We start from the raw sequence: 103,772 nt of genomic DNA, 5'->3' as shown, positions 1-103,772 counted from the left end.
ACCCCGTGTCCCCCCGCGCCCGGGCGGGGCGGCGGGGGTGCGCCCGGCGCGTCCGAGCCGGTCCCCGCGGTGTGCGATCCGGCAGGGCCGGACCGCGAACGCCACGGCCGGCGGGAGCCGGCAGCGCAGTACCCCGTTCGGAGCCGCCCCAGGGGTGTCGGCGGTTCGCCCGCCCGTGGGACCCCCGGCGGGCGAGGCCCCGCACATCAAGAGGTCCGTGGATCGAGCGGCCCGATCGAGCGGCCCAGGAGAACGGAAGGACGGAACGGATGGGAAGCCGGCCCGACCGCACCCCGGAGGGGACGGCGCCCGTCGCGGCGAGTCAGCCGCTGACGTTGGCCGCCATGCTCTTCGCCGTCTCGATGACCTTCATCGACCAGACGATCGTCTCGATCGCCGCACCCGACATCATTCGCGAGCTGGGCCTGTCGGCGGTCGGCATGCAGTGGGTGGTCAACGCCTACCTGCTGTCACTCGCCGCGTTCTTCGCCCTCGGCGGCCGGCTGGCCGACGTCCTCGGCCACAAGCGGATGATGCTGATCGGGACGCTCACCTTCGTGATCGCCTCCGCGCTGTGCGGCGCGGTGCCGTCCGGCGGCGCCGCCGAGGCCTGGCTGATCTGCTTCCGGGCGGTCCAGGGCCTCGGTGCCGCGCTGATGTTCCCGGCGGCGCTCGCGGTGGTGGTGGAGGTCTTCCCGGTGGAGCGGCGCGGCCGGGCGCTGGCGCTGTTCTTCGGAGTGGCGGGCGGTCTGACGGCGATCGGCCCGATCCTCGGCGGCTGGCTGACCAGCTGGACCTGGCGGGCGATCTTCTGGGTCAACGTCCCGGTGGCGGTCGTCGCGGTGGTGCTGACCGTGCTGGCCGGGATCCGCAACAGCCCCCGCCGCGAGCCGGTCGACTGGACGGGCGCCGTCCTGGTGGCCGTCGGGATGGGGCTGAGCGTGCTCGGCCTCCAGCAGGCGGCGGCCTGGGGCTGGGGCAGCTGGGCGACCTGGCTGTGCATCCTCAGCGGGCTGGTCGTCCTGGTGGTGTTCGGCGCGGTGGAGCTGCGCACCGAGCACCCGCTGATCAAGCTGCGGGTCTTCGCCGACCGGGCCTTCGCGGCGGACAACGCCGTGCTGTTCTTCGCGATGATCGCCTTCGTCCCGGTGTTCTTCTTCGCCTCCGTCTACGCCCAGGTGGCGCTGGACCAGTCACCGAACGAGGCGGGCCTGTACCTGCTGGTCTTCTTCGCCGGCTTCGCCCCCGGCTCGCAGATCGGCGGGCGGATGCTGGACCGGCGCGGCGCCCGCCCGCCGATGCTGCTGGGCACGGCCGTGTCCGCGGTCGGCTTCGCGCTCTGGGCGTCGAAGATCACCGACCTGTCGCTCGGCGCGCAGTGGCCGTACATCGTGCTGGCGGGTGCGGGCATCGGGCTGCTGCTGACGCCCGCCTCGACGGACGCCGTCAACCGCTCGATCGACGCCTCCTACGGCGAGGTCACCGGCATCACCCAGACGGTGCGCAACTACTCCGCGAGCCTGGGCCTGGCGGTGCTGGGCACCGTCCTGCTCCACAGCACCGCCAGGAACGTGCAGAGCACCCTGGAAGCCAACGGCGTCCCGGTGGACGCCGCGCACGGCGTCGCCGACACCGTCACCCAGGGCATCACCGGGCACGGCGCCGGCGGCCAGGCCCCCGGGGGCGTCGGGCCCGCGCTGCTGGACGCGATCCGGGAGGACTTCGCGGAGGCGAACGGGCCCGTGCTGTACGGCATGGCGGCCGCCCTCGCGGTCGCGTTCGGGTGCGCGCTGTTGCACCCCGGCACCCGGGTCACCGCCGACGCCGCTCCGGCCGTGGACGTCGCCGTCACCCGCGAGGGCGGCGGCCCCGCCTGAGCTCGCCGTCGCCGCTCGCCGTCGCCGCCCGCACGGCGAGCGGCTACGCGGCGAGCGGCTGCGCGTCGAACGGTTACGCGTTGAGCGGCGACCAGAGCCAGGCGCCGTTCACCCGGACGTACAGCCGCTTCGACGCGGTGTCCACGGCGAGCGTCCCGTCGGCCGGCGGCCGGGTGAAGGACGCGTCGCCGACCGGGCCCGCGACCAGGCGCAGCGGCGCGTTCGGCGCGTGCTTGGTCGGGAGCGTGCCGCCGGCCTGGCTGACGGTGGCGCCGGCCTGGGTGGTGTTCCCGTACGTGTTCTCGATCCGGAAGTCGCCCGAGCTGGAGCTCTCGTAGTACACGTGGTGGCCGGTCGGCCTGTATCCGTAGAGGCCGACCACGTCGCGCAGGACGGCGACCGTACCGGGGCCGGAGTAGAGGTCGACGCCGGAATTGACGGTCTCGACCGACCCGTTGGCGATCAGCACGTTCTCCAGGGCGCTGGCGATGCCGGCCCAGGCGATGATGTTCTGCGGGGTGGAGTAGCCGGGGGCGAAGTTGCCGGCGTAGGCGTAGATGTCACGGGCGTAGACGTGCTTGCAGGAGGCGTCGATCCGCAGGTGCGGTCCGCCCTGCATCTGGGAGGTCTCGAACTTGCAGTCCGTCAGGTAGATCCCGTTCGGGTTGTTGTGCGCGTACGGGCCCTGGGTGACCCACAGACCGCCGGTGCCGAACGCCTCGAACCGGCAGCCGGTGAAGTGGATCTGGTTGACGTTGTCCTCGCTGAAGCCCCAGCCCTGGACGGCGGAGCTGTTGCGCAGCCAGACGTTGGGCTGGGTGGTGCTGCCCGCCGGCCCGGTGCTCGACTCGACGACGAGGTTGTAGAAGCGGGAGTCCCAGCACTCCACGGCGTCGATGCAGAGGTCGTTGTTGGTGGTGATGTAGACGTCGCGGACGTAGGTGTTGTCGTTGTAGTACAGCTCCAGGACCAGGCCGGTCCGGTGGTTGCCGTTGAACCCCAGGTCCTCGATCGCGCAGTACCGCCGGTGGGTGGCCCCGCTCGCGTCGGCGCCGCCGCCGGACATCCGCAGCAGGATGCCGTCCGCGCCCTTGACCAGCATGGACGCCTTGCTGCCGGCGCCGACCAGGCGGATCCCGTTGCCGCCGACGGTCAGTGCCGGCGCCCCCGCCGCCGGGACGACCCGGTACTTCCCGATCGGGAAGTAGACCGTCCCGCCGCCGGCCGCGGCCGCCGCGTTGATCGCGGCCTGCACGGCGGCGGTGTCGTCGGCCGCGCCGTCGCCGACGGCGCCGTGACTCCGCACGTCGAACCAGTCCGGTGCGGTGTTCCCCGTGGTCGCCGCGCCGGCCGGGGTGGCGGTCGCCACCGCCGCCACACCCGTCAGCCCCGCGACGGCCCCGGCGAGCAGCGCCCGCCGCCGGGTCGTCGTCTCCGTCGAAGCCCCCGTGGCCCCCGTCGTGTTCACTCTGTTTCCCCCTGGCACCTCTGTCGATGGCGGCCTCCTGGGCCGACCCGGTCGCCCGCCAAGATCGCAGTGCGGGTGACGGCCGGTCAAGTCCTCCCGTGCGGAGCCGTGCGAGCCGGGGTGCCGACGGCGGTGGACCGACGGTGGCCCGGGCGGGGCGGCGCCGTCAGCGGTCGCCGCGGTGCCGGGGTGGCCGGCCTCGGCCACCCCGGACGAACGGTCAGCCGTCGCCACTGCCCGCCCGGCCGCGCTCGCGCAGCGAGATGCGGTTGCCGTCCGGGTCCACCGCCTCGATGCGGATGCCGAAGCCGTAGTCCTCCGGTTCCGGCTCGTCGAAGGTGACACCGCGCTCGCGGAACACCTTGAAGTCCGCCCGCAGGTCGTCCGATTCGAGGATGACCGGGCCGGGATTGCCGGCCGGCTCGACCGGCTGTCCGGCGGCCGCGGCGTGGGCCCACAGAATGATCTCCACCGGGCTGCCGGGGACGCCCACCGTGAGGAAGCGTCCACCGGGGTTCGGGAAGTCGATGCGCTTCTCCAGGCCGAGCTGCTCCGTGTAGAACCTCAACGCGCGGTCCTGATCGGTGACGTAGAGCGTGGTGTACATGATGTTCGTCAGCATCGTGTGGTCCTTCCATCGGTCGGGCTGTCCTGCTGCACTGACGGATGCCGACGGGAGAATGTGACGGACGGACGGTGGAACTTCTTCCGACGGACGGATTCGAGGGCTGTCGGGCCCCACCCACGGGCCGGCACCGGTGACGCCATCCAGCGGGCCGGACCGGCGCCCGCCCGGGTCGGGGCCGGGCCACCGCGACCGGCCTCAGGGGCGGGCGGCGGAGAGGACGGCCTCGGCGACGGAGGTGCGGGCGTAGAGCACCGAGCGGCCGGCCCGGTGGGCGCTGACCAGACCCGCGTCGCGCAGCGCGGTGAGGTACTGCGACACCCCGGCCGTGGACAGCCCGGTGCGGCGGGCGAGTTCGGTGGTGGAGGCCGGCGAGTCCAGCTCGGTCAGCAGCCTGGTCCGGGATCGGCCGAGGACGGCGGCGATGGCGTCCGTCCTCGGGGCCGGCCGGGACTCCCACAGCGCGCCGATCCCGCGTGCCGGGTAGGCGAGTTGCGGCGGTTCGGGTGGCGTCAGCCGGGTGAGCAGGTGCGGTCCGGTGAACGCCGAGGGGATCAGCAGCAGCCCGTCGCCGGCGCTCTGCCGGGACAGCGCCCGCCGCCGGGCGATCCGCAGCGCGTTGTCGTCCCAACTCGCCGAGGGGTGCAGTTCGTTGAGGAGGTGTCCGGTACCGTGCTCGGCGACCTGCCGGGCCCGGTGGAACACATCGGCGTCGAGCACGGCCCGGATCCGTGCCCAGTAGGGCGCGATCGCGAGCTCCCAGTACGCCTCGATCTCCTCCGTGACCCGGGCCAACCGGTCCCGAGGGGAGGCGTGCAGGGCCTGCAGTCGGGTGCCGAGCGGGCCCTGTTCGTCCGCCAGGCGTTCGAGGTCCTGGCGCACCCGGGAGGCGGGCGCGGCGCGGATCCCGGCCAGCTCCTGCGCCAGGGTGGGCGCCGGCCCGGCGGGTGCCGGATTGAGGAAGTCGGCGACGTAGCCCGAGCGCGGGACGAGCTCGGCGAGCCACCCCCGGTCGAGGCCGGCGGCGGCCACCCGCGGCCGTACCTGCTGGATCCACGGCTGGTGCACGGGGTGCGCGGCGCCGGAGGCGAGCAGCCGGTAGCTGGTGCCCACCTCCCACATCGGCGAGACGGCGAACCGCACCAGGGCCAGGTCGGTCGCCGAGAACGCCAGCTCTGCCGGCACACGGCCTCCTCAGGATTCGGACATCCCCTAATCATTGGCGGCCAGCATACGTCCCGGAGATCATCCGGGCATGACCTCAGAGACGACCGCCCCGGCCGCGGCGGGCAGTTGGAAGACCGGCGACCTGGAACTCACCCGGATCGGCTACGGCGCGATGCAGCTGGCGGGCCCGAAGGTCTGGGGGCCGCCCCGGGACCGGGAGGCCGCCCTCGCCGTCCTGCGCGCCGCCGTCGGGGCGGGCATCACGCACATCGACACCAGCGACTACTACGGCCCGCACGTGGTCAACGACCTGATCCGGGAGGCCCTGCACCCGTACCCCGACCACCTGTGCATCGCCACCAAGGTCGGCGCCCGCCGCACCCCCGACCGCGCCTGGCCCGCGGCGCTGTCGCGCGACGAGCTGGTCCGCGCCGTCCACGACAACCTCCGGCGGCTGGACGTGCCGGTGCTGGACCTGGTCAACCTGCGGATGACCGACACCCGGGCCGCCGCCGACCTCGTCGAGCCGTTCACCGTGCTCGCCGACCTGCGCGAGCAGGGCCTGATCCGGCACCTCGGGGTCAGCAACGTCAGCGCCGAGCAGGTGCGGGCCGCCCGGGAGATCGCCCCGGTGGTCTGCGTCCAGAACCACTACAACGTCGCCCTCCGCGAGGACGACGACCTCGTCGACCGGTGCGCCGAGCAGGGCATCGCCTACGTGCCGTACTACCCGCTGGGCGGCTTCCGCCCCCTGCAGCTCGACGCCCTGGACGACGTCGCCCGCGACCTGGGCGTCACCGCCCGACAGGTCGCGCTCGCCTGGCTGCTGCAGCGCTCCCCGAACATCCTGCTCATCCCCGGGACGTCCTCGGTCGCGCACCTGCGCGCGAACATCGCGGCGGCCGCCGTCGAGCTGCCCGCCCGGGCGCTGCGCACCCTCGACGCGGTCGCCACGCGCTGAGCCGCGGGCCGGGGCGGCCGATCGACCGCCCGGGGCGTCACCGGGCGGGCGCGACGTCCGCCAGGGCGGCGAGCAGGCGGGCGTGGACGGCGGCGGCGACCTCACGGGCGACCGGGTCCGGGTCGTCCAGCCGCTCGGCGATCAGCTCGGCGGCGGCCGCGACGACCGGCACCGGCAGCGAGGCCTCGCGCAGGTGCAGGAGCTGGGCGGCGGCCCGTTCGCTGGCGGTGGTGGCCCGGGACTGCGGGATCAGGGAGGTGAGGCCGCGGGGTTGCTGGTGTGCGCTGCTCATCCCGTCATTGTCCGGGTTCCGGCGCCGTCCCGACGCCACCCCGCCCGCCCGCCGGTGCACGCCTCCTGCCCGGCGGCCCGTGGGCGCGGCCGGTTCCACCATCTGGCCCCGTGGGCCCCGTACCGTTGCCCGTTTTCGGGGTCCGCGAGCCAGGATGGATGAATGGAGTGCTGGACGACCTAGGAGGCGGTATGAACGACCGACCCGATTCGATTCAGTGGCCCGGCGGGGTCACGCCGGATGCCCTGCTGCACACCGGCTCCGGCGGTGAGGTCACCGCCGAGGACCTGGTGCTGGCCTCCGGGCGGGACATCACCCCGGAGACCCTCGCGTGGGCGGAGCGCAAGCTGGCGGCGGAGGGCCCTGCCGCCCTCGAGAAGCTGCTTCCCTGAGCGTCCCGCTCCCGCGGACCGCTTCCGGGGCCGGTCGGATCGACGCCACCGCGGCGCCGGTCCGACCGGCCCCGTTCCCGCGCCGCCGACCCGCCCGGTCAGGGCGCCAGGGCCGCGGCGAGCAGGGGCGCGGTGGGGGAGTCGGCCGGGTGCTGGGTGAGCAGCAGCACCCCGGCCTCGGCCGCCGGCCGCAGCAGCGAGAACGTCAGCCGCAGCACGGCCTCCCCGCCCCGCGCGTCCACCACCTCGACCGTCGTCGGCCGGAAGTCCGCGACCGCGCGGCAGTGCCACCAGTGCGCGGCGTCCGGCCGCAGGGTGTGCAGCCGGCGCACGATCTCCGCGGACCTTGCGTCGTCGGGGACGTGGGCGGTGGCGGCGCGGAACTGCTCGTACAGGCCGCGCAGCAGCGCCTGGCCGCCCGGGCCGCTCCCGTCGGCGGGACCGGCCGTGATCCGGTGGTGTCCGGCCGCCCCGGCGGCCAGGTGCAGCAGCAGGTTGCGCTCCTCGGCCGGGGTGTCGTCCAGGGAGCCCCACAGGCTCCGGTGGGCCGCGTTGGCGGCGAGGACGTCGAAGCGCTCGTCCAGCACCAGTGCCGGGGTGCCGTGCCAGCTGTCGACGAGCGCCAGCGTGCCCGGGCCGGGTACGGCCGGTGCCCACTGCCCGGCGAGCGGGGGCGGTGGCAGGAACCCGGCCAGTGCCAGGGCGTGCCGGTGGGCGACGGGGTCCATCCGCAGCACCCGGCAGACGGCGTCGATGACCTGCCGCGAGGTGCTCACCCGGCCCTGCTCCAGCCAGGTGTACCAGGCGACGCTGACACCGGCCAGGGTGGCGACCTCCTCGCGGCGCAGCCCGGGGGAGCGGCGTCGGCCACCGGCGCCGAGGCCGACGTCCTGCGGGGCGATCAGCGCCCGCGCGGCGCGCAGATGGGCACCGAGCTCTCGGCGTAGCGACTCGTCCATGCGCTGATCCTATGAGTGCGACTCACCCCCATGAACGGTGGCCTGCCACCGCCCGCCGGGGCGCGCGAGGCTGACGGCATGACAGCAGAGCAGCAGGCGCCCCGGGTGTGGCGCCGGAACAACGACTCCTCCCACCTCGCCGAGCCCCGCGTCCTGATCCGGGTCTTCCTCGCACCGGACGGCCTGGACACCGCCGTCGCCTTCTACGAGCGCCTGCAGGCGGTGACGGCCGACGCCAGGTTCACCTTCGGCACCCTGCGGCTGGCGACCGTCGGCGCCTTCCTGCTCATCGCCGGCGGCGAGCAGGAGTTGGCGCCGTTCCGGTCCACCACCGGCACGCTGCTGGTGGACGACGTCCGCCCCTACTACGAGCGACTGCTCGCCGAGGGCGCGGAGATCGTCTTCCCGCTCCAGGAGGTGCCCACCGGTGCCGGTTTCAACGTCCGCCACCCCGACGGCACGGTGGTCGAGTACGTCCACCACCGCCCGACCGCGGCCGGTGACTGACCGGCCCCGCGCGGCGGGCCCGGGCCGGGTCCGCGACCCCGCCGGGCGACCGCCCCGAACGGGAGTTGCTATGCTCGGAAATGCCCTGTAATCGGCGCTTTGTTCTGTCCCGCCACCACCACGGGAGCAGGAATGACCGGCAGCCCCGAGCCCACCAGCCCCGAGCCCATCAGCCCCGAGGCCCGCCAGGCCCTCGAAGAAGAGCTCGCCCAGCTGCGCATCGAACGCGACGCGGTCACGGCGACCTTGAAAGGCACCGGTACCGATACCGCCGGCGACCTGGCCGACCAGGCCGACGAGCTGCAACGCGTCACCGAGGCCGCACGTCTGGAGGTCCGGATCGCCGCGGTCACCTCGCGACTGAGCGAAGCGGCCACCGCCACCGCCTCGCCCCCCGACGTCATCGGGGTGGGCAGCGACGTGACCCTGCGGTTCGCCGACGGTACCGAGGAGACGATCCAGATCGGCGAACTCGCCAACGAGTTGGAGCACACCCTGGCGACGTTCGACAGTCCGCTCGGCCATGCTCTGCTCGGTCATCGCACCGGTGATTCGGTCACCTACGACACACCGGCCGGCCCGACCACGGCGGTGGTCCTGGCCATCGGTGCACCGCCCGGTGGCGCCTGAGCGGGTCGGGCCGCGCCGCGTCCGAAGCCCCTGCGGGCCGCCGCCCGACCACGGCCCGTCGGTCGCCGACTCCCGCCGGCCGGGTCGGGGGTTCGCCGACCATGGGAGCGCGGACACCTGACGGAGGGCCACCACGCAATCGCGCTAGTGTGCGTGCGTGAGCCTTCATGTCGTTATGGGATTCGGGCCCGCCGGAGCGGCCACTGCCAGGCTGCTGGCCGGCCAGGGGCATTCGGTGCGGGTCGTCACCAGGTCGGGCCGGAGCCCGGAGCCGGGCATCGAGCACGTCGCGGCGGACGCGTCCGACAGCGGGCGGCTGATCGAGCTGTCGCAGGGTGCGGCCGCGATCCACAGCTGCGCCGCGCCGCCCTACCACCGCTGGGTGAGCGACTGGCCGCCGCTGGCCTCGTCGGCCTGCGCGGCGGCCGAGGCGAGCGGAGCCGTCCTGGTCATGCTCGGCAATCTCTACGGCTACGGCCCGGTGGAGGGCCCGATGACCGAGCAGCTGCCGCTCGCGGCCACCGGCCCCAAGGGCCGGGTGCGCGCCGCCCTGTGGGAGCAGGCGCGGCGACTGCACGAGCAGGGGCGCATCAAGGCGGTCGAGGTGCGCGCCTCGGACTTCTTCGGGCCCGGTGTGACCGCCGGCGGTCACCTGGCCGGGCGGGTCGTGCCGCGAGTGCTGCGCGGCAAGCCGGTCTCCACGCTGCGGGATCCCGACGTCCCGCACAGCTGGAGCTACCTCCCGGACGTGGCCAGGGCGCTGGTCGAGGTCGCGGGCGAGGAACGGGCCTGGGGCCGGGCCTGGCACGTACCGACGGCGCCCGCGCTGTCCAGCCGGGAGATGGTCGACCGCCTCGCCGCCCGGGCGGGAACGGGGCCGGTCGCGGTGCGCCCGCTCCCGCCGGCCGTGGTGGGGCTCGTGTCGCTCTTCTCCCCGCTGGTCCGCGAGCTGAAGGAGACCCGCTATCAGTTCGACCGTCCGTTCGTGATCGATTCGAGCGCCTACGAGGCCGAGTTCGCGGTACGGGCCACCCCCGTCGACGAGCAGATCGCGGCGACGGTGCGGTGGTGGCGCGAGCGGGGTGGCGCCACGGGCTGACGGCCGCCGCAGCACGGCGGGCGGAGCCCCGACGGCGGGTCGAACGCACCGTGACGGGGTGGGTCGCTCGGCAGGCGGCCAGGGGCCGGTGGACGTAGGTTTCGGGCATGACCAGTGACGAGACGACGATTCCGGCCGTGGGGGTCCGGGGGCTGGACGAGGTGTTCGAAGCGATCGAGGTGGCCAACCGGTCGCCGCAACCGTGGACCGGTTTCGAGCACGGCGTGCTCGGTGCCTACCGGTGGGCCGCCGGCGCCCAGCCCGGAGCCCCGGTGACCGCTGCCGCCCCGCTCGGGGCGGCCGGCGGACCGTGCCGCGCACAGCTTCTCGCCGAGTGCCAGGCGGCGGCCGTCCGGGTCAGCGCGGCGCTGCGGGACGATGCCGACGCCGCCTACGCCCTCGGCGCCTACCAGGCGCTCGCCTGGCTCTGCGGCCACGACGAGCACCGCCCCGGCCCTCGGCCGCAGTAGCCGCCCCGGGCCCTGAGGGCGGTGTCCTCGCCGGTCACCGCCGTCCGGAGGAGGGGCGCCCGCCCGTGTGACGGGCACCGCCGTTCCTCGGGACGGTTCAGTGCTTGAAGACGTCCTTGATCTTCTCTCCCGCCTGCTTGGCGTCGCCGCTCACCTGGTCGGCCTTGCCCTCGGCGGTCAGGCGCTCGTTGCCGACCGCCTTGCCGGCCGCCTCCTTGGCCTTCCCCTTCGCCTTCTCCGCGATGTTCTTGGCCTTGTCCTCGGCGCTCATGGTTGATCTCCTTCATGATCTTCAAAACCGTGACGTTCGAATTCATGACGTTCGAACCGTCCGCAGCCGTCCGGAGCGGACTTGTGTCGCGTCTGCCCCGATTCGGGGGCTTCATGCGGCGAGCGCGACCGTGGCCGTCCTGGGGAGGCCGGTCCCCGGGCGGCGGTCGGCCCCCGGCGCCGGGCGTCAGGGCCCCGGCTCCGGCGGCCGCGGGGCCTCGAAGCGGGCCAGGGCCTCCCGCGCCCGGCGCAGGACCGCCCCGGGGTCGGTGTTCGCGTCCACGGTCAGCCCGGGCTCGTCGGCCTGGAGCGGCTCCAGGGTGTCGTACTGCGACTGCAGGAGCCCGGGCGGCATGAAGTGCCCGGAGCGCCGGGCGATCCGGGCGTACGCGACCTCCTCGTCCAGGGCCAGGTACAGGAACCAGACGCCCGGCCCGGCGGCGCGCAGGACGTCGCGGTACTCCCGTTTGAGGGCCGAGCAGGACACGACGGCGCCCGCCCCGGTGCCGGCGGTGCGCCGGATCCAGCGGGCCAGGCTGCTCAGCCACGGCCCCCGCTCCTCGTCGGTCAGGGCGTGTCCGGCCGCCATCCTGGCGATGTTCGCCGCCGGGTGGAAGTCGTCCCCCTCCGCGAAGGGCACGTCGCGCTCCCGCGCGAGGAGCCGGCCCAGCGTGCTCTTGCCCGAGGCGGACACGCCCATGACCACGACGACGGTGGGTGCCGGTTCGGATCTCTCCACAGGGTCTCCCGGGTCACGCGGGTGCTGGACGGCCGTTCCAGGAGATCATGCGGGCGGCTTCCGGACCGCGCCGGGCGCCACCCGGCCGCGCGAGCCCCGCGGATTGCCGTCGCCGGTGATCGCTGTTGGGATCGCGGTATGAGCACCTCCAGCGCCGCGCCCGGCGGCCCCCGGGCCAGGATCCTGCTGCCCTACCCGCCCGAGCAGGTCGGCGGCCTGCCGCAGGCCGCCGTCACCGTGTGGGACGGGCGCTCCGCCGACCCGGCCCAGCGGGTGCTCGACGCGGTGGAGTTCTTCGTCGTCCCCTACGCCCGCACCTCGGCCGCCGTCCCGTTGTTGGCCCGGATGCCGAGGCTGCGCGTCGTGCAGAGCCTCTCGGCGGGCGTCGACGACCTGGTCCCCGCCGTGCCGCCCGGCGTGGTGCTGTGCAACGCGCGGGGCGTCCACGACGCGAGTACGGCCGAACTCGCCGTCACCCTGGTGCTCGCCTCGTTGCGGGGGGTGCCGGGCTTCGTCCGGGCGCAGGACGCCGGCCGCTGGGAGGGCGGCGCGTCCGCGTCGCTCGCCGACCGCACGGTGCTGCTGGTGGGCCACGGCTCGATCGGGGCGGCCGTCGAGGAGCGACTGGTGCCGTTCGAGTGCGAGGTGCTGCGGATCGCCCGCCGGGCCAGGACGGCTCCCCGCGGGCCGGTGCACGGGTTCGCCGACCTGCCGCACCTGCTGCCGCGCGCCGACGTGGTGGTGCTGACCGTGCCGCTCACCGACGGGACGAGGGGGCTGGTCGACGCCGGCTTCCTGGCCCGGATGAAGGACGGCGCCCTGCTGGTGAACGTCGCCCGCGGCGCGGTGGTGGACACCGGCGCCCTGCTCGCCGAACTGCGGGCCGGCCGGCTGGCCGCGGCACTCGACGTCACCGAGCCGGAGCCGTTGCCCGCCGACCACCCCCTCTGGCATGCCCCCAACACCCTGATCAGCCCTCACGCGGGCGGCAACAGCACCGCCTTCCTGCCCCGGGCGCTGCGCCTGATCCGCAGCCAGCTGGGGTGCTTCCTGGCCGGCGAGCCGCTGACCAACGTGGTGCCCCCGCGGGCCGCCTGAGCGGTGCCCGGTTGCGCCCTCCGGGGGATACCGCCGCCCCGAATGGCCGACGGGGGCGAGTTGTCCGCCCGGCCACCGGCCCGCGCCCACGAGTGTGGTTCCCCGGTGCCGACGTGCGGCGAGCGACGGGAGACAGTCATGGCAGCGCCTGTGGACGAGGACCGGCGGTCGGTGCCGCCGATCCTCCGGGGGCAGAAGGCCCTGGTGACCGGTGCGAACTCCGGGATCGGGAAGGCCACCGCGATCGGCCTGGGCCGGGCCGGCGCCGACGTGGTGGTGAACTACGTCTCCGGCGCCGAGGCCGCCGAGGAGGTGGTCGAGGAGATCAGGTCGTTCGGGGTGCGGGCCTACGCCCACGAGGCGGACGTCTCCCAGGAGGACCAGGTCGTCGCCATGGTCGCGCGGATGGTCGAGGAGTTCGGCACGATCGACGTCATGGTGGCCAACGCCGGGCTGCAACGGGACGCCGCTGTCACCGAGATGACCCTCGCCCAGTGGCAGAAGGTGCTGGACGTCAACCTCACCGGCCAGTTCCTGTGCGCCCGGGAGGCGGCGAAGGAGTTCGTCCGCCGCGGCGTGGTGCCCGAGGTGTCCCGCTCGGCCGGGAAGATCGTCTGCATGAGCTCGGTCCACCAGATCATCCCCTGGGCGGGCCACGTGAACTACGCCTCCTCCAAGGGCGGCGTCCTGATGCTGATGCAGACCCTGGCGCAGGAGCTCGCCCCTCAGGGGATCCGGGTGAACGCCGTCGCCCCCGGCGCGATCCGCACGCCCATCAACAAGTCCGCCTGGGACACCCCCGAGGCCGAGGCGGACCTCCTCAAGCTGATCCCGTACCGCCGGGTCGGCGATCCGGAGGACATCGCCAGGGCGGTGGCCGTCCTGGCCTCCGACCTGATGGACTACGTGGTCGGCGCCACCCTGTACGTCGACGGCGGGATGACCCTCTTCCCCGGCTTCGCCACCGGAGGCTGACCGCGCCGTGGACGATCGCACCGCGGAGAACCGCGGGGCCGACCGCCGGCCGGTGGCCCGCCACGGCCGCCGCGCGGCCCCGCGCGCGGCACGGGCCCCGCACCCATCACGGAGGCCCGCATGACCGCCGCCGCACACCTCCTGGCGAACGCCCCCGCGCAGCTGCTCCCGGCCCGGGAGCTGATGGCGTTCACCCTGGCCTCCCACATCACCCTGGTGCCGCTGGGCGTGGCGCTGCCCCTGATCACCCTGCTGATGCACTACCGGGGCCTGCGCCGCGCCGACCCGGTCGCGCTCCTGCTGGCCCGCCGGTGGTCCGCGGTGATGGCCGTCCAGTTCGCGGTCGGGATCGTCACCGGCACGGTGCTCTCCTTCGAGTTCGGGCTGCTCTGGCCCGGCATGATGGGCCGCTGGGGGGACGTCTTCGGACTCGGGTTCGGCGTGGAGGCCTGGGCGTTCTTCCTGGAGGCGATCCTGATCGCGATCTACCTGTACGGCTGGCGCCGGCTGAAGCCGTGGACGCACTTCTGGCTCGGCGTGCCGCTGCCGCTGGCGGCGCTGATGGGCGCGTTCGGCATCATCGCCGCGAACTCGTGGATGAACACCCCGCAGGGGTTCACCCTCGACGCGAGCGGCAGGCCCGTGAACGTCAGCGTCCAGCAGGCGATCTTCACCCCGATGTTCGGCCCGCAGTACTGGCACTTCGCCGTCGCGATGTTCCTGACGGCGGGCTACGTGGTGGCCGGCGTCTACGCGGTCGGCTGGCTGCGCGGCCGCCGCGACCGCTACCACCGCCTCGGCTTCACGGTGCCGTTCACCGTCGCGGCGATCCTCACCCCCGTCCAGTTCGTGCTCGGTGACAACATCGCGCGGCAGATCTTCCACAAGCAGCCGATCAAGTTCGCCGCCGCCGAGCTGGTCTGGGACACCGACACCCACGTACCCGAGTACCTCTTCGGCCGCCTCCAGGAGGACGGCAGCGTCAAGGGTGGTCTCAAGATCCCCCAACTCGACTCCATCCTGGCAGGGTTGAGCCCCGACACCCAGGTCACCGGGCTCAGCTCGGTACCGGCCGACGACCGCCCCACCGCGCTCCAGGCGACCATCGCGCACTGGGCCTTCGACATCATGGCGACCGTCGGCAGCGTCCTGATCCTGCTCGCCCTCTGGTACGCCTGGTGCTGGTGGCGCCGCCGTGACCTGCCGAGGTCGCGCTGGTTCTTCCGCTGCGCGGCCCTCGCCGGCGTCGCCAGCGTGGTGACGGTGGAGTGCGGCTGGATCACCACCGAGGTGGGCCGGCAGCCCTGGATCGTCTACGAGAACATGCGGGTCTCCGAGGCGGTCACCCCCACCGGCGCCGCCTCGCTGTGGACCATGTTCGGCATCGTCGTCACGGTCTACGTGCTCGTCTTCGGGGCGTTCCTCGCCGTGCTGCTGAAGATGCGCACCCGCTGGCGCCTCGCCGACTCCGGCACGGGGCCGGCGGCGGAGGAGGACCCGGAGGCCGGCACGCCGTACGGCCCGCGGTCGGCCGCCGCTGCGCCGGGCACCCGTCGAGCACCCGGGAGCGAGCTGTGACCGCGACCGTCGTCGCCTGGATCCTGCTGATCGCGATCGCCGCCTACGCGGGCGGCGGGGGCGTGGACTACGGCGCCGGGTTCTGGGACCTGCTGGCCGGCGGCGCCGAGCGCGGCGCCCGCCCGCGCCGGCTGATCGACCACGCCATGGCGCCGGTCTGGGAGGTCAACAACGTCTGGCTGATCTTCGTGTTCGTGGTGATGTGGACCGGCTTCCCGGTGTTCTTCCAGACCGTGTTCACCGCCCTGTGGCTCCCGCTCGCGCTGGCGGCCGTCGGCATGGTCCTGCGCGGCGCCGGGTTCGCGCTGCGCAAGCCCACCCGGCGCCTCGCCGAGCGCCGGGTCTACGGCGCCGTCTTCGCCGTCTCCTCGCTGCTCACGCCGTTCTTCCTGGGCGCCGCCGTCGGCGGGGTGGCCTCCGGCCGGGTCGCGCCGGGCACCACCGCCTCGGCCGACGCGTGGGCCAACACCACGTCGATCATGGCCGGACTGCTCGCCGTCGCGGTCACCGCCTTCCTCGGCGCGGTGTTCCTCACCGTGGACGCCCGCCGCTTCGGCGCCCACGACCTGGTCGGCTACTTCCGGCTCCGGGCCCGGATCGCCGCCGCCGGCCTGGTCGTCCTCGGCGTGATCGGCCTGACCGTGACCGACCCGCACGCCTCCTACGTCCACCACGGGCTCACCCACGGCGCCGGGCTCGCCCTCGTCATCGTCGCCGTGGTGGCGCTGGCGGCCTCGGCCTGGCTGGTCGCCGGCCCGGCCGCCGGGTGGGCCCGGTACACCTCGGTGGCCGCCGTGGTCCTGCTGGTCGGCGCCTGGGGCCTCGCCCAGCGGCCCTACCTGGTGCCCACCTCGCTGACCGTCCAGCAGGCCGCCGGGGCGAGCGCGCCGCTCCAGTGGATGCTGATCGTCGCGGGCGTGTCGCTCGTGCTGATCGGCCCGGCGCTGGTCGTGCTGTACCGCCTCGACACGCACGGCGTGCTGGAACCCCTCACCGACGAGGACGTCGCCGGATGACCCGTCCGCCGGGTGCCTTCCGCCCGGTCGGCCCGACCGGGCGGACGGCACCCGGGGAGCAGGCGCGATGACGGCGACGCAGATCACGGTGGGCCTCGGACTGATCATGGCCCTGGCCGTCGGCTCCCAGCTGCTGGCGAGCCTGCTGCGGGTACCGGCGATCCTCCTGCTGCTGCCGGCCGGGTTCACCGCGGGCGCGCTGACCGACGACGTCAACCCCGAGAAGCTGCTCGGCGCGGCGTTCTCCCCGCTGGTCTCGCTCGCCGTGGCGGTGATCCTCTACGACGCCGGGCTCGGGCTCGACCTGCGCCGGCTCAAGGGGCACACCCGCCGGGTCGTCGTCCGGCTGATCTGGCTCGGGGCGCTGATCACCTGGGCGTCGGCGGCGCTGCTCGCCGTCCCCGTCATCGGCATCCCGCTGAGCGCGGCCGTGATGCTGGGCGCCATCCTCGTGGTCAGCGGCCCGACCGTGGTCGGGCCGCTGCTCGGCTTCGTCCGCCCGAGCGAGCGCCTCCAGCGCGTCCTGGTCTGGGAGGGCACGCTGATCGACCCGCTCGGCGGCATCCTCGGGGCCCTGGTCTTCCACGCCGTGCTGGCCGGCGAGCAACAGGGCCTGGCCACCCAACTGGGCAGGTTCCTCGGCAGCACGGCGGTCGGCCTGGCCGGCGGCGCCGTCGGAGCGGCGCTGCTCCGGTGGCTGCTGCGCCACCTCGACCTCGGCGAGGTGCTCGGCACGACGGTGCAACTCGCCACCGTGGTCTCGGTGGCGGCGGCCTGCGACGCCTTCCGCGACGACACCGGCCTGATCGCCGCCGTCGTGATGGGCATGGCCCTGGCCAACCTGCCGGGACTGAACCTCTCGGCCCGCCGGCCCTTCTTCGAGACGCTGGTCTCGCTGACCATCGGCCTGCTGTTCGTCACCATCTCGGCCACCGTGACCCCGCACTCCCTGCGGCACCTGGTGCTGCCCACCCTCGGCCTGGTCGCCGTGCTCGTCCTGCTGGTCCGGCCCCTGGTGGCGCTGCTCTCCACCGCCCGCACCGAAATCCCTTACCCGGAGCGCTGGTTCATCGGCTGGATGGCACCGCGCGGGATCGTCGCCGCGGCCACCGCCTCCACTTTCTCGGCGGCCCTGGTCAACGCCGGGGTCGACGGCGCCCAGGACATCCTCCCGGCCACCTTCGTCGTGATCGTCGCCACCGTCATGGTCTACGGCCTGACCGCACTCCCGGTCGCCCGGTTCCTCGGGGTCCGCCGTTCGGCGCGCTCGCGGCCGCTGCTGGTCGGCGGCGACCCCTGGGTGGTGGAACTGGGCCGCGCCCTGCGCTCGGCGGGCCTGGACGTGCTCATGTGGGCCGGCCTCGACCGGGAGCGCCGGAGCATCACGGAGGCCGGTCTCGCGCTGGCCCCCGGCGCGTTGCTCGCCGCCGCCACCGGCGCCGGGGCGGAGCTGGAGGGCATCACCGACGTCCTGCTGCTGACCGACGAGGACGACTTCAACGCGCTCGCGGCGATGACCCTCAAGGAGACGGTCGAGGGCCCCGTCCACCGCCTGGAGCCGCCCACCCGCAGCCACGGCGTGGTCGCCCCGTACACGGACGGCGAGGCGCTGTTCGGGCCCGGGCTCAACCGGCCCGAGCTGGCCCGCCGGTACGCGGGCGGTGCCCGGATCATCACCCACCGGGTCGACGGCGCGATCCCGGCCGGGCACGACGTGCTGTTCCTGGTGCGGCCGGACGGGCGGCTCGCCGCCGTCACCGCGACCGCCGCCCCGACGCCGGGCGGCGGCGACATCGCCGTCCTGCTGACACCCTCGGTTGGGCCCGCGCCCGCGCCGTAGCCGGCCGCGCGGGCCGCTCAGCGGATTCGCTCGGCGATGTGGTCGCCGACGCGCAGCGCGTTGGCGATCGCGGTGAGGGACGGGTTCACCGCGCCGATGCTCGGGAAGAAGGCGGTGTCCACGACGTACAGGTTGTCGAGGTCGTGGGCCTTGCAGGTGACGTCCAGGGCCGAGGCGGCCGGGTCGGTGCCGAAGCGGACCGTACCGGCCTGGTGCGCGGTGGCACCGATCGGCATGCCCTTGTGCAGGTACAGGCTGTGCGGGAGGAGGTGGTGCGGATGCATGCCGAGCCCGCCCAGCATGCCCTGGAACTTGTGCCGCAGCCGCTTCAGCCCTTCGATGTTGTTCTTCTCGTCCAGCGCGAGGTGGATGTCGCCGTGGTCGTCCAGCGTCACGCGGTTCTCCGGCTGCGGGAGGTCCTCGCCGCACAGCCAGAAGTCGACCGCGTGGTGGGCGAGCACCTCGAAGGGCAGGTCGGGCGAGGCCAGGCCGGCCCAGCGGGGTGCCTCGCCCTGGATCTGTTCGGCGTCCGACTTGCCGAGCATCTGGACGCCGCCGAGCGGGAAGTCCCAGTCGTCGGCGCCGAGGTACCAGTCGTTGAAGGCCAGGGTCTTCTGGAACCGGGTGTCGTTCGGCTCCCTGGAAACGGCCATCAGCGCCAGGTTGTTGTGCCGCATGTAGTGCCGGCCGACCGTGTCGGAGCTGTTCGCCAGGCCGCGCGGGTGCCGGTCGTTCGCCGAACGCAGCAACAGCGCGGCGGAGTTCACCGCTCCGCAGGAGACCACCACGATGTCGCCGCGGAACCGCGCGGTCGAGCCGTCCGCCAGCTCCGCGACCACCCCGGTCACCGTGCGGCCGCTGTCGTCCGTCTCCAGCCGGCGGACGTTGGCGCCGGTGACCAGGCTGACGTTCTCGTGCTCCAGCGCCGGTTCGACGCAGATCACCTGGGAGTCCGCCTTGCCGCGGACCAGACAGGGGAAGCCGTCGACCCGGTCGCAGCGGATGCACACGCTGTCGTGGGTCGCCCGACCCTGCTCGTCCTGGGTGAGGTTCACCCCGATCGGCAGGTGGAAGGGGTGCAGCCCGTGCTTCTCCAGGTCGTCGCTCAGTTGCTGGATCCGGGGCGCGTGCTGCACCGGCGGGTGGGCGTACTGCGCGCTGACCGGGCCCTCGCCCGGGTCCTCGCCGTGCCGGCCGTGCACCAGGTAGAGGTGCTCGGCCTGGGTGTAGTAGGGCTCCAGGTCCTCGTAGCGGATCGGCCAGGCGGGGGAGACGCCGCCGTGGTGGCGCAACTCGCCGAAGTCCTCGGGGCGCAGGCGGAACAGTGCGGCGCCGTAGAACTTGGTGTTCCCGCCGACGTAGTAGTTGACCTCGGGCGGGAACTGCTCGCCGTTCTTGTCGTACCAGAACTCCGGGGCCCGGTACTTGCCCTTGACGAAGACCGCGGTGGACTCCCAGTTGTCCCGCTCCCGCGGGAGGTAGTCGCCGCGTTCCAGGATCAGGACGCGCTTGCCGGTCGGGGCGAGCCGGTGGGCGAGCGTGCCGCCGCCCGCCCCGGTGCCGATGACGATGACGTCGTAGTGCTGGTTCTCGGCCATGGAGGCCACCTCGGCTCGTGAGTCGGCGCGGCGGGCGCGCCCGCCGCGGGGTCGGTCAGAGGATCGCGATCGGGTTGACGGGCGAGCCGGTGGCCTGCGGAAGCCGCAGCGGCGCGACCACGCAGAGGAACGACCACCGGCCCAACTGCTCGCAGAGCGGCACCAGGTCCTCGAACTGGAGGTAGTCCAGGAGGTACAGCCCGAGGGCGTGCACGCCCAGGACGTGCACCGGGAAGTCCACCCCGTCGGTCACGCCGGGGGCGACGTCGTTGTTGCCGTCGCTGCCCAGGGCGGCCACCCGGCGATCGGCCAGCAGCTCCATCGCGGTCGGATGCAGTCCGGCCCGGGCCCGGGCGGCGTCCCAGGGACCGGACTCGGTCCGCCGGCGGCGGTGGCCGACCCGGACGAAGAGCAGGTCGCCCGCGCCGAACCGGACGCCCTGGTGCCGCTCGGCGGCGGCCAGCTCGTCGGCGTCGACGTGGTCGCCGGGTTCCAGCCACGGCACCCCGCGCAGCCGCGGGATGTCGAGCAGCACCCCCCGGCCGACGATCCCGTCGCGGACCAGGTCCACCGACAGCGCGGTCGCGCCCTCGGGGGTGAGGGTCGTGGCGGGGACGCCGCCGTACAGGGTGCCGTCGTAGACGACGTGGCAGAGCGCGTCGAGGTGGCTGTCGGCGTCGCCGTGCACGTTCATGCCGAAGTGGTCGGTGGCGAAACTGAGTCCGGGCCGGTCGACGGCGGCGCCGGGCGGGCCGGTGAGCCGGTGGCCCGCGGGCTGCGGGTTGTCGGCGCCGGCCGCGGTCTCCACCGGCGCGGCCATCGTCACCGTCCGGCCGGTGCGGACCTCGCCCGCCGCCGCGCGGACCCGGTCCGGGGTGATCGTCTCCGGGGCGCCGCGGGCGCCGCCCGGGGCCCGCTGCCGCAGGCGCCGGTAGAGGGCCAGGAACTCGCCCCGGCTCTGCCGTACCCGTGGACTGTGCGCCGTCGCACCCATCGCCATCGCTCCTCGGGCCGCCTCAGCCGCGCTGCCGGTCCAGGGCCTGGTCCAGGGTGCCGGCCGCCATGATGAGTGACAGGTGCGTGAACGCCTGCGGGAAGTTGCCGAGTTGCTCGCCGCTGGGCCCCACCTCCTCGGCGAACAGGCCGACGTGGTTGGCGTAGGTGTGCATCTTCTCGAAGGTGTACCGGGCGGGCCGCAGCCGGCCGGCCCGGGCCAGCGCGTCCACGTAGAGGAAGGTGCAGAGGCTGAAGGTGCCCTCCGAGCCGCGCAGGCCGTCGGGGGAAGCGGCCGGGTCGTAGCGGTAGACCAGGCTGTCGGACACCAGGGTGCGGTCCATCGCGTCCAGGGTGGTGAGCCAGGACGGGTCCCGGGGGGCCACGAACCCGACCCGGGGCATCAGCAGCAGCGAGGCGTCCAGGACGGCGTCCCCGCCGTAGTGCTGCACGTAGGCCTGCGCCTCCTCGTGCCAGCCGTGCTGCATGACCTGTTCCAGGATGGTGTCGCGGGTCCTCGTCCAGCGTTCGGTGTCGGCCGGGCGGCGGAAGTCGGAGGCCAGGCGCAGGCCCCGGTCGAAGGCCGCCCAGCACATCACCCGGCTGTAGGTGAAGTCCTGGCGGCCGCCGCGGGTCTCCCAGATGCCCTCGTCGGGCCGGTCCCACGAGTCGGCCAGCCAGTCCAGCATCCGCGTCAGCAGCTTCCAGCCCCGGTAGCCGGCCTGGATCGCCATCTCGCGGCCCTCCGACAGCGCGTACATCGCCTCGCCGTAGATGTCGAGCTGGAGCTGGTCGGCGGCCGCGTTGCCCAACCGCACCGGCGCGGAGCCGCGGTACCCCTCCAGGTGGCCGAGGATCTCCTCGGTCAGGATCGGCTCGCCGTCGACCCGGTACATGATCTGGAGCGGTTCGCGGCTCTTCGCGGCCCGCTCGGGCCCCTCGCGCACGCGGTCGCCGAGCCAGTGCATGAAGGCCGTGGCCTCCTCGACGAAGCCGAGGTCGAGCAGGGCGCGTACCGAGAGCGAGCCGTCGCGCACCCAGGTGTAGCGGTAGTCCCAGTTGCGCTCGCCGCCGACCTGTTCGGGCAGGCCCATGGTGGCCGCGGCCACCGGCGCGCCGGTGGGGGCGTACGTCAGCAGCTTGAGGGTGATGGCGGAGCGGTTGACCATGTCGGGCCAGCGGCCGCGGTAGTTGGATCCGTGCACCCAGCCTTGCCAGAACTCGGCGGATTCCCAAAGGAGTTGGGTGATCCCGTCGATGGTGGGAGGCGGTGGCGGCGGGCCGTCGGGCTCGCAGACGGTGAGGACGACGGCCGCCGCCTCCCCGACCTTCAGCGTGACCGAGCCCCGCAGGTCGTTGCCGTCCCGCTCCACCGGGAAGGTGCTCCGGACGTAGGCGCAGACGCCAGGGGCCCGGAAGACGGCGAGATCGGGCTGCAGGTCGAGGTCGTGGCCGGCCCGGGCGTAGTCGAACCGCGGGCGGCACTCCATGTCGTAGCGGACGGTGCCGCGCACGGTGCGTACGGTCCGCACGATGGTGTGCCGGTCGGTCGGGGCGCCGCGGGTGTGCGGCGGCATCCAGTCGATCACCTCGCCCACCCCGTCGGGGGACATGAACCGGGTGACCAGGAGCGCCGTGTCCGGGTAGTACAGCTGTTTGCAGGCCACGTCGGGGTCGTTAGGCGCGAGCAGGAAGTAGCCGCCGCGGTCGTGGTCGAGCAGGGCGGCGAAGATGCTCGGGGAGTCGAAGCGCGGTGCGGCGAACCAGTCCACGACGCCCCGCGAGGTCACCAGTGCGGCGGTCTGCAGGTCGCCGATCAGGCCGTGCTCGGCGATGGGCGGGTAGCGATCCATGGGAGTCCCCAGGTCGGAATGGTCCTTCACCTCACTATCGGCCAGGGCGGGCGGATGTGCCCGTCGCGACGGCGGGGGCGGCGGAGCGACGGCCCGCGGCAGCCGTGCGGCCGGTACGGAGCGTTGCCGCGAAGGAGCGGTCCGGATAGGGGATCCTGCCAGGGTCGGCGCCGATCGGGACGTCGGATCCCGTGGAGGTGCAAGGCTTGGACATGATCCACGTCCGGATGGTGAGCCCACCGGATCTCACCGACCGGATCGTCGCCCTGCTCGCCGGCGACCCCTCCGTCCTCAACCTGATCGTGCAACCCGGTGCGGCGCGCAACCCGGACGGCGACGCGATCGTCTGCGACGTGCTGACCGGCGCGGCGAACGACGTCCTGCGCGCGCTGCGCGCGGTGCACCTGGACAGCCGGGGCTCCATCGTCATCGAGCCGGTGGACATGGCCTTCGTCGGCGGCGGCGCCGAGGCCGGGGAACGCAGGCTCGGCGCGCTCACCCACGCACCCGTGTGGGAGGAGGTCGAGGCACGCATCCGTGCGGAGGGGACGTACGCGCCGAGCTTCTACCTCTACCTGGTCGTCGCCGGCCTGATCGGCGCGGTCGGGATCGTCACCAACTCCCAGATCCTGATCGTCGCCGCGATGGTCGTCGGCCCCGAGTACGGGGCGATCGTCGGTGTCGCGCTGGGCATCGACCAGCGTGACGGCCGGCGGATCCGGCGGGGGCTGTCCGCGCTGTGGGTGGGCTTCCTCCTCGCCATCGCCGTCACCTTTCTCTTCGGCCTGCTGATCCGCGGTTTCAGCCTCGAATCGGAGGCGTTCCGCCGGGGTGTGCGGCCGGTTTCCCAGCTGATCGACACTCCCGACTTCTTCTCCTTCGCCGTGGCGGGGCTGGCCGGTGTCGTCGGCATCGTCTCGCTCACCGAGGCGAGGACGAGTGCCCTGCTGGGCGTGTTCATCTCGGTCACCACGATTCCGGCGGCGGCGGACATCGCGGTGTCCGCCGCCTTCGCCAGCTGGAGTTCGGCCTGGGGCTCGCTCCTCCAACTGCTGGTCAACATCGTGGTGCTGATCGCGGTGGGCACCGGCACGCTCCGTCTGCAACGGGACATCTGGCGCCGGGTCGGCCGCCGCCGGGCCCGCGAGGTGGGGGCGTGAGGCGTCGGGGCGGGTGGTCCGGGTCGGCTCCCGGTCAGAGCGGATCGCCCGGCAGGCCGAGGTAGTCGTCCCGCAGGGCGGCGATCAGCGGGTGATCGTCCGGGAAGGCGACCTTGTCGACGGCCGCGATCGGCCGGACGCCGATCGCGGCGTTGGTGGCGAAGGCCGCGTCGAACCCGTCGAGGCCGGCCAGCGGCACCCGCTCCGTACGGTGCGGCCGCGCCCGGCGCAGCAGCTCCATCGTCGTGCCGGGCAGGTGGTCGGCGTCGGCCCAGACCACCCGGGAGCCGCGGACGAACCCGATGTTCCAGGTGCCGCCCTCGGAGACGGCCTGCCGCCCGTCGACGAAGAGCGCGTCGTCGAAGCCGGCCCGCTGGGCCTCGCGGCGGTGGTGCAGCGCGCCGAAGAGGCCGACGCTCTTGACCGCGGGCAGGTCGCGGACGTACGGGACGGAACGGACCCGTAGCGGGGGGAGGGCGAGGCCGCCGGCGGGGCGGGTGGTCACCAGCACCCGGGGTTCGGCGGCGGCCCCGAGGTGCCCGATGTCCAGCGCCGGGTCGAACACCGTCACCCGGATCATGGTGACCGCGTCGGCGGGCGCGGCCCGCCGCGCGTACGCCCGTACCCGCTCGGGGTCGAGGTCGGCGTCGAAGACCGCCCGGCAGTCGCGGACCAGTCGCGCCAGGTGCAGTGCGAGCCCGCGGACCCGGCCGGCCTCGACCCGCATCGTGGTGAAGTGCCCGAAGTTGGTGAGGGCCAGTGTCTGGAGCTCGTCCGCGTGCACCGGGACGCCGTTCAGTTCCGCCATGGGCCCAGCATGGCAGCCGTGCGGGCGTCCGGGGGCGGGGGAAGTCTCGAAAATTCCTTAGCTTCTTTCTGCTTCGCTGACTGTGCCGAGAAACGGCCTGCCGCGCTGAGGGCTGCGACCGCTCGACGGGCTCATCCATGGTGGTGAAAGGGGAATGACGTGTCCAAGCGTGCGCTGATCACCGGTGTTACCGGGCAGGACGGATCGTATCTGGCCGAGCACCTGATCTCCCTCGGCTACCAGGTCTGGGGGCTGACCAGGGGACAGGCGAACCCGCGCAAGGACCGGGTCAGCAGGCTGATCCCCGATCTGCGGTTCGTGGACGGCGACCTGATGGACCAGGGCAGCCTGGTGTCCGCCGTGGACGCCGTCCAGCCGGACGAGGTGTACAACCTCGGGGCGATCTCCTTCGTGCCGATGTCCTGGCAGCAGCCGGAGCTGGTCACCGAGGTCAACGGCACCGGCGTCCTGCGGGTGCTGGAGGCGATCCGGATGGTGAGCGGGCTCAACAAGCCGGTGGCGCGGGCCGGGACCGCCGGGCAGATCCGCTTCTACCAGGCGTCCTCCTCCGAGATGTTCGGGAAGGTGACGCAGTCGCCGCAGACCGAGACGACCTCCTTCCACCCGCGCAGCCCCTACGGCGTGGTCAAGACCTACGGGCACTACATCACCCGCAACTACCGTGAGTCCTACGGGATGTACGGCGTGTCCGGGATCCTCTTCAACCACGAGTCGCCGCGCCGCGGCGCGGAGTTCGTGACCCGCAAGATCTCGCTGGCGGTCGCGCAGATCAAGCTCGGCCTCCAGACGAAGCTGAGCCTGGGCAACCTCGACGCCGAGCGCGACTGGGGCTTCGCCGGCGACTACGTCCGCGCCATGCACCTGATGCTCCAGCAGGAGCGTCCGGGGGACTACGTGGTGGGCACCGGGCGGATGCACACGGTGCGTGACGTGGCCAGGGCCGCGTTCGAGTGCGTGGGCCTGAACTGGGAGGACTACGTGGTGATCGATCCGGGGCTGGTGCGGCCCGCCGAGGTGGAGACGCTCTGCGCCGACTCCGGCAACGCGCGCAGGGCGCTCGGCTGGGAGCCGGAGGTGGACTTCACCGGACTGATCCGGATGATGGTGGAGTCGGATCTCGAACAGGCGCGGCTGGTACGGGAGTACGGCTCGGCGCTCGCCGAGGTCCGCTGGTGAGGGCGGGGCGGCGGTAGTCGCCCGCCGGGCCGGGTGCGCGGGCTCGTCGGTCAGGCGGTCAGGCGGTCGACCGGCGGGCCGGTCGTGTCACTGCCGCCGGTCGGACTCGCGGGCCGGGGTCGCCGGCGGGCGGGACAGGGCGAGGATCGCCAGGGCGATGTCGGCGCCCGGCTGGCCGAGGCGGGCCGTGTACTGGCGCAGCATCGCGTTCTCGTGGCTGAGGGTGCTGGCCGGGAGGCCTGCGGCGCGTCGGCCCAGCTGGTGGGCCCGGGCGCACCGGGCGCGCCGCAGCAGCTGGGCGATGAGCTGTCCGTCGAGTTCGGCGAGTTCGGCGAGTTCGTCGAGCTTGGTGGGGTCGGTGGGGTCGGCGAGTCGGGCGGGGTCGGCAAGGCCGACCGGCTCGGCGCTCCCGGTCGTGCCGGCCGCGGTGCCCGCGTCGAGGGTGGAGGCGGGAGCCAGCGGGCCGCCGCGGCGAACGGGTTCGGGCATGGGAGGCATCCTCGGGCTGGTCGACGGCCGGGCGTCGGCCCGGGGCCGGGACGCTCGCGCAGCGATCGTCCTGCCGGAGCGCCCGGCAAATCCCTAGTTTCGGGGGCTCCCCGGACGTCACGACGGCCGCGACGGCGGAAAAGTCTCGGGTCTCACCTAGCTCCGCCCGCCGCATAGTGACTGTTCGTCGCGCGAGGGAACCGCGCGACGCCGCCGGCGGCCGCCGGCGGCCCGGACCGTACGGAGGGCGCTGTGGGAACGACCATCGGAACACTGATCGAGGACGCGGTGCGGACCCTGGCGGACACCGGTACGGTGATCGGCCCGCGGCCGGACGCCGAGGCGCTGGCCGCCCATCTCTTCGGCGCGGGCCCGGCCCGGTCGGACCTGGACGGCACGCCGGGCGAAGGGGAGGCCGCGCGGTACCAGGAGCTGGTGGCGCGGCGGGCCGCCGGGGTCCCGCTCGGCCACCTGACCGGGGTGGCCGAGCTCGCCGGCGTCGAAGTGGCGGTCGGGCCGGGCGTGTTCGTGCCACGGGCGCAGAGCGAGTCGATGCTGGCGGAGGGGATGGGCGCGATCGAGGGTGTCGACCGACCGCTCGTGGTGGACCTCTGCACCGGCTCCGGGGCGATCGCGCTCGCACTGGCGCACCACCGGCCGCGCGCCGCGGTGCACGCGGTGGACTGCGATCCGGTGGCGCTGGAATTCGCCCGGAGCAACCGTGCGCGGCGGGCCGCGCTCGGTGACACGCCGATCGAGCTGCACCGGGCCGACGTGTTCGCACCGGGGCTACTGGCCGAACTGGACGGCACGGTGGACCTGGTGGTGACCAATCCCCCCTTCATGCCGGACGGCGCCGAGGTACCCGCCGAGTTCGGGGTGTACCAGCCCCGCCGGGCGGTCTTCGGCGGCCCGGACGGTCTGCACGTCATCCGGCAGGTGGTGGAGGTGGCGGCGAGGGTGTTGCGGCCGGGCGGCACGCTGGTCGTCGAACACGGCCACCTGCACGCGTCGGCGGTGTCCGAGCTGCTCGGCGCCGACCCGCGGTACACCGGGGTGGCCGGCCATCAGGACCAGTACGGGTGGCCGCTGTACGCCGTCGCCCGGCGCGGTGGACCGGGGACCGTGACCGCCTCCTGACGCGGCGGTGCCCCCACGGCCCGGCCGGGGACGCTAGGGGTTTCCCGGCCGGGCCGACCCGAGACTGATCGCTGGTGTGCAGGAATGCGAGCGCTGCACGTGCGGTCCACGCCGGCTGCCCCGCCCGATCGCCTGCTGTCCGCCGGTCTTCCAGATGGGTTGAGTTGATATGGACAAGGAACAGAAGCTCCGGGACTACCTCAAGCGGGCGAGCGCGGACCTCCAGCGCTCACGGCTGCGGGTGAGCGAGCTGGAGGCCGCGGCCAACGAGCCGATCGCCATCGTGGGGATGAGCTGCCGCTTCCCCGGCGGGGTCGCCGGCCCGGAGGACCTCTGGACCATGTTGGTCAACGGCGAGGACGGCATCTCGGACTTCCCGGCCGACCGCGGCTGGGAGCTGGACGCCGAGGACGGTCCGACCGGGATCCGCGGCGGGTTCCTGCACGGCGCGGCGCAGTTCGACCCCGACTTCTTCGGCATCTCGCCGCGCGAGGCGCTGTCCATGGACCCGCAGCAGCGCGTCCTGCTCGAATCCTCCTGGGAGGCCTTCGAGCGGGCGGGCATCGACCCCGCGTCCGTCCGTGGCACCCGGACCGGCGTCTTCGTCGGCGCGATGCCCCAGGACTACCGGGTGGGCCCGGACGACGACGTGCAGGGCTTCGTCCTGACCGGCAACGCCACCAGCATCATCTCCGGCCGGCTCTCCTACTTCTTCGGGGCGGTGGGCCCGGCCGTCACCGTGGACACCGCCTGCTCCTCCTCGCTGGTGGCGCTGCACCTGGCCGCCCAGTCGCTGCGCGCGGGGGAGAGCACGCTGGCACTGGCCGCCGGCGTCACGGTGATGTCCAGCCCCACCACCTTCGTCGAGTTCGCCCGCCAGGGCGGCCTGGCCGCCGACGGTCGCTGCCGCTCCTTCGCGGACGCGGCGAACGGCACCGGCTGGGCCGAGGGGGTCGGCGTCCTGGTGCTGGAGCGGCTCTCCGAGGCCCGCCGCAACGGGCACCGGGTGCTCGCCGTCGTCCGCGGCACCGCCGTCAACCAGGACGGCGCCTCGAACGGCCTGACCGCGCCCAACGGTCCCTCGCAGCAGCGGGTGATCGAGCAGGCGCTGGTCAACGCCCGGCTCTCGGCGGACCAGGTCGACGTGGTCGAGGCGCACGGCACCGGGACGGCGCTCGGTGACCCGGTCGAGGCACAGGCGCTGCTGGCCACCTACGGGCAGGGCCGCGACCCGCGGCGCCCGCTGCTGCTCGGCTCGGTCAAGTCGAACATCAGCCACACCCAGGCCGCGGCCGGCGTCGCCGGGGTCATCAAGATGGTGCTGGCGATGCGGCACGGCGTCCTGCCGAAGACGCTGCACGTCGATGCGCCGTCCTCGCACGTCGACTGGGCGGCGGGGGCGGTGCGCCTGCTCACCGAGCGGACCGCGTGGCCGCAGGGGGTCGAGCCGCGCCGGGCCGGCGTCTCCTCCTTCGGGCTCAGCGGCACCAACGCGCATGCGATCCTCGAACAGGCGCCGGAGGGCGACGAGGCGTCGCAGAGCGGTGAGGCGCCGGGGAGCGACGCCGCGTCGGAGCCCCCGGTCGAGGCCCGGGTGCTGCCCTGGCTGGTGTCCGGCCGCAGTGTCGACGCGCTGCGCGCCCAGGCCGGGCGGCTGGTGGCCTTCCTGGACCCCGAGCGCTCCGAGGACCCCGAGCACTTCGAGGACCCTGCGCGCGCGGATGACCCCGAGCGCCCGGATGGCCCCGACGCGGCACCGAACGGCATCGACACCGCGCCGAGTGCCGTCGACACCGCCTTCTCGCTGGCCACCACCCGGTCCGGGCTGGAGCACCGGGCGGCGGTGGTCACGGCCGACCGGTCCGAGGCGCTGGCCGCCCTCCGGAGCCTGGCCGCCGGAGATCCCGCGCCGGCCGGGCTGCTGCGGGGCAGCACCCAGGGCCGGGGCAGGGTGGCCTTCCTGTTCGCGGGCCAGGGCTCGCAGCGGCTCGGCATGGGCCAGGAGCTGTACGCCCGCTTCCCGGTGTTCGCCGAGGCGCTGGACGAGGTGCTGGGCCACCTGGACGCCGAGCCGGCGCGGCCGCTGCGCGAGGTCCTGTTCGCCGCCGAGGGCGCGCCCGGGGCCGAGCTGCTCGAACGGACCGGTTACGCGCAGCCCGCCCTGTTCGCGATCGAGGTGGCGCTGTTCCGCCTGGTCGAGTCCTGGGGCGTCCGGCCGGACTTCCTGCTCGGCCACTCGATCGGCGAGGTCGCGGCCGCGCACGTGGCCGGGGTCTTCTCGCTCGCCGACGCCGCGACCCTGGTGCTCGCGCGCGGCCGGCTGATGCAGGCCCTGCCGGCCGGCGGAGTGATGGTGTCGCTGGAGGCGAGCGAGGAGGAGGTCGCGCCGCTGGTCGACGGCCGGTCCGAGCAGGTGTCGATCGCCGCGGTCAACGGCCCGGCCGCCGTGGTCGTCGCCGGCACGGCCGAGGCGGCCGCCTCGGTCGCGGACCACTTCGCGGCGCTGGGCCGCAAGGTGCGGCGACTGCGGGTCTCGCACGCGTTCCACTCGCCGCTGATGGACCCGATGCTGGAGGAGTTCCGGCAGGTGGTGGCCGGCCTGTCGCCGCAGGCCCCCGCGCTGCCCGTGATCTCGACGCTGACCGGCGTGCCGGCCACGGTCGAGCAACTGACCTCCGCCGCCTACTGGGTGGAGCACGCCCGCCGGACCGTCCGGTTCGCCGACGCGATCTCCTGGCTGCGCGGCCACGGTACGCGGACCTTCCTGGAGCTCGGCCCCGACGGTGTGCTCAGCGCGCTGGCCCAGGCCTGCCCGGACGAGACCGGCGACGGCGGCCCGGTGGCACTGCCCGTGCTGCGGGCGGGCCGCCCGGAGACGGAGACGCTCACCGAGGCGGTGGCCGGCCTGCACGTCCGCGGGATCCCGGTCCGCTGGCAACCGTACTTCACCGGAACCGGCGCCCGGCCGGTGGACCTGCCGACCTACGCGTTCCGGCACCGCCGGTTCTGGCCCAGGAGCGTGCTCGGCCGCGCCGGTGACGTCCGCGCCGCCGGACTCGGCGCGGCGCACCACCCGCTGCTGGCCGCCGCCGTCTCGCTGGCGAACTCGGAGGGCCTGCTGCTGACCGGGCGGCTCTCCGTGCACACCCACCCCTGGCTGGCCGACCACGCCGTGCGCGGCGCCGTGCTGCTGCCCGGCACCGCCTTCCTGGAGCTGGCCGTGCACGCCGGTGACGAGGTCGGCTGCGAGCTGGTCGAGGACCTGACGCTGACCGCTCCGCTGACCCTGCCCGAGCAGGGCGCGGTCCAGGTGCAGGTGTGGGTCGGCAGCCCCGACGAGTCGGGCCGTCGCACGCTCGGCATCCACTCCCGCCCGGACGGGGCCGAGGACCTGCCGTGGACGCAGCACGCCGCGGGCATCCTGGCGGCCGGCGCGCAGCGGGCCGCGTCCGAGCGGTTCGCCGCCGGGGCCTGGCCGCCGGCCGGCGCCGAGCCGGTGGCCCTGGACGGGCTCTACGAGCGGCTCGCCGAGGGCGGCTTCGGCTACGGGCCGTTCTTCCGGGGCCTGCGCGCCGTCTGGCGCCGTGGCGAGGAGGTGTTCGCCGAGGTGGCGCTGCCCGAGCGGGCCGCCGCCGTGGCCGGGGCCTTCGGCCTGCACCCCGCGCTGCTCGACGCCGCACTGCACGCCTGTGCCTTCCTGGAGCCCGGCGAGCACGGCCCGGGCGCGGTGCCGTTCGCCTGGCAGGACGTCACCCTGCACGCCGGCGGCGCCTCGGCGCTGCGGGTGCGGCTCGGCCGGGCCGCGGACGACGCGGTGTCGATCACGGTGGCCGACCCCGAGGGCGGGCCGGTCGCCACGATCGGATCGCTGGTGGTGCGCGCCCTGCCCGACGGTCGGCCGGGTGCCACCGGGCCGCTGCTGCGCGAGGCGCTGTTCGAGCTCGGCTGGTCCCGGCTGCGCGGTGGCTCGGCGGGCGCGCCCGAGTCGGTCGCGGTGCTCGGTGAGGACCCGTTCGGGCTCGGCCTCGAACCGACCGACGGCCGTGCCCCGCTGCCCGCGGTCGTCCTGGCCCCGGTGGCGGGTGCCACCGGGGACGGCCCGGTCGAAGCCGCCCACGCCCTGACGGCGCGGGTGCTGGACCGGCTGCAGTCCTGGCTGCGGGACGACGCGTGCGCCGACTCGCGCCTGGTGTTCGTGACCCGGGGCGCGGTGGCCGTGACCGACGAGGAGGTGAGCGATCCGGCGGCGGCCGCCGTCTGGGGCCTGGTGCGCTCCGCGCAGGCCGAACACCCCGGCCGGTTCGGGCTGCTGGACCTCGACCCGGCCACCGCCGTCGTCCCCGCGCAGGCGCTCGCCGCCGAGGAGCCGCAGCTGGCCGTGCGGGACGGCGCGGTGCTGGTCGCCCGGCTGGCCCGGGCCGGCGCCCCCGCCGAGCCGGACGGCGGCGGCCACTGGGACCCCGAGGGCACCGTGCTGGTCACCGGCGGCACCGGCGGGCTCGGCCGGGTGCTGGCCCGGCACCTGGTCACCGGGCACGGGGTGCGGCACCTGCTGCTGGCGAGCCGGCGCGGCGAGTCCGCCGAGGGGGCCGCCGACCTGGCCGAGGAACTGCGCGGCCTGGGCGCGATCGTCACCGCCGCGGCCTGCGACCTGGCCGACCGCGCGGCGCTGCGGCGGCTGCTGGCCGGCGTACCGGCCGCGCACCCGCTCACCGCGGTGGTGCACACGGCCGGCGTGCTGGACGACGGCGTGATCGACGCGCTGACCCCGGAGCGGATCGCCGCGGTGCTGCGGCCCAAGGCCGACGCGCTGTGGAACCTGCACCGGGCGACCCGCCGGCTCGACCTGGCCGCCTTCGTCGTCTTCTCCTCCCTCTCCGGCACCGTCGGCGCGGCGGGGCAGGGCAACTACGCCGCGGCCAACGCCTTCGCCGACGCCCTCGTCCGGCTGCGCCGCGCCGAGGGGCTGCCCGGCAGCTCGCTGGGCTGGGGCCCCTGGGCGCCGTCGGACGACGCGACCGGCGGCATGACCGGCGGCCTGACCGAGGGCGAACTGGCCCGGCTGGCCCGGCTGGGCACGCCCGCGCTCGCCGAGCGGGACGGCCTGGCGCTCTTCGACGCCGCGCTCGCCCTGGACCGGCCCGCGCTGCTGCCGGTACGCCTGGACCTCGCGGCGCTGCGCGCCCGGGGCGAGGTGGCGCCGCTGCTGCGCGGGCTGATCCGCACCCCGCTCCGGCGCTCGGTGGTGGCCGGCCCGGAGGCGGCCGCGAGCCTGGCGCAGCGGCTCTCCCGGCTGGACGGGGCGGCCCGCACCGAGGCGGTCGTGGAGCTGATCCGCGCCCAGGTCGCCGCGGTGCTGCGGCACGCGGGCCCGGCGGACGTCGACCCGCTGCGGCAGTTCCAGGACCTCGGCTTCGACTCGCTGACCGCCGTGGAACTGCGCAACCGGCTCGGTGCGGTGACCGGTCTGCGGACCTCGGCCACCGCGGTCTTCGACTACCCGACCGTGACGGCGCTGGCCGGGCACGTGCTGGAGCAGCTGACCGGAGCCCGGAGCGACCTGTCGACCGAGGCCGCGCCCGCCGCCGCCGTCGACGGCGATCCGATCGTGATCGTCGGCATGGGCTGCCGCTACCCGGGCGGGGTCGCCTCGCCCGAGGACCTGTGGCGCCTGGTCAGCGAGGGCACCGACGCGATCTCCGGGCTGCCCACCGACCGGGGCTGGAACCTCGACGCGCTCTACGACCCCGACCCGGACCACCTCGGCACCGCCTACACCCGCTACGGCGGATTCCTGCACGAGGCCGCCGAGTTCGACCCCGCCTTCTTCGGGATGAGCCCGCGCGAGGCGCTGGCCACCGACGCCCAGCAGCGGCTGCTGCTGGAGGCCTCCTGGGAGGCGATCGAGCGCGCCGGGATCGACCCGCTCTCACTGCGCGGCAGCCGGACCGGGGTGTTCGCCGGCGTGATGTACAACGACTACGCGGCCCACCTGACCGGCGGTCAGTACGAGGGGTACCAGGGCAGCGGCACCTCGCCGAGCATCGCCTCCGGGCGGGTCTCCTACGTGCTCGGGCTGGAGGGCCCGGCCGTCACCGTCGACACCGCCTGCTCCTCCTCGCTGGTCGCCATGCACTGGGCGATGCAGGCACTGCGGGCCGGCGAGTGCTCGCTGGCCCTGGCCGGCGGTGTCACGGTGATGTCCACCCCGACCTCGCTGATCGAGTTCTCCCGCCAGCGCGGGCTGTCCCCGGACGGGCGCTGCAAGGCCTACGCGGACGGCGCCGACGGCGTCGGCTGGTCCGAGGGCGTCGGGGTGCTCGTCCTGGAACGGCTCTCCGACGCGCGGCGCCACGGCCACCGGGTGCTGGCGGTGGTGCGCGGCAGCGCCGTCAACCAGGACGGCGCCTCGAACGGCCTGACCGCGCCCAACGGCCCCTCGCAGCAGCGGGTGATCCGCCAGGCGCTGGCCGCCGCGGGGCTGCGGACCACCGACGTGGACGTGGTCGAGGGGCACGGTACGGGCACCGCCCTCGGCGACCCGATCGAGGCACAGGCACTGCTCGCCACCTACGGCCAGGACCGGGAGCGCCCGCTGCACCTCGGCTCGATCAAGTCGAACATCGGGCACACCCAGGCGGCGGCCGGCGTCGCGGGCGTGATCAAGATGGTGCTGGCGATGCGCCACGGCGTCGTCCCCGGCACGCTGCACGCCGAACGGCTCTCCTCCCACGTGGACTGGGAGTCGGGGGCGGTGGAGCCGGTCACCGCGCAGCTGCCCTGGCCCGAGACGGGCCGGCCGCGCCGGGCCGGCATCTCCTCGTTCGGCTTCAGCGGCACCAACGCGCACCTGATCGTCGAGCAGGCGCCGCAGCGGCGTGAGGCCCTGCCGGAGGCCGGGATCACGCCGGGCCTGGCGGCCTGGCCGCTCGCCGGCCGCAGCCGGGCGGCGCTGCGGGACCAGGCGGCCCGGCTGCGGGCCTTCGTGACGGCGCGCCCGGAGCTGCGACCGGCCGACATCGGCCACTCCCTCGCCACCACCCGGTCCGGTTTCGAGCAGCGCGCGGTCGTCGTCGGCGGCCGGGAGGAGCTGCTGCACGCGCTCGCCGCCCTGGCCGAGGGCGCCCCGGCGGCCGGCCTGGTCGAGGGCGAGACCGGTGGCGCCGGGCGCCCGGCCTTCCTGTTCGCCGGCCAGGGCTCGCAGCGGCTCGGGATGGGGCGTGAACTGCACGCCCGGTTCCCGGTGTTCGCCCGGGCGCTGGACGAGGTGCTGGCGCAGCTGGACACCCGGCTGGAGCGGCCGCTGCGCGAGGTGCTGTTCGCGGCCGAGGGCACGCCGGAGGCCGAGCTGCTGGAGCGGACCGGCTGGGCGCAGCCCGCGCTCTTCGCGATCGAGGTCGCGCTGTTCCGCCTGGTCGAGTCCTGGGGCGTCCGGCCCGGCGCGCTGCTCGGCCACTCGGTCGGCGAGATCGCCGCCGCGTACGTCGCGGGCGTGCTCTCGCTGCCGGACGCGGCCACGCTGGTCTGCGCCCGGGCCCGGCTGATGCAGGCGCTGCCCGCCGGCGGGGCGATGGTCTCGGTGCAGGCCACCGAGGAGGAGGCGCTGGCACGGCTGACACCCGGCGTGTCGGTGGCGGCGGTGAACGGCCCGCGGGCCGTGGTGCTCGCCGGTGACGAGGCCGAAGTCCTGCGGACCGCCGAGCGGTTCGCCGCCCAGGGGCGCAGGACCAAGCGGCTGCGCGTCTCGCACGCCTTCCACTCGCCGCTGATGGAGCCGATGCTGGCCGAGTTCCGGCAGGTGGTCGGCACGCTCGCGTTCCACGAGCCGCGAACCGCCCTGGTGTCGGGCGTCACGGGCGGGCCGGTGACCGGGGAGCAGCTGGCCTCGCCCGACCACTGGGCCGAGCAGGTGCGCCGCACGGTCCGCTTCGCCGACGGCGTGCGCACCCTGCGCGCCTCGGGCACGGCCACCTTCCTGGAGATCGGCCCGGACGGCGTGCTCTGCGCGCTCGCCCAGGACACCCTGGGCGACGAACCGGGCCTGGACCTGGTGCCGCTGCTGCGCACCGACCGCGCCGAGGAGCAGGCCGCCACCACGGCGCTGGCCCGGCTCCACGTGCGCGGCATCCCGGTGGACTGGGAGCAGTTCTACGCCCGGACCGGAGCACACCGCGTCGACCTGCCGACCTACGCCTTCCAGCACGAGCGGTACTGGCCCGAGACCACGGCCGCCCCCGCCACCGGGACGGCTGCCGACCAGGCCGACCCGGCGCTGTGGGGGGCGGTCGACCGCGGCGACACCGCCGAGCTGGCCGCCCTGCTCGGCCTGCGCGACGAGCAGCACGCCGGCCTGTACGCGCTGCTCCCCGCCCTGTCGAACCGGCGTCGCCACCGCCAGGAGAAGACCCTGCTGGACGCCGCCCGATACCGGGTGGAGTGGAAGCCGGTGCGGGCGAGCGCGGCGCCCGTCCTGGACGGCCGCTGGCTGGTGCTCACCACCGACGAGGTCGAGGACGGCGAGCTGCTGGGCGCGCTGCGCGGGCACGGCGCCCGGTTCGAGCGGCTGGCGCTGGCCGAGGACTGCCTCGACCGGGCCGAACTCGCCGCCCGGATCGGCGCGTTCGACGAGGTCTCCGGCATCCTCTCGCTGCTCCCGCTGGCCGACGGACCGGTCCTCACCGGCACCGGGCTGCCGGTCGGCTTCGCCCTGAGCGCGGTGCTCGCCCAGGCCCTGGGCGACACCGGCTCGACCGTCCCGCTCTGGACGGTGACCAGGGGCGCGGTCTCGACCGGTGCGGGCGACCCGCTCGGCAACCCCGTCCAGGCCGCGGTCTGGGGCCTGGGGCGGGTCGCCGCACTGGAGCGCCCGCAGCAGTGGAGCGGGCTCGTCGACCTCCCTCCCGAGCTCGACACGCCGACCGTGCAGCGGCTGGTCAGCGCGCTGGCGGCGCGCGGCGGCGAGGGCGCCGAGGACCAGCTCGCGCTGCGCGCGGGCACCGCCCACGGCCGGCGCCTGGTACGCCACCGCGGCGCCGAGCTGCCGCAGGCCGCCGACTTCACCGCCACCGGCACGGTGCTGATCACCGGCGGCACCGGGGCGCTCGGCGCCGAGACCGCCCGCTGGCTCGCCCGCAGCGGCGCACCGCACCTGGTGCTGACCGGCCGGCGCGGCCCGGACGCCCCCGGCACCCGCGAACTGGTCGCCGAACTCACCGCGGCGGGTGCCCGCGTCACCGTCGCGGCCTGCGACGTGGCCGACCGCGCACAACTGGCCGCCCTGCTGGCCGGCATCGAGGCCGAGCACCCGCTGACCGGCGTGGTGCACGCGGCGGGCGTCGGCCAGGCCGCACCGCTGGACGCGACGCCGCTGTCCGAGATCGCCGGGCTGACCGCCGCGAAGCTGCGCGGCGCCGCCAACCTCGACGCCCTGCTCGGCGACCGCGAGCTGGACTTCTTCGTCCTGGTCTCCTCCGTCGCCGGCGTCTGGGGCAGCGCCGGGCAGAGTGCCTACGGCGCCGCGAACGCCTACCTCGACGCCCTCGCCGAGCACCGGCGGGCCCGCGGACTGGCCGCCACCTCGGTGGCCTGGGGCCCGTGGGCCGGGGCCGGGATGGCCGCCCACGCCGCCGTCGCGGAGAGCCTGCGGCGCCAGGGTCTGCGGTTCCTGGCACCCGGGTCGGCGATCGCCGAGCTGCGCCGCGCGGTGCTGCAGCACGAGGTGACCGTGACGGTGGCCGACGTCGACTGGGAGCGGTACGCGCCCGTCTTCACCGCCGCCCGGCCGAGCGCGCTGCTCACCGAACTCCCCGAGGCCCGGGCCGTCCTGACGGCCGCGCAGGGCGCCGAGGGGCCCGCGTCGGAGTTCGCCCGCAGGCTGGCCGGCCTGGACGGGGCCGAGCAGCAGCGGGTGCTGGTCGACCTGGTCCGGCGCGAGGCGGCCGTCGTCCTCGGCCACGCCGGCGCCGAAGCGGTCACGGAGAAGCGGGCGTTCCGCGACGCCGGCTTCGACTCGCTGACCGCCGTGGACCTGCGCAAGCGACTGGCCGCGCTGACCGGTCTCGCGCTGCCGAGCACGATGGCCTTCGACCACCCGACCCCCCTGGCCCTGGCCGACTACCTGCGCGGCCGGATCCTCGGCCTCGCCGAGGCCGGGCCGGCCACCGCGCCCGCCACCGCCGGACGCTTCGACGAACCGATCGCGATCGTCGGCATGGGCTGCCGGCTGCCCGGCGGCGTCCGCTCGCCCGAGCAGTTCTGGGAGCTGGTCTCCCGGGGCACCGACGCCATCTCCGACTTCCCGGTCAACCGCGGCTGGGACACCACCGGGCTGTACGACGCGGACCCGGACGCGCCCGGCAAGGCCTACACCACGCAGGGCGGGTTCCTGCACGACGCGGGCGAGTTCGACCCCGGCTTCTTCGGCATCTCGCCGCGCGAGGCGCTCTCCATGGACCCGCAGCAGCGCCTGCTGCTGGAGACCACCTGGGAGGCCTTCGAGTCGGCCGGCATCGACCCGACCTCCGTCCACGGCAGCCCCACCGGCACCTTCATCGGCTCGACGTACCAGGAGTACGGGCTCGGCATGGCGGACGGCTCCGCCGGGCACGCCGTGACCGGCACCAGCCCGAGCGTGCTGTCCGGGCGGCTGGCCTACCTGTTCGGCCTGGAGGGTCCGGCCGTCACGGTGGACACCGCCTGCTCCTCCTCGCTGGTCGCGCTGCACCTGGCCTGCCAGTCGCTGCGCAACGGCGAGAGTTCGCTGGCCCTGGCGGGCGGCGCGACGGTGATGACCAACCCGGCCTCCTTCATCGCCTTCAGCCGCCAGCGGGCGCTCGCCGCCGACGGCCGGTGCAAGTCCTTCGCCGACGACGCCGACGGCATGACCCTCGCCGAGGGCATCGGCGTGCTCGTCCTGGAACGGCTTTCCGACGCGCGGCGCAACGGCCACCAGGTCCTCGCCGTGGTGCGCGGCTCGGCGATCAACCAGGACGGCGCCAGCAACGGCCTCACCGCGCCCAACGGCCCCGCCCAGCAGCGGGTGATCCGGCAGGCGCTGAGCAACGCCGGGCTCGACGCGGGCGACATCGACGCGGTCGAGGCGCACGGCACCGGCACCTCGCTCGGCGACCCGATCGAGGCGCAGGCCCTCCAGGCCACCTACGGCCGCGACCGGGAGCGCGAGCGCCCGCTGCTGCTCGGCTCGGTCAAGTCGAACATCGGCCACACCCAGTCGGCGGCGGGCGTCGCCGGTGTGATCAAGATGGTCCTGGCGCTGCGCCACGGCACGCTGCCGCGCACCCTGCACGCCGACCGGCCGTCCTCCCACATCGACTGGACCCCGGGCACGGTGTCCCTGCTCCACGACCCCGTCGAATGGCGCGGGGGCGAACGGACCCGGCGCTGCGCGGTGTCCTCCTTCGGGATCAGCGGCACCAACGCGCACGCCGTCCTGGAGGAGGCGCCGCGGCCGCCCGCGGTCGAGACGGACGGCGAGGACCGCCCGGCCGGTGGCGTCGTCCCCTGGGTGCTGTCCGCCCGGACGCCGGGCGCGCTGCGCGCCCAGGCCGCCAACCTCGCCGCCCACGACGGGGACCTGCGCCCCGTCGACGTCGGCCACTCCCTGGTCGGCACGCGCGCGCTGCTCGACCACCGCGCGGTGGTCCTCGGCACCGACACCGCGACCCTGCGGGCGGGGCTGACGGCCCTGAGCACCGGCGAGTCCTCGGCGAACGTCGTGCAGGGCGTCACCGGGGCCGAGGGCCGGACCGTCTTCGTCTTCCCCGGCCAGGGGTCCCAGTGGGCCGGCATGGGAGCACGGCTGCTGGAGGAGTCACCGGTCTTCGCCGAGCGCCTGCACGAGTGCGCCGCCGCCCTGTCGTCCTTCGTCGACTGGTCGCTGGTGGACGTGCTGCGCCAGGCCGACGGCGCGCCGGCGCTGGACAAGGTCGACGTCGTCCAACCCGCGTCCTTCGCGGTGATGGTGTCGCTGGCCCACCTGTGGCAGTCGTACGGCGTCCGGCCGGACGCCGTGCTCGGGCACTCGCAGGGCGAGATAGCCGCCGCCGCCGTCGCCGGGGCCCTCTCGCTGGAGGACGCGGCCCGGGTGGTCGCACTGCGCAGCCGGGCCATCGGCCGGGTGCTGGCCGGCTCCGGCGGCATGGTCTCCGTCCCGCTGTCGGCGGCCGAGACCGAGGAGCGCCTGCGGGCCCGCGGCGGGGACGTCACCGTCGCCGCCGTCAACGGGCCGCACACCGTCGTGGTCGCCGGCCCGCCGGAGCACCTGGACGCGCTGGTCGCCGACCTCGCCGCCGAGAACGTCCGGGCCCGGCGGATCGCGGTCGACTACGCCTCGCACTCCACCCAGGTCGAGCTGCTGCGCGAGGAACTGCTGACGGCGCTGGCGCCGGTGCGCCCGCGCGCCGCCCGGGTGCCGTTCTTCTCCACCGTGACCGGCGACTGGGCGGACACCACCGGGCTGGACGCCGGGTACTGGTACCGCAACCTGCGCCGGACCGTCGGCTTCGACCCCGCCGTGCGGGACCTGCTCGCCCAGGACCACCGGGTCTTCGTCGAGATCAGCCCCCACCCGGTGCTGACCATGACCGTCCAGGCGACCGCCGAGGACACCGGCGCCCGCGCGAGCGTCGTCGGCACGCTGCGCCGCGACAAGGGCGGCCTGGACCGCTTCCTGACCTCGCTCGCCGAGGCCCACGTCCAGGGCGTCCGGGTGGACTGGGCCCCGGTCTTCGCGGGCACCGGCGCCCGCCCGGTCGACCTGCCGACCTACGCCTTCCGGCGCGAGCACCTGTGGGCCGTCCCGGCCGCGTCGCGGACCGCGGCCGCGGCGGACCCGGCGGACACCGCGTTCTGGAGCGCCGTCGAGGAGGAGGACGTCGACACGCTCGCCGCGAACCTGCGGCTCGACCGGAGCTCGCTGGCGCCGGTGCTGCCCGCACTGACCGACTGGCACCGCCGACGCCGCGACCGCGCCACGGTCGACTCCTGGCGCTACCGGGCCGCCTGGGAGCCGCTCGGCGCCCTGGGCACGGCCACGCTCCCGGGCGGCTGGCTGCTCGTCACGGGCGCCGCCACGGACGCGCAGGACATCGCCGAGGCCCTCACCGCGCACGGCGCGCAGGTCCGGCGCCTGACGCTGGACGAGGCCGGCACCGACCGCGCCACCCTGGCCGAACGGCTCCGGGAGCTGGGGGAGTTCACCGGGATCGTGTCCGCGCTGGCCGCCGACGAGACGGCCGACGAACGCCACCCGGCGCTCTCCGCCGGCCTCGCGCTGACCCTCTCCCTGATCCAGGCGCTGGGGGACGCGGGCCTCGACGCGCCCCTGTGGTGCCTCACCCGGGGCGCGGTCTCCACCGGGCGGGCCGACCGGCTGACCAACCCCGTCCAGGCGCAGATCCACGGCCTCGGCTGGACCGCCGCCCTGGAGCACCCGCAGCGCTGGGGCGGCCTGGTCGACCTCCCCGAGACCCTGGACCGGCGGGCCGGCGAACGACTGGCCGCCGTCCTCACCGGCCGCACCGGCGAGGACCAGGTGGCGATCCGGCCCTCGGGCGCGCTCGCCCGGCGGATCGCGCGCGCCACCGCCGAGACCGCGCCCGCCGCCGGCTGGACGCCGCGCGGCACCACCCTGGTGACCGGCGGCACCGGCACACTCGGCCCGCACCTGGCCCGCTGGCTCGCCGACCAGGGCGCCGAACGGCTGGTACTGACCAGCCGCCGGGGCCCGGCGGCGCCCGGCGCGGCCGAACTCGTCGCCGAACTCGCCGAGCGCGGCTGCACGGCCACCGTGGTCTCCTGCGACCTCACCGACCGCGAGGCGGTCGCCCGCCTGCTGGCCGGGCTGACGGCCGAGGGCCACACCGTCCGCACCGTGGTGCACACGGCCGCCGTGATCGAACTGGCCCCGCTGGACGAGACCACCCCCGAGGCGTTCGCCCGGGTCGTGCACGCCAAGGTCGCCGGCGCCCGGCACCTCGACGAACTGCTGGACGACGACCAGCTCGACGCCTTCGTCCTCTACTCCTCCACCGCCGGCCTGTGGGGCAGCGGACAGCACGCCGCGTACGTCGCGGCCAACGCCTACCTCAACGCGCTGGCCGAGCACCGCCGGGCCCGTGGCGCGCACGCCACCGCCGTCTCCTGGGGCATCTGGGCCGACGACCTCGAACTCGGCCGGGTGGACCCGGGCCAGATCCGCCGCAGCGGCCTGGTCTTCATGGCGCCGCAGCAGGCCCTGGCCGCGCTGCGCCCGGCCCTCGACGAACAGGGCGTGCTGGCCGTCGCCGACATCGACTGGGACCGCTACCACCCGGTCTTCACCTCCGGCCGGCCGACCGCGCTCTTCGAGCGGATCCCGGAGGTGCGGGCCCTCCGATCGGCGGCCGAACGGCCCGCCGGTGACGCCGAGTTCGCCTCCCGGCTACGGGCGCTGCCCGGCGTCGAGCAGGACCGGGTGCTGCTGGACCTGGTCCGCGCCGAGGCGGCCACCGTGCTGGGCCACGCCTCGCCCGAGGTGCTGTCCGAACAGCGGGCGTTCCGCGAGGTCGGCTTCGACTCGCTGACCGCCGTGGACCTGCGCAACCGGCTGGCCGGCGTGACCGGGCTGACGCTGCCGAGCACGATGGTCTTCGACCACCCCAACCCGCTCGCCCTGGTGGAGTTCCTCCGCACACGGATCGCCGGCGTGCCGGGGGCGGCCACGGCGGCGCCGCAGCACGCGGGCGGCCCCGCCGCCGACGAGGACCCGATCGCCATCATCGGCATGAGCTGCCGCTACCCCGGCGGCGCCGGCTCACCCGAGGCCCTGTGGGAGCTGGTCTCCCGGGGCACCGACGCCATCACGGAGTTCCCGCTCGACCGGGGCTGGGACGCCGAGGGGCTGTACGACCCGGACCCGGACCAACCGGGCCGCACCTACTCGACCCGCGGCGGATTCCTGCACGAGGCGGCCGAGTTCGACGCCGCGTTCTTCGGCATCTCGCCGCGTGAGGCGCTCTCCATGGACCCGCAGCAGCGCCTGCTGCTGGAAACCGGCTGGGAGGCGATGGAGCGGGCCGGCATCGACCCCGCCACGCTGCGCGGCAGCCGGACCGGCACCTTCATCGGCGCGAGCTACCAGGACTACATCGCCGGCGGGGGCGGCCCGGACGGCGCCGAGGGACACCTGATCACCGGCACCATCCCCAGCGTGCTGTCCGGGCGGCTCTCCTACACCTTCGGCTTCGAGGGCCCGGCCGTCACCCTGGACACCGCCTGCTCCTCCTCGCTGGTCGCGCTGCACCTGGCCTGCCAGTCGCTGCGCAACGGGGAGAGCTCGCTCGCCCTCGCCGGCGGGGTCAGCATCATGGCCACGCCCAACGCGTTCGTCGGCTTCAGCCGGCAGCGGGCGATGGCCGCCGACGGCCGCTGCAAGGCGTACGCCGAGGCCGCCGACGGCATGAGCCTGGCCGAGGGCGTCGGCCTGGTCCTGGTGGAGCGGCTCTCCGACGCGCTGCGCAACGGGCACCGGGTGCTGGCCGTGGTCCGCGGCAGCGCCGTCAACCAGGACGGCGCCTCGAACGGCCTGACCGCGCCGAACGGGCCATCGCAGCAGCGGGTGATCCGCCAGGCGCTGGCGAACGCGCGGCTGGCCGCCGCCGAGGTCGACGCGGTGGAGGGCCACGGCACCGGCACCAGGCTGGGCGACCCGATCGAGGCGCAGGCGCTGCTCGCGACCTACGGCCTGGAGCGCGAGCGCCCGCTCCTGCTCGGCTCGGTCAAGTCGAACATCGGTCACACCCAGATGGCCTCGGGGGTCGCCGGGGTGATCAAGATGGTGATGGCGATGCGGCACGGTGTGCTGCCGCCGACGCTGCACGTGGACCGGCCGTCCTCGCACGTCGACTGGTCGGCCGGCGCGATCGAGCTGCTGACCGAGGAGCGGGCCTGGCCGGGGACGGGCCGTCCGCGCCGCGCGGGGGTCTCCTCCTTCGGCCTCAGCGGCACCAATGCGCACCTCGTCCTGGAGCAGGCGCCGTCGGTGGCCGAGCCCACCGGGCTGCCCGGGCCGGTCGTCGCTCCGGCGGCGGCTCCGGTGACGCAGGCTTCCGCCTCCGCCTCCGCCTCCGTGGCGCCGTCCGCCGTCGAGTCCGCCGCGCTCCCCGCCGTGCCGGTGGTGCTCTCCGCGCGGACCGACCTCGCCCTGCGCGCCCAGGCCGACCGGGTGCTGTCGCTGCTCGGCCGGCGGCCCGAACTCCCCCTGGCCGACCTGGCGTTCTCGCTCGCCACCACCCGCTCCGCGCTGGAACGCCGGGCCGCCGTGGTGACCGGGCGGCGCGAGGAGCTGGAACGGGCCCTCACGGCCCTGCGGGACGGCCTGCCGGACGCCGCCCTGGTCACCGGCCGGGCCGCCCGCGGCCGGCTGGCCTTCCTCTTCACCGGACAGGGCAGCCAGCGGCCGGGGGCGGGCCGGGAGCTCCACGCGCGTCACCCGGTGTTCGCCGAGGCCCTGGACGCCGTCCTGAACCGCCTCGACCTCGAACTCGACCACTCCGTCCGGGACGTGCTGTTCGCCGAGCCGGACACGGCGCAGGCCGGGCTGCTGGACGACACCGGATACACCCAGCCCGCGCTGTTCGCGCTCGAAGTCGCGCTCCACCGGCTCGTCGAGTCCTGGGGTCTGCGACCGGACCACCTGGTCGGCCACTCGGTCGGCGAACTCGCCGCCGCCCACGTGGCGGGTGTGCTGTCGCTGGAGGACGCCTGCCGCCTGGTGGCGGCCCGCGGCCGGCTGATGGCCGCGCTGCCCGCCGGGGGTGCGATGGCCTCCCTGGAGGCGAGCGAGGAGGAGGTGCTGCCCCTGCTCGGCGCGGCGGTCTCGGTCGCCGCGGTCAACGCGCCGGCCTCCCTGGTCGTCGCGGGCGAGGAAGCGGCCGTCCGGGCGCTGGTCGACCGGTTCACGGCCCAGGGGCGCCGGGCCGGGCGGCTGCGCGTCTCGCACGCCTTCCACTCGCCGCTGATGGAGCCGATGCTCGCCGCGTTCCGCAAGGTCGCCGCCACGGTGACCTACCACGCGCCGGTCATCCCGGTGGTCTCCACCGTCACCGGTGCACTCGCCACCGCCGAGCAGCTCTGCTCGCCCGACTACTGGGTCGACCAGGTCCGCCGCACCGTGCGCTTCGCGGACGCCGTGCGGCTGCTCGCCGAGCAGGGCACCACCACCTTCCTGGAGCTCGGCCCCGACGGGGTGCTGGCCGGCGCCGCCCGGGAGACCCTCGGTGACGCGGCGGGGCCGGCCGCGATCGCCGTCCTGCGCCGCGGCCGGGCCGAGCAGGCGACCCTCACCGGCGCGCTCGCCCGGCTCCACGCGAACGGCGTGCGACCGGACTGGGACGCGGTCTTCGCCGGCACCGGCGCCCGCCGCGTCGAGCTGCCGACCTACCCGTTCCAGCGCCGCCGGTACTGGCCCGAGACGGACGCCGCCCGCCCCGCCGGCCGGCCGGATCCGGCGGACGCGCGGTTCTGGTCCGCGGTGGAACGGGCCGACCTGCCGGCGCTCGGCGCCGACCTGCACCTGGACGACGACACCCTGAGGGTGATGGTGCCCGCGCTGTCGACCTGGCGCCGCGGGCGGCTCGACCGCTCCACGGTGGACGGCTGGCGCTACCGCGTCACCTGGAAGCCGCTCGCCGACTCGCCTGCCGTGCGCCCCGCGGGCACCTGGCTGGTCCTGCGCCCGGCCGGCGACACCCCCGACCACCCGTGGCTCGACGCGCTGTTCGACGGCCCGGTCCGGTCGGCCGACATCGGACCGGACCGGCGCGCGCTGGCCCGGACCCTGCGTGAACTGCGCTCCGAGGGCGGGGAGTTCGCCGGAGTGCTGGCCCTGCCCGCGCCGGGCGCGGACAGCCTGCCCTCGACCGTCGCCGCGGTGCAGGCACTCGGCGACGCGGGCATCGAGGCGCCGCTGTGGTGCCTGACCCGGGGCGCCGTCGCGACCGGCCGCGCCGACCACCTCACCGACCCCGTCCAGAGCGCGGTCTGGGGCCTCGGACGCAGCGTCGCGCTCGAACACCCGCAGCGCTGGGGCGGCCTGGTCGACCTGCCGGAGACGGTCGACGAGAGCACCGTCCGCCGACTGGAGGCCGTGCTGGCCGGGGCGACCGGCGAGGACCAGCTGGCGCTGCGGCCCTCCGGCGCCTTCGCCCGCCGGCTCGCCCACCACCCGGTGGGCGACCGGCCCGCGGCCCGGGAGTTCACCCCCACCGGCACCGTGCTGGTCACCGGAGGAACCGGCGGCCTCGGCGGGCACGTCGCCCGCTGGCTGGCCGGACAGGGCGCCGAGCACCTGCTGCTGGTCGGCCGCCGCGGCCCCGGGGCGCCGGGGGCGGAGCAGCTGAGCCGCGAACTCACCGCGCTGGGCGCCCGGGTCACCCTGGCCGCCTGCGACGCCGCCGACCGGGAGCAGCTGGCGGCGGTCCTGGCCGCCGTGCCCGAGGAGCTTCCGCTCACCGCCGTGTTCCACACCGCCGGTGTGGTCGCGGACGGCGTCCTGGACGGCCTGAGCGCCGAGAGCTTCACGGCCGTGCTGCGCCCCAAGCTCGACGCCGCGGTCAACCTGCACGAGCTGACCCGCGACGCCGAACTGTCGGCCTTCGTCCTCTTCTCCTCCACCACGGGCACGTTCGGCGCCGCCGGACAGGCCAACTACGCCGCCGCCAACGCCTTCCTGGACGCCTTCGCACAGCAGCGGCGGGACGAGGGCCTGCCCGCCACCTCCGTCGCCTGGGGCCCCTGGGCCGAGGCCGGGATGGCCGCCGACGGCGCGGGCGTCGAGGCGCGGGTGCGCCGGGGCGGGTTCGCGCCGATGGCGCCGCGGCTCGCCCTGGCCGCGCTGGGCCACGCCCTCGGGCAGGACGACCCGGTGGTGGCCGTGGCGGACGTCGACTGGCAGCGCTTCGCCACGGTGTTCGCCGCCCTGCGGCCGAACCCGCTGGTCGCCGACCTGCCCGAGCTGCACCGGCCACCGACCGCGGCCGGGGCGGTCACGACCGGCCGGGAGTCCGGGCTGCGGCAGCGTCTGGCCGAGCTCACCGGCGCCGCGCGCACCCGCCTGGTCCAGGAGCTGGTCCGGGCTCACGTGGCCGCCGTGCTGGGCCATGCCGACGCCTCGGCCGTCGAGGCCGACCAGGCCTTCACCGACCTCGGCTTCGACTCGCTGACCACCGTGGAACTGCGCAACGCCCTCACCGCCACGACCGGTCTGCGCCTGCCGAGCACGCTGCTCTACGACCACCCCACCCCGCAGGCGCTCGGCGACCTCCTGCTCGGCGAACTGCTCGGCTCGCTGCCGGAGCAGGACCAGGACCGCGACCGTGACCACGACGCCGTCACCCCGGCCGCCGGGACCGTGGCGGACGACCCGATCGCGATCGTCGGCATCGGCTGCCGCTTCCCCGGCGCCGTGGAGTCCCCGGAGGACCTCTGGCGGGTGCTGGAGCGGGAGGAGGACGTCATCTCGGCCTTCCCCGCCGACCGGGGCTGGGACCTCGAAGCCCTCGGGCGCGGCGCCTCGGTCACCCTGCAGGGCGGGTTCCTGGACGGCGTGGGCCGGTTCGACGCCCGGTTCTTCGGGATCTCGCCGCGTGAGGCGATCGCGATGGACCCCCAGCAGCGCCTGCTGCTGGAGACCACCTGGGAGGCGCTGGAACGGGCCGGCATCGCCGCGGACGCCCTGCGCGGCAGCGCGACCGGCGTCTTCGTCGGCACCAACGGCCAGGACTACACCTCGGTGCTGCGCCGCGGCACGGCCGAGGTCCAGGGCCATGTCGCCACCGGCAACACGGCCAGCGTGATGTCCGGGCGGCTGTCCTACACGCTGGGCCTGGAGGGGCCGGCCGTCACCGTGGACACCGCCTGCTCCTCCGCCCTGGTGGCGATGCACCTGGCCGCGCGCACGCTGCGCAGCGGTGAGTGCTCGCTGGCGCTGGCCGGCGGTGTGTCGGTGATGTCCAGCCCCGACGCGTTCGTCGAGTTCACCGCCCAGGGCGGTCTGGCCCCCGACGGCCGGTGCAAGGCGTTCGCCGACTCGGCGGACGGCACGGCGTGGTCGGAGGGCGCGGGCGTGCTGGTGCTGGAGCGGCTGTCCGACGCCCGCCGCAACGGCCACCGGGTCTGGGGCGTCCTGCGCGGCGCGGCCGTCAACCAGGACGGCGCGAGCAACGGGCTGACCGCGCCGAACGGGCGCGCGCAGCAGCGCGTCGTCCGCCAGGCGCTGGCGGACGCCGGCCTGACGCCCGGCCAGGTCGACGCGGTGGAGGCCCATGGCACCGGCACCACCCTGGGCGACCCGATCGAGGCCAACGCGCTGATCGCGGCCTACGGGCGCGACCGGGAACGGCCGCTGCTGGTGGGCGCGGTCAAGTCGAACCTGGGGCACACCCAGGCGGCGGCCGGTGTCGCGGGCGTGATCAAGATGGTGATGGCGATGCGCCACGGCGTGCTGCCGAAGACGCTGCACGTGGACGAGCCGTCCTCGCACGTCGACTGGGCGGGCGGCGCCGTGACGCTGCTGCGCGAGGCGCGGCCCTGGCCGAGCACCGGGGCGCCGCGCCGGGCGGGCGTGTCCGCCTTCGGCGTCAGCGGGACCAACGCCCATGTGATCGTCGAGCAGGCGCCGGACGTCGAGGAGCCGGCCGGGGCGCCCCGCGTGTCGCCCTCGGCGGCGCCGTGGGTGGTGTCGGGCAGGTCGCCGGCGGCGCTGGACGCGCAGCTGCGGCGGGTCACGGCGCTCGGCGAACCGTCGCCGCTGGACGTGGGGTTGTCGCTGGCGGGACGGGCGGGCTTCGGACACCGGGCGGTGCTGCTGGACGGCGTCGAGCTGGCCCGGGGCGTGGCCGCGAACCGCTCGCCGGCCGTGCTCTTCTCCGGTCAGGGCTCGCAACGCCTCGGTATGGGGCGGGAGTTGTACGCCCGCTTCGCGGTGTTCGCCGAGGCCTTCGACGCGGTGTGCGCGCAGCCGGGCTTCGAGTCGGTGCGCGAGGTGCTCTGGGGCGAGGACGCGGAGCCGCCGGACCGGACGGAGCACGCCCAGACCGGGCTGTTCGCGCTCGGGGTCGCGCTCTTCCGGCTGGTCGAATCCCTCGGTGTCCGACCGGAGTTCGTCGCCGGGCACTCGATCGGCGAGGTCACGGCCGCGCACGTGGCGGGCGTCCTGCCGCTGGCCGACGCCTGCGCCCTGGTGGCCGCGCGCGGCCGGCTGATGCAGGCACTGCCCGCAGGCGGGGCGATGGTGGCGGTCGAGGCGACGGAGGACGAGGCGCTTCCGCTGCTCGGGGAGTCGCTGTCGATCGCCGCCGTGAACGGCCCCCGGTCCGTGGTGCTGTCCGGAGCCGAACCCGATGTCCTGCGCACCGCACGGGAGTTCGAGAACCAGGGCCGCCGGACCAGCCGGCTGCGGGTGAGTCACGCCTTCCACTCGCCGCTGATGGAGCCGATGCTGGCCGAGTTCCGCGCCGTGGTGGCGGGTCTGTCCTTCGGCCGGCCGGAGATTCCCCTGGTGTCCAACCTGACCGGTGGCATCGCGACGCCCGAGCTGGTCGGCACACCGGAGTACTGGGTGCGCCACGTCCGCGAGACCGTCCGGTTCGCCGACGGCGTGCTGGCGATGGCCGACGCCGGCGCCGACGCCTTCCTGGAGCTCGGCCCCGACGGTGTGCTGACCGCGCTGGCCCAGCAGGTCCTGGACGCGGCGGCGGTGGCTGCGCCGGTGCTGCGCAAGGACCGCCCCGAGGAGACCGCCCTGGTCACCGGCCTGGCCCGGCTGCACGTCGCGGGCCTGCCCGTCGACTGGGCCGCGTACTACGCGGGCACCGGCGCCCGCCGGGTCGACCTGCCGACCTACGCCTTCCAGCGCGAGCTGTACTGGCCGGAACCCGCGCCCGCACCGGTCACGGCCGTCGACCCGGCGGACAGCGCGTTCTGGTCCGCGGTGGAACGCGAGGACCTCGACCAGCTCGGCTCGACGCTCGAACTCGGCGACGGCGCCGCGCTGTCCGCACTGGTCCCGGCCCTGTCCGCCTGGCGCCGCAAGCGCTCCGAGCAGTCCACCGTGGACACCTGGCGCTACCGGGTGGCCTGGAAGCCGCTGGCCGCCGCCGCGCCCAGCGGGCCGCCGCACACCGGGAGCTGGCTGGTGCTGGTCCCGGCCGGCCGCGCCACCGAGGCATGGACGACCGCGCTGGTCGGCGCGCTCGGCCCGGACGCCGTCCGGGTCGAGGCCGATCCCACCGACCAGGACGGCCTGGTCGCCCGCCTGGTGGAGCTCGACACCCCCGTCGCCGGCGTGCTGTCGCTGCTCGCCACCGGCGCCGAGCTCCTGCCGACCGGCCCGGCCCGGCCGGACGCGCTGGTCACGGCGGTGGCCGCGGCCGGCCTCGACGCCCCCGTCTGGTGCGCCACCCGGGGAGCGGCCTCGGTCGCCCGGGCCGACGCACCGGCCGACCCGGCACAGGCCGCCGTCTGGGGGGCGGGCCGGGTGACCGGACTGGAACACCCCGACCGCTGGGGCGGGTTGATCGACCTCCCGGAGGAACTCGACGGCCGAACGGCGGGCCGGCTGCGCGCCGCCCTGACGCGCGGCGACGGCGAGGACCAGCTCGCGCTGCGCCCCTCCGGCGTCTTCGCCCGGCGCCTCGTCCGGGCCGCGACCGATCCGGCCGCCCCCGGGTGGCGGCCGAGCGGCACCGTCCTGGTGATCGGCGAGAGCGCCGGCTTCGGCGGGCCGGCGGCCCGCTGGCTCGCCGGCCAGGGCGCCGGCCACCTGCTGCTGCTCGGCCCGGACCACCCGCAGGACCCGGCACCGACCGCGCTCGCCGCCGAACTGGCCGGGCTCGGCGTCGGGTTCACGCCCGTGACGGGCGATCCGGCCGACCCCGGCACGCTGACGGCGGTCCTCGCCGCAGCCCCCGAGGGGCTCCCGCTGACCGCCGTGCTCCACACCGGTCACGGCACCGAGCTGCCCCGGCTGCGCGCCGGCCTCGACGCCCTCGAAACGGCGCTCGGCGACCACCCGTTGGACGCGTTCGTGCTGTTCGCGTCGATCGCCGGGATCTGGGGCGTGCGCGGCCAGGAGGGTGGAGCCGCGGCCGGCGCCTACCTGGACGCCTTCGCCGAGCGCCGCCACGCACGGGGCGCGGCCGCGCTCTGCGTCGCCTGGGGCGCCTGGGCCGACACCACCCCGCCCTCCCTCGCCCGGCACCTGCGGCTCAGCGGGCTGCCCGCCATGGACCCGGGCCGGGCACTGTCGGCGCTGCCCCGCGCCGTCGCGGACGGCGCGCCCGCCGTCACGGTGGTCGACGTGGCCTGGGACCGGTTCGCGCCGGCCTTCGCCCGGCCCCGGCCGAACCCGCTCTTCGCGGAGTTGCCCGAGGCACGCGCCGCCGTGGCCCGGGCGACGGCCGGCGCGCCGGAGCGGGCGGCCACCGCCGCCACCCTGCGGGCCGACCTGCTCGCCCGCTCCACGGCCGACCGGGCCGAGGCGCTGCTGACGCTGGTGCGCACCGAGGTGGCCGCCGTGCTGGGCCACCCCGACACCACCGACGTCCCGGCGGGCCACGCCTTCAAGGACCTCGGCTTCGACTCGCTGACCGCCGTCGACCTGCGCAACCAGCTCAACACCGCCACCGGTCTCGTCCTGCCGGCCACGCTGGTCTTCGACTACCCGACACCGGTCGCGCTCGCGGAGCACCTGGGCACCGAACTGCTGGGAGCCGAACTCCCGGGCGCCGACGAGCAGATGACCGCCGCCCTGGCGGCACCCGGCGACGCCGACGACCCGGTCGTGATCGTCGGGATGAGCTGCCGCTACCCCGGCGGCGTCCGCTCGCCGGAGGACCTGTGGGACCTGCTGCGCGCGCGGACGGACGCGATCGGCGCCTTCCCGACCGACCGCGGCTGGGACCTCGACCGGCTGGCCCGGGGCGACCGGGACGGACGCGGCCGCAGCGTCACCCGCAACGGCGGATTCCTCTACGACGTGGCCGACTTCGACGCCGCCTTCTTCGGGGTCTCGCCGCGCGAGGCGATGGTGGTCGACCCGCAGCAGCGGATCGTGCTGGAGACCGCCTGGGAGGCGCTGGAACGCGCCGGGATCGACCCGGCCGGCCTGCGCGGCGGCGGAACCGGCGTGTTCATCGGCGGCGGCAGCGGCGACTACCGGCCCGCCGCCGGCCAGCTCGGCCACGTGCAAACCGCCCAGTCGGCCAGCCTGCTGTCCGGCCGGCTCTCCTACACCCTGGGTCTGGAAGGACCCTCGGTGACCGTCGACACGGCGTGCTCCTCCTCGCTGGTGGCCCTGCACCTGGCCGCCCAGGCACTGCGCGCCGGGGAGTGCTCGATGGCCCTGGCCGGCGGGGTGACCGTGATGTCCACCCCGGTGGGCTTCATCGAGTTCGGGGAGATGGGCGCGCTCTCGCCGGACGGCCGCTGCCGGGCCTTCGCCGACTCGGCGAACGGGACCGGCTGGTCCGAGGGCGTCGGCGTGCTGGTCGTCGAGAAGCTCTCGCAGGCCCGCCGGCAGGGGCACCGGGTACTCGCCGTGCTGCGCGGCTCCGCGGTCAACCAGGACGGCGCGTCCAACGGCATCACGGCGCCCAACGGCCCGTCGCAGCAGCGCGTCATCCGCCGGGCCCTGGGCAACGCCGGGCTGTCGGCAGCGCACGTGGACGCCGTCGAGGCGCACGGCACCGGGACCACCCTCGGCGACCCGATCGAGGCCCAGGCCCTGCTCGCCACCTACGGCCGCGACCGCGACCCGCGGCGTCCGCTGCTGCTCGGCGCGGTCAAGTCCAACATCGGCCACACCCAGGCGGCCTCGGGCGTCGCCGGCGTGATCAAGATGATCATGGCGATGCACCACGGCGTGCTGCCGGGGACGCTGCACCTGGACGCGCCGTCCTCGCACGTCGACTGGTCGGCGGGCACGGTCGAACTGCTCGCCGAGGAGACCGCGTGGCCGACCACCGACCGGCCGCGCCGCGCCGGGGTCTCGGCCTTCGGCGCCAGCGGCACCAACGCGCACGTGATCCTCGAACAGGCGCCGGAGAGCGACCCCGACACCGGGACCGACCCGGCTCCGCTCACCCCCGCCGTACTGCCGGTCGCCCTGTCCGCCGTCACCCCCGAGGCGCTGCGCGCCCAGGCCGGCCGGCTGGTCGCCCACCTGGCCGCGCACCCCGACCTGGCGGTCACCGACCTCGGGTACTCCACGGCCACCACCCGGTCGGCCTTCGAGCACCGGGCCACCGTCCTGGCCGGCGACCGCGCGGACCTGCTGCGCGGCCTGACGGCCCTCACCGGGGGGCGCGGCGCGGCCAACCTGGTCCAGGGCCGGCCGGGCCGGCGCGGCCGGACCGCGTTCCTGCTCTCCGGACAGGGATCCCAGCGCCCGGGCACGGGCCGGGAGCTGTACGGCCGGTTCCCGGTGTTCGCCCAGGCCCTCGACGCGGTGCTGGCGCACTTCGACGCCCTGCTCGACGTCCCCCTGCGGGACGTGCTGTTCGCGCCCACCGGCACGGCGCGGGCCGCCCTGCTGGACGACACCGGCTGCACCCAGCCCGCCCTGTTCGCGATCGAGGTGGCCCTGTTCCGCCTGGTCGAGTCCTGGGGCATCAGGCCGGACTTCCTGGCCGGCCACTCGGTCGGCGAGATCGCCGCCGCCCACCTGGCCGGGGTGTTCCCGCTCGCGGACGCCTGCACCCTGGTGGCGGCCCGGGCCCGGCTGATGGCCGCGCTGCCCGCCGGCGGCGCGATGGTCGCCGTCCGGGCGACCGAGGAGCAGGTCCTCGCCCGCCTGACCGACGGGGTGTCGGTGGCGGCGGTGAACGGCCCGCAGGCCGTGGTGATCGCCGGCGACGAGGTACAGGTGCGGCGGATCGCCGCCGCCTTCGAGGCGGACGGAGTCAAGACTAGGCGTTTGCGGGTGAGCCATGCATTTCACTCCGTACACATGGACGCGATGCTCGATGACTTCGAACGGGTCGCCCGGGGCATCTCCTACCACGCCCCGAGCGTGCCGCTGGTGTCCAACCTGACCGGCGGCATCGCGACGCCCGAGCTGGTCGGCACACCGGAGTACTGGGTGCGCCACGTCCGCGAGACCGTCCGGTTCGGCGACGGCCTGCGCGCGCTCGCCGCGAACGGCGTCACCCGGTTCCTCGAACTCGGCCCGGACGGCGCCCTGACCGCACTGGCCCAGGAGGCCCTCGACGACCGGCCCGACCAGTCCCACCGCCCCGTGCTCGCCGTACCGGCCCTGCGCAAGGACCGGAGCGAGGAGGCCGCCCTGCTCACGGCGCTGGCCCGGCTGCAGGTCGACGGCCTGGACCCGGACTGGTCCGGCGTGTTCGACGGCACCGGTGCCCGCCGGGTCGATCTGCCGACCTACGCCTTCCAGCACGAGCGCTACTGGCTGCAGGCCGCCGAGGCCGATGCCACCCCGGGGGCCGGGAGCGAGGACGAGGAGTTCTGGTCCGCGGTGCGCGAGGAGGCCTTCGACACCCTGGCCGACACGCTCGACGTGGACAGCGACTCGCTCGCCAAGGTGCTGCCCGCCCTGCGCGACTGGCGCACCCGGCGCGGGGAGCAGGCCACGCTGGACGGCCTGCGCCGGCGGATCGGCTGGAAGCCGCTGAACCGCCCGGCCGCCGCCACCCCGCAGGGCACCTGGCTCGCCGTCACCCCGGCGGGACGCTCCGACCAGGACTGGACCGCCGCGGTCGTCGCCCAGCTGGGCCCGGACACCGTACACGTCGAGGCGGACGCCGACACCGACCGGGCGGCCCTGGCCGAGCGGCTGCGCGCGGCGGCCGGCGACCGCACCGGCCTCGCCGGGGTGCTGTCCCTGCTCGCCCTCGACGACGCGCCCACCGCGACGGCGGCCGGTGCGGCGCCCGCGGGCGTCTTCGGCACCGCGACCCTGCTGCAGGCGCTCGGCGACGCGGGGATCACCGCACCGCTGTGGTGCGTCACCCGGGGCGCCCAGGCGGTGTCGCCCGAGGAGCCGGTGACCGGCCTGCACCAGGCCGCCGTCTGGGGCCTGGGCCGGGTCGCCGCGCTGGAGTACCCGCAGCGCTGGGGCGGCCTGATCGACCTGCCCGACGAGCTCGACGAGCGCTCGGCCGCACTCTTCGCCGGCTTCCTCGCGGACCCCGACGGGGAGGACCAGGTCGCGGTGCGCACCTCGGCGGTCCACGGCCGCCGGCTGGGGCAGCCAGTCGCCGGCCGCCCGCCGGCCCGCGACTGGCACCCGGACGGCACCGTACTGATCACCGGCGGCACCGGCGCCCTGGGCGCCCACGTCGCCCGACGGCTCGCCGAGCAGGGCGCCCGGCACCTGGTGCTGCTCAGCCGCCGAGGCCCGGCCGCCCCGGGCGCGGCGCAGCTGCACGCCGAACTGACCGCCACGGGGGCGCGGGTCACCATCGCCGCCTGCGACGCCGCCGACCGCGAGGCGCTCGCCGCCGTGCTGGCCGCACTCCCCGCGGGCGCGCCGCTCACCGCGGTCGTGCACGCGGCCGGCGTGGTCGACGACGCCGTCCTCGACCGCCTCACCCCGGCCCGCTTCGAACCGGTCTTCCGCGCCAAGGTCGCCTCGGCGCTGCTCCTGGACGAGCTGACCAGGGGACAGGACCTCGCGGTCTTCGCCCTCTTCTCCTCCGCCTCCGCGGCGGTCGGAAACCCCGGGCAGGGCAGCTACGCCGCCGCGAACGCCGTACTGGACGCCCTGGCCGAGCGGCGCCGGGCCCAGGGCCTGGCCGCCACCTCGATCGCCTGGGGCGCCTGGGGCGGGGACGGCATGGCCGCCACCGACCGGGCGGCCGCCGCGGCCCGGCGGACCGGAATCCGGCCGCTCGACCCGGACCTCGCGGTGCGGGCCCTGCGGCAGGCGGTCATGGACGGCGAGCCGACGACCGTCGTCTCCGACGTCGAACCCGCGGTGTTCCTGCGCGCCTTCACCGCCGTGCGACCCAGCCGGCTGCTGGCCGAACTCCCGGGCCACGCGGAGCCGTCCGCGGCCGGGACGGGCGGCGACGGGCCGTCGGCCGGCGCCGCCCTGCGGGAGGAACTGGCCGGACTCTCCGAGGGCCGCCGGTCCGCCGTCCTGCTCCGACTGGTCCGCCTCCGGGCGGCGGAGGTGCTGGGCCACGCGACCGCGGACCTGGTCGGCGCGGACAAGGCGTTCCGCGATCTCGGCTTCGACTCGCTCGGGGCGGTGGAACTGCGCAACCAGCTCAACGCCGCCACCGGGCTGAGCCTGGTCGCGACGCTCGTCTTCGACCACCCGACACCGGCCGAACTGGCCGGGCACATCCTGCGGGAACTCCTGCCCGACGGCCACGACGAGCAGCCCGAGGAGCTCGACCGGGCGCGGATCCGGTCCCTGCTCGCCTCCGTCCCGCTCGATCGGCTGCGCCGGATCGGAGTCCTGGAACCGCTCCTGGAACTGGCCGCCACCCAGGGCGCCGCCCAGGGCATCGGCAAGGGCTCCGACCAGGGCTCCGACCAGGGCGAAGGGACCGAGGACGCCTTCGGCGAGTCCATCGACGCGATGGACGTCGACGACCTGGTGCAGGCGGCCCTGCAGCACACCTCCGACCACGAGCAGGACTGACGGAGCGACACATGACTACGCCCAGCGACAAGGTTGTCGACGCCCTCCGGTCCTCGATGAAGGAGGCCGAGCGGCTTCGACGGCAGAACCGCGGTCTCGTCGCCGCCGCGACCGAGCCGATCGCCGTGGTCGGGATCGGCTGCCGCTACCCCGGTGGGGTGGCGTCCCCGGAGGACCTCTGGGACCTGGTGGCGGCCGGCACCGACGCGATGTCCGGCTTCCCGTCCGACCGCGGCTGGGACCTCGACGCCCTGCGCGCGGCCGGGGTCGACGAGCGGGGCACCGACCTCAGCCGGCGCGGCGGTTTCCTCGACTCCGTCGCCGGTTTCGACGCCGACTTCTTCGGCATCTCGCCGCGCGAGGCCGTCACGACGGACCCGCAGCAGCGGCTGCTGCTGGAGACCTCCTGGGAGGCCTTCGAGCGGGCGGGCATCGACCCGGTGACGCTGCGCGGCAGCCGGACCGGCGTCTTCGTCGGCACCAACGGCCAGGACTACGCCTACCTCCTGGTGCGCGGCCTGGACGACGCCACCGGGGACATCGGCACCGGGATCGCGGCCAGTGCCGTCTCCGGACGCGTCTCCTACGAGCTGGGGCTGGAGGGCCCGGCCGTCACCGTGGACACCGCCTGTTCCTCCTCGCTGGTCGCCCTGCACTGGGCGGTGCAGTCGCTGCGGTCCGGCGAGTGCACGCTCGCGCTGGCCGGCGGCGTGAACGTGATGTCGACGCCCGGCTCCCTGATGGAGTTCAGTCGGCAGGGTGGGTTGGCTTCGGACGGTCGGTGCAAGGCGTTCGCGGAGGCGGCGGACGGCACGGGCTGGTCGGAGGGTGCGGGTGTGCTGGTGCTGGAGCGGCTGTCGGACGCGCGGCGCAACGGGCATCCCGTGCTGGCGCTGGTGCGCGGCAGTGCGGTGAACCAGGACGGTGCGTCCAATGGCTTCACCGCGCCGAGCGGCCGCTCGCAGCAGCGGGTGATCCGCCGGGCACTGGCGAGCGCCGGGCTGTCCGGGGCGGACGTGGATGCGGTCGAGGGCCACGGGACGGGTACGCCGCTGGGTGATCCGATCGAGGCGCAGGCGCTGCTGGCGACGTACGGGCAGGACCGGGAGGTGCCGCTCCTCCTGGGCTCGATCAAGTCCAACATCGGGCACACCCAGGCGGCGGCCGGCGTCGCGGGCGTGATCAAGATGGTCATGGCGATGCGGCACGGGGTCCTGCCGAGGACCCTGCATGTGGACGCGCCGTCCTCGCACGTGGACTGGTCGGCCGGCGCGGTTGGGCTGCTCACCGAGGCGCGGGCCTGGCCGGAGGTGGACCGGCCGTGGCGGGCGGGCGTGTCCTCCTTCGGGATCAGTGGGACGAACGCGCATGTGATCGTGGAGCAGGCGCCGGTGGTGGAGGTTGTGGCCGAGGCGGTGGTGTCACCTGTCGTGGTGCCGTGGGTGGTGTCGGGGAAGTCCGAGGCGGCGTTGGATGCGCAGCTGGGGCGGGTGTCGGCGCTCGGTGAACTGTCGGCGCTGGATGTGGGGTTGTCGCTGGCGGGGCGGACCCGGTTCGGGCACCGGGCGGTGGTGCTGGACGGCACCGAGGTGGTGCGCGGCGAGAGTAGCGAGCGGTCGTTGGCGGTGCTGTTCTCGGGGCAGGGCTCGCAACGGATCGGCATGGGTCGTGAGTTGTATGCCCGCTTCCCGGTGTTCGCCGAGGCGTTCGACGCGGTGTGTGCGGAGCCGGGGTTCGGGTCGGTGCGGGAGGTGGTCTGGGGTGCGGACGCGGCGTCGCTCGACCGGACGGTGCACGCGCAGGCGGCACTGTTCGCGGTGGAGGTGGCGCTGTTCCGGCTGGTCGAATTCCTGGGCGTGCGGCCGGATTTCGTGGCCGGGCATTCGATCGGTGAGGTCGCGGCGGCGCATGTGGCGGGCGTGTTCTCGCTGGCGGATGCCTGCACGCTGGTGGCCGCCCGCGGGCGATTGATGGACGCGCTGCCGGCCGGTGGAGCGATGGCCGCGCTCGAAGCAACGGAGTCCGAAGTCCGCTGCCTCCTGAATGACTTCGTTTCGATCGCGGCCGTCAACGGTCCGCTGTCCGTGGTCGTCTCCGGGGCCGAGAGCGCGGTCGAGGGAGTCCGGGAGTACTTTGCCGAGCAGGGGCGGAAGACCGCCCGACTCTCGGTCAGTCACGCGTTCCACTCGCCGCTGATGGACCCGATGCTCGCCGAGTTCCGTGCAGTGGTCGAGGGCCTGTCGTTTCGGCCGCCGGAGCTGGCGTTGGTGTCGAACGTCACCGGGGGCGTCGCGACGGCGGAGCTGCTGTGTTCGCCGGAGTACTGGGTGCGCCATGTGCGGGAGGCGGTCCGGTTTGCGGACGGGGTGCGGGCGCTGGTCGCCGAGGGTGTGTCGGCATGCCTGGAGCTGGGCCCCGACGGGGTGCTCACCGGGCTGGCGCAGCTGGCGGTGGCCCAGGAGATCACGGCGGAGCCGGTGCTGCGCAAGGGCCGCGGCGAGGAGGTCGGCCTGGTCGCCGGTCTGGCCCGGTTGCACGTCGCGGGCGTGGCTGTCGACTGGGCGCGGCTCTTCGACGGCACCGGCGCCCGCCGGGTCGATCTGCCGACCTATGCCTTCCAGCGCGAGCGCCACTGGCCGGTGCCGGCCCCGGCCGTGGGAGACGTGACGGCTGTGGGACTCCTCGCCGCCGAACACCCGCTCCTGGGTGCGGCGATCCCCTTGGCCGGCTCCGAGGCGGTGGTGTTCACCAGCAGGATCTCCGCCCGGACGCAGCCCTGGTTGGCGGCGGAGGCCGTGGAAGGGCAGGTTGACTTCCCGGCCACCGCGCTCCTGGAACTGGCCCTCCAGGTAGGCGACTTCGTGGGCTGTGACCGGGTCGAGCAGCTGACCCTGAGCGCGCCCCTGGTGCTCGCGGGGCACGACGGCGTGATGCTCCAGGTGCGGGTCGGCTCACCGGATGCGTCGGGTGTGCGGGCGGTGAGTTTCTTCTCGCGTGCGGAAGGGGTGGTGGAGGGGCCCTGGACCGAGCATGCGTCGGGTGTGTTGGTGGTGGGGGAGCGGGTCGCGGACTTTGACGGGTCGGTGTGGCCGCCGCGTGGTGCGGTGGTGGTTTCGTCGGGTGGTGGGTCGGTGTCGGTGTGGCGTCGGGGTGAGGAGACCTTCGTCGAGGCCGGGTTGACGGGTGAGGCCGGGCGGGATGCGGGGCGGTACGGGCTTCACCCGGCGTTGCTGGCGGAGGTGGTGCGGGCCGTCGGCGGTGGGTTGGTGCCGGTGGGGTGGGGCGGTGTGTCGCTGCATGCGGCGGGTGCGTCGGTGGTGCGGGCGCGGGTGACGCGGGCCGGTGAGGGGGTGGTGTCGCTGGCGGTGGTGGATGTCGAGGGTGCGCCGGTGTTGTCGGTGGAGTCGCTCGTGTTGGGGGCTCCGGTGGCGGGGGCGGTGGCGGGGCTGGACGGGTTGTTGCGGTTGGAGTGGGTGTCGGCGGTGTCGCGTCCGGCCGGTTCTGGCGCGGTGCGCTCGGTGACGTTGGGCGTCGAGGTGTCGTGCCTGGCGGAGGCGCCGGGGGACGCGGCGCTGGTGGTGGTTCCGGTGTCGGCGCCGGGGATGGACGTCCCGAATGAGGTGCATGAACTCACTGCGTGGGTTTTGGGGTTGGTGCAGGAGTGGGTCGCTTCGGAGCGGTCGGCGCGGTTGGTGTTCGTGACGCGTGGCGCGGTTCAGGCTGATGCGGACGAGGTGGTGCGGGATCTGCCGGCGGGTGCGGTGTGGGGTCTGGTGCGGTCGGCGCAGTCGGAGAATCCGGGCCGGTTGCTGTTGGTGGATCTGGAGGAGGGTGCTGAGCTGCCGGTTGCCGGGGTGTTGGCGGCGGGTGAGGCGCAGGTGGTGGTGCGTGGTGGTGTGGTGCGGGTGGGTCGGTTGGCTCGCCGGGCCACGGGTGCGGGTGGGTCCTCGGTGTGGGCGAAGGCCGGGACGGTGTTGGTCACGGGTGGGACGGGTGGTCTGGGCCGCGAGGTGGCTCGGCATCTGGTCACCGAGCACGGTGTGCGGAAGCTGTTGCTGGTGAGTCGGCGTGGCTTGGGGGCGCCGGGTGCGGTGGGGTTGCGGGCGGAGCTTGCCGGTCTGGGTGCGGAGGTGGTCGTCGCCGCGTGTGATGTGGGGGACCGTGGGTCGTTGGCCGGGGTGCTGGAACAAACCAGTGATCTGTCGGCGGTGGTGCACACGGCCGGGGTGCTGGACGACGGTGTCGTGACGTCGTTGACCCCGGAGCGGTTGTCGGCCGTGCTGCGTCCGAAGGTGGACGCGGCCTGGAATCTGCATGAGTTGACCGAGGACCTGGAGCTGTCGGCGTTCGTGCTGTTCTCGTCGATCTCGGGTGTGATGGGCAGTGCCGGTCAGGGCAACTACGCGGCGGGCAACGTCTTCCTGGACTCGCTCTCCCAGTACCGCCGTTCCCGTGGTCTGGCGGCGCAGTCGCTGGCCTGGGGCGCCTGGGCCCCCTCCGGCGGTATGACGGGAACGCTCTCCGAGGCGGACCTGCGGCGGATCACCGCCTCCGGCGTGCCGCCGCTGTCCGTCGCGCAGGGTCTGGCCCTCCTCGACGCCGCCACCCGGACCGACGAACCCTTGCTGGTGCCCCTCGGCAGGCTCACGGGAACTGCGCAGCCACACCGCGAGGTGCCGCCGCTCTTCCGCAACCTCATTCGTGGCTCGCGGCGACGCGCTGCGACCACCGTGGGCGGGGCCGGTACGGCGGCGGTTCTCGCGGCCCGGCTGCGGGAACTGCGGGGCGGGGACCAGGCCCGCTTCGTCGTGGACCTGGTCCGCGCCGAGGCCGCGTCCGTGCTGGGGCATTCCTCCGCGAAGTCGGTCGACCCGAGTCGGGAGTTCCGGGAACTGGGCTTCGACTCGCTGACGGCCGTCGAGCTGCGCAACCGATTGACCTCGGTCACCGGGCTGCGGCTGCCGGCGACCCTGGTCTTCGACCACCCCACACCCACCGTCCTCGCCGCACACCTGCTCACCGAACTTCTCGACGAGCGGGGGGAGTCGGACATCCCGGAGGCGACTCTCCCGGACGGTGACGAACCGGTCGCCATCGTCGGCATGGCCTGCCGGATGCCCGGTGGCGTGGCCTCTCCCGAGGAGCTGTGGCACCTGCTCGTCGACGGACGGGAGGGCATGGCCGAATTCCCCACCGACCGCGGCTGGGACCTGGCCGCCCTCTTCGGCGGCACCGGCGCGGACAGCCGCGGGGTGAGTGCCACCCGGCGTGGTGGATTCCTTCCAGGACTGGCCGAGTTCGACGCGGGCTTCTTCGGGATCTCGCCGCGTGAGGCGATGGCGATGGACCCGCAGCAGCGGCTGCTCCTGGAATCCTCGTGGGAGGCCTTCGAGCGGGCGGGCATCGACCCGGTGACGCTGCGCGGGAGCCGGACCGGCGTCTTCGTCGGGTCGACGGGCCAGGACTACGCCTCGTTGGTGATGAACTCCCGTGAGGACGTGGAGGGCCACGCCAGTACGGGCCTGGCGAACAGTGTGATCTCGGGTCGGATCTCCTACACCTTCGGACTGGAGGGACCGGCCGTCACGCTGGACACGGCGTGCTCCTCCTCCCTGGTCGCGCTCCACCTCGCCGCCCGGTCGCTGCGCAGCGGCGAGTGCACGCTGGCGCTGGCGGGCGGGGTGACGGTGCTCTCCACGCCGATGAGTTTCCTGGGGTTCAGTCGGCAGGGTGGGTTGGCTTCGGACGGTCGGTGCAAGGCGTTCGCGGAGGCGGCGGACGGCACGGGCTGGTCGGAGGGTGTGGGTGTGCTGGTGCTGGAGCGGCTGTCGGACGCTCGGCGCAACGGGCATCCGGTGTTGGCGGTGGTGCGCGGCAGTGCGGTGAACCAGGACGGTGCGTCGAACGGTCTGACGGCGCCGAACGGTCCGTCGCAGCAGCGGGTGATCCGCCAGGCACTCGCCAATGCCGGTCTGACGGCCGCCGAGGTGGACGCGGTCGAGGGCCACGGGACGGGCACGCCGCTCGGTGACCCGATCGAGGCGCAGGCGCTGTTGGCGACCTACGGGCAGGACCGGGAGGTGCCGCTCCTCCTGGGCTCGCTCAAGTCCAACATCGGGCACACCCAGGCGGCGGCCGGCGTCGCGGGCGTGATCAAGATGGTCATGGCGATGCGGCACGGGGTCCTGCCGAAGACGCTGCACGTGGACGCACCGTCCTCGCACGTCGACTGGGACCGAGGAGCGGTCGCACTGCTGACCGGGCCGACACCGTGGCCTGCGGTGGACCGACCCTGGCGGGCCGGAGTGTCGTCGTTCGGGCTGAGTGGGACGAACGCGCATGTGATCGTGGAGCAGGCGCCGGTGCTGGAGGGTGCGGTCGAGGCGGTGGTGTCACCTGTCGTGGTGCCGTGGGTGGTGTCGGGGAAGTCCGAGGCGGCGTTGGACGCCCAGTTGGGGCGGGTGTCGGCGCTCGGTGAACTGTCGGCGCTCGGTGTGGGGGTGTCGCTGGCGGGGCGGGCCCGGTTCGGGCAACGGGCGGTGCTGTTGGACGGCGTGGAGGTGGCGCGGGGTGCGGCCGTGGAGCGGTCGTTGGCGGTGCTGTTCTCGGGGCAGGGCTCGCAACGGCTGGGGATGGGTAGTGAGTTGTATGCCCGCTTTCCGGTGTTCGCCGAGGCGTTCGACGCGGTGTGTGCGGAGCCGGGGTTCGGGTCGGTGCGGGAGGTGGTCTGGGGTGCGGACGCGGCGTCGCTCGACCGCACCGAGTTCGCTCAGACGGCGCTGTTCGCGGTGGAGGTGGCGCTGTTCCGGCTGGTCGAATTCCTGGGCGTGCGGCCGGACTTCGTGGCCGGGCATTCGATCGGTGAGGTCGCGGCGGCGCATGTGGCGGGCGTGTTCTCGCTGGCGGATGCCTGCACGCTGGTGGCCGCCCGTGGCCGGTTGATGCAGGCCCTCCCCGCCGGTGGTGCGATGGTCGCGATCGAGGCCGACGAGGACGAAGTCCTGGCCCTGCTGGGCGAGTCCGTGTCGATCGCGGCCGTCAACGGTCCGTCGTCCGTCGTGGTGTCGGGCGCCCGCGACGCGGTGGAGGCGGTCGATGCCCACGTCCGGAAGCTGGGCCGCAAGACCACCCTGCTGCGGGTCAGTCACGCGTTCCACTCGCCGCTGATGGACCCGATGCTGGCCGAGTTCCGCACGGTGCTGGAGGGCCTGTCCTACGGACCGCCGCAGATCCCGCTGGTGTCCAACCTGACCGGCGGTCTCGCGACGGCCGAGACGGTCTGCTCGGCCGACTACTGGGTCCGCCACGTCCGGGAGACCGTCCGCTTCGCCGACGGTGTCAGGGCGTTGGGCGAGCGCGGCGCGTCGGCGTTCCTGGAGCTCGGCCCCGACGGCGTCCTGACGGCCCTCGCCCAACTGACGCTTGAGCAGGAGCAGGTGGCTGCCGCGGTGCTCCGCAAGGACGGCAGCGAGGAGGTTGCCCTGCTCACGGGCCTGGCCCGGCTGCACGTCGCGGGCGTGGCCGTCGACTGGGCCCGGCTCTTCGACGGCACGGGCGCCCGCCGCCTGGACCTGCCCACCTACGCCTTCCAGCGCGAGCGCTACTGGCCCGTTCCCGCTGCCCGGACCGGCGATGTGAGCGGTGCGGGTCTCAGGCCGACCGAGCATCCGCTGCTCGGGGCATCGGTCGAGGTCGCCGATTCGCAGAGCGTACTGCTGACCGGCCGGCTGTCGATCGACTCACAGCCCTGGCTCGGTGACCACCGGCTCGGCGCCGATGCTGTTCTCCCGGGCACCGGCTTCCTGGAGTTGGCGATCCGTGCCGGGGACCAGGTCGGCTGCGGCCGGGTCGAGGAACTGAGCGTCACCGAGCCGCTGCCGCTCCCCGAGGAGGGGGCCGTCGTGGTCCAGGTCTCGGTCGGAGCCGCCGACGAGGCCGGCCTTCGTCCGCTGCGCTGCTACGCCCGCCCGGACGGTGCGCCGGACACTCCGTGGACGTGCCACGCCACCGGCACCCTGGCCACGGGCGGGCAGGGGGTGCCCGGCTTCGACGCGACCGTCTGGCCACCCCGGGACGCCCGCGCGGTGGACCTGCAGGGCTTCTACGAGTCGGCAGAGTACGGCGCGGCGTTCCGAACGCTGCGGGCGGTGTGGCAGCGCGGCGAGGAGGTGTTCGCCGAGGCCGCGCTGCCCGGCCGGGCGGACGATGCCGGGGCTTTCGGTCTGCATCCGGCGCTGCTGGAGGCGGCCGTGCAGGCTGCGGGCTTCGCCGGGGTGGACGACAGCGAGCGCCTGGCGCCCTCCGGGTGGACCGGGGCGGAGCTCCACGCGACCGGCGCGTCCGTGCTCCGGCTGCGCGTGGTGAAGGCCGGCGACAGCTCGGTCGCCGTGCTGGCGGCGGATGCCGACGGTGCACCGGTCCTCTCGGTGGACTCCCTGGTGCTGTCCGCGCCCGCAGCCTCGCTCGACGCCGCACGCGACCGAGGCCGGGAGGAGGGGTTGCTGCGGTTGGAGTGGGTGCCGGCGGTGTCGCGTCCGGCCGGTCCTGGCGCGGTGCGCTCGGTGACGTTGGGTGTGGGGGTGTCGTGCCTGGCGGAGGTGCCTGGGGACGCGGAGCTGGTGCTGGTTCCGGTGTCGGGCGCGGATGTCGATGTCCCGAGCGAGGTGCATGAACTCACGTCGTGGGTCTTGGGATTGGTGCAGGAGTGGATCGCTTCGGAGCGGTCGGCGCGGTTGGTGTTCGTGACGCGTGGTGCGGTGGCGGCCGATCGTGGCGAGGTGGTGCGGGATCTGGCTGCCGGTGCGGTGTGGGGTCTGGTGCGGTCGGCGCAGTCGGAGAACCCCGACCGGCTCGTCCTCCTGGACGTCGAGGAGGAGTCGGAGGCGGTCGGCGTGCTGACGGGCCTCGCCCCGCTGCTCGCCGCCGGTGAGACCCAGTTCGTCGTGCGTGGTGGTGTGGTGCGGGTGGGTCGGTTGGCCCGCCGGGCCACGGGCGCGGATGGGTCCTCGGTGTGGGCGAAGGCCGGGACGGTGTTGGTCACGGGTGGGACGGGTGGCCTGGGCCGCGAGGTGGCCCGGCACCTGGTCACCGCGCACGGTGTGCGGAAGCTGTTGCTGGTGAGTCGGCGTGGATTGGAGGCGCCGGGTGCGGTGGGGTTGCGGGCGGAGCTCGCCGGTCTGGGTGCGGAGGTGGTCGTCGCCGCGTGTGATGTGGGGGACCGTGGGTCGTTGGCCGGGGTGCTGGAACAAACCAGTGATCTGTCGGCGGTGGTGCACACGGCGGGTGTGCTGGACGACGGTGTCGTGACGTCGCTGACACCGGAGCGGTTGTCGGCCGTGCTGCGGCCGAAGGTGGATGCCGCCTGGCATCTTCATGAGTTGACCGAGGGCCTGGAGCTATCGGCGTTCGTGCTGTTCTCGTCGATCTCGGGTGTGATGGGCAGCGCCGGTCAGGGCAACTACGCGGCGGGCAACGTCTTCCTGGACAGCCTGGCGCAGTACCGCACCTCACGGGGTCTGGTGGCGCAGTCGCTGGCCTGGGGTGCGTGGGCCCAGTCGGCCGGTATGACGGGGACGCTCTCCGAGGCGGACCTGCGGCGGATCACCGCCTCCGGTGTGCCGCCGCTGTCCGTCGCGCAGGGTCTGGCCCTCCTCGACGCCGCCACCCGGACCGACGAACCCTTGCTGGTGCCGATCGGCCGGACCTCCGGCGCCACGCGGATGCAGGGGCCGGTCCCCGCTCTGCTGCGCGGCCTGGTCACCGGCACCCGGCGGGTCGCGGCGAGCGGCGGAGGCGGGGTCGCGACGTCCACTGCCCTCGCCGCCCGGCTGCGGGACCTGCGCGCCGGCGAGCGTCTTCGCGCGGTGGTCGACCTGGTCCGGGCCGAGGGGGCCACCGTGCTGGGGCATGCCGGCGCGAAATCCGTCGACGCGGGCAGGGAGTTCCGGGAGCTGGGCTTCGACTCGCTGACGGCCGTCGAGCTGCGCAACCGGTTGACCTCGGCCACCGGGCTGCGCCTGCCGGCGACCCTGGTCTTCGACCACCCCACGCCCACCGTCCTCGCCGAACACCTGCTCGCCGAACTCCTCGACGAGCACGGCACGGCCGACGCGTACGCGCTGCTGACGGAGTTCGACCGGCTGAGCGCCGCCCTGACGGCCGGCGAGCCCGACGAGGCGACGAAGGACGCGCTCTCCCTCCGACTGCGCCGGATGTTGGAGACGTTGCAGGGCAAGGAGCCGGCCACCGCGGCGAGCGGTGTCGCCGACCGGATCGAGTCCGCGAGCACGGACGAGGTCCTCGCATTCATCGACAACGAGCTCGGCCGTCTGAGCGACCGCTGATCCGGCCCGCACCACCACAGGAAGGTCCCTCTTCACCATGTCGAACGACAGCAAGCTCGTTGACTACCTCAAGTGGGTCACGGCGGACCTGCACCAGACCCGCCAGCGGTTGCTGGAGGCCGAGTCGGGCAAGCAGGAGCCGATCGCCATCGTGGGCATGGCGTGCCGGTTGCCCGGCGGGATCGCCTCCCCGGAGGACCTCTGGCAGTTGCTGGCCGAGGGACGGGACGGAGTCACCCCCTTCCCCACGGATCGCGGGTGGAACCTGGAAGCCCTCGCCGGTGACGGCGCGGGCAGCAGCGCGGCGCTGGAGGGCGGTTTCGTCGACGCCGGCGCCTTCGACGCGGACTTCTTCGGCATCTCGCCGCGCGAGGCGGTGGCGATGGACCCGCAGCAGCGGCTGCTGCTGGAGACCTCGTGGGAGGCGGTCGAGCGGGTCGGTGTGGACCCGGTGACGCTGCGGGGCAGCCGGACCGGTGTCTTCGTCGGCACCGCCGGGGTGGACTACGTCGGCGTGGTGATGAACTCCGCCGAGGACGTGGAGGGCCACGCCACGACCGGGCTCACGGCGAGCGTGCTGTCCGGTCGGATCTCCTACGCGCTGGGTCTGGAGGGCCCCGCCGTCACCCTGGACACGGCCTGCTCGTCCTCCCTGGTGGCGCTGCACCTGGCAGCTCACTCGCTGCGCAGCGGCGAGTGCACGCTGGCGCTGGCGGGCGGGGTGACGGTGCTCTCCACGCCGATGAGCTTCGCCGGTTTCAGCCGGCAGGGCGGGTTGGCTTCGGACGGTCGGTGCAAGGCGTTCGCGGAGGCGGCGGACGGCACGGGCTGGTCGGAGGGTGTGGGTGTGCTGGTGCTGGAGCGGTTGTCCGATGCGCGGCGCAACGGGCACGAAGTCCTGGCGGTGGTGCGCGGCAGTGCGGTGAACCAGGACGGTGCGTCGAACGGTCTGACGGCGCCGAACGGTCCGTCGCAGCAGCGGGTGATCCGCCAGGCGCTGGTGAGCGCCGGTCTGACTGCGGCGGACGTCGACGTGGTGGAGGGACACGGAACCGGGACGCCGCTGGGTGACCCGATCGAGGCGCAGGCGCTGCTGGCGACGTACGGGCAGGACCGGCCGGCGGGCCGGCCGTTGTTGTTGGGGTCGTTGAAGTCGAACATCGGGCACACCCAGGCGGCGGCGGGTGTGGCGGGCGTGATCAAGACGGTGTTGGCGATGCGGCACGGTGTGTTGCCGAGGACGTTGCACGTGGATGCGCCGTCCTCGCAGGTGGACTGGTCGGCCGGGTCGGTGGAGCTGCTGACCGAGCTGACACCGTGGCCTGCGGTGGGCCGGCTCCGGCGGGCCGGAGTGTCGGCGTTCGGGATCAGCGGGACGAACGCGCATGTGATCGTGGAGCAGGCACCGGCCGCTGAGGAGGTTTCCATCGAGCCGGTGGTATCACCTGCCGGGGTGCCGTGGGTGGTGTCGGGGAAGTCCGAGGCGGCGCTGGACGCCCAGTTGGGGCGGGTGTCGGCGCTCGGTGAACTGTCGGCGCTGGATGTGGGGATGTCGCTGGCGGGGCGGACCCGGTTCGAGCACCGGGCGGTGCTGTTGGACGGCACCGAGGTGGTGCGCGGCGAGAGTAGCGAGCGGTCGTTGGCGGTGCTGTTCTCCGGGCAGGGCTCGCAACGTCTGGGGATGGGGCGGGAGTTGTATGGCCGCTTTCCGGTGTTCGCCGAGGCGTTCGACGCGGTGTGTGCGGAGCCGGGGTTCGGGTCGGTGCGGGAGGTGGTCTGGGGTGCGGACGCGGCGTCGCTCGACCGCACCGAGTTCGCCCAGACGGCACTGTTCGCCGTCGAGGTGGCGCTGTTTCGGCTGGTCGAATCCCTGGGCGTGCGGCCGGACTTCGTGGCCGGGCACTCGGTCGGTGAGGTCGCGGCGGCGCATGTGGCGGGCGTGTTCTCGCTGGCGGATGCCTGCACGCTGGTGGCCGCCCGTGGCCGGTTGATGCAGGCCCTCCCCGCCGGTGGTGCGATGGTCGCGATCGAGGCCGCCGAGGACGAAGTCCTGGCCCTGCTGGGCGAGTCCGTGTCGGTCGCGGCCGTCAACGGCCCTGGGGCGCTGGTCCTGGCGGGTGCCGAGACCGAGGTGCTGCGGATCGCCGAGGAACTCGCCGCCCGGGGACGGAGGACCACCCGGCTGCGGGTGAGTCACGCGTTCCACTCGCCGCTGATGGACCCGATGCTGGCCGAGTTCCGCGCGGTGCTGGAGGGCCTGTCGTACGGCGCGCCGGAGATCCCGCTGGTGTCGAACGTGACCGGGGGTGTCGTGGCGGCGGAGTCGGTCTGTTCGCCGGAGTACTGGGTGCGCCATGCCCGGAAGACGGTCCGGTTTGCCGACGGGGTGCGGTCGCTGGTCGCGGAGGGTGTGTCGGCATGCCTGGAGCTGGGCCCCGACGGGGTGTTGGCGGGACTGGCGCAGTCGGCGGTGGACGAGGAGATCGTCTCCGTGCCGGTGCTGCGCAAGGACCGCGGCGAGGAGGTCGCCCTGCTCACCGGTCTGGCCCGGCTGCACGTCGCGGGCGTGGCCGTCGACTGGGCGCGGGTGTTCGACGGCACCGGTGCCCGCACCGTCGGCCTGCCCACCTACGCCTTCCAGCACGAGAAGTACTGGCCGAGGCCGGCCACCCACCTGGGCGACCTGACCGGCGCCGGGCTGATGCCCGCGGAGCACCCGTTGCTCGGCGCCACCGTCGCTCTGGCCAACTCCGAGGGCATGCTGTTCACCGGACGGCTGTCGCCGAAGGCGCACCCGTGGCTCGCCGAACACACCGTGGACGGGCTGGTGGACTTCCCGGCCACCGGTCTCCTGGAACTGGCCATTCGGGCCGGTGACTTCCTGGGATACGACCGGGTCGAGGAGTTCACGCTCGCGGCGCCGCTGGTCCTGCCGGCGGACGGCGCGGTGGCCGTCCAGGTCTGGCTGGGTACCCCGGACGCGTCGGGTGTGCGGGCGGTGAGTTTCTTCTCGCGTGCCGAAGGGGTGGTGGAGGGGCCCTGGACCGAGCATGCGTCGGGTGTGTTGGTGGTGGGGGAGCGGGTCGCGGACTTTGACGGGTCGGTGTGGCCGCCGCGTGGTGCGGTGGCGGTTTCGTCGGGTGATGAGTCGGTGTCGGTGTGGCGTCGGGGTGAGGAGACCTTCGTCGAGGCCGGGTTGACGGGTGAGGCGGCGCGGGATGCGGGGCGGTACGGGCTTCACCCGGCCTTGCTGGCGGAGGTGGTGCGGGCCGTCGGCGGTGGGTTGGTGCCGGTGGGGTGGGGCGGTGTGTCGCTGCATGCGGCGGGTGCGTCGGTGGTGCGGGCGCGGGTGACGCGGGCCGGTGAGGGGGTGGTGTCGCTGGCGGTGGTGGATGTCGAGGGTGCGCCGGTGTTGTCGGTGGAGTCGCTCGCGTTGGGGGCTCCGGTGGCGGGGCCGGCGGCGGGGCTGGACGGGTTGTTGCGGCTGGAGTGGGTGCCGGCGGTGTCGCGTCCGGCCGGTCCTGGCGCGGTGCGCTCGGTGACCTTGGGCGTCGAGGTGTCGTGCCTGGCGGAGGCGCCGGGGGACGCGGCGCTGGTGGTGGTTCCGGTGTCGGCGCCGGGGATGGACGTCCCGAATGAGGTGCATGAACTCACTGCGTGGGTTTTGGGGTTGGTGCAGGAGTGGGTCGCTTCGGAGCGGTCGGCGCGGTTGGTGTTCGTGACGCGTGGCGCGGTTCAGGCTGATGCGGACGAGGTGGTGCGGGATCTGGCCGCTGGTGCGGTGTGGGGTCTGGTGCGGTCGGCGCAGTCGGAGAATCCGGACCGGTTGATGTTGGTGGACCTGGACGACGGCGCTGAGCTGCCGGTCGGCGAGGTGTTGGCGGCGGGCGAGGCGCAGGTGGTGGTGCGTGGTGGTGTGGTGCGGGTGGGTCGGTTGGCTCGCCAGGCCACGGGTGCGGGTGGGTCCTCGGTGTGGGCGAAGGCCGGGACGGTGCTGGTCACGGGTGGGACGGGTGGTCTGGGCCGCGAGGTGGCCCGGCATTTGGTGGTTGAGCACGGGGTCCGCAAGCTGTTGCTGGTGAGTCGGCGTGGATTGGAGGCGCCGGGTGCGGTGGGGTTGCGGGCGGAGCTTGCCGGTCTGGGTGCGGAGGTGGTCGTCGCCGCGTGTGATGTGGCGGACCGGGCGGCGTTGGCCGGGGTGTTGGACCAGGTTGGTGATCTGTCGGCGGTGGTGCACACGGCCGGGGTGCTGGACGACGGTGTCGTGACGTCGTTGACCCCGGAGCGGTTGTCGGCCGTGCTGCGTCCGAAGGTGGACGCGGCCTGGAATCTGCATGAGTTGACCGAGGACCTGGAGCTGTCGGCGTTCGTGCTGTTCTCGTCGATCTCGGGTGTGATGGGCAGTGCCGGTCAGGGCAACTACGCGGCGGGCAACGTCTTCCTGGACACGCTCTCCCAGTACCGCCGTTCCCGTGGTCTGGCGGCGCAGTCGCTGGCCTGGGGCGCCTGGGCCCCCTCCGGCGGTATGACGGGAACGCTCTCCGAGGCGGACCTGCGGCGGATCACCGCCTCCGGCGTGCCGCCGCTGTCCGTCGCGCAGGGTCTGGCCCTCCTCGACGCCGCCACCCGGACCGACGAGGCGTTCCTGCTCCCGCTCGGCCCGCTCATGGCAGCGGGCGCGCCGCGTCTGCCGGGTGAGGTGCCGACGATGTTCCGAGGTCTGGTCCGGGGTGGTCGCCGGATGGCCGCCACCGCCGTGGGCGGGGCCGGCGCGGCCGTCGCCCTGGCCGGAAGGCTCTGGGCGCTGCGCGGGAGTGAGCGGGTCCGTCACCTGGTGGACCTGGTCCGGACCGAGGCCGCTGCCGTCCTGGGCCACACCTCGGCGCAGGCCATCGGTGCCGACCGGGACTTCCACGATCTGGGCCTGGACTCGTTGACCGCGCTGGAGCTGCGCAACCGGTTGACCTCGGTCACCGGCCTCCGGCTGCCGGCGACCCTGGTCTTCGACCACCCCACCCCCACCGTCCTCGCCGCACACCTGCTCGCCGAACTCCTCGACGAGCACAGCGAGGTGCCCACCCTGGCCGCGCCGGAGGTCGGGGCCTCGGACGACCCCATCGCGATCGTCGGCATGGCCTGCCGCCTGCCGGGTGGGATCTCCTCCCCGGAGGAGCTCTGGGAGCTGGTCCTCGACGGCCGGGAGGGGATAGCCGACTTCCCCACCGACCGGGGTTGGGACCTGGACGTGCTGCGGAGCGGCGGCCAGGACGGTCGCGGCCGCAGCGCCACGGCCAAGGGCGGCTTCCTGCACGGAGTGGCCGAGTTCGACGCCGGGTTCTTCGGCATCTCGCCGCGTGAGGCGATGGCGATGGACCCGCAGCAGCGGCTGCTGCTGGAAACCTCGTGGGAGGCCTTCGAGCGGGCGGGCATCGACCCGGTGACGCTGCGCGGCAGCCGGACCGGTGTCTTCGTCGGAACCGGCGGCCAGGACTACCTGATGCTGGTGATGAACTCGCGCGAGGACATCGAGGGCCATGCCAGTACGGGCCTCGCCGCGAGCGTGGTCTCCGGCCGCGTCTCCTACACCTTCGGTCTGGAGGGCCCGGCGGTCACCGTCGACACGGCCTGCTCCTCCTCCCTGGTGGCGATGCACCTCGCGGCTCAGTCGTTGCGCAGTGGCGAGTGCTCGCTCGCCCTCGCCGGTGGTGTCACCGTGATGTCCTCCTCCCTGGGCTTCCCCGGATTCACCCGGCAGGGTGGGTTGGCTTCGGATGGTCGGTGCAAGGCGTTCGCGGAGGCGGCGGACGGCACGGGCTGGTCCGAGGGCGCGGGTGTGCTGGTGCTGGAGCGGTTGTCCGATGCGCGGCGCAACGGGCACGAAGTCCTGGCGGTGGTGCGCGGCAGTGCGGTGAACCAGGACGGCGCCTCGAACGGTCTGACGGCGCCGAACGGTCCGTCGCAGCAGCGGGTGATCCGCCAGGCACTCGCCAATGCCGGTCTGACGGCCGCCGAGGTGGACGCGGTCGAGGGGCACGGGACGGGTACCACGCTGGGTGACCCGATCGAGGCGCAGGCGCTGCTGGCGACCTACGGCCAGGACCGGGAGGTGCCGCTCCTCCTGGGCTCGCTCAAGTCCAACATCGGGCACACCCAGGCGGCGGCGGGTGTCGCCGGTGTGATCAAGACGGTGTTGGCGATGCGGCACGGGGTCCTGCCGAGGACGCTGCATGTGGATGCGCCGTCCTCGCATGTGGACTGGTCGGCCGGGTCGGTGGAGCTGCTGACCGAGCCGGTGGCGTGGCCGGAGCGTGAGCGTCCGCGTCGTGCGGCGGTGTCGGCGTTCGGGATCAGTGGGACGAACGCGCATGTGATCGTCGAGCAGGCGCCGGCAGCCGAGGAGGATGCGGCCGAGGCGGTGGTATCACCTGCCGTGGTGCCGTGGGTGGTGTCCGGCAAGTCCGAGGCGGCGCTGGACGCCCAGCTGGGGCGGGTGTCGACGCTGACCGTACTCTCCCCGTTGGACGTTGGGTTGTCGCTGGTGGGGCGGAGCCGGTTCGAGCACCGGGCGGTGCTGCTGGACGGCACCGAGGTCGTGCGCGGCGAGAGTAGCGAGCGGTCGCTGGCGGTGCTGTTCTCCGGGCAGGGCTCGCAACGGATCGGTATGGGGCGGGAGTTGTATGCCCGTTTCCCGGTCTTCGCCGAGGCGTTCGACGCGGTGTGTGCGGAGCCGGGGTTCGGGTCGGTGCGGGAGGTGGTCTGGGGTGCGGACGCGGCGTCGCTCGACCGGACGGTGCACGCGCAGACGGCGCTGTTCGCGGTGGAGGTGGCGCTGTTCCGGCTGGTCGAATCCCTGGGCGTGCGGCCGGACTTCGTGGCCGGGCATTCGATCGGTGAGGTCGCGGCGGCGCATGTGGCGGGCGTGTTCTCGCTGGCGGATGCCTGCACGCTGGTGGCCGCCCGTGGCCGGTTGATGCAGGCCCTCCCCGCCGGTGGTGCGATGGTCGCGATCGAGGCCGACGAGGACGAAGTCCTGTCCCTGCTGGGCGAGTCCGTGTCGATCGCGGCCGTCAACGGTCCGTCGTCCGTCGTGGTGTCGGGCGCCCGCGACGCGGTGGAGGCGGTCGATGCCCACGTCCGGAAGCTGGGCCGCAAGACCACCCTGCTGCGGGTCAGTCACGCGTTCCACTCGCCGCTGATGGACCCGATGCTGGCCGAGTTCCGCACGGTGCTGGAGGGCCTGTCCTACGGACCGCCGCAGATCCCGCTGGTGTCCAACCTGACCGGCGGTCTCGCGACGGCCGAGCAGATCTGCTCGGCCGACTACTGGGTCCGCCACGTCCGGGAGACCGTCCGCTTCGCCGACGGCGTCAGGGCGTTGGGCGAGCGCGGCGCGTCGGCGTTCCTGGAGCTCGGCCCCGACGGCGTCCTGACGGCCCTCGCCCGGCAGAGCCTGGACCAGGACAGTGTGGTCACCCCGGTCCTGCGCAAGGACCGCCCCGAGGAGGTTGCCCTGCTCACGGGCCTGGGCCGGCTGCACGTCGCGGGCGTGGCCGTCGACTGGGCCCGGCTCTTCGACGGCAGCGGCGCCCGCCGCCTGGCCCTGCCCACCTATGCCTTCCAGCACGAGCGTTACTGGCCGGACACCCGTCCGGCCGCCACCCCGGTGCCGGGCGCCGGCGAGGACCAGGCCGACGCGCGGTTCTGGGCCGCCGTGGAGGGTGAGGCCCTGGACGGCGCGGCCCTGGACACGCTCGCGGCGGATCTCGACGTGGACACCGAGGCCCTCGGGGCCGTGCTGCCCGCGCTCTCCTCCTGGCGGCGCCACCGCCGCGACCAGTCGTTGCTGGACGCCCTGCGTTTCCACGAGTCCTGGCAGCCGCTGTCCGGGGTGTCGGCGCTCCGACCGGCGGGCGGGTGGCTGGTCGTCGCGCCGGCGCGCGGTTGCGACGAGGAGTGGACGGCTGCGGTGATCGAGGCGGTCGGACCGCAGGCGCTCTGCCTCACGGTCGAGACGGCCGGGTCCGCGCCGGACCGCCTCGCCCTCGCCGCGCAGCTGCGTGAACTGCCCACCGCCGGAGTGCCGTTCGCGGGTGTCGTCTCGCTCCTCGCGACGGCGGAGCCGACCGGCGCCGGTGAGCCGGGCGCGGTGGTCGCGACCGCGGTCCTCCTCCAGGCCCTGCGTGATGCGGAGATCGCGGCGCCGCTGTGGTGTGTGACGCGGGGTGCGGTGGCGGTCGGCGGCGAGTCGCCGCAGGCCACGGCGCAGGCCGGTGTGTGGGGCCTCGGCCGGGTCGCGGCGCTGGAGCACCCCCGGCAGTGGGGCGGCCTGATCGACCTGCCGCCCGTGATCGACCGGCGGGCGGCGCAGCGGTTCGCCGCTGTGCTGGCGGGCCTCGACGGTGAGGACCAGCTCGCGGTGCGGCCCGCCGCCGTGTACGCCCGCCGGCTGGTATCCGCCCCTACCGGTTCACCGGATGCGGGCTGGACCCCGGGGACTGCCGGGGGCACCGTGCTGGTCACGGGCGGGACCGGCGGCCGGGGCGCGCAGGTGGCGCGTTGGCTGGCCGCCGCAGGGGTCGGCCGGCTGCTGTTGGTGAGCCGGCGCGGCCCGCAGGCGCCGGGTGCCGAGGAGCTGGGCGCGGAACTGCGCCTGCTGGGTACCGAGGTGACGGTGGCGGCCTGCGATGCCGCCGACCGCGACGCGCTGGCGGCCGTCCTGCGGGCGGTGCCGCCCGAGGCTCCGCTGACCGCGGTGGTGCACGCGGCCGCGCTCGTCGACGACGGAGTGCTCGACGACCTGACACCCGAGCGGTACGCCGCGGTGTACCGGTCGAAGGTGGTCTCCGCGCTGAACCTGGACGAGCTGACGCGCGAGCAGGAACTCTCCGCGTTCGTCCTCTTCTCCTCGGTGGCGGGTGCGGTCGGCACCCCCGGGCGGGCGACCGTCGCCGCCGCGAACGCGGTGCTCGACGCGCTGGCCCAGCGGCGTCGGGCCGAAGGGCTGGTCGCGACCTCCCTGGCCTGGGGCGCCTGGGCGGGCGAGGAGGCGGCGGGCCCGGCCGGGCAGCAGGACGGCCCGGCACGGCGCGCCACCGTGCCGGTGGTGCACCCGGAGCTGGCCCTGGCCGCGCTGCGGCAGGCGGTCACCGGGCCGGCGGCCACGCTGGTGGTGCTCGACCTGCGCCAGCCGCAGATCCTGGACACGCTGGTCGGCCTGCGCGGCAATCCGCTGCTGAAGGACCTGCCGGCGGCCCGGCAGGCCATCGCCGACGCGGACGTGGCACGCCGGGAGTTCGCCTCGGCCGCCTCGGAGCTCGGGCAGCGCCTGCGGCCACTGGGCGGCAGCGAGCGGCTGGCGGTGCTGACGGACCTCGTGCGGACGCAGGTGGCGGCCGTGCTCGGGTACGCCGACAAGGCGGCTGTCGCGCCCGACCGGAAGTTCCGGGACCTCGGCTTCGACTCGCTGACCGCGATCGAGCTGCCCGGCCGGCTGGACCTGGCCACCGGAGTGAAGCTGTCGGCCACCGCGGTCTTCGACTACCCGACCTCGGCCGTGCTGGCCGCCCACCTCCTCGCGGAGCTGCTCGACGGCCCCGAGGACTGCGAGGACCGCCACGCCCCGTCAGGTGGGCGGTCGCCGGCCGGACCGGACCCGGTCACCGACGACCCGATCGCGATCATCGGCATGGCCTGCCGGCTGCCGGGCGGGGTCGCCTCGCCCGAGGACCTGTGGCAGCTGGTCACCGAGGGGCGGGACGGGATCTCCGCCTTCCCGGACGACCGCGGCTGGGACCTGCGGACACTGCTCGTCGGCGACCGGAACGGGCGGGGGCGCAGCGCGACGCTCGAAGGCGGCTTCCTGCGGGGTGTCGCCGACTTCGACGCCGCCTTCTTCGGGATCTCGCCCCGTGAGGCGCTCGCGATGGACCCGCAGCAGCGGCTGCTGCTGGAGACCTCCTGGGAGGCGGTCGAGCGCGCGGGCATCGACCCGGAGCGTCTGCAGGGCAGCCGGACCGGCGTGTTCGTCGGCACGAACGGCCTGGACTACGCGACGCTCATGATGAACTCGCGCGAGGACATCGGGGGCCACGCCGGGACCGGTCTGGCCACCAGCGTGCTCTCCGGTCGCATCTCGTACACCCTCGGACTGGAGGGTCCGGCGGTCACCGTCGACACCGCGTGCTCCTCCTCGCTGGTGTCCCTGCACTGGGCCACCCGGGCGCTGCGGGGCGGCGAGTGCTCGCTCGCCCTGGCCGGCGGCGTCACGGTGATGACCACACCGGTGAGCTTCGCCGGGTTCACGGTGCAGAGCGGCCTGGCCTCGGACGGCCGGTGCAAGGCCTACTCGGACGCGGCGGACGGCACCAACTGGTCCGAGGGCGTGGGCATGCTGCTCCTGGAGCGGCTCTCGGACGCTCGGCGCAACGGGCATCAGGTGCTGGCGCTGGTGCGCGGCAGCGCGGTGAACCAGGACGGCGCGTCCAACGGCATCACGGCGCCCAACGGCCCGTCCCAGCAGCGGGTGATCCGGCAGGCGCTGGCGAGTGCCGGTCTGACGGCCGACGAGGTGGACGCGGTGGAGGGGCACGGGACGGGCACGTCCCTCGGAGACCCGATCGAGGCGCAGGCGCTGCTGGCGACCTACGGGCGGGACCGCGATCCGCAGCGTCCGCTGCTGCTCGGTTCGCTCAAGTCGAACATCGGGCACAGCCAGGCGGCGGCGGGTGTCGCCGGTGTGATCAAGACGGTGCTGGCGATGCGGCACGGTGTGCTGCCGAAGTCGTTGCACATCGACCGGCCGTCCTCGCACGTGGACTGGTCGGCCGGCGCGGTGGACCTGCTGACCGAGGCGCGGCCGTGGCCCGAGGTGGACCGGCCGTGGCGGGCGGGTGTGTCCTCCTTCGGGATCAGCGGCACCAACGCGCACACGATCATCGAGCAGGCGCCCGCGGCCGAGCAGGTCGCCGTCGAGCCGGTGGTGGAGCCGGGTGTGGTGCCGTGGGTGGTCTCGGGGAAGTCCGAGGCGGCGCTGGACGCCCAGTTGGCGAGCGTGTCGGCGCCGGCCGAACTGTCGCCGCTGGATGTGGGGTTGTCGTTGGCCGGGCGGACGCGGTTCGGGCACCGGGCGGTACTGCTGGACGGTACGGAGGTGGCGCGGGGTGCGGCCGTGGAGCGGTCGCTGGCGGTGCTGTTCTCCGGGCAGGGCTCGCAACGGATCGGTATGGGCCGGGAGTTGTATGGCCGCTTCCCGGTGTTCGCCGAGGCGTTCGACGCGGTGTGTGCGGAGCCGGGGTTCGGGTCGGTGCGGGAGGTGGTCTGGGGTGCGGACGCGGCGTCGCTCGACCGCACCGAGTACGCGCAGACGGCACTGTTCGCCGTCGAGGTGGCGCTGTTTCGGCTGGTCGAATTCCTGGGCGTGCGGCCGGACTTCGTGTCTGGGCACTCGGTCGGTGAGGTCGCGGCGGCGCATGTGGCGGGCGTGTTCTCGCTGGCGGATGCCTGCACGCTGGTGGCCGCCCGTGGCCGGTTGATGCAGGCCCTCCCCGCCGGTGGTGCGATGGTCGCGATCGAGGCCGCCGAGGACGAAGTCCTGGCCCTGCTGGGCGAGTCCGTGTCGGTCGCGGCCGTCAACGGCCCTGGGGCGCTGGTCCTGGCGGGTGCCGAGACCGAGGTGCTGCGGATCGCCGAGGAACTCGCCGCCCGGGGACGGAGGACCACCCGGCTGCGGGTGAGTCACGCGTTCCACTCGCCGCTGATGGACCCGATGCTGGCCGAGTTCCGTACGGTCGTCGCGGGCCTGTCCTACCGTGCGCCACGGATCCCGCTGATCTCCAACGTGACCGGCGCGGCGGCCACGGCCGAGCAGGTGTGCACGCCGGAGTACTGGGTCCGGCACGTCCGCGAGACCGTCCGCTTCGCCGACGGTGTAAGGGCGTTGAGTGCCAACGGGGTGTCGGCCCTCCTGGAGCTCGGCCCGGACGGGGTGCTGAGCGGCCTGGCCCGGCAGACCCTCGACCAGGACAGCGTGGTCACCCCGGTCCTGCGCAAGGACCGCGGCGAGGAGGTCGCCCTGCTCACCGGACTGGCCCGGCTGCACGTCGCGGGAGTCGCCGTCGACTGGGCCCGGCTCTTCGACGGCACCGCCGCCCTGCGCGCGGACCTGCCCACCTACGCCTTCCAGCACGAGCGCTACTGGCCGCGCCCGGCCGCCCTGTCGGGTGACGTGACCTCGGTCGGACTGGTGCCGGCGGAACACCCGCTGCTCGGCGCCGCCGTCCCGCTGGCCGACTCCGACGGTGTGCTCTTCACCAGCCGCCTGTCGCCGCGCGTGCACCCCTGGCTGCTCGACCACACCGTCGACGGGCAGGCGTTCTTCCCCGCGACCGGCTTCCTGGAGCTGGCCGTCCGAGCAGGGGACCAGGTCGGCTGCGAGCAGGTCGTGGACTTCACCCTGACCGCGCCGCTGCCGCTGTCCGAGGACGACGAGCCGGTGCTGCAGGTCTGGGTCGGCGCGGCCGACGCGTCGGGACTGCGCAGCGTCAGCTGCTTCGCGCGCCCGGCGGAGGCCGCCCCGGACGAGTCGTGGACGCGCTGTGCCACCGGCACGCTGGCCACCGGGGCGGGGGAGCGGACCGCCGAACTCGACGGGGTGATCTGGCCGCCGGCCGGCGCGGTCGAGCTCGACCTGGAGGGCTTCCACCGGGCGACCGGCCACGGGCCCGCGTTCCACGGCCTCCGGGCCGCCTGGCTGCGCGGCGACGAGGTGTTCGTCGAGGCCGAACTGCCCGGCGAACTCGCCGAGGACGCCCGCTACTTCGGCATGCACCCGGCCCTGCTCGGCGCCGCGCTGCAGGCCGCCGCGTTGCTCGGCCTTGGCGAGGAGGAGCGGATCCCGCTCCCGCACGCCTGGCACGGCGTGTCGCTGGAGGCGGGCGGCGCCGCCGCGGTGCGCGTGCGCCTCACCCGGCTCGGTGCGGACTCGGTGTCCGTCACGGCGATCGACAGCGAGGGCGCACCGGTGCTCTCGGTGCGGTCGCTGACCCTGCGCTCCCCGGAGGCGGACGCCACGGCGGCCGGACCGAAGGGCGGCCGGCAGCCGCTGTTCACGGTGGAGTGGCCCGCGCTCGCGCAGCACGCCGGCGCCGGGACGCTGCGGTCGGCGGCGCTGGGCATCGACGAGTTCGGGCTGGGCGCCTCGGTCGGCTCGCTGGCGGAGGCGGCCGGTGCCCGGGCGGCGGGCGTCCCCGACCTGCTGGTGGCCGCGCTGCCGGCCCCGGCCGGGGACGACCTGCCCGCCGCCGTCCACGCGCTGACGGCGCGGGTCCTGGGGCTGGTCCAGGAGTGGCTGGCGCAGCCGCGGTTCGCCCGCTCCCGCCTGGTGTTCGTGACCCGCAACGCGATCCGCGCCGCCGACGGCGAGGCGGTGCGGGACTTGGCCGGCGGGTCCGCCTGGGGCCTGGTCCGCTCGGCCCACGCCGAGCACCCCGACCGGTTCGTCCTGCTCGACGTCGAGAAGGACGAGGACGTCAGCGCGGCGCTGGCGGGCCTGGCCGGCCCGCTGGCCGACGGCGAGGCCCAGTTCGCGGTCCGCGAGGGCGTGCTGCGGGTCGGTCGACTGGCCGCGCTGAGCACGGACGTCGACGCGGGCGCCGGGACGGCCGAGGGCACCGCCGCAACCACCGGCACCGGCGGCCGGGTGGCGGACTGGGACCGGGAGGGCACCGTCCTGATCACCGGTGGTACCGGCGCCCTCGGCCGCCACCTGGCGCGCCGGCTGGCCGGCTCCGGTCTGCGGCACCTGCTGCTCACCAGCCGGCGTGGCGCGCAGGCGCCCGGCGCGGCCGAGCTGGCGACCGAACTGCGCGCGCTGGGCGCGCGGGTGACGATCGCGGCCTGCGACACGGCCGACCGGGCGGCGGCGGCCGCGCTGCTGGCGGCCGTCCCGGCCGAGCACCCGCTGACCGCGGTGATCCACACCGCCGGTGTGCTCGACGACGGCATCGTCACCGCCCTGACGCCCGAACGCCTGTCGGCCGTCCTGCGGCCGAAGGTGGACGCCGCCTGGCACCTGCACGAGCTCACCCGGGAGCTCGACCTGGCGGCCTTCCTCACCTTCTCCTCCGTCGCGGGCGTGATGGGCAGCCCCGGCCAGGCGAACTACGCCGCGGCCAACTCCTTCCTGGACACCCTCGCCGACCACCGCAGGTCGCTGGGGCTGGCCGGGACGTCGATCGCCTGGGGTCCGTGGGTCCAGGACGACGGCATGACCAGCGAGCTGACCGACACCGACATGCGCCGCATGCAGTCCGGCGGGATGCCGCCGCTCTCGGTCGAACAGGGGCTGGCCCTGTTCGAGGCGGCCACCGGCCGCGGCGAACCGCTGGTCGTCCCGCTCGGCCTGGCCGCCGGCGGCATGCGGCCGCAGGGCGAGGTGCCCCCGCTCTTCCGCGGACTGGTCCGCAGCGCCCGCCGCACCGCCGCCGGCGCCTCGGGCGGCGCCGCCGCGGCGGCCGGCTTCACCCGGCAGCTGGGCGAGCTGGGGGAGCAGGACCGGGTGCGCTTCCTGGTCGAGACCGTCCGGGCCGAGATCGCCACGGTGCTGGGCCATGCCTCGCCCACCACCGTCGAGGCGGACCGGGACTTCTACGAGCTGGGCTTCGACTCCCTGACAGCGGTGGAGCTGCGCAACCGGCTGGCCGCGGTCACCGGGCTGCGGCTGCCGGCGACGGTCGTCTTCGACAGCCGTACCCCCGGCGACCTCGCCGCCTGGCTGCGCAGCGAACTGTCCGCGCAGCCGGGGCCGGAGACGGCGGGAGCCGTCGTCGTCGGGATGCCCGCCGGCGGGCAGGAGATCGACTCGCTGGAGCGGCTGTTCATGGAAGCCCTGGCGGTGGGGAAGATCGGCGAGGCCCAGCGGATGCTGGCGACCGTGGCGGCCCTGCGCCCGACCTTCGAGGCGACCGCCGAGCTGGAGGACCTGCCCTGGGCGGCCACGCTGGCCGAGGGCCCGCGAAAGCCGCGCCTGATCTGCGTCAGCGCGCCCACCGCCAACGCGGGCATCCACCAGTACGCCAGGCTCGCCGCGCACTTCCGCGGCGACCGGGACGTGGCCGCGCTGCCGCTGGTCGGCTTCGCCACCGGCGAGCGGCTGCCTGCCACGCCGGAGGTCGCGGTGCGGGTGATCGCCGAGAGCGCGTTGCGGGCGAGCGAGGGGCACCCGTTCGTCCTGGTCGGTCACTCCTCCGGTGGCTCCTTCGCCTACGCGGCCGCCGGACTGCTGGAGAACACCTGGGGGATCAGGCCCGCGGGCGTGGTCCTGCTGGACACCCTGAGCTTCCGGCACACCGCGGACGAGGGCGTCGACTACTCCGGCATGATGCGGCTCAACTTCACCCAGGCGGACGCCTCTCCGGTGCGGCTGACCAACTCCAGGCTGTCGGCGATGGGGCGGTGGATGGTCCTGCTGAACCAGCTGGACGTGCAGCACACGACCGCCCCGGTCCTGCTGGTCCGGTGCGGTAAGCCGCTGTTCGGCGACGGCGAGGGCGACGCCGCCGGGCCGGTCCCGCCCGCGCCGCGGCGGGAGGAGCAGCAGCCGGAGCCGCTGGTCCCGGGCGCGGACGTCCGCCCGGTCGAGGCGGACCACCTGTCGATGATCCGGGAGGACTCGGCGCGGACGGCCCGGATCGTGGAGGAGTGGCTGCGCGCCACCGACGTGGCGCACTGACCGGGCCGCGGGCGACGGCGCACCGGGCAGCCCGTGGGGGAGCCCGGTGTGCCTTCGCCTGGCCGCCTCCCGGTCACCCGGCTGCGGACGGACCCTAGGGAAAACCGGGGACGACCGTGGTCAGACTGGGCGGCGGGTCGGACCTGGAGGTCAGGAACCCGGCATCTCACCCCGAGAGGTTGACATCGTGATGTCGAACGAGGAGAAGCTCCGCGACTATCTGAAGCGGGCCGTCGCGGACCTTCACGAGACTCGCGAGCAGCTGCGCGAGGCGGACGGCCGGAGCCGGGAGCCGATCGCGATCGTCGGGATGGCCTGCCGCTATCCGGGCGGCGTCCGCTCCCCCGGGGAGCTGTGGGAGCTGGTGCGCGACGGCGTCGACGCGGTCTCGGGCTTCCCCGCCGACCGGGGCTGGGACCTCGACGCGCTGTACGACCCCGACCCGGACCACCCGGGCACCACCTGCACCCGCGCGAGCGGGTTCCTGCACGAGGCGGCGGAGTTCGACGCCGCGTTCTTCGGCATCTCGCCCCGTGAGGCGCTGGCGATGGACCCGCAGCAGCGGCTGCTGCTGGAGACGGCCTGGGAGGCCGTCGAGCAGGCCGGGATGTCCCCCGACGCGCTGCGCTCCACGCCGACCGGCGTGTTCGTCGGCACCGGCCACGGCGGCTACGACACGGTGCTCACCGGGCGGTCGGAGGAGGAGCTGGGCGGTCACCTGCTGACCGGCAACACCGTCAGCGTGGCCTCCGGACGGATCTCCTACGTGCTCGGGCTGGAGGGCCCGGCGGTCACCGTGGACACGGCCTGCTCCTCCTCGCTGGTGGCCCTGCACCTGGCGGTGCAGTCGCTGCGCCGGGGCGAGTGCGCGCTGGCGCTGGCCGGCGGTGTCACGGTGATGTCGACCCCGCAGATGTTCGTCGAGTTCTCCCGGCAGCGGGGGCTGGCGCCGGACGGGCGGTGCAAGCCGTTCGCGGCGGCCGCCGACGGCACCGGCTGGAGCGAGGGTGCGGGGCTGCTGCTGGTCGAGCGCCTGTCGGACGCCGTCCTCAACGGTCACCCGGTGCTGGCGGTGGTGCGCGGCAGCGCGGTGAACCAGGACGGCGCGTCCAACGGGCTGACGGCGCCCAACGGGCCGTCCCAGCAGCGGGTGATCCGGCGGGCGCTGGCCGACGCGGGGCTCGCCGCGGCGGAGGTGGACGTGGTCGAGGCGCACGGCACCGGTACCCGGCTGGGCGACCCGATCGAGGCGGCGGCCCTGCTGGCCACCTACGGCCAGGACCGGCCGCAGGGGCGGCCGCTGCTGCTCGGGTCGCTCAAGTCGAACATCGGGCACACCCAGGCGGCCTCGGGGGTCGCGGGCGTGATGAAGATGGTGCTGGCGATGCGGCACGGCCTGGTGCCCGCGAGCCTGCACATCGACGCCCCCACCCCGCACGTCGACTGGTCGGCGGGCGCCGTCGAGCTGCTCACCGAGCCGGCCGCCTGGCCCGTCACCGGCCGCCCGCAGCGGGCGGCCGTCTCCTCCTTCGGGGTCAGCGGGACCAACGCCCACGTGATCGTCGAGCAGGCCCCCCAGCCGTCGTCCGAGCAGCCGTCGTCCGAGCTGCCGACGGCCGACCGGCCCGCCCTCCCGGTCTGGCTGGTGTCGGCCAGGAGCGCGGAGGCGCTGCGCGCCCAGGCCGGGCGGCTGGCCGCCCATGTGCGCTCCCACCCGGAGCTCGCCACCGACGACGTGGCCGGCTCGCTGGCGACCACCCGGGCCCAGCTGGAGCACCGCGCCGTCGTGGTCGCGGCCGACCGGGAGGAGGCGCTGCGCGGACTGGACGCCCTGGCCGAGGGGCGCGGCGCCGCCGCCCTGGTCGAAGGGGAGGCGGCGAAGGCGCCGCTGGCCTTCCTGTTCTCCGGCCAGGGCGCGCAGCGGCTCGGCACGGGGCGGGAGCTGTACGGCCGGTACCCGGTCTTCGCCGAGGCCTTCGACGCCGTCTGCGCGGGGTTCGACGGCCCGCTGCGCGAGGTCTTCTGGGGCGCGGACGCGCAGCTCCTCGACCGGACGGAGCACGCCCAGGCCGCACTGTTCGCGGTCGAGGTCGCGCTCTTCCGGCTGGTCGAATCCTGGGGCGTGAAGCCGCAGTTCATGGCCGGCCACTCGATCGGTGAGATCGCCGCCGCGCACGTGGCCGGGGTCTTCTCGCCGGCCGACGCCTGCACGCTGGTCGCGGCGCGGGGCCGGCTGATGCAGGCACTGCCCGGCGGCGGAGCGATGGCCGCCCTCGACGCGACCGAGGCCGAAGTCCTGCCCCTGCTGGGCGGGTCCGTCTCGCTGGCCGCCGTCAACGGGCCCACGTCCGTGGTGGTCTCCGGGCACCGGGACGCGGTCGAGCGGATCCGCGTCCGGTTCGCGGAACAGGGCCGCAGGACGACCCGGCTGCGGGTGAGTCACGCCTTCCACTCCCCGCTGATGGACCCGATGCTCGAAGAGTTCGGCCAGGTGGTGGCGGGTCTGCGCCCCGGGGCGCCGGCCGTTCCGCTCGTCTGCGGCCTGACCGGCGAACTCGCGACCGAGGAGCAGCTCCGCTCGCCGGAGTACTGGGTGCGCCACGTCCGCGAGCCCGTCCGGTTCGCCGACGCTGTGCGCACCCTGCGGGCCCGGGGCGTCACGCGCTTCCTGGAGCTCGGCCCGGACGGCGTCCTGTCCGCGCTGGCCCGGGAGTCGGCCGGTGCGGACGCCGCCCTGGTGCCCGTCCTGCGCAAGGGCCGTGGCGAGGAGGCGACGGCGCTGCACGCGCTGGCCCGGCTGCACGTCCACGGGGTGCGGGTCGACTGGGCCGCGCTGGACCCCGGGGCGCGGGCGCGGCGCGTCGAGCTGCCGACCTACGCCTTCCAGCGCCGGCGGTTCTGGCCGCCGACCGGCGCCCTGGACGCGGTGACGGGCGAAGCGCCGACCGACCCGGTGGAGACCGCCTTCTGGGCGGCGGTGGAGCGCGGGGACCTGCGGGAGGCGTCCTCGGTGCTCGGCATCGAAGGGCGGGCGGCCGAGGCCTCGCTCGACGACCTGCTCCCGGTCCTGGCGTCCTGGCGGCGGCAGCGGCGGGAGTCCGCCACCGTGGACGGGTGGGGCTACCGGGCCTCGTGGACACCCGTCACCGCCCGCCCGGAGCGGCCGGCGGCCGGTCGCTGGCTGGCCGTCCTCCCGCAGGGTGCCGACGACGACGGCTGGACGGCCACCCTGCTCGACGACCTGGCCGCCCGGGGGATGCGGATCGAACGCCTGACCGCGCCGGGTACCGACATGGCGGAGGTCGTCCGCCGGACCGCCGGGGAGCCCCTGGCCGGAGTGATCTCGGTGCTGGCCCTGGACGAGCGACCGCACCCCGACTTCCCGGCGGTGCCGCAGGGGCTGGCCGCGACGGCGGAGCTGCTGCGCACGCTGGACCGGGCGGGCGCCGGCGCGCCGCTGTGGTGCGTCACCCGCGAGGCCGTGGCCGTGGACCGCACGGACCCGGTGTCCGGGGCGCTGCAGGCGCAGCTCTGGGGCTTCGGGCGGGTCGCCGCGCTGGAGCACCCGCAGCTGTGGGGCGGCCTGGTCGACCTGCCGGCGGTCCTGGACGGCCGGGTCCTGGCGGGGCTGGCCGGCGTGCTCGCCGGGGCCGGCGAGGACCAGGTCGCGGTCCGCGCCGCCGGCGTGCTCGCCCGCAGGCTGGCCCGCATCCCGGCCGCCGGCACGTCGGAGGCGGCCGCCGAGGAGGGCTGGACGGCGCCCGGCGGCACGGTGCTGATCACCGGCGGCACGGGCGCGCTCGGCGCCCGGGTGGCGCAGTGGCTGGCCACCGCCGGTGCCGAACACCTGCTGCTGGTCGGCCGCCGGGGTGCGGCCGCCGAGGGCGTCGCCGAGCTGACGGAGCGGCTGACCGCCTCGGGAGCCCGGGTCACCGTGGCCGCCTGCGACGTCGCGGACCGGGCGGCGCTGGCCAGGCTGCTCGCCGAGATCCCGGCCGAGCTGCCGCTGACCGCGGTCGTGCACGCGGCCGGCGTGCTGGACGACGGCGTACTGGAGTCGCTGACCACCGACCGCTTCGAGAGCGTGCTGCGCGCCAAGGCCGAGGGGGCACGCCACCTGCACGAGCTGACCCGGGGCCACCGACTGGCGATGTTCGTGCTCTTCTCCTCGGTCTCCGGGGTGCTGGGCAACGCCGGCCAGGCCAACTACGCGGCGGCCAACGCCTACCTGGACGCGCTGGCCGGGCAGCGCCGCGCCGAGGGGCTGGTGGCGACCTCGGTGGCCTGGGGCCCCTGGGACGGCCGCGGCATGGCCGCCGCCACCGAGCTGCCGGCCGAGCGGATGCGCCGGGGCGGGCTCGTCCCGATGGCGCCCGAACCGGCGCTGCTGGCCCTGCGACGGGCGGTGGCGAGGGGCACGACCTGTGCGACCGTGGCCGAGGTGGACTGGCGTTCGCTGACGGCGGTCCTGACGGCGGCCCGCCCCAGCCCGCTGATCGCCGACCTGCCCGAGGTGCGGGCGCTGCGCCCGGCCGACGGCGGCGGCCCGACCGGCACCTCGCCGCTGCGCGGGCGACTGGCCGGCGTCGCCGGGGCCGAGCAGGACCGCATCCTGGTCGAGCTGCTGCGCGAGCAGATCGCCCAGGTGCTCGGGCACGCCTCCCCGGGCGGCATCGACGCCAAGCGCGCCTTCCGGGAGCTGGGCTTCGACTCGCTGACGGCGGTCGAGCTGCGCAACCGGCTGGCCGCCGTGACCGGCCTGCGGCTGCCGGCCACGCTGCTCTTCGACCACCCGACGGCCGTCGCCGTCGCCGCCCACCTGCGGGCCGAGCTGACGGGCGGCCGGGAGCCGGCCGACCCCGGCACCGTCGCGACGACCGGCTCCGAGGAGCCCGTCGCGATCGTGGCGATGGCCTGCCGCTTCCCGGGCGGGGTGAGCACACCGGAGGACCTCTGGCGGCTGCTCGCCGACGGGGCGGACGGCATCAGCCCCTTCCCGGCCGGGCGCGGCTGGGACACCGAGCGGATCTACCACCCGGACCCGGAGCACCGGGGCACCAGCTACGTGCGCGAGGGCGGCTTCCTCGCGGACCTCGCCGGTTTCGACGCCGAACTCTTCGGGATCTCGCCGCGCGAGGCGCTGGCCATGGACCCCCAGCAGCGCCTGCTCCTGGAGACCGCCTGGGAGACCCTCGAACGCGCGGGGGTGGCACCGGACTCGCTGCGGGCCAGCGCCACCGGCGTGTTCGTCGGCTCCAACTTCCAGGACTACCCCCGGGTCCTGGACACGGCCGAGGACGACGTGGCCGGCTATCTGATGACCGGCAGCGCGTCCAGCGTGGTCTCCGGCCGGCTGTCCTACACCTTCGGCTTCGAGGGCCCGGCGGTCACCGTGGACACGGCCTGCTCCTCCTCGCTGGTGGCCCTGCACCTGGCGGTGCAGTCGCTGCGCCGGGGCGAGTGCGCGCTGGCGCTGGCCGGCGGTGTCACGGTGATGTCGACCCCGCAGATGTTCGTCGAGTTCTCCCGGCAGCGGGGGCTGGCGCCGGACGGGCGGTGCAAGCCGTTCGCGGCGGCCGCCGACGGCACCGGCTGGAGCGAGGGTGCGGGGCTGCTGCTGGTCGAGCGCCTGTCGGACGCCGTCCGCAACGGTCACCCGGTGCTGGCGGTGGTGCGCGGCAGCGCGGTGAACCAGGACGGCGCGTCCAACGGGCTGACGGCGCCCAACGGGCCGTCCCAGCAGCGGGTGATCCGGCGGGCGCTGGCCGACGCGGGGCTCGCCGCGGCGGAGGTGGACGTGGTCGAGGCGCACGGCACCGGCACCCGGCTGGGCGACCCGATCGAGGCCCAGGCGCTGCTCGCCACCTACGGCCGGGACCGCCCCGGCGACCGGCCGCTGTTGCTCGGATCGGTGAAGTCCAACCTCGGACACACCCAGGCCGCCGCCGGCGTCGCGGGCGTGATGAAGATGGTGCTGGCGATGCGGCACGGTCTGGTGCCCGCGAGCCTGCACATCGATGCCCCCACCCCGCACGTCGACTGGTCGGCGGGCGCCGTCGCACTGGTCGCCGAGCCGACCCCGTGGCCCGCCGGCGACCACCCGCACCGCGCCGCGGTCTCCTCCTTCGGGATCAGCGGCACCAACGCCCACGTGATCCTGGAGGCGCACCCCGAACCGCGGGCGCAACCCCAACCGGCGCCCGGCCCCGTCGGGGGCGCCCCGGCACCGCTGCCCTGGGTGCTGTCCGCCCACACCCCGCAGGCGCTGCGCGAACAGGCCCGCCGCCTCGCCGGGCACCTGGCGGCGCCCGGCACCGAGCCGACCGGCCTCGCCCACGCGCTGGCGACCACCCGGGCCGCACTGGACCACCGCGCGGCCGTCGTGGCCGCCGACCGGGAGACCCTGCTGGCCGGACTCGACGCGCTGGCCGAGGGCCGGGCCCACCCGGCCGTCCGCGAGGGCCACTGCGAGGGCGACGGCGACACGGTGTTCGTCTTCCCCGGCCAGGGCTCGCAGTGGGCCGGGATGGCGCTGGAACTGCTGGACACCTCCCCGGTCTTCGCGGAGCGGATGGACGCCTGCGCGGCCGCGCTCGCACCCCACGTCGACTGGTCGCTGCACGACGTGCTGCGCGGCGCACCCGACGCGCCGTCCCTGGAGCAGGTGGACGTCGTCCAGCCCGTGCTCTTCGCCGTCATGGTCTCCCTCGCGCGGCTGTGGCAGGCGCACGGCGTGCGGCCGGCGGCCGTGGTGGGCCACTCCCAGGGCGAGATCGCCGCGGCCTGCGTGGCCGGCGCGCTCTCGCTGGACGACGCCGCGCGGGTGGTCGCGCTGCGCAGCAGGGCGCTGACCGCGCTGTCCGGCCTGGGCGGGATGGTCGCGGTGGCGGCCTCGGTCGAGGCCGTCCGGGACCTCGTCCGGCCCTTCGGCGAGCGGCTCTCGGTGGCCGCGGTCAACGGCCCGGCCTCGGTGGTCGTCTCCGGCGCGCCGGACGCCCTCGACGCGCTGGTCACCGGCTGCGAACGGGACGGCGTCCGGGCCCGCCGGGTGCCGGTCGACTACGCCTCGCACTCCGCGCAGGTGGAGCGCATCGAGGAGGAGCTGGGCGCGCTGCTGGCACCGATCGTGCCCCGCCCGGCCGACATCCCCTTCTACTCGACGGTCAGCGGCGCGCCGATCGACACCACCGGTCTGGACGCCGCCTACTGGTACCGCAACCTGCGCCGGACCGTGCGGTTCGAGCAGGCCACCCGGGCCCTGCTGGCCGACGGCTACCGGGTGTTCATCGAGGTCGGCCCGCACCCGGTGGTCACCACCGGCCTGCAGGAGACCATCGAGTCCACCGGGCTCCCCGCCGCCGCCGGCGGCACGCTGCGGCGTGACGAGGGCTCCCTCGCACGGTTCCTGCTCTCGCTCGCCGACGCCCGCAACCACGGCGCCCGGGTCGACTGGACCGCCCTCTTCGCCGGCCGGCCCGCCGACCCGGCGCACCTGCCGACCTACGCCTTCCAGCACAAGCGGTTCTGGCCCCGCGGCGCGCAGCCGACCGGCGACGTGACCGCGGCGGGCCTGGCCGCGCTCGACCACCCGCTGCTCGGCGCCTCCGTGCGACTCGCGGGCGGCGACGGGCTGGTGGCGACCGCCCGGTGGTCGCTGCGCAGCCACCCCTGGCTCGCCGAGCACGCCGTGGCCGGCGTGGTGGTCGTGCCCGGCGCGGCCCTGGCCGAGGCGGTGATCCGGGCCGGCGACGAGCTCGGTCGCGGCCGGATCGAGGAACTCACCCTGCACGCACCGGTGCTGCTGCCCGAGGGCGGCGAGCTGCGGGTGCAGATCGCCGTCGGCGCCCCCGACGAGGCGGGGCTGCGACCGGTGACCGTGCACACCGGCCGGGGCGACACGGACGCGCCGTGGACCGAACACGCCACCGGCACCCTCGCCGCACCCCGGGCCGAGCCCGCCGACACCCCGTTCGGGGCCTTCGCCGACTGGCCGCCGCGCGAGGCGCGGCCGCTGCCCGTCGACGGCTTCTACGCCACGCTGCGCGCGGCCGGCTACGAGTACGGCCCGGTGTTCCGAGGAGTCCGCGCGGCCTGGGGCCTCGGCGAGGACGTCCTCGCCGAGGTGGAGCTGCCCGAGGCGGCGCTGCCGCAGGCGGCCCGGTTCGGGATCCACCCGGCGCTGCTGGACGCCGCGCTGCACGCGGCGGGCCTCGGGCCGCTGCGCGCCGAGGACGGCCGGCCCGGCCTGCCGTTCTCCTGGACCGGCGTCTCGCTGCACGCCACCGCGGCGACCTCGCTGCGGGTACGGCTGAGCCCGGCCGGACCGGGCGCCGTCCGGGTCCTGATGGCCGACCGGGCGGGCCGGCCGGTGGCCACGATCGACGCGCTGGCCGTGCGGCCGCTCTCCGCCGACGCCCTGGCCGGCGGGTCGGGCGCCGTCCAGGACGCGCTCTTCGCGATCGAGTGGCCCGCGGTGCCCGCCCCGGAACGGGCCGCGGCGCCGGCCGCCGCCCGGTGGGCGCTGATCGGCACCGAGCCGCGCCACACCGCGGCCCTGGCCGAGGGCGGGGCCGTCCTGACGGCCCGGGACGACCGGCCCGGCACCCCGGCCCCCGAGGTCGTCCTGGTCACCGCGCCGCAACCCCGCGCCGACGTACCCGAGGCGACCGGCGAAACGCTGGACCGCGTCCTCAAGCTGCTCCAGGAGTGGCTCGCCGACGAGCGTTTCGCGGCCACCCGCCTGCTGGTGACCACCGAGCACGCCGTCGCCACCGACCCCGGCGAGGCCCTCACCGACCTGCCCGGCGCCGCACTCTGGGGGCTGGTCCGCGCGGCACAGACCGAGCACCCCGGCCGGATCGTGCTCGCCGACCTCGACGGGCACCCCGCCTCCTGGCGCGCACTTCCCGACGCCCTGGAGACGGGCGAACCCCAGCTGGCGCTGCGCCAGGGCGTCACCCACGCCCCGCGCCTGGTCCGCGCCCGGCCGGGCGCCGCACTGACCGCACCGGACACCGCGGCGCCGTGGCGGCTGGACCTCACCGGGAAGGGCACCGTCGACCACCTCGCCCTGCTGCCCGCCCCGGACGCGACGGCCGCACTCGAACCGGGCCAGGTCCGGCTCGCGGTCCGGGCCGCCGGCCTGAACTTCCGCGACGTCCTCAACGCCCTCGGCATGTACCCCGGCGGCGCCCGCCTGCTCGGCTCCGAGGCCGCCGGCACCGTGGTCGAGGTCGGCCCGGGCGTGACCGGACTGGCTCCCGGCGACCGGGTGACGGGCCTGGTGACCGGCGGCTTCGGCCCCCTGGCCGTCGCCGACCACCGGGTGCTGGTGCGGATGCCGCAGGGCTGGACCTTCACCGAGGCGGCGTCCGTCCCCGTGGCCTTCCTCACCGCCTACTACGCCCTGCGCGACCTGGCCGGCCTGGCCCCCGGCGAGTCCGTCCTGGTGCACGCCGCCACCGGCGGCGTCGGCATGGCCGCCACCCAGCTGGCCCGGCTCTGGGGAGCCGAGGTGTACGGCACCACGAGCGGGGCCAAGCAGGAGCTGCTGCGCGCCGAGGGCTGGCCCGCCGAGCGGCTGGCCTCCTCCCGGACCCTGGACTTCGAGGGCGCGTTCCGCACCGCCACCGGCGGCCGGGGCGTCGACGTGGTGCTGAACTCCCTGGCCGGCGAGTACGTCGACGCCTCGCTGCGCCTGCTGCGCCCGGGCGGACGCCTGATCGAGATGGGCAAGACCGACGTCCGCGCGGCCGAGCAGATCGCCCGGGACCACCCGGGCGCCGGCTACCGCGCCTTCGACCTGATCGAGGCCGGACCGGACCGGATCCGGCAGATGCTGACCGAGCTGGTCACGCTCTTCGAGCAGGGCGCACTGCGCCCCCTGCCCACCACCGCCTGGGACGTGCGGCACGCCCGCGAGGCCTTCCGGCACATGGCCCAGGCCCGGCACACCGGCAAGGTCGTGCTGACCGTGCCCCGCCCGTGGGACCCCGAGGGCACCGTGCTGATCACCGGTGGCACCGGCGAGCTGGGCGGCCTGCTCGCCCGCCACCTGGTCGCCGAACGCGGCGTCCGCCACCTGCTGCTGGCCGGCCGCCGGGGCCCGGAGGCCGCCGGAGCCGAGGCACTGTGCGCGGACCTCACCGCCCTCGGCGCCCGGGTCACCGTGGCCGCCTGCGACGCGGCCGACCGGGAGGCACTGGCCGACCTGGTGGCCGGCATACCGGCCGGGCACCCGCTGACCGCCGTGGTGCACGCCGCCGGCGTCCTCGACGACGGCGTGCTCGCCGCACTGACCCCCGAACGGCTGCGCACCGTCCTGCGGCCCAAGGCCGACGCCGCCTGGCACCTGCACCGGCTGACCGAGCGGCTGGACCTCGCCGACCTGGTGCTCTTCTCCTCCGCCGCGGGCGTCTTCGGCTCGGCCGGCCAGGGCAGCTACGCGGCGGCCAACGCCTTCCTGGACGGCCTCGCCCAGCACCGCCGGGTCCGCGGGCTGCCCACCACCTCGCTGGCCTGGGGCCTGTGGGCACAGGCCAGCGGGATGACCGGACACCTGGACGCCGCCGACCTGGCCCGCGCCCGGCAGAGCGGCGGGCTGCGCCTGGACACCCGGGACGGGATCGAGCTGTTCGACGCGGCCGTCGCGGCGGGGCGGGCGCAGCTCGTCCCCGTCCGGCTCGACACCGCCGCGCTGCGCGCGCGCACCCGCGACCGGCTCCCCGCCCTGCTGCGTTCGCTGTTCCGCGGCCGGACCCGCACGGCGGCCGGGCACGGCGAGGCCGCCGCACCCGACGGACTGCGGCGGCGCCTGGCCGCGCTCGCGGCCGCCGACCGCCGCGCCCTGCTGCTCGACCTGGTGGCCGGCCACGCCGCCGCCGTGCTGGGCCATCCGGGTACGGAGTCCGTCCACGCCGGCCGGGCCTTTCGCGACCTGGGCTTCGACTCGCTCACGGCGGTCGAGCTGCGCAACCGGCTCACCACCGCCACCGGCCTGCGGCTGCCGGCCACCCTGGTCTTCGACCACCCCAGCCCGGGCGCGCTCGCGGACCACCTCGCCGCACAGCTCACCGGCGGCCCGGCCGACCAGGGCGCGCCGGCCCCGGCGGCGGCCGTCGCCGCCGACGAGCCGATCGCGATCGTCGGCATGGCCTGCCACTACCCCGGCGGCGTCCGCTCGCCGGAGGACCTGTGGGCGCTGCTCGCCTCGGGCACCGACGCCGTCGCGGGCCTGCCCACCGACCGCGGCTGGGACGTGGAAGGGCTCTACGACTCCGTCCCCGACCGGCTCGCCGGCTCCCGCACCCTGGAGGGCGGGTTCCTGCACCAGGCCGCCGAGTTCGACGCGGACTTCTTCGGCATCGGCCCGAACGAGGCGCTGGCGATGGACCCGCAGCAGCGACTGCTGCTCGAAACGGCCTGGGAGGCCGTCGAGCGGGCCGGTATCGACCCGAAGGAGCTGCGGGGCAGCCGGACCGGCGTCTTCGCCGGCCTCTCCTCCAGCGACTACATCGGGCGGGTCGGGCAGCTGCCGGAGGAGCTCGCGGGCTACGTCAACAACGGCAACGCCGGCAGCGTGGTCTCCGGCCGGGTCGCCTACACCCTGGGGCTGGAGGGCCCGGCGGTCACCGTCGACACGGCCTGCTCCTCCTCGCTGGTGGCCCTGCACCTGGCGGCGCAGGCGCTGCGCGGCGGCGAGTGCTCGCTGGCCCTGGCCGGCGGGGTGACCGTGATGTCCTCCCCGGGGATCATGGTCGACTTCTCGCGCCAGCGCGGACTGGCGGCCGACGGCCGCTGCAAGCCCTTCGCGGCGGCCGCCGACGGGACGGGCTTCGCCGAGGGCGTCGGCCTGCTGGTGGTCGAGCGGCTCTCCGACGCGCTGCGCAACGGCCACCGGGTCTGGGCCGTGCTGCGCGGCTCCGCGATCAACCAGGACGGTGCCAGCAACGGGCTCAGCGCCCCCAACGGCCCCTCCCAGCAGCGGGTGATCCGCCAGGCGCTGGCCAACGCGGGACTGACGGCCGGTGAGGTGGACGCCGTCGAGGCGCACGGCACGGGCACCCGGCTCGGCGACCCGATCGAGGCCCAGGCCCTGCTGGCCACCTACGGGCAGGACCGGCCGACCGGCCACCCGCTGCTGCTCGGCTCCATCAAGTCGAACATCGGCCACAGCCAGGCCGCGGCCGGGGTGGCCGGGGTGATGAAGATGGTCCTGGCGATGCGGCACGGCCTGCTCCCCGCGAGCCTGCACATCGATGCCCCGACCCCGCAGGTGGACTGGTCCGCCGGCGCCGTCGGCCTGCTCGCCGAGGCCACCCCCTGGCCGGTCACCGGGCGGCCGCGCCGGGCCGGGGTCTCCTCCTTCGGCATCAGCGGCACCAACGCGCACGTCATCCTCGAACAGGCACCTGAGGTCGAACCCGGCCCGACCGGGCCGGCACCCGAGCCGAGGCCCGAGCCGTCCGCGCTGCCGCTGCTGCTCTCGGCGCGCAGCGCACCCGCCCTGCGCGGTCAGGCCCGGGCCCTGCTCGCCCACCTGGACGCGGCCCCGACGCTCGACACCGCCGCGTCCCTGGTCAGCGGACGCGCGACCCTCGAACACCGGGCCGTCGTGGTCGGCACCGGTCGCGACGCCCTGCGCACCGGACTGCGCGCGCTCGCCGAAGGCCGGCCCGCGCCCGGGGTCGTCCACGGCCGCCGGGCCTCGGGCCGCGACCGCAAGGCCGTCCTGGTCTTCCCCGGCCAGGGCTCCCAGTGGGCCGGCATGGGCGCCGAACTCCTCGACGGCTCACCGGCGTTCGACGACCGGATCGCCGAGTGCGAGCAGGCCCTGGCGCCGTACACGGACTGGTCGCTGCGCGCCGTGCTGCGCGGCGCCGAGGACGCGCCCGGGCTCGACCGGGTGGACGTCGCCCAACCCGCGCTGTGGGCGGTGATGGTCGCACTGGCCGAGGTCTGGCGCGCCCACGGCGTGGAGCCGGCCGCCGTCCTGGGGCACTCCCAGGGCGAGATCGCGGCCGCCTGCGTCGCCGGCCTGCTCTCGCCGGCCGACGCGGCCAAGGTGGTCGCCCTGCGCAGCCGGGCCATCGCCGCCGCACTCTCCGGCCAGGGCGGGATGGTGTCGGTGACCGCGCCGCACGCCGAGGTGCTGGCCCGACTCGCCGCCTGGGGCGAGCAGATCTCGATCGCCGCGGTCAACGGGCCGGCCGGCGTGGTCGTCTCCGGTGATCCCGGCGCGCTCGCCGAACTGATCGACTCCTGCGCGGGCGACGGCGTGCGGGCCAAGCGGATCCCGGTGGACTACGCCTCGCACTCGGCCCAGGTCGAGCGCATCCGGGAGACCCTGCTGGCGGACCTGGGCGGCATCCGGACCCGCCCGGCCCGGATCCCGTTCTTCTCGACGGTGACGGCCGACTGGGCCGACCGCGACACCCGGCTGGACGCGCGCTACTGGTTCGAGAACCTGCGCCGCACCGTGCGCCTGGAGGAGTCGGTGCGCGCCCTGCTGGGCCAGGGCCACGACGTCTTCGTCGAGGCCAGCCCGCACCCCGTCCTCACCACGGGCATCGAGGACACCGTCGCGGCGGCGGAGGCCGAGGCGGTGGTGATCGGATCGGTCCGCCGCGACGACGGCGGCCCGGCCCGGGTGCTGACCTCCCTCGCCGAGGCCCACGTGCAGGGCGTCCGGGTCGACTGGAGCCGCGCGGTCGCGGGCGGCCGGGTCGTCGACCTGCCCACCTACGCCTTCCAGCGGGAGCGCTACTGGCTGGACGCGACACCCCGCGCCGACGACGCCCCGACGGCGGCCGAGCGCCGGGGTGCGCTGTACCGCGTCGAGTGGAGCGAACTGCCCGTCACGGGCCCGGCCGACCGGGCCGCCGCCCCGGCCCGCACCTTCGACCGGCCCGCCGACCTGCGCGCGGCCCTGACCTCCGGGGAGCCGGCGACGCAGCCGGCTCCCGACACCGTGCTGCTGCGGTTCTCGGCCGAGACGCCGACCGAGGGCTCCGAGCGTCCGGACGTCGTCGCCGCCGCGCACGAGGCCGTGCACGCCGTGCTCGACCTCGCCCGGCGCTGGCTGGCCGACCCCCGGTACGCGGCCTCGCGGCTGGTCCTGGTGACCTCCGGCGCGGTCGGCACCGGTCCGCAGGAGGACGTCCCGGCCCCCGCCACCGCCGCGGTCTGGGGCCTGCTCCGCTCCGCGCAGTCCGAGCACCCCGGCCGGTTCCTGCTGGTCGACCTCGACGACCGCGCGTGCTCCGAGCAGGCCCTGCCGGCCGCGACGGCGGCCGCGATCGCCACCGGGGAGTCCCAACTGGCCGTGCGGAACGGAACGGTGCTGGTACCGCGGCTGGTCCCGGCCGCCCCGGAGCCCGCCGCCCCCGTCCGGCCGTGGGACGGCACGGGCGCAGGCACCGTCCTGATCACCGGCGGAACGGGCACGCTCGGCGCTCTGGTCGCCCGGCACCTGGTCACCCGGCACGGGGTGGGCCACCTGCTGCTGACCGGTCGGCGCGGACTCGACGCCCCCGGAGCCGAGGAGCTGCGCGCCGAGCTGGCGGGCCTCGGAGCCGAGGTCTCCGTGGTCGCCTGCGACGCCGCCGACCGGGACCGGCTCGCCGCCGTCCTGCGCGACATCCCGGCCGAGCACCCGCTGACCGCCGTCGTGCACGCGGCGGGTGTGCTCGGCGACGGCCTGCTGGAAAGCCTGACGGACGAACAGGTCGAGCAGGTCCTGCGGCCCAAGGTGGACGCCGCCTGGCACCTGCACGAGCTGACCCGGGACGCGGACCTCTCCGCCTTCGTGCTCTTCTCCTCCTTCGCCGGCCTCGCCGGCGGCATGGCGCAGGCCAACTACGCGGCGGCCAACGCCTTCCTCGACGCCCTCGCCCAGCAGCGCGGGGCGCGCGGCCTGCCCGCCGTCTCGCTGGCGTGGGGATACTGGGGGGATTCCAGTGGAATGACGGCCACCCTGGGCGACATGGATGTCGCCCGCCTCGCCCGCTCCGGGATGCTGCCCCTCTCGGCCGACCAGGGGCTCGCCCTGCTCGACCACGCCTCGGCCGTCGACAGCCCACTGCTGGCCCCGGTCCGGCTGGGCCTTCGGGCCCTCACCTCCGGTGACGTCCCGGCGCTGCTGCGCGGACTGCTCCCCGCCCCGGTGCGCCGGGCCGAACCGACGACCGCCCCCGGGGCGCGCGCCCGGCACACCGCCGAGCAGGAACTCCGCGACCGCCTGGCCGGGCTGAGCACCGCCGAGCAGGAGAACCTGCTGCTGGAGCTGATCGTCGGGCACGTCGCCACCGTCCTCGGTCACGGTTCCACCGCGACGATCGAGGCCGACCGGGGCTTCCTGGACCTCGGCATGTCCTCGCTGACGGCGGTCGAGCTGCGCAACCGCCTCGGCACCGAGACCGGCCTGCGGCTGCCGACCACCGCCGTCTTCGACCACCCGACCCCCGTCGGGCTGGCCCGCCATCTGCGCACCGCACTGGGCAGCGAGCCGGGCACCGGGCCGGCCACGCCCGTCCTGGCCGAGCTCGACGGACTGGAGAAGGCCGTCGCCGGCGCCGAACTGGACACCGAGACCCGCGCCCGGCTGGTCCTGCGGCTCAAGACACTGCAGTGGAAGCTCGACACCCCCGACGAGGACGACAGCGGGCAGCACGGCGACGCCGATCTGACGGCGTCGACCGACGACGAGATCTTCGACCTCATCGACAACGAACTCGGCCTCGCCTGACCGAGCCCGGCCGGTCACCACCGGCCGGTCCCGTCACCACGGGTCACCCGGGTCACACCGAACGCGCGGTACGCCGTGCAACCGTGCAACGCCCTTCCGAACTGCGAGGTCTTCCCACCCATGGTCAGCTCCTCCGAGGACAAGCTCCGCGACTACCTCAAGAAGGTCACCGCCGACCTCAAGCGGACCAGGCAGCGGCTGGAGGCCGTCGAGGCCAGGGAGAACGAGCCGATCGCCGTCGTCGGCATGGCCTGCCGCCTCCCCGGCGGCGTCCGGTCGCCGGAGGACCTGTGGCGGATGGTGGCCGACGGCGTCGACGCCATCGGCGAGCTGCCCGAGGACCGCGGCTGGGACACCGGGGCACTCTACGACCCCACCCCCGGCACACCGGGCAAGAGCTATGTGCGCCACGGCGGCTTCCTGGACGGCGTGGGGGACTTCGACGCGGAACTCTTCGGCATCGCACCGCGCGAGGCCCTGGCGATGGACCCGCAGCAGCGGCTGCTGCTGGAGTCGGCCTGGGAGGCGATCGAGGCCGCCCGGATCGACCCCGCCTCGCTGCGCGGCAGCGACACCGGGGTCTTCGTCGGAGGCGCCGACACCGACTACGGCTCGCTCGCCCGGCAGTCCGCCGAGACCGAGGGCCACCTGCTGACCGGGGGCGCGGTCAGCGTGCTCTCCGGCCGGATCTCCTACGTCCTCGGCCTGGAAGGGCCGGCGGTGACCGTCGACACGGCCTGCTCCTCCGCGCTGGTCGCCCTGCACCTGGCCGTTCGCGCGCTGCGCGCCGGCGAGTGCTCGATGGCCCTGGCCGGTGGCGTGGCCGTGATGCCGACCACCCGCCTGTTCACCGAGTTCTCCCGCCAGCGCGGCCTCGCCCCCGACGGCCGCTGCAAGCCGTTCGCCGAGGCCGCCGACGGCACCTCCTGGTCCGAGGGGGTGGGCGTCCTGCTGGTCGAGCGACTCTCGGACGCCCGGCGCAACGGCCACCAGGTCCTGGCCGTGGTCCGCGGCACCGCCGTCAACCAGGACGGTGCCAGCAGTCGGCTCACCGCCCCCAACGGCCCCTCCCAGCAGCGGGTGATCAGGGCGGCACTCGCCAACGCGCAGCTCTCGCCCGACCAGGTCGACGCGGTGGAGGCGCACGGCACGGGGACCACCCTGGGCGATCCGATCGAGGCGCAGGCGCTGCTCACGACGTACGGTCGGGACCGCGATCCCGCACGGCCGCTGCTGCTCGGCGCTATCAAGTCGAACATCGGCCACGCGCAGGCCGCCTCCGGTGTGGCCGGCGTGATCAAGATGGTGATGGCGCTGCGCCGCGGCGTGCTGCCGCGGATCCTGCACGTGGACGCGCCCTCCTCACACGTCGACTGGACCGCCGGTGCGGTCGAACTGCTGACGGACACCCGGGACTGGCCGGCGACCGGTCGGCCGCGCCGGGCCGGCGTGTCGGCGTTCGGCATCAGCGGCACCAACGCACACATCGTGCTGGAGCAGGCCGAGCAGGTCGAACCGCTGCCTCCGGCCGCCCGGCTGCGGACGCCCGGCGCGGTGCCCTGGCTGCTGTCCGGCCGGACGGAGGCCGCCCTGCGCGGCCAGGCCGCGCGGCTGGCCTCACACGTCCGGGCCGACGCGGACCTCACCCCGACCGATGTCGCCCTCTCGCTGGCGACCACCCGGGCGGCGCTGGAGCACCGGGCCGTCGTGGTGGCCGGTGACCGCGAGCGGCTCCTGAGCGGCCTGGACGCCCTGGCAGCGGGCGGTGCGGCCACCGGTCTCTTCACCGGTGTGGTGGCCAAGGCTCCGGTGGCGTTCCTGTTCTCCGGGCAGGGGTCGCAACGGCTGGGTATGGGGCGGGAGTTGTACGGCCGGTTCCCGGTGTTCGCGGAGGCGTTCGACGCGGTCTGTGCGGAGCCGGGCTTTGAGTCGGTGCGGGAGGTGGTGTGGGGCGACGACGCGGAGCTGTTGGACCGGACGGTGCATGCCCAGGCCGCGCTGTTCGCGGTGGAGGTGGCGCTGTTCCGGCTGCTCGAATCCTGGGGTGTGTGGCCGGACTTCGTGGCGGGCCATTCGATCGGTGAGGTCGCGGCGGCGCATGTGGCGGGGGTGTTCTCGCTGGCGGATGCCTGTGCGTTGGTGGCGGCGCGGGGTCGGTTGATGCAGGCGTTGCCGGAGGGTGGCGCGATGCTCGCGGTGCAGGCGGGCGAGGACGAAGTCCTGGCGCTTCTGGACGAGTTGGTCTCGGTCGCGGCGGTCAACGGTCCCGCGTCGGTGGTGGTGTCAGGTGCGGCGGAGTCGGTGGAGCGGGTCCGTTCCCACTTCGAGCGACTGGGTCGCAAGGTGACCCGGTTGCGGGTCTCGCATGCCTTCCACTCGCCGTTGATGGATCCGATGCTGGCGGAGTTCCGGGGTGTGGTCGAGGGCCTGACCTTCGCCGTTCCGGCGATCCCGGTGGTGTCCAACCTGACCGGTGCCCTCGCTCCGGGTGAGGAGTTGTGCTCGCCGGAGTACTGGGTGCGCCACGTCCGGGAGGCGGTGCGCTTCGCCGACGGTGTGCGCGCTCTGGCGGCCCTGGGCGTCAGCCGGTTCGTGGAGGTGGGCCCGGACGGCGTGCTGACCGTCCTCGCCGCGGACTCGCTGTCGGACGGCGCAGTGCGGGTGCCGGCGCTGCGCAAGGCGCAGGACGAGGAGGCGACGCTGCTCGGCGCGGTGGCGCAGCTGCACGCGTACGGAATGCGGGTCGACTGGTCCGCGCTCTTCGAGGGGACCTCCCCCCGGCAGGTCGCGCTGCCGACGTACGCCTTCCAGCACCAGCGCTTCTGGCCCGACGTCGCACTCGCGGCACCCGGTGATGTCAGCGCGGCCGGGCTGGACTCCGCTGACCACCCGCTGCTCGGCGCCGCCGTCGAACTGGCCGACGACGGGCTGATGTTCACCGGGCGGCTGTCGGTGCGGTCCCACCCGTGGCTCGCCGACCACGTCGTGCTCGGCTCGGTCCTGCTGCCGGGCACGGCCTTCCTGGAGCTGGCGATCCGCGCGGCCGACGAGGTCGGCTGCGGCCGGGTCGACGAGCTGACCATGGCCGCGCCGCTGGTCCTGCCCGAAGGCGGCGGCGTCCAGCTGCAGGTGCGGGTGGGACCGGCCGACCGGACCGGCCGTCGCACCCTGGACGTCCGCTCCCGGCCGGACGGGGCCGGAGACCGGCCCTGGGCCCGGCACGCGTCCGGCGTCCTCGCGACCGGTGAGCGCGGCTCGGGTGCTCTCGCGTCCGGCGAGCCGGGCGCCGACTTCGACGCCGCGACGTGGCCCCCGGCCGGCGCGGAGCCGGTGGACCTGAGCGGCCTCTACGAGCAGATGTCGGAGGGCGGCTTCGGGTACGGCCCGGTGTTCCAGGGGCTGCGAGCCGCATGGCGACGGGGCGAGCAGGTCTTCGCCGAGGTCGCGCTGCCGGCCGGCGTGGACGGTGAGCCGTTCGGACTCCACCCCGCGCTGCTGGACGCCGCCCTGCACGTGTCGGCCTTCAACGGCCTGCCGCGGGGCGTGGTCCCGTTCTCCTGGGAGGGCGTCTCGCTGCATGCCTCGGGCGCGTCGGCGGTGCGGGTACGGGTGACCCGCACCGGCGAGGACTCGGTGTCCGTGGCGGTCGCGGACTCGTCGGGTGCGCCGGTCGCCTCGGTGGAGTCGTTGGTGCTGCGGGCGGCCTCGGCCGGGTGGTCGGGCGCGGCGCAGGGCGCGGGCCGGGATGCGTTGTTCCGGGTGGAGTGGGTGCCGGTGGCGGTGGGTGACCCGGCTTCATTTGTGACGGTCGGTCAGGACATTGATCTGGCGTCGTTGGTGGATGTGCCGGGTGCGGTGGTGGTCGAGTTGGCCCCGGAGTCGTCGGGTGGTGTGCCCGGGTCCGTGCATGCGGTGACTTCGCGGGTGTTGGGTCTGGTGCAGTCGTGGTTGGTGGAGGGGCGGTTTGCGGCGTCGCGGTTGGTGTTCGTGACGCGTGGTGCGGTGTCGGGTGTGGACCTGGCGGGCGCTGCGGTGTGGGGGTTGGTGCGGTCGGCGTTGGCGGAGAATCCGGACCGGTTCGGTCTGGTGGATCTGGAGGGTGGGGGTGAAGTGCCCCCGGGTGCCTTGGTGTCGGACGAGCCGCAGGTGTTGGTGCGTGGTGGTGAGGTCTTGGCGGCGCGGCTGGTTCGGGTGCCTGGTGTTCAGTCGGGGAGCGTCTCGCCGTGGGGCGGCGACGGCACGGTGTTGGTGACGGGTGGTACGGGTGGGCTGGGTCGGGTGGTGGCCCGGCATCTGGTGGTCGAGCACGGTGTGCGGAGTCTGTTGCTGGTGAGCCGTCGTGGTGCGGAGGCCGACGGCGCGGCGGAGTTGGTCGCCGAGTTGGCGGATCTGGGCGCGGAGGTGGTGGTCGAGGCGTGCGATGTCGCGGATCGTGCGGCGGTGGACGGGTTGGTCGCCCGTCATTCGGTTGGTGCGGTGGTGCATGCGGCGGGTGTGCTGGATGACGGGGTGGTCGGTTCGCTGACGCCGGAGCGCCTGGCGGCGGTGCTGCGGCCGAAGGTGGACGCGGCCTGGAATCTGCACGAGGCGACGAAGGACCTGGACCTCGCGGCCTTCGTGCTGTTCTCCTCGGTGTCCGGCATCTTCGGTGGCCCCGGCCAGGGCAGTTACGCGGCCGGCAACACCTTCCTGGACGCGCTGGCACAGCACCGCCGCGCCGCCGGTCTGCCGGGAGTCTCGCTCGCATGGGGTCCGTGGACCCGGGACGGCGGCATGACGGGCACACTGGCCGCCGTCGACATCCGGCGGATCGCCCGCACCGGCATGCCCGAGCTGACCCCGGCGGACGGAGCGACCCTCTTCGACGCCGCGCTCGCCGCCGACGAGGCGGTGGTCCTGCCGGTGCGCTTCGACCTGGCGGCGGTGCGCGCGGGGGGCGAGGTGCCCGCGCTGCTGCGGGGGCTGGTCCGTGCGCGGGTCCGCCGGTCGGTCGTGACCGGCTCCACAGCGGTCGACGATCTGACCCGCCGACTCTCGGGCCTGGGGGCGGACGAGCGGCAGGAGGTGCTACTGGACCTGGTGCGTGCGCAGATCGCGCTGGTGCTGGGCCATGCGGGCGCGGCCGAGGTGGATGCGCGGCGGGCGTTCCAGGACCTCGGGTTCGACTCGTTGACGGCCGTGGAGCTGCGGAACCGGCTCGGCGCGGTGACGGGCCTGCGGTTGTCGGCGACGCTGGTGTTCGACCATCCGTCGGCGGAGGCGTTGGTCCGGTTCCTGCTGGACGAGTTGTTCGGCGACGAGGCCGAAGCGGACGTCCCGCCGGGTGTGCTGCCGTCGGTGCTGGACGATCCGGTGGTGATCGTGGGGATGGCGTGCCGTTTCCCAGGTGGGGTGCGGTCGCCGGAGGGCCTGTGGCGGTTGGTGTCGGAGGGTGTCGACGCGATCTCCGGGTTCCCGACCGACCGTGGGTGGGACGTGGAGTCGCTGTACAGCGCGGATCCCGAGGTGCCGGGCACCTCGTACACGCGGTCGGGCGGCTTCCTGTACGAGGCAGGGCAGTTCGATGCCGAGTTCTTCGGGATGAGCCCGCGTGAGGCGTTGGCGACGGATGCGCAGCAACGGTTGCTGTTGGAGACGTCGTGGGAGGCGTTCGAGCGCGCGGGGCTCGACCCGGTGTCGCTGCGCGGCAGCCGGACGGGTGTCTTCGCCGGCGTGATGTACACGGACTACCGGGATCTCCTCGGAGCCGAACAGTTCGAGGGCTTCCGCGGCAACGGCAGTGCGCCGAGTATCGCCTCGGGGCGTGTCGCGTACACCCTGGGTCTGGAGGGTCCGGCGGTCACGGTGGACACCGCGTGCTCGTCGTCGCTGGTGGCCGTCCACTGGGCGGCGCAGGCATTGCGTTCCGGTGAGTGCTCGCTGGCGGTGGCCGGCGGGGTGACGGTGATGTCCACGCCGAGCACCTTTGTGGAGTTCTCGCGTCAGGGTGGTCTGTCGGCCGATGGCCGGTGCCGTTCGTTCTCGGACACGGCGGAGGGTGTGGGCTGGGGCGAGGGTGTGGGCATGCTGGTGCTGGAGCGCCAGTCC

At 75.0% G+C, this 103,772-nt stretch carries 31 protein-coding genes and 1 pseudogene; 20 read left to right on the top strand and 12 right to left on the bottom strand.

Annotation, left to right across the window (positions count from 1 at the left end; all coding sequences use genetic code 11):
- Positions 1–269: 269 nt before the first annotated feature.
- A complete protein-coding gene (locus tag ACFVYI_RS21195; RefSeq protein WP_387887762.1) occupies positions 270–1,877 on the top strand; it encodes an MFS transporter in 1,608 nt (535 codons plus the stop codon).
- A gap of 73 nt (positions 1,878–1,950) precedes the next feature.
- Here the strand turns inward: ACFVYI_RS21195 and ACFVYI_RS21190 are convergent, their stop codons facing one another.
- The 3 genes from ACFVYI_RS21190 to ACFVYI_RS21180 all read right to left on the bottom strand — a co-directional run bounded on the left by ACFVYI_RS21190 (position 1,951) and on the right by ACFVYI_RS21180 (position 5,155).
- Positions 1,951–3,345, bottom strand: a complete 1,395-nt coding sequence (locus ACFVYI_RS21190) for a glycosyl hydrolase family 28-related protein (protein ID WP_387887759.1) — start codon at positions 3,343–3,345, stop codon at positions 1,951–1,953.
- Between the two features lie 220 nt (positions 3,346–3,565).
- Positions 3,566–3,967 carry a VOC family protein gene (locus ACFVYI_RS21185; protein WP_387887757.1) on the bottom strand — a complete coding sequence of 134 codons (402 nt, stop codon included), beginning with the start codon at positions 3,965–3,967 and terminating at the stop codon, positions 3,566–3,568.
- 201 nt (positions 3,968–4,168) lie between these two features.
- Positions 4,169–5,155 carry a DUF5937 family protein gene (locus ACFVYI_RS21180; protein WP_387887755.1) on the bottom strand — a complete coding sequence of 329 codons (987 nt, stop codon included), beginning with the start codon at positions 5,153–5,155 and terminating at the stop codon, positions 4,169–4,171.
- Between the two features lie 70 nt (positions 5,156–5,225).
- Here ACFVYI_RS21180 and ACFVYI_RS21175 point away from each other — a divergent pair, with 70 nt between their 5' ends.
- Complete coding sequence (locus ACFVYI_RS21175; protein WP_387887753.1) at positions 5,226–6,098, top strand: oxidoreductase; 873 nt, start codon at positions 5,226–5,228, stop codon at positions 6,096–6,098.
- A 37-nt stretch (positions 6,099–6,135) separates the two neighbouring features.
- On the opposite strand, the gene ACFVYI_RS21170 is transcribed toward ACFVYI_RS21175, so the two are convergent.
- Entirely contained in the window at positions 6,136–6,390 is a 255-nt protein-coding gene (locus tag ACFVYI_RS21170; protein WP_387887750.1) for a hypothetical protein, read from the bottom strand.
- A 191-nt stretch (positions 6,391–6,581) separates the two neighbouring features.
- Between ACFVYI_RS21170 and ACFVYI_RS21165 the strand changes: the two genes are divergently transcribed.
- Entirely contained in the window at positions 6,582–6,782 is a 201-nt protein-coding gene (locus ACFVYI_RS21165) for a hypothetical protein (protein ID WP_360629181.1), read from the top strand.
- A gap of 98 nt (positions 6,783–6,880) precedes the next feature.
- Here the strand turns inward: ACFVYI_RS21165 and ACFVYI_RS21160 are convergent, their stop codons facing one another.
- The gene (locus ACFVYI_RS21160) at positions 6,881–7,741 is read right to left on the bottom strand and encodes a helix-turn-helix domain-containing protein (protein ID WP_387887747.1); all 861 of its coding nucleotides are present in this window, start codon (positions 7,739–7,741) and stop codon (positions 6,881–6,883) included.
- A 78-nt stretch (positions 7,742–7,819) separates the two neighbouring features.
- On the opposite strand from ACFVYI_RS21160, the gene ACFVYI_RS21155 reads away from it, so the two are divergent.
- The 4 genes from ACFVYI_RS21155 to ACFVYI_RS21140 all read left to right on the top strand — a co-directional run bounded on the left by ACFVYI_RS21155 (position 7,820) and on the right by ACFVYI_RS21140 (position 10,447).
- A complete protein-coding gene (locus ACFVYI_RS21155) occupies positions 7,820–8,248 on the top strand; it encodes a VOC family protein (protein WP_387887744.1) in 429 nt (142 codons plus the stop codon).
- Positions 8,249–8,380: 132 nt separating this feature from the next.
- A complete protein-coding gene (locus ACFVYI_RS21150; protein ID WP_387887741.1) occupies positions 8,381–8,878 on the top strand; it encodes a GreA/GreB family elongation factor in 498 nt (165 codons plus the stop codon).
- A gap of 157 nt (positions 8,879–9,035) precedes the next feature.
- A complete protein-coding gene (locus tag ACFVYI_RS21145; protein WP_387887738.1) occupies positions 9,036–9,977 on the top strand; it encodes an NAD-dependent epimerase/dehydratase family protein in 942 nt (313 codons plus the stop codon).
- Positions 9,978–10,084: 107 nt separating this feature from the next.
- A complete protein-coding gene (locus tag ACFVYI_RS21140; RefSeq protein WP_387887735.1) occupies positions 10,085–10,447 on the top strand; it encodes a hypothetical protein in 363 nt (120 codons plus the stop codon).
- A gap of 97 nt (positions 10,448–10,544) precedes the next feature.
- Here ACFVYI_RS21140 and ACFVYI_RS21135 read toward each other — a convergent pair whose 3' ends face one another.
- Positions 10,545–10,718, bottom strand: coding sequence for a CsbD family protein (locus ACFVYI_RS21135; protein WP_387887733.1), 174 nt, complete (start codon positions 10,716–10,718; stop codon positions 10,545–10,547).
- 186 nt (positions 10,719–10,904) lie between these two features.
- Complete coding sequence (locus ACFVYI_RS21130) at positions 10,905–11,417, bottom strand: gluconokinase (RefSeq protein ID WP_387887765.1); 513 nt, start codon at positions 11,415–11,417, stop codon at positions 10,905–10,907.
- A gap of 177 nt (positions 11,418–11,594) precedes the next feature.
- Between ACFVYI_RS21130 and ACFVYI_RS21125 the strand changes: the two genes are divergently transcribed.
- From ACFVYI_RS21125 to ACFVYI_RS21105, 5 genes are all read left to right on the top strand, one after another.
- The gene (locus ACFVYI_RS21125) at positions 11,595–12,554 is read left to right on the top strand and encodes a 2-hydroxyacid dehydrogenase (RefSeq protein ID WP_387887730.1); all 960 of its coding nucleotides are present in this window, start codon (positions 11,595–11,597) and stop codon (positions 12,552–12,554) included.
- A 138-nt stretch (positions 12,555–12,692) separates the two neighbouring features.
- Entirely contained in the window at positions 12,693–13,529 is an 837-nt protein-coding gene (locus ACFVYI_RS21120; RefSeq protein ID WP_387887728.1) for an SDR family oxidoreductase, read from the top strand.
- Positions 13,530–13,649: 120 nt separating this feature from the next.
- Complete coding sequence (locus tag ACFVYI_RS21115) at positions 13,650–15,107, top strand: cytochrome ubiquinol oxidase subunit I (protein ID WP_387887726.1); 1,458 nt, start codon at positions 13,650–13,652, stop codon at positions 15,105–15,107.
- A complete protein-coding gene (locus ACFVYI_RS21110; RefSeq protein WP_387887723.1) occupies positions 15,104–16,123 on the top strand; it encodes a cytochrome d ubiquinol oxidase subunit II in 1,020 nt (339 codons plus the stop codon). The genes ACFVYI_RS21115 and ACFVYI_RS21110 overlap by 4 nt, the downstream gene beginning before the upstream one ends.
- Positions 16,124–16,190: 67 nt before the next feature.
- The gene (locus tag ACFVYI_RS21105) at positions 16,191–17,963 is read left to right on the top strand and encodes a cation:proton antiporter (RefSeq protein WP_387887720.1); all 1,773 of its coding nucleotides are present in this window, start codon (positions 16,191–16,193) and stop codon (positions 17,961–17,963) included.
- A gap of 17 nt (positions 17,964–17,980) precedes the next feature.
- On the opposite strand, the gene ACFVYI_RS21100 is transcribed toward ACFVYI_RS21105, so the two are convergent.
- From ACFVYI_RS21100 to ACFVYI_RS21090, 3 genes are read right to left on the bottom strand one after another with little or no spacing between them, the layout of a single operon-like run.
- Complete coding sequence (locus ACFVYI_RS21100) at positions 17,981–19,561, bottom strand: GMC oxidoreductase (RefSeq protein ID WP_387887719.1); 1,581 nt, start codon at positions 19,559–19,561, stop codon at positions 17,981–17,983.
- A 55-nt stretch (positions 19,562–19,616) separates the two neighbouring features.
- Positions 19,617–20,561, bottom strand: a complete 945-nt coding sequence (locus tag ACFVYI_RS21095) for a cyclase family protein (protein ID WP_387887717.1) — start codon at positions 20,559–20,561, stop codon at positions 19,617–19,619.
- 16 nt (positions 20,562–20,577) lie between these two features.
- Positions 20,578–22,407: a glycoside hydrolase family 15 protein gene (locus tag ACFVYI_RS21090; protein WP_387887714.1), complete on the bottom strand. Its 1,830-nt coding sequence runs from the start codon at positions 22,405–22,407 to the stop codon at positions 20,578–20,580.
- Between the two features lie 206 nt (positions 22,408–22,613).
- On the opposite strand from ACFVYI_RS21090, the gene ACFVYI_RS21085 reads away from it, so the two are divergent.
- A complete protein-coding gene (locus ACFVYI_RS21085; RefSeq protein ID WP_387887711.1) occupies positions 22,614–23,567 on the top strand; it encodes a DUF389 domain-containing protein in 954 nt (317 codons plus the stop codon).
- Between the two features lie 34 nt (positions 23,568–23,601).
- Here ACFVYI_RS21085 and ACFVYI_RS21080 read toward each other — a convergent pair whose 3' ends face one another.
- Positions 23,602–24,375 carry an aminotransferase class IV gene (locus ACFVYI_RS21080; protein ID WP_387887708.1) on the bottom strand — a complete coding sequence of 258 codons (774 nt, stop codon included), beginning with the start codon at positions 24,373–24,375 and terminating at the stop codon, positions 23,602–23,604.
- 159 nt (positions 24,376–24,534) lie between these two features.
- Between ACFVYI_RS21080 and ACFVYI_RS21075 the strand changes: the two genes are divergently transcribed.
- Entirely contained in the window at positions 24,535–25,572 is a 1,038-nt protein-coding gene (locus ACFVYI_RS21075; RefSeq protein WP_387887705.1) for a GDP-mannose 4,6-dehydratase, read from the top strand.
- Between the two features lie 87 nt (positions 25,573–25,659).
- On the opposite strand, the gene ACFVYI_RS21070 is transcribed toward ACFVYI_RS21075, so the two are convergent.
- Positions 25,660–26,061, bottom strand: coding sequence for a hypothetical protein (locus ACFVYI_RS21070; RefSeq protein ID WP_387887702.1), 402 nt, complete (start codon positions 26,059–26,061; stop codon positions 25,660–25,662).
- Between the two features lie 252 nt (positions 26,062–26,313).
- On the opposite strand from ACFVYI_RS21070, the gene ACFVYI_RS21065 reads away from it, so the two are divergent.
- The 6 genes and pseudogenes from ACFVYI_RS21065 to ACFVYI_RS21040 all read left to right on the top strand — a co-directional run.
- Positions 26,314–27,201, top strand: a complete 888-nt coding sequence (locus ACFVYI_RS21065) for a N5-glutamine methyltransferase family protein (protein ID WP_387887700.1) — start codon at positions 26,314–26,316, stop codon at positions 27,199–27,201.
- 169 nt (positions 27,202–27,370) lie between these two features.
- Entirely contained in the window at positions 27,371–55,870 is a 28,500-nt protein-coding gene (locus ACFVYI_RS21060; protein WP_387887698.1) for a type I polyketide synthase, read from the top strand.
- Positions 55,871–55,881: 11 nt separating this feature from the next.
- Entirely contained in the window at positions 55,882–66,213 is a 10,332-nt protein-coding gene (locus ACFVYI_RS21055; RefSeq protein WP_387887696.1) for an SDR family NAD(P)-dependent oxidoreductase, read from the top strand.
- Positions 66,214–66,250: 37 nt separating this feature from the next.
- Positions 66,251–81,940, top strand: a complete 15,690-nt coding sequence (locus tag ACFVYI_RS21050) for a type I polyketide synthase (RefSeq protein ID WP_387887694.1) — start codon at positions 66,251–66,253, stop codon at positions 81,938–81,940.
- 187 nt (positions 81,941–82,127) lie between these two features.
- The gene (locus ACFVYI_RS21045) at positions 82,128–97,685 is read left to right on the top strand and encodes a type I polyketide synthase (RefSeq protein WP_387887692.1); all 15,558 of its coding nucleotides are present in this window, start codon (positions 82,128–82,130) and stop codon (positions 97,683–97,685) included.
- Between the two features lie 123 nt (positions 97,686–97,808).
- Positions 97,809–103,772, top strand: a pseudogene (locus tag ACFVYI_RS21040) (SDR family NAD(P)-dependent oxidoreductase); the annotation flags it as partial.

Origin of the sequence: Kitasatospora sp. NPDC058218, assembly GCF_042882445.1 — a bacterium.
Classification (GTDB): Bacteria; Actinomycetota; Actinomycetes; order Streptomycetales; family Streptomycetaceae; genus Kitasatospora.
Note: the sequence above shows the minus strand (reverse complement) of the source record. Positions and strands in the feature narration are given on the sequence as shown.

Excerpts from the sequence above, each read along its gene's own strand:
- ACFVYI_RS21115 (WP_387887726.1), top strand. The coding sequence starts at position 13,650 with ATGACCGCCGCCGCACACCTCCTGGCGAACGCCCCCGCGCAGCTGCTC.
- ACFVYI_RS21175 (WP_387887753.1), top strand. The coding sequence starts at position 5,226 with ATGACCTCAGAGACGACCGCCCCGGCCGCGGCGGGCAGTTGGAAGACC.
- ACFVYI_RS21105 (WP_387887720.1), top strand. The coding sequence starts at position 16,191 with ATGACGGCGACGCAGATCACGGTGGGCCTCGGACTGATCATGGCCCTG.
- ACFVYI_RS21185 (WP_387887757.1), bottom strand. The coding sequence starts at position 3,967 with ATGCTGACGAACATCATGTACACCACGCTCTACGTCACCGATCAGGAC.
- ACFVYI_RS21130 (WP_387887765.1), bottom strand. The coding sequence starts at position 11,417 with ATGGGCGTGTCCGCCTCGGGCAAGAGCACGCTGGGCCGGCTCCTCGCG.
- ACFVYI_RS21080 (WP_387887708.1), bottom strand. The coding sequence starts at position 24,375 with ATGGCGGAACTGAACGGCGTCCCGGTGCACGCGGACGAGCTCCAGACA.
- ACFVYI_RS21170 (WP_387887750.1), bottom strand. The coding sequence starts at position 6,390 with ATGAGCAGCGCACACCAGCAACCCCGCGGCCTCACCTCCCTGATCCCG.
- ACFVYI_RS21135 (WP_387887733.1), bottom strand. The coding sequence starts at position 10,718 with ATGAGCGCCGAGGACAAGGCCAAGAACATCGCGGAGAAGGCGAAGGGG.
- ACFVYI_RS21095 (WP_387887717.1), bottom strand. The coding sequence starts at position 20,561 with ATGGCGATGGGTGCGACGGCGCACAGTCCACGGGTACGGCAGAGCCGG.
- ACFVYI_RS21155 (WP_387887744.1), top strand. The coding sequence starts at position 7,820 with ATGACAGCAGAGCAGCAGGCGCCCCGGGTGTGGCGCCGGAACAACGAC.
- ACFVYI_RS21125 (WP_387887730.1), top strand. The coding sequence starts at position 11,595 with ATGAGCACCTCCAGCGCCGCGCCCGGCGGCCCCCGGGCCAGGATCCTG.
- ACFVYI_RS21090 (WP_387887714.1), bottom strand. The coding sequence starts at position 22,407 with ATGGATCGCTACCCGCCCATCGCCGAGCACGGCCTGATCGGCGACCTG.
- ACFVYI_RS21070 (WP_387887702.1), bottom strand. The coding sequence starts at position 26,061 with ATGCCCGAACCCGTTCGCCGCGGCGGCCCGCTGGCTCCCGCCTCCACC.
- ACFVYI_RS21060 (WP_387887698.1), top strand. The coding sequence starts at position 27,371 with ATGGACAAGGAACAGAAGCTCCGGGACTACCTCAAGCGGGCGAGCGCG.
- ACFVYI_RS21140 (WP_387887735.1), top strand. The coding sequence starts at position 10,085 with ATGACCAGTGACGAGACGACGATTCCGGCCGTGGGGGTCCGGGGGCTG.
- ACFVYI_RS21120 (WP_387887728.1), top strand. The coding sequence starts at position 12,693 with ATGGCAGCGCCTGTGGACGAGGACCGGCGGTCGGTGCCGCCGATCCTC.
- ACFVYI_RS21050 (WP_387887694.1), top strand. The coding sequence starts at position 66,251 with ATGTCGAACGACAGCAAGCTCGTTGACTACCTCAAGTGGGTCACGGCG.
- ACFVYI_RS21195 (WP_387887762.1), top strand. The coding sequence starts at position 270 with ATGGGAAGCCGGCCCGACCGCACCCCGGAGGGGACGGCGCCCGTCGCG.
- ACFVYI_RS21150 (WP_387887741.1), top strand. The coding sequence starts at position 8,381 with ATGACCGGCAGCCCCGAGCCCACCAGCCCCGAGCCCATCAGCCCCGAG.
- ACFVYI_RS21055 (WP_387887696.1), top strand. The coding sequence starts at position 55,882 with ATGACTACGCCCAGCGACAAGGTTGTCGACGCCCTCCGGTCCTCGATG.
- ACFVYI_RS21165 (WP_360629181.1), top strand. The coding sequence starts at position 6,582 with ATGAACGACCGACCCGATTCGATTCAGTGGCCCGGCGGGGTCACGCCG.
- ACFVYI_RS21100 (WP_387887719.1), bottom strand. The coding sequence starts at position 19,561 with ATGGCCGAGAACCAGCACTACGACGTCATCGTCATCGGCACCGGGGCG.
- ACFVYI_RS21160 (WP_387887747.1), bottom strand. The coding sequence starts at position 7,741 with ATGGACGAGTCGCTACGCCGAGAGCTCGGTGCCCATCTGCGCGCCGCG.